Below are 111,493 nucleotides of genomic sequence, written 5' to 3' on the forward strand. Positions count from 1 at the left end.
CGCCTGATCAACCGTTGCTATTGACCTGACCAAACCCTCCCCGACTGGTTCCGCCCCGGCTTTGCAGCCGGGGCTTTTTTTCGCCTGTGGGAACCTATCGCCCCGAAGCTCTACTTCAAGGCGAACACGAGAGGGATCGGACTACCGAAACCAAATTCGGAGTCACGACTTGTTATGGCACGGAAATCCACTCGAACCTTGCGAGGTGGAACTCGCCACGAGACAAACCATGACGCCGACTCAGACGAACAACGATCCCGACCAGATCGACCACAAGACCTGCCGTTACATCTGCGATGCCGTGGGTGAACGGCTTCAGCAGAGCATGCGTCCCGAGACCTCGCTATCATCCCGCTTGCAACACCTCTTGGATGAACTGCGCCGACGAGAGAACGATCATCATTAGACATTGCTGGGCGGACAAGGCGCCCGAAATAGGTTTTCCGAGACATACCCGAACAGATTTTACCGATTAGCGGGTTGCGTTTGGCAGCGGGCCCGGTGACAAGGCTGCATGCTCTCCATCACCGATATCTCGATCCGGATCGCAGGGCGGCTGTTGATCGATCACGGTTCCGTGCAAATCGTGCCCGGCGCACGCGTCGGATTCGTCGGCCGTAACGGCGTCGGCAAGTCGACGCTGTTTCATGCTATCCGCGGCGACATCCCGACCGAGAGCGGCAGCATTGCACTTCCACCGCGCTGGCGGATCGGCAGCTTGGCGCAGGAAGCGCCCGACGGGCCCGAAAGCCTGATCAACGTCGTGCTCAAGGCTGATCTCGAGCGCGACGCGCTGCTGCGCGAGGCGGAGACCGCGCACGACCCGCATCGAATCGCCGAAATCCAGACGCGGCTGGTCGATATCGACGCCCATTCGGCTCCCGCCCGCGCCGCGGCGATTCTCAGCGGTCTCGGCTTTTCGACGGCTGACCAGGCGCGGCCTTGCGCGGAATTCTCCGGCGGCTGGCGCATGCGCGTCGCGCTGGCAGCAACGCTGTTCGCTGCACCCGATCTGCTGCTGCTCGACGAGCCAACCAACTATCTCGACCTCGAGGGGACCCTGTGGCTCGAGAATCACCTCGCCAGCTATCCGCGCACGGTGATCGTGATCAGCCACGACCGCGACCTGCTGGACACGTCGGTCGACCAGATCCTGCACCTCGATCAGGGCAAGCTGACGCTCTACAAGGGCACCTATTCCTCGTTCGAGGAACAGCGCGCAGCCCGCGAATTGCTCAACGCCAAGCATGCCAAGCGGCAGGCCGACGAGCGCAAGCGCCTGCAGGCCTTCGTCGATCGCTTCAAGGCCAAGGCCTCCAAGGCGCGCCAAGCGCAGTCGCGCGTCAAGATGCTGGAACGGATGAAGCCGGTCACGGCACTCGTGACCCAGGATGTGCACGAGATCTCGTTCCCGGCGCCGGAGAAATTGCTGTCGCCGCCAATCATCGCGGTGGACGACGTTTCGGTCGGCTATGAGCCCGGCAAGCCTGTGCTCAATCGCGTGACGCTGCGCATCGACACCGACGACCGCATTGCGCTGCTCGGCGCCAACGGCAACGGCAAGTCGACCCTGGTCAAGCTGCTGGCGGGCAAGCTCGCGCCGTTCTCGGGAAAGATCGTTCGGGCGGACAAACTGTCGATCGGCTACTTTGCCCAGCATCAGGTCGATGAGCTCAATCTCGACGCCTCACCCTACGACCACATCCGCAGGCTGATGCCCGATGCACCCGAGAGCAAGGTGCGCGGCCGGGTCGGCGCGATCGGATTTTCCGGCAAGGCGGGAGATACGCTGGTGAAGAGCCTGTCCGGAGGTGAAAAGGCACGGCTGCTGCTCGGGCTCGCGACCTTCTTCGGCCCGAACATGATCATCCTGGACGAGCCGACCAACCATCTCGACATCGACAGCCGCGCGGCGCTCGCGGAGGCGATCAATGATTTCTCCGGCGCCGTCATGATGGTCTCGCACGACCGCTATCTGATCGAAGCCTGCGCCGACCGATTGTGGATCGTCGCCAATCAGACCGTGACGGCGTATGACGGCGATCTCGACGAATATCGAAAAATGGTCCTTGCCGCCAATGACGGCCGGCCGGCCTCGCGCGAGCGCATCAAGGAGGCCGCAAGGCCCGAGCGCGCCAGGAACGAGAGGCGCACGCCACCGAAGCAGCGGATCGCGCAGGCGGAGGCCGAAATCGAGCGTATCACCGGCATTATCGCCAAGATCGACACCGCCCTCGCGCTACCCGATATCTTCACCCGCGATCCCAAGCAGGCAGCGCAGCTCGCCAAAGCGCGCGCCGGCGCCGAGAGCGCGCTGCAGCGCGCAGAGGAAGAGTGGCTGGAAGCGAGCGCCGAACATGACGAGGCGACGAGCTGAAGCGCGACGAGATTGGGCTGAATCGACTCACGGCGGCTTCGGTTGACCTCTCCCCGCCGGGGCGAGGTCGGATTGCATCATCAGATGCAATCCGGGTGAGGGCCTTGCGCTCTCGATAGACCGTAACCCCTCACCCGATTTGCTGCGCAAATCGATCTCTCCCAATGGAGAGGTGACCTCCGCCGCTGTTTCAGATCAAGCTAGTCCCATCGTGCTCCAAAGCGCGACGAGATTGAGTCGACCGCTATCGCGCTTTTGCGACGAAGCGTCACAGCGCTCCGTTGGTTGATTCGGTGCGGCTCAACCGCTCGAGGTTGCCGCCTGCTTTTTCGGCTTCTTCTTTGGCTTCGCAGCCTTCGGCTCCGGCGCGGGATCCGGCCCGCGCTCGACCGAGGTCAGCCGCCCTGCCGTGAAGGTGTAGATGCCGGCGCGCGGCCCACGCGACCAGGTCACGACCGCAACGCGATCGCCGCTCGGGCTGCTCGAGAGGTTCACGCTGTCGGGTGCACCGATGCCGCGCACCACGTCGCACTCGGTGTGGCCGAGTGCAACGCTGCCGGGCCGTGCCGGCTGCTCAGGCGGAGGCGCTGCGGCGCCACCATTTGCCAGCGCGTTCGCGTCGGCAGCTCCGGGCGGCGGTCCCATGCCTGGACAGCCGCCGTCGGCGCTGACGAGATCGTCGTTGGTCACCGGCTTGTCCGGTGTCAGGGGCGGCGCGTCGATCGAGATGTTGCGAATGAACAGCCGGCCGGGACGCGAGAACCAGTTCGCGTCGCGCGACAGCAGGTCCGACGCGCTCGAACAGCCGGCCAGACCCGACGCGAGGACAAGCAGCGCCAGCACCGACTTCCGACTCAATGTTCCGTCCCGCACGATCCGCAAAGCTCCCGCCCTTCCACGCAAAGGGTTGTCCGAACATCACTTTGCGGCATGACCGTGGCTCGCCGCACGAAACCTCGAATTATCGTTAAATTACTTAGACTCACTATTGCCGCCGCTGCCAACGCCCCCGTTCATCGGCCTGCCAATACGTGACCTCGAAGCCGCGCGCCTTGCAGGCGGTCCAGCTCTCCCGCGCCGCGGCCACCGCATCGGGGTCGTCGCCGTTGAATACGAGGACCACCCGCTCGTAGCTGTCGCAGTCGGCCGGGAGCGCCGCGTTGTCGATCAGGAATCGGACATTGGCCCGGTTAGGATTGCCGTCGTCGATCGACAGAATGATCGGCTGGTCCTGCGCGTCGCCGACCCGCCAGGTCGCGTGCGGCAGAAATGAATCATCGCTGTAGGTCCACAGATGCGCATCGAGCGTCTCGGTGCGCTCGGGCGACGTCGATTGCACGACCACGCGCCAGCCGCGCTCGAGCGACTTCTCGAGCAGCGGCGGCAACACGCTCTCCAGCGTCATGTTCTGCAGATGATAGAACAGGACCTCGGTCATGCCTGGTCAGTCGCTTCACTTCCTCGATTCATAATAGTCCGCGACCAACCGCTCGAGCAGGCGGACGCCGTAGCCCGATCCCCAGCTCTGGTTGATCTCGGTCTTTGGCGCGCCCATCGCAGTGCCGGCGATGTCCAGGTGGGCCCATGGCGTGCCATCGACGAAGCGCTGCAGGAATTGTGCGGCGGTGATCGAGCCGCCGTTGCGCCCGCCGGTGTTCTTCATGTCGGCGAACTGCGAGTCGATCTGCTTGTCGTATTCGGGGCCGAGCGGCATGCGCCAGACTTTCTCGCCGGTCTCGAGCCCGACCTTGGCAAGGCGTTCGGCAAGTTCGTCATTGTTGGAGAACAGGCCGGCGTGATCGGTGCCGAGCGCAACCATGATCGCGCCGGTCAGCGTTGCGAGATCGACCATGAACTTCGGCTTGAACTTCTTGGCGACGTACCAGAGCACGTCGGCGAGCACGAGGCGCCCCTCGGCGTCGGTGTTGATGATCTCGATGGTCTGGCCGGACATCGAGGTCACGATGTCGCCGGGGCGCTGGGCGTTGCCGTCGGGCATGTTCTCGACGAGACCGATGGCGCCGACAGCATTGACGCGTGCCTTGCGCGCCGCGAGCGCATGCATCAGCCCGACCACACAGGCCGCGCCGCCCATGTCGCCTTTCATGTCCTCCATGCCGCCGGCCGACTTGATGGAGATGCCGCCGGTGTCGAAGCAGACGCCCTTGCCGACGAAGGCAACCGGCGCATCGCCCTTCCAGCCGCCGTTCCAGCGCATGATCACGGTGCGGCCGGGCCGGTTCGATCCCTGCGCGACGCCGAGCAGCGCCCCCATGCCGAGCTTGGTCATCGCCTTCACGTCCAGCACCTCGACGGTGACGCCGAGCTTGCGGAGCTGGCCGGCGCGGCGCGCGAACTCTTCGGGATAAAGGACATTCGGCGGCTCGTTGACGAGCTCTCGCGCCAGGTGGACGCCGTCGACGATCGATGCACGCGGCGCAAAGCTCTTCTTCGCGGCCGCAGCGTCGGCAACGGCGATCGAGACGTCAGCCCGCACCGCGCCGCTCTCGCCGTCCTTCTTCTTGGTCTTGTAGCGGTCGAACTTGTAGGCGCGCAGGCGAATACCGGTGGCGATCGCAGCCGCCTGATCCGCCGTCATCGCCTCCTCGGGCAATTCGGCGATCAGAGTCATGGCGGTGCTGCCGGCGTTAAGCTTGCCGGCCGCAACACCGCCGAACTTGAGAAAGTCCGTCTCCTTGAGCTCGGACGGCTTGCCGGCTCCGATCACGATCAGCCGCTCGGCCTTGAGGCCTTCCGGCGCGAGGATGTCCAGCACCGCGCCGCTCTTGCCCTTGAATTGGTTGGCGGCAGCAGCCCGCTTCACCGTCTCGGCGGCAGCCCCCAGCGCCTTGCGAGTCGCCGTCCCCAGCTTCAACTGACCGTCGCAAAATGCGACCAGAATGCCGCGAGCAGGCGCGGAGAATGGGACAAAGCCGACCTTGACGGCGTCGGACATAGGAAATTCCTCCAGAATTCAGGGTGTTGGCCGGGGCGCATGAGGTGGCCCCTAAGACACTTGCGACAGGGGTTGCGGGAGTGGCCGGAAGTGATCCGGACCGCGTTGGCCACACTATGGCCTGTCGGCCGCGCCGCTGCCAAGCGCCGGAGTGGCCGGAAGGTCACAAAAGCGAATAATTAACCATAAATTAAGCGCGCCTTGGCGCGGCCATTTTGTTGACGGATCAAAGGGATGGTAGTGAGAGAGTGAGCCGGACGGATCCGCGGCTCGACCATCGGGGAACCCGGTTTGACGGGGTTGGTCGAAAGCCGTGCGTTTTGGCGCGTCAGGGGGTCGTGCGGTAGCGACATGGGGTCGATCGACAAGTACATCTTCAAAACGACGCTGGCTTCGTTTGCGCTTGTCCTGGTCAGCCTCACGGGGGTGATCTGGATTACGCAGGCGTTGCGCGGCATCGATCTGATGACGAGCCAGGGTCAGACCATCCTCACCTTCCTCGGCATCACAGGTCTGGTCATCCCGGCGCTCGTTCTGATCATCGCCCCGATCGCGCTGATGATCGCGATCTCGCACACGCTGAACAAGCTCGCGACCGATTCCGAAATCATCGTGATGAACGCGGCGGGCTTCTCGCCGTTCCGGCTGTTCTATCCATTCTTCTATGCCACCTGCGTGGTGGCGGCGCTGGTCGCCTTTATCGGCGCCTATCTCGCCCCCGACGGCATGCGGCGTATTAAGCAATGGGATGCCGAGATCACCGCCGACGTGCTGACCAACATCCTGCAGCCCGGCCGCTTTGCCCAGCTCGACCAGAATCTCACGATTCGAATCCGCGAACGCCTGCCTGGCGGCGTGCTCGGCGGCATCTTCGTCGACGATCGCCGCGATCCGCAGGAGCGCGTCACCATCGTCGCCGACCACGGCACCGTGCTGAAGAACGAGAGCGGCTCGTATCTCGTGCTGGAGGACGGCAACCTGGAGCGATTCGAGGTCGGCAAGCGCGATCCGGCGCTGGTCGCGTTCCAGCGCTACGCTTTCGACATGTCGAAATTCTCCAATCAGGGGCGCGACGTCACGCTCGGCATCCGCGAGCGCTACCTCTGGGAATTGATGTCCCCGTCCGAAGACGATCCGGTCTACAAGCAGATACCCGGCCAATTCCGTGCCGAGCTGCATGACCGCTTCATGGCGCCGATCTATCCGTTCGCCTTCGCCGCGCTCACCTTCGCGTTCCTCGGTGCGCCGCGGACCACGCGCCAGAGCCGCAATTTCTCGATCGGCGGATCAGTGCTCGCGGTTTTCGGCCTGCGCATGGTTGGCTTCGCCTGCTCGGTGATGACGGTGAAGACCCCGTGGGCCGCGCTCGTCCAATACCTGATGCTGTTCGGCGGAATCGGCGTCGGTATCTGGATGATTGTCGGCGGCGTGGTCGTCGAGCCGCCGCCCGCCCTGATGGAGACGATCAACAGGAATAACGAGCGCATTGCCCGCTTCTTCCGACGCCCGGTGACCGCATGAGCATGGTCACAAACACGCTCGGGCGCTATTTCGCCGGCCGCTTCGTGATCTCGGCGGTCGGTGTGTTCGTGAGCATCTTCGTGCTGCTGGTGCTGGTCGACTATATCGAGATGGTGCGCAAGACGTCGGGGCTGGTCGACGTCTCGGCGATCACGGTTGCGGAAACCTCGCTGTTCCGGGTGCCGCAGCTCCTCGAGAAGCTGATGCCGTTCTGCGTGCTGATCGGCGCGATGACCTGCTACCTCGCTTTGTCGCGCCGGCTGGAGCTGGTCGTGGCGCGCGCGGCCGGCGTCTCGGCCTGGCAATTCATCTCGCCTGCTCTCGCCAGCGCGATCCTGCTCGGCATCATCGCGACCACCGCCTACAACCCGATCTCCGCGAATCTGCGCGAGCTGTCGAAACGGATGGAGGCCGAGCTGTTCGGCTCGGCACCGGGCGGCGGTATTCAGGACGCGTCCGGCTTCTGGCTGAACCAGATCAACAACGAAGGTCAGGCGATCATCAATGCGGCCCGCAGCGAGCAGCAGGGCGTGCGGCTGACCGGCCTGACCGTGTTCCGATTCGACACCGAGCTACAGTTCAAGGAGCGAATCGAGGCGCGCGAAGCGACTCTCGAAGAGGGACGCTGGGTGTTCAAAGGGGTACGCAGATACACCCTCGACAAGGCCCCGGTGGACCAGGACACCTTCTACCTGGCCACCACCCTCACCCCGGCCCAGGTTCGCAACAGTTTTTCGACCCCCGAAACTGTGTCCTTTTGGCAACTACCGAACTACATCCGTTCGTCGGAGAGCTCAGGGTTCGCGACCGCCGGCTATCGCTTGCAGTATCACAAGCTCATCGCACAGCCATTTTTGCTGGCTGCAATGGTGATGTTGGCGGCTTCCGTGAGCCTCCGCTTCTTCCGGATGGGCGGCGTGCAGAAGATGGTTTTGAGTGGCGTGGGTGCGGGCTTTCTGCTCTACGTGCTCTCGAAAGTAACTGAGGATTTGAGCAAGGCTGAGTTGATGCATCCCATCGCTGCGGCGTGGCTGCCTGTCGTTGTCGGCGGCCTCACCGGTTTCTTGGCCTTGCTGTATCAGGAGGACGGGTAGTGGCCGTTGTCGCCGCCCGCCAGTTGAGGTCGCCTGTGTTCGGGCGGCGCAGTGCCCTGCGCCGTTCTCGCAGCCGCATGGCCGCGCTTGGCGTCTCACTCTCCACGCTCGTCGCCGCATTTGTCGCGGTCGGCACGCTCGGCGTTGCCGTGCCGACGCCAGCCGCCGCGCAGAGCTTCACCTACAATCCGCGCCCGCCGAAGCCGACGCGGCCGCCGGCCAAGAATGACGGGCAGATGCTCGTCCAGGCCAACGAGGTCGATTACGACTACAACAATCAGCGCGTGTCGGCGGTCGGCAACGTGCAGATGTTCTACAACGGCACCAGCGTCGAGGCCGACAAGGTCATCTACGACCAGAAGACCAAGCGCCTTCACGCCGAAGGCAACATCCGCATGACCGATGCGGAAGGTAAGATCACCTACGCCAACATCCTGGATCTGAGCGACGACTACCGCGACGGCTTTGTCGATTCGCTGCGCGTCGATACCGAAGACCAGACCCGGATGGCGGCGACCCGCGCCGATCGCACCAGCGGCAACTACACCGTCTTCGAAAACGGTGTTTATACCGCCTGCGCCCCCTGTAAGGACGATCCGAAGAAGCCGCCGCTCTGGCAGGTCAAGGGCGCGCGCATCATCCATAACCAGACGGAGAAGATGCTCTACTTCGAGAACGCCCAGCTCGAATTCTTCGGCGTTCCGATGGCGTATCTGCCCTATTTCTCGACGCCCGATCCGACGGTGAAACGCAAGAGCGGCTTCCTGATGCCCGCTTTCACCACCTATTCGGCCTACGGTGTCGGCGTCGAAATCCCCTACTATTTCTCGCTCGCGCCGGACTACGACGTGACCTTCAATCCGCGCATCACGTCGAAGCAAGGCGTCCTGCTGCAGGGCGAATTCCGTCAGCGCCTGTCGAACGGCGCCTACCAGATCCGCGTCTATGGCATCGACCAGCTCGATCCCGGCGCCTTTGCCGGCCAGCCCGGCGATCGCCAGTTCCGTGGCGGCATCGAGACCAAGGGTCAGTTCGCGCTGAACGACAAGTGGACCTTTGGCTGGGACGGCGTGCTGCTGTCCGACTACTTCTTCATGTCCGACTATCGGCTGGCCCAGTACAAGGATCCGTTCGGGTCGTTCATGTCGCTGCCGACGGAAGCGATCTCGCAGCTTTACCTGACCGGCGTCGGCAACCGCAGCTTCTTCGACGCGCGCGCGATCTACTACCTCAGCTTCTCCGGCAACCAGGACAAGGTGCCGGTCGTCGCGCCGGTCATCGACTACAACAACGTGATCAACAGCCCGATCCTGGGTGGTGAGTTCAGCTACAAGATGAACTTCACCAACCTGACCCGCGAAACCGCGGTGTTCGATCCGATCACGACGCTCGCCAACGACCCCAATAACCCGTTGTGCACGCCCACGTCCGCCGATTCGATGGCGCGGACGCCGCAGCAGTGCCTGCTGCGCGGCATGCCCGGCACCTACACCCGCTTCACCGCCGAGGCGCAGTGGCGCAAGTCCTACACCGATCCGTTCGGCCAGATCTGGACGCCGTTCGTCAGCGTCCGTGGCGATGCGATCAACGCCGACATCTCGAACCAGCCCGGCGTCTCCAACTTCTTGCCGGTCGGCGACACCCAGACGGTCCGCCTGATGCCGGCCGTCGGCTTCGAGTACCGCTATCCCTTCATCAACGTGCAGCCGTGGGGCACCACCACGATCGAGCCGATCGCGCAGGTCATCATCCGGCCCAACGAGCCCGATGCCGGCAGACTTCCGAACGAGGACGCCCAGAGCCTGGTGTTCGACACCAGCAACCTGTTCGCGGTCGACAAGTTCTCCGGCTACGACCGCGTCGAGGGCGGCAGCCGCGCCAATGTCGGCGTGCAGGCCACCACGCAGTTCGATCGCGGCGGCAGCGTGAAGGCGATGTTCGGCCAGTCCTACCAACTGTTCGGGCTGAACTCGTTCGCGGTCGCCGACGTCACCAACACCGGCGTCGACTCCGGCCTGCAGAACGCCCGATCGGACTATGTCGCGAGCGTCGCCTACTCGCCGAACCGGACCTACACGTTCAGCGTCCGCTCGCGGATGGACGAGGCCACCTGGAACGTGAACCGGTTCGAGGCCCAGGGTAGCGCCAACTTCGATCGCTGGTCGGTCAGCCTGATGTACGGCAACTATGCGGCGCAGCCGGAACTCGGATATCTGACCCGCCGCGAAGGCCTCCTCGCCAGCGGCTCGGTGAAGGTGGCGTCGAACTGGGTGGTCCAGGGTGCGGCGCGCTGGGACCTTGAAGCGAACAAAATCAACCAGTATGTGGTCGGCGCAGGCTATGTGGACGACTGCTTCGTGCTGGCCGCCAACTATGTCACGTCCTACACATATCAAGCTGGCAGCACGCCGCCCGTTCTCAGCCACGCTTTCATGTTCCAGATCGGCCTGCGAACCATCGCGCAATCGTCGACGGCGAGCAGTTCGGCCGGCGTCCAATAGCGTAGAACCGAGCGTGGGCTGGCCGGGGCCCATGGCTCCCGAATGGGTTTAGACGGCTGACATGACGATGACGACAGCTAGCCTGCCAACTCGCCGCTATTCGCTCCTGCTGAGTTCCCTGCTGGCCCTCGTTCTCCTCCTCGGAGGCGGCGCTCGCTTGCACGCCCAGACCATCGCCGTCATGGTCAATGGCGATCCCATCACCAATTTCGACATCGAGCAGCGCGCCAAGCTGAACGCCTTGACCGGCACCAAGAATCCCGATCGCAAGGCCATCCTCAATGATCTCATCGACGAAAAGGTGAAGATCAAGGAAGCCAAGAAATTCGGCGTCGACCCTTCCGCCAGCGATATCGACCAAGCCTTTGGCGGAATGGCACAGCGGATGCGGCTGTCGGGCGACCAGCTCACCAAGGTGCTGGAAAGCAAGGGCATCCGACCGGACACGCTAAAGCAGCGCATCAGGGCCGACATGGTTTGGACCAGTCTGGTCCGTGGCCGTTTCAAGGAAAGTCTGCAGGTCGGCGAAAAGGACGTGAATACTGCCGTCAAGGCGGCCGGCGAGGCGGCCGACGCCGACGCCTTCGAATACAGGATGCAGCCGGTCGTCCTGATCGTGCCGCGCGGCGCGCCGCAATCCGAGTTCGAGGGACGGCGCAAGGAAGCGGAGAGCCTGCGCGAACGCGTGACCAGTTGCGAGGAAGCCAACTCGTACTTCAAGTCGATGCGCAATGCTGCGATCCGCGAAATCGTCGTGAAGACCTCGGCAGACCTGCCTCCCTCGCTGCGCGAGGTCCTGGACAAGACGCCGGTCGGCCATCTGACGGCCCCCGAGGTCACCAAGCAGGGCATCGAGATGGTCGTGCTCTGCGGGCGTCGGGCAACCACCGTCGATACGCCGAAGAAGCGCGAGATCCGCGAGAAGATGTACGCCCAGAAGTACGAGGCGAAGTCGAAGTCCTACCTGCAGGAAGTCCGCAAATCCGCGATGATCGAATATCCAGGCGGGCGATGATCGACTATCGTTGACGCATGGCCAAACCTCTCGCGCTGACATCCGGCGAGCCCGCGGGCATCGGTCCCGACATCACTCTCGCCGCATGGCTGCGGCGGCGCGAGCTTGATCTCCCGCCCTTCTACCTGCTCGGTGATCGCGTTTCCCTTGCCGAACGTGCCAAGGCGCTCGGGCTCACCGTCGAGCTTGCCGATGTCACCGCCGAGGAAGCATCCGCTGCGTTTTCGCGCGCCCTGCCCGTCGTTGCCACCGGCAAGGCTGCGACAGCACGACCGGGAAAACCCGACGGAACGAGCGCGGAGGCCGCGATGGCCTCGATCCGCCAGGCGGTCGCCGATGTCGTCGCCGGCAAGGCCGGCGCCGTCGTCACCAACCCAATCGCCAAGAACGTGCTGTATCGCGCCGGCTTCCGCCATCCCGGGCACACCGAATTCCTCGCGGAGCTTGCGGCCAAGGGAGCGCGCGCGCCGCAGCCGGTGATGATGCTGTGGTCACCGACCCTCGCCGTCGTCCCGGTGACGATCCACCTGTCGGTCCGCGAAGCGCTGGCGCAGCTCACAACCGATCTGATCGTGTCGACCGCGCGGATCGTCATCTCGGACATGAAGGCGCGGTTCGGCCTCCCAGCGCCGCGCCTTGCCATCTCCGGCCTCAACCCGCATGCCGGAGAAGACGGCACGCTCGGCCGGGAGGACATCGAGATCGTCGCGCCGGCCGTCGAGACCCTGCAACGCGGCGGGATCGCCGCCCGAGGTCCGCTGCCGGCCGACACCATGTTTCACGAGGCCGCGCGCAAGACCTATGATTGCGCGATCTGCATGTATCACGACCAGGCACTGATCCCGATCAAGACCATTGCGTTCGAGGACGCCGTCAACGTCACGCTGGGACTACCGTTCATCCGGACCTCGCCCGATCACGGCACCGCATTCGACATCGCCGGCACCGGCAAGGCCAATCCCGCGAGCCTGATCGCCGCCCTCCGGCTCGCCGCGCGCATGGCCGCTGCGGCGCCGCCGCGATGAGCGCGATCGACGACCTGCCGCCGCTGCGCGACATCATTCGCGAACATTCCTTGTCGGCACGCAAGTCGCTCGGTCAGAATTTCCTGCTCGACCTCAATCTCACCGCGCGGATCGCGCGCGCCGCGGGTCCGCTCGAGGATTCCACCGTGATCGAGGTCGGGCCCGGTCCCGGCGGATTGACGCGCGCGCTGCTTGCGCTCGGCGCCAAGCGTGTGATCGCCATCGAGCGCGACGAGCGGGCGCTTGCCGCGCTCGACTACATCGTCAAGCGCTATCCCGGCCGCGTCGAGATCGTGCATGGCGACGCGCAGCGCTTCGATCCGCGTCCGCTGCTCGATGGCGGCAAGGCCAAGATCGTCGCCAACCTGCCCTACAACATCGCGACCCAGCTTCTGGTCGATTGGCTCTCGATCGAGCCGTGGCCGCCCTGGTACGACATGATGGTGCTGATGTTCCAGCGCGAGGTCGCCGAGCGCATCGTCGCGCATCAGGACGAAGAGGCCTATGGGCGGCTCGCGGTGCTCGCCAACTGGCGGGCCGAGACCAAGATCCTGTTCGACATCTCGCCCGCCGCGTTCGTGCCCCAGCCGAAGGTCACGTCCTCGGTGGTGCGATTGATACCGCGCGCGGCGCCCGAGCTGTGCGACCGCCGCATGCTCGAGCAGGTGGCGGCAGCCGCCTTCGGCCAGCGCCGCAAGATGCTGCGCCAGAGCCTGAAATCGCTGTCGGTCGATCCGGCGCGGCTCGCCGCGGCCGCCCATGTCGATGCCACGCGCCGCGCCGAAACCATCCCGGTCACGGGCTTTGTTGCCATGGCACGTGAATTGGCCGATATACGGTCCACAAAATAGAACATCAGGAGAAAACGTAATGGCGCGTATGGTTCGCCAATCCCTCGTCAAATTCGATGCGCCGCTGTGCGAAACCATTGTGGACACGCCCAAGCCGCAGGGACGCGAGGTTCTCGTTCGCATCGAGCGTTGCGGCCTGTGCCATTCCGATCTCCACATCCAGGACGGCTATGCCGATCTCGGCGGCGGCAAGAAACTCGACACCACCCGCGGCATGACCCTGCCCTTCACGCTCGGCCACGAGATCGCCGGCGTCGTCGACGAGGTCGGCGCCGAGGTGTCGAAGGACCTGATCGGATCGAAGAAAGCCGTCTTCCCCTGGATCGGCTGCGGTCAGTGCCGCGACTGCCAGAACGGTGACGAGAACCTCTGCGTCAAGCAGCGCTTCCTTGGCGTGTCCATCGACGGCGGCTTCGCCACGCACGTCCTGGTGCCCGACGCGAAATACCTGCTCGACTATGATCCGCTTCCGGTCAATCAGGCCGCGACCCTGATGTGCTCGGGTGTCACCGCCTATGGCGCGCTGAAGCGCCTGGTCGATCGGCCGCGCCAGCGCAATCTGCTGCTGATCGGCCTCGGCGGCGTCGGCATGATGGGTCTGTCGTTCGCGCAGGCGATGTTCAAGCAGCCGATCACGGTTGCCGATCTCAGCCCCGCCGCACGCGAGACCGCGCTGAAGAACGGCGCGGCCGCCGCCTACGACCCGGCAGAGCCGGACGTGGTCAAGCGCATGCTGAAGGAGAGCGATGGCGGCTTCGACGGCGTGGTCGACTTCGCCGGCAACGAGAAGTCGATGGCGTTTGCGGTGTCGACGGTGGCGCGCGGCGGCAAGATCGTGGTGTCCGGCCTGATGGGCGGCAACTTCAGCCTGCCGATGGTGCAATGGGTCTACAAGCGCATGACCATCGAGGGCTTCATGGTGGGAACGCTGGCCGAAGGGCAGGAATTGATGGCGCTCGCCCGCGCGGGCAAGATCAGGCCGACGCCGATGAAGGAAGAGCCGATGGCCGACGTCCAGAAATGGATCGATGAATTGCGGGCCGGCAAAGTCGTGGGACGCATCGTCTTGAAGAACTAGAGCCTGATCGCGCTTTAGCGGACGTCCCGCCGGCCTCACCCAAACAACCGGGGAGGACGCGCATGAGGAGGAAACGTTCGACGTTCGCGGCATGGGCGGCGCTCGCGCTCGCCCTTGCCGCCACACCGGCCGCTGCGCAAACGCGTTATGGGCCCGGGGCCACCGACCACGAGATCAAGATCGGGACCACGACGCCCTATAGCGGTCCGGCGTCGGCCTATTCGGCGGGCGCCGTCTCGATCACCGCCTATTTTGCGATGATCAACGATCAGGGCGGCGTGAACGGCCGCAAGATCAACTTCATCAGCCTTGACGATGCCTACAGCCCGCCCAAGACGGTCGAGCAGATCCGCCGCCTGATCGAGAGCGACGAGGTGTTGTTTCTCGTCAATCCGGTCGGCACCGCGCCCAACATGGCCGTGGTGAAGTACATCAACCAGAAGCGGGTGCCGCATCTGTTCGTCGGCTCCGGCGCGACCATTTTCAACGATCCCGAGCACTATCCGTGGACGATGAGTTGGACGCCGCATTACGCGTCCGAAGGTGAGATCTACGCCAAGTATATCTTGTCGACGCTACCAGATGCGAAGATCGGGATCCTCGCGCAGAACGACGATCTCGGGCGCGACTACGTGATGGGCTTCAAGCACGGGCTCGGCGACAGGGCCGCGACGATGATCGTGTCGCAGCAAACCTACAACACCAGCGACCCGACGGTGGATTCGCAGATCGTGTCGCTGAAAGCCGCCGGCGCCAATGTGCTGTTCATCGCCTCGGTGCCGAAGTTTGCCGCGCAAGCGATCCGCAAGGCCTACGACATCGGCTGGCACCCGCAGGAATTCCTCTCCAGCGTCGGCTCCTCGATCGCGGGCGCAATCCGCCCGGCCGGCTTCGAGGCAGCCAAGGGCGTGATCTCGGCCGCCTACCAGAAAGACCCGGCCGATCCGCAGTGGAAGGACGATCCGGCCATGCAGGCCTGGAACGTCTGGATGGACAAATACAATCCGCACGTCGACAAGAGCGACTATTACGCGCCCTACGGCTACAACATCGGTTACGCGGTGGTGCAGATCCTCAAGCAGTGCGGCAACGACCTGACGCGCGAGAACATCATGAAGCAGGCCTCGCATCTCGACATGGAGCTGCCGTTGCTGCTGCCCGGCATCCGGCTGCGGACCTCGCCGACCGACCTGCGGCCGATCAAGCAGATGCGTCTGGTTCGATTTAACGGCCAGCGTTACGTGCTGTTCAGCGACGTGCTGGAGAGCAACTAGTCTCGGAACGAAACGGCGCACGAGTGGAACCGGCCAGGAACCTGGGAGGGACACGCTGTCCAACTCTCTTGCCACCGTAGCGCCGCAATTGCGCGATGCCGTGAGCCTCAATTAAGCCCTACCCGCTCCGGATTTGCGGCGCATTGCGACCCAACTCTTTACCGAGATTGGATCGCAAGCGTTTACGCAAAAGAAATACCGGGGACGTCAATGTCGAATCGTTCAGCAAAATTTGCTTCGGCGCTCGTCGCGAGCATCCTGGCCGGCGCAAATTTCACGGCCGTGGCGCAGAATGCGGCCACCACCGCGGATACCAAGACGGCCGACAGTTGCCAGTCCGCGCCCAAGGGACCGGCGGGCGCAGGAAAGCACTGGTATTATCACCAGGATCGCACGACCAAGGCCAAGTGCTGGTACATCGGTGAGGCCAAGAATAAGGCAACCAAGACCGCCACCGCGCAGCAGCAGCCCTCGCCCGAGGCAACGGCAGACGCCACACCACCACAGCCGCAAGCTCAACCACAGCCACAGCCGCAGGCTCAACCACAGCCGCAGTCAGCGATGCGCCCGTCGGTCGCCGACGCGCATGCCGAGTTGGCCTTGTCGCAAGCTGCAGCCGCGCCGGCCGCAACGCCTGAGGCCAGTCAGGCGGGCAGCAGCAACACGGCACCCGACACAAGCGCGCCCGCAACGCCCCCTGACGCAAATGCGCAGACGTCCGCGCGCTGGCTGGATGCGACGAGCATGGCCGGCTCCAACGGCACGCGGCACGCCACGCCTCAGCCTCCCGCACCCGAGCAGGCAGATGCGCAGCAGCCGTCGGTGAACGCCACTGCACCGGCCGCGCCCGCCGCGGTCGAAACGACGGCGGAGAAGACCTCATCCTCGACGCAGATGTTGCTGATCGTGATGGTCGGCGCGCTGGCGCTGGCAGGCCTCGTCAGTGCCCTCGTCCTCCGCCTGACCCGCAGGCGTACGCCGCCCTCCGATATCCAGGACGAGTGGCACGCACCATGGGACTCGATGCGTTCACCGGACCTGCCGATCCGCCTGGAATCTCCGCTTCGGCTGTCCGAACTGCCACCGCGCCGACCCGAGCCGCCGATGCCTCGCCGCGCGGTCGCGCGAAATCTCGATGAGACCGAGGATAGGAATCAGCAGATCACGGCGATGCTGCAGCGCCTGGCGCGCAGCACGGCCAATTGAAGCGGCTAGAGCTGGCGCTGCAGGCCGCGCACGAACTCGGTGAGTCCCGTGCGCCGCTCGCGCTTGAGCCGTTCCGCCTTCAGGATCGACTGTACCTCGGCGAAGGCATCGTCGACGTTCTGGTTGACGACGATGTAGTCGTATTCCGCCCAATGGCTCAACTCGTGCGTGGCGCGGTTCATCCGGCCGCGGATGACTTCCTCGGAATCCTGCGCACGGGTGTGCAGCCGCTTCTCGAGGTCGGCAGCCGACGGCGGCAGGATGAAGACGCTGACCACGTCGGCGCGCGCCTTCTCGCGCAATTGCTGCGTGCCTTGCCAGTCGATGTCGAACAGCACGTCCTGGCCGGCTGACAGCGCTGCCTCGACCGGCTGGCGCGGCGTGCCGTAGCGATTGTCGAACACGGTCGCCCATTCCAGCAGGTCGCCCTGCTTGGCCATCGCCTCGAACTTCGCTTTGTCGACGAAGAAATAGTCGCGGCCCTCGACCTCGCCCGGCCGCATCGGCCGCGTGGTTGCCGATACCGACATCTTCAGCCCCGGCATGCGGTCGATCAGCATGCGCGACAGCGTCGTCTTGCCGGCGCCCGAAGGCGACGACAGCACGAACATCAGTCCGCGCCGCTCCACGCCGTCAAAACCCTGCGACGTCATCGCTCACTCCAGATTCTGGACCTGCTCGCGGAATTGCTCGACCACGTTCTTCATCTCGAGCCCGGTGTTGGTCAATTCGAGATCGTTTGACTTCGAGCAGCAGGTGTTGACCTCACGATTGAACTCCTGCGCCAGGAAGTCGAGCCGCCGCCCGACGGGCCCGCCCTTCCCGATCATCTCGCGCGCCTGCGCAACATGCGAGGCGATGCGGTCGAGCTCCTCGCGGATATCGGCCTTGGTGGCGATCAGGATCGCCTCCTGGCTGAGACGGTCGGCGTCGAACCGCTCCGAGGTCTCCAGCAGTGCCGCGATCTGTTCGGCCAGCCGCGCCTTGATCGCCTCGGGTTTGCGGCCCGGGGCGGCTTCGGCGCGCTTGGCGAGCCGTTCGATCTCGTCCATCCGCTGCATCAGGATCTGGCCGAGTGCATCGCCCTCGCGGCGGCGCATCTCGACCAGGCTGCCGAGCGCCTGCTCGAAGGCTTTCGCGGCTGCATCGCGCGCCGCCTTGTCTTCTTCCTCATTCCTCTCGGGTTCGGCCACCTCGATGACACCCTTGATGGCGAGCAGGCCGTCGATGCTCGGCGCCACGGCGTCGATGCGCTGCGCCAGCGTACCGGCGACCTTCACGACGGCTTCCAGCACGTCCTCATTGATTCGGACGGTCTGCGCGGCATCGGTGCGCTTGACGCTGAGATTGGCATAGACCGTGCCGCGCGACAGCAACTCGCCGGCGCGCTTCTTGGCGAAAGCCTCCAGCTCGTCCCAGCCGGGCGGCAACCGTAACCGCAGATCAAAGCCCTTGGCGTTGACCGACTTCAGCTCCCACTCGAAGGTGTAGGGACCGCTTGCGCCATGGCTTCGGGCAAAGCCAGTCATGCTCGACAGCGCCATCGCGTGAAACTCTCCAGCAAAAGGATATGGGGCTCACCTGGAGCCAACGAGACTCCCTCGGAGCCTTGCGACCTTAAAACGGATTCCGTGAAAGTGGAATTACGTTCCACCCACGGGACATCGAAGCTCAGCGCTGCACGACCGGCGGCGAATTGGTCTGCTGGGCCGCCCCCTGGCGACCGCGCGGAGGCTTCCTCTGATTGGTTGGTTTCGGCGGCGTGGCCGCCGTCGGATTGGTATCGGTCGACCCCGGAGCCGCGGCCGCAGGCGGCGGATCATCCGCCGGCTCGACGGTGTCGTTCTGGATCTGCTTTTCCATCGTGCGCAGCTTGGCGACGTTCTTGGCGTGCTGATCGTAGGTTTCGGTGAAAGTGTGGCCACCGGTGCCGTCAGCAACGAAGAACAGATCGCGGGTGCGCGCGGGGTTGGCGGTCGCCTCCAGCGAAGCGCGCCCGGGATTGGCGATCGGCCCGGGCGGCAGGCCGTCGATCACATAGGTGTTGTAGGGCGACGGCTGCGTGATCTCGCTGCGCTTGATCGGGCGTCCCAGCGTGCCCTTGCCGCCGACCAGGCCGTAGATGATCGTCGGGTCGGATTGCAGCTTCATCCTCTGCCGCAGGCGATTGACGAACACCGCGGCGACGCGGCTGCGCTCGTCGGCGCGGCCGGTTTCCTTTTCGACAATCGAGGCCAGTGTCACCAGTTGCTCCGGCGACTTCAGCGGCGTGTCCGGATTGCGACGTTCCCAGATCTCGGCGAGCACGCGCTTCTGCGCCTGCTGCATGCGCTGGATCACCTGATCGCGTGTGGTGCCGCGCGGGAACTTGTAGGTCTCCGGCAGCAACGTCCCCTCGCGCGGAATCTCACGCACCGAGCCGGTGAAGATGTCGTTGTCGGAGAGCCGCGCCACGATCTGCTCCGAGGTCAGCCCCTCCGGAATGGTGACGGCATGCTGCACCACCTTGCCCTCGACGATGGTGGCGATGACGTCGCGCAGGCTCGCACTCTTCTGGAACGCGTACTCGCCGGGCTTGAGGTCCGAGCTTGCCTTCAGCGCGAACACGCTGCCGATGAAGGCCCAGGGATTGACGTTGATGACGCCCTCGCGCAGGAGCACGTCGGCGATGTCGCGCTTGCCGGCGCGCGCCGGGATGTTGACGATCTTGTCTTCCTGCAGCGGCCCGGGCGCTTCCAGCGTCTGCTTGCCGTAGTAGTAAGTCGCTCCGGCCCCGATCATCAGGATGATCAGGATCGTGAAGATCGCATTGCCGACGATCACGAACGGATTACGGGCACGATCCGAGCGCTTCGGCGGCGGCGGAACCTGCTCGGGCTCCAGCGCAGCACGCGGACTCCTCGGTGAAATGGGCGGCCTCTCACTCATCGATGCAAACCAAAATCCTGCCGGTTGAATCGTGGCCGGACAAACCCCTGCCCTGCCAATAGCATACGCCCGCTCTTAGGAGTCACCGCGGAATACGGCAAAACGGTGGACTAGTTCTAAAGACTTACAGCTAGATCACGCGCCGTACGATCACAGAGGCGTTGGTGCCCCCGAAACCGAATGAATTGGACAACGCCACATTGACGTCACGCTTGCGCGACGTATGAGGCACAAGGTCGATCGCCGTTTGAACCGACGGATTATCGAGATTGATGGTCGGCGGTACCACGTTATCGCGAATCGCAAGGATGGCGAAGATCGCCTCGATCGCGCCGGCAGCGCCGAGCAGATGGCCGGTCGCCGACTTGGTCGACGACATCGAGATCTTGGAGGCCGCATTGCCGAGCAAACGCTCGACCGCGCCGAGCTCGATCTCGTCGCCGACCAGCGTCGAGGTGCCGTGCGCATTGATATAGTCGATGTCGGCGGCGGTCAGGCCGGCGCGCTTGAGCGCCGCGCTCATGCTGCGGAAGCCGCCGTCGCCATCCGGCGAGGGCGAGGTGATGTGATAGGCATCGCCGGACAGGCCGTAGCCGATCACCTCGGCGTAGATCTTCGCACCGCGCTTCTTCGCGTGCTCGTATTCCTCGAGGATCACGATGCCGGCCCCCTCGCCCATCACGAAGCCATCGCGATCCTTGTCGTAGGGGCGCGAGGCCTTCTGCGGCGTATCGTTGAAGCCGGTGGAGAGCGCGCGCGCCGCGCAGAAACCGGCCATGCCGATGCGGCAGATCGGCGATTCGGTGCCGCCCGCCACCATCACGTCGGCGTCGCCGAGCGCGATCAGCCGCGCGCCGTCGCCGATCGCATGCGCACCGGTCGAACAGGCCGTGACCACGGAATGGTTCGGCCCCTTGAGGCCGTGATCGATCGAGACGTAGCCCGATGCCAGGTTGATGAGACGGCCGGGAATGAAGAACGGCGACACCTTACGCGGCCCGCGCTCCTTCAGCAGGATCGCGGTGTCGGCAATGCCCGAGAGGCCGCCGATGCCGGAGCCGATCAGCGTGCCGGTCGCGCACTTGTCCTCTTCGGACTCCGGATGCCAGTTGGCATCGTCGAGCGCCTGCTTGGCCGCGCACATTGCGAAGATGATGAAGTCGTCGACCTTGCGCTGGTCCTTCGGCTCCATCCACTGATCGGGATTGAAGCTGCCCTCGGTCCCGTCTCCACGTGGCACGGGACAGGCAATCTGGCTCGGCAGATCGGACACGTCGAACGTATCGATCTTCTTCGCGCCGCTCTGTCCGGCGAGAATGCGTGTCCAGGTTGCGTCGACGCCGCAGCCGAGCGGTGTGACCATGCCCAGCCCCGTGACGACAACACGTCTCATTTCAGAATCTCCGGCGCACAATGGGCGGCCAATAATAAGAAACCGGGGGACCGTTCGACAACGGTCCGTCCGGCTCCGTCAACTCCGCAAGAAGCGTCAGCTCTTCGCGTTCTTTTCAAGAAACTTGGTCGCGTCGCCGACGGTCAGAATCGTTTCCGCAGCGTCGTCGGGAATCTCGCAACCGAATTCTTCTTCAAAGGCCATCACGAGCTCGACCGTGTCGAGGCTGTCGGCGCCGAGGTCATCGATGAAACTTGCGCTATCGACCACCTTGTCGGGCTCGACACCAAGGTGTTCGACCACAATCTTCTTAACCCGCTCGCCAATCTCACTCATCGTTCAACCTCGTTGTTCCATTGGACCCGACCCCAAGACGATACGAGCCATCGTGGTCGTCTCGATTACTCAATCGCGCATAGTCTTGATTCGGCCCGGTCGTAGCCGACTAAGCCCCGGCGAAACGGCAGCCGTTGTCACGCCAATATACAGGGTTTCAAAATCCTGCAATGGCGTTCTTTGCCCATCCGTTGGGGTTCAGCTACCATACTTCCCAAGCCTTGACTACACGCCTGAACCGGCTCCCGAAAACGGCCTTTCGCCGCATTGCGAGAGCCAGTAAGCAGCTCAAATCATAGCCATTCCACCATTGACGTGAATCGTCTGTCCGGTGACGTAACCGGCTTCGTTGGACGCCAGATAGACCGCAGCGGCAGCGATGTCTTCGGGCGTCCCGAGTCGCGCCGCAGGAACCTTCGCCAGGATCGTTTCGCGCTGCTTCTCGTTGAGCGCGTCCGTCATCGGCGTCTTGATGAAGCCTGGCGCGATGCAGTTGGCGGTGACGCCGCGCTTGGCATATTCGGCGCCCAGCGTCTTGATCAGGCCGATGATGCCGGCCTTCGAGGCGGTGTAGTTGCCCTGTCCCGGATTGCCGGTGACGCCGACGATCGAGGTGATCGCGATGATGCGGCCGAAGCGCTTGCGCATCATCAGCTTGGTCGCGGCGCGCGCGAGCCGGAAGGTCGCGGTCAGATTGACCGCGATGACATCATCCCAATCCTCGTCGCGCAATTGCACGAACAGATTGTCGCGCGTGATGCCGGCGTTGGCGACGAGAATGTCGACCTGCCCCATCGCCGCTTCTGCGGCCGGCACCAATGCCTCGACCTCGTCCTTGCTGGAGAGATTGCAGGGCAACACATGAACGCGGCCGCCGAGCTTGGCGGCAAAGCCGTCCAGCACCTCGCGCCGCGTGCCCGAGATCGCCACGGTTGCGCCCTGTGCGTGCAGCGCCTGCGCGATCGCGCCGCCGATGCCTCCGGTCGCACCCGTGACGAGCGCCGTCCTGCCAGTCAGATCAAACATCGAACTCTCCTCTCGGCCGCTTACGCCGAAGCCGCCAATGCATCCTTGGCCGCAGCAATATCGTTCGGACCGCCGACCGACACGCCGACGGCACCGTCGGCGATGCGCTTGACGAGCCCGCTCAGCACCTTGCCGGCGCCGAGCTCGAAGAACCGCGTCACGCCCTGCCCTGCCATATAGGCAACCGACTCGCGCCAGCGCACGGTGCCGGTGACCTGTTCGACCAGGCGGCGGCGAATCTCGTCGGGATCGGTGATGGCGGAGGCCAGCACGTTGGAGACGAGCGGCGCCGCGGGCGCCTTGATGGTGACGCCGGCCAGCGCCTGCGCCATCGCGTCGGCCGCCGGCTGCATCAGCTTGCAGTGGAAGGGCGCCGACACCGGCAGCAGCATCGCGCGCTTGGCGCCCTTGGCCTTGGCGATTTCGACCGCGCGATCCACGGCGGCCTTGTCGCCGGACACCACGACCTGTCCGCCGCCATTGTCGTTGGCGGCCTGGCACACCTGCCCCTGCGCGGCTTCGTCGGCGACGGCCACGGCCGCCTCATAGTCGAGACCGAGCAGCGCGGCCATCGCGCCGGCGCCCACCGGCACCGCCTTCTGCATCGCCAGGCCGCGGGTGCGCAGCAGGCGCGCGGTGTCGCTGACGGTGAGACTGCCGGCCGCGGCCAGCGCCGAATACTCGCCGAGCGAGTGGCCGGCGACGAAGGCAGCGTCGCGGCCGACCGAAAAGCCGGCTTCGCTCTCCAGCACGCGCAACGTTGCGATCGAGACCGCCATCAGCGCGGGCTGCGCATTCTCGGTGAGCTGCAGCGTCTCGCCCGGTCCGTCCCAGATGATCGCGGTCAGCTTCTCACCGAGCGCGGAATCGACCTCGTCGAACACCGCCTTGGCGACCGGAAAGGCCTCGGCCAGGGCCTTGCCCATCCCGACCGCCTGCGAGCCCTGCCCGGGAAACGTAAATGCTGCCGTCATCGGCGCTCCCTACCTAGTTGAGCGAGATCTTCCCTGGCAAACGCCCTGCGTCTGCTGCGGGGGAGAACGGTATCCGCGTCGCGCGAAAAATGCCTCGGCGGGTCCGGACGATGCCTTGCACCGTGTCGCGGACCGGGCCGTAAGACACTGACGGAGGCCGCCGTGTCAAGCCGCGCCGAAGGAACCCTGGGGATGCCCGTCGATCTGTTGGGCTAGAAACCGCCGGCGTTCTGGTCGGCGTTAACCTTGGCGCCCGCCCTCGCCCGGCGGGCGCTGTTGACCAGTTGCCCGGGGCGATCCTCATGGTCGGGCCTGCCGGTCGCAAGCCGCAGCACCGCGGCATAGCCCGGCTGCACCTCCATCCGGCCGGCGTAGCGGCTCCTGCTCAGGATGCGATGGACACGCGGCAGGTTGTAGCAGGGCACGTAAAACAGCAGATGATGTTCGAGATGGTAGTTCACGTAGTAAGGCGCGATGAACAGGCGCTCGAGAAAGTTCGCGCGTGTGGTGCGGGTATTGCGCAAGGGATCTGAGCTATCGGGCACGACAGCATGTTCGGCGATGTTGCGGATCCGCGTGATCACCATCATCCAGGTGAGAAGCGGCACCAGCCACAGCAGCGGATAGGCCCACCACACGCCGGCCGCAGCGAGGCCCGCGAACAGCACCGCGTTGGTCAGGCATTGCGGTCCGAGCTTGTCCCAAAAGTTCGCGGCGCGCCGCGCCAACGGCCATTCCCTCGGCCCGAGCGCGTTGAGCAGTTGCGCCTTGCGCTGCTGGTAGCCGGTCTGGCCGGTGATATCGCGGAGGAATTTGCGGCGATAGCTCAGCCGCGTGATCGGAAACGGCGCCGACAGCACGAGGTCGGGATCGTCCTCCTGTTGCGTCCGCGCGTGATGCTGCAGGTGATAGCGGCGATATCCGCGGGTCTCGGCGAAGATCGGATAGGCGCAAAACCATTGGCTCAGCGCGAGGTTGGTCTTTTCATCTGCCGACAGGCAGCCATGCGCACCGTCATGCATCAGGATCGCAAGCCCGAGCTGGCGCGAGCCGATGATCGCCACAGCGAGGAGATAGGTCAGCGGATTGGGCCACCATGCGACGAGCGCGATCGCGCCCAGGATCAGCGCCCAGGCGTGCGCGATCAGCGCAATACCCTTCCATGTCACGCGCCGCCGGACCGCAACCAGCTCGTCTTCGGTCAGGAACTCGCGGGCACGCATGCGAAGCGCGGTCATGTGCTCGTCTCCCCGTCCGATGAGGGTGAAGTGGCGGAGTCGCCGACCAGGCGAAGCCGCGCGGCCTCGTGCGGCGCTGTTGCCGTTGCCTGCTCGCCGAGCGCGCGCAAGAGTTCGCGGCACATCTCGTCGGCCGCCCGGCCCATCGCAAAACCTTCGACGATCACGCCGATCGCGACCGCCCAGAATCGCCGCGAGCTCTCCTCGGGCGCGCGCAGCGTTCGCCAACCGTGCCGCTCGACCTGGCCTGCATAGGCACGCGCACCTTCACTGTGCAAACGCTCGATGGTGCGCTCGACCAGCGGTGCGAGGTCTTGTCGGCGCCTGGTCAGGGTCAAGGCTTCGGCGAAGAAGGCAACGGTATCCGTCGCGGTCACGGTCTCGGCCAGCGCATGCGTGTAGTCGCGCGGGGTGTGGGCTTCGAGGGCGGCCTGCTCGGTCGCGCGCGCCAGGTAGAGCATGTCGCGGCAGGCGGCCTCGACGAACAACGCCTCCTTGGTGCGGAAGTAATAGGTGATCTGGCTCGGAAAGGCGTCCGCCGCCGCAGCGATGTCGGAGATCGAGGTGCCCGACAGTCCGCGCTCCTTGAACAGGCGGCTGGCGCCATCGAGCAGCAGCGAGCGCATCTTGCGGCCGGCCGACCGCGTCGCGCGGACCGCGTGCTTCGGATCGGGCGCAGGCATGTCGGCAGCGGTTTCCGAACCCATGATCGTCCTCCCGGAGCATATTTGTATGATATACAAACAAAGAAATCAACGGGAAATCGCGTGAGGATCGCGCTGAGGTGGTCTGCCGCGGGCGCGCCTTTGTGAGAGACATCCGCACGGGCCAAGAACCCTTGCCTTCGCGGCCAAAATCCGTATAAAGCGCGCCATCCGTGGGCCCCGGCCGGGAGCTGAACGGACGGTCTCAGCAAATTCACCAGTTGATTTTGATGTGGCAGGGCCAGTCGGCCCGTCGTCCCGTGCTTCCGCCTTCTGAGCAGCATCGAGTCCTTTCCGAAGGTCTCGAAGGGCTTGTCGCCGGGAACCGCGCCAACACTAGGAAAGGACATCCATGCCTCTTTACGAGCATGTCTTCCTCGCGCGTCAGGACGCGAGCACCCAGCAGGTCGATGAACTGACCACCCAGGTCACCGGTATCGTCGAACAGGGCGGCGGCAAGGTCACCAAGACCGAGAATTGGGGCGTGCGCTCCCTCACCTACCGCATGAACAAGAACCGCAAGGCGCACTTCGTGCTGATGAACATCGACGCACCGTCGGCTGTCGTCACCGAGATCGAGCGCCAGGAGCGGATCAACGAAGACGTCATCCGCTATCTGACCGTGCGCGTCGAAGAGCACGAGGAAGGTCCGTCGGCGATGATGCGCAAGGCCGACCGTGACCGCGAGCGCGATGACCGCGGCGGCGGCTTCCGCGGCGACCGCGATGGTGGCGGGTTCCGTGGTGATCGTGGCCCGCGCCGTCCGCGCGATGAAGACGCAGCGACCGAGGAGTAAAGAATCATGGCTGACGCTGGTGCCCGCCGTCCGTTTTTCCGTCGCCGCAAGTCCTGCCCGTTCACGGGCGCGAATGCGCCGAAGATCGACTACAAGGATTCCAAGCTGTTGATGCGTTACGTCTCGGAGCGCGGCAAGATCGTGCCGAGCCGCATCACGGCGGTGTCCGCCAAGAAGCAGCGTGAGCTCGCCCGCGCCATCAAGCGCGCGCGGTTCCTCGGCCTCTTGCCCTACGTGATCAGGTAATCGCCTTCGGCCGGCGGCGCGCGTCGCCGGCCGCTTGTCTTCATAAGGCTTCCGGGTCGTCCGGTCGCCGATGGTTGGGGCTCTCGCAAGACCGCCTCTAACCGCTCGAAAGGAGCGGGACAGCTGATGATCGGAATATTCATCGTTGCAATTGCGGCCGCCGCTGCGTCGGCCTTGATGTTCGCCTCGATCATTTCGGGCGCGCTGATCTCATTGCTGCTGTTCTATCTGGCGCCGTTGCCGCTGATGGTGACGTCGCTCGGCTGGGGTCCGCTCGCCGCCGCGATCGGCGGTATCATCGCCTCCGGATGCGTCGGTGCGATCCTTGGCCTTCCCTATGGGATCGCCTTTGCGACGATGGTTGCCCTGCCCGGCTGGTGGCTCGGCCATCTCGCGCTGCTCGGCCGGCCGATTGCCGCCGCCCCCACCGGCGGTGCCGCGGAAGCCGCGCCTCCTCAGCTCGAATGGTATCCGGTCGGCCGCATCCTGATCTGGGTGGCAGCCTTCGCGGTGGTGACCACCGCCGGCGCGCTGTTGACGCTCGGTTGGGACGCCCAGACGATTGCCGCCGAGCTGCGACGCGGCCTCCTGAAGGTCTTCAGCGCCGGCAACGCGCAGCCCAGCGACGAGATCGAACACTTCGTCAAGCTGCTGGTCGTCGTCGCGCCGATGGCGGCAACGGTTGTCGCGATGGTCACGCTGACGGTGAACCTGTGGCTCGCCGCCAAGGTCACGCAGACCTCGGGCCGGCTGAACCGGCCATGGCCGGAGCTGCGCTCGACGACGCTGCCGCCGATGACGCTGGTCGCGCTGCTGGTGGCGCTCGGCCTCAGTTTCGTCGGCGGCCTTCTCGCCATCGTGGCGCAGCTCGTGACGACCGCGCTGATCATCGCCTACACGCTCGTCGGTTTCGCCGTGCTGCACACGGTGACGCTGTCGCTCACCAGCCGCAGCTTCTGGCTCGCCTGCGCCTACACCGCCGTCGTCGTGTTCACCTGGCCGATCGTCGCGCTGGTGGCGCTCGGCATCGCCGATGCGCTGTTCGGTTTGCGACAACGCTATCTGCGCAGCCGGCCGCCGCCGCTGCCGGCATCCTGAGATTCGAACCAACCGCTCAACCCGATACTTAGCACCTAAAGGAGAACGAAAATGGAAGTCATTCTGCTGGAGCGCGTCGCCAAGCTTGGCCAGATGGGCGAGATCGTCCGCGTCAAGGACGGGTATGCCCGCAACTTCTTGCTGAAGCGCGGCAAGGCGCTGCGCGCCACTGCCGACAACCGCGCCAAGTATGACGGCATGAAGGCCGAGCTCGAGGCCAACAACATCAAGGCCAAGGGTGAAGCCGCCAAGGTCGCCGAGAAGATCGACGGCCGCGACATCGTCATCATCCGCCAAGCCTCCGAATCCGGCCAGTTGTTCGGCTCGGTGTCGGTGCGCGACATCGTCGCGGCGCTGGCCGCCGATGGCGTCACGGTGACCCGTCCGCAGGTCTGGCTGGACTCGCCGATCAAGGTGATCGGCCAGCAGAAGGTCACGATCGCGGTGCATCCGGAAGTCGAAGCCAGCGTCGCCGTGACGGTCGCCCGCTCCGCCGACGAGGCCGAGCGGATCAAGCGCGGCGAGGACATCTCGACCCGTCAGGAAGACCAGGACGCCGCCGCCGAGGCACTTGCCGCCGCCGGCGAATTCTTCGATCCGGAAGCCCAGCACGACGAGGTCGAGCCGGCGCCGGCCACCGAAGAGCAGAAGTAAGCCCGTCTCCGCCACCCAACCGACTGAAGCCCGGCCTGATCAGGCCGGGCTTTGGATTCGTGCCGCGGCCGCGTCGTTGAGCATCGCAATCGACGCCAACGCCGTCGCCGTGTGCTTTTCCTTGCCGTCGATCACGCAGAACACGTCGGCCGCGACCACCGCGACCTGACGCCCCGGCTTGACCACCCGCGCGCGGCAGATCAGGCGATCGCCCGACGCCGGCGACAGCAGGTTCAACTTGTACTCCGCCGTCAGCGCCGGCTGGCCGCGCGACGTCGCTGCTGCAATCGTCGTGGCGTTGTCGACCAGAAACGCCGTCACCCCGCCGTGAAACAGGCCGTGCTGCTGCAACAGTTCGGGGCGCCGATCGACCGCGAGCGTGCAGGCGCCGCGCGACAGCTCGGCCAATTCCGCACCGACATGGCCCATGAAGCCCTGCCGGCCGACGTTGTCGCGGATCCGTGCCGCGATCGGCGCGAAGTCCGGATCGGTTTCGTTCATGACGTTTCTCCTGTTTGCTCCGCCGCTCCCGGCGCCACCACCGCGCGGATTGCGCAGGCGATCAGCGTCTCGACCTGGTCCCGCGGGTCGCTGCGGTCGCGGCCCGACAGATAGGCCCGGCAGAAGATCTGCGCCGGACCGATGATCTGGCTGAAGAACAGCACCGCGCTCATCGGCAGCAATTCGCCGCGGGCGAGCAGCGGCGCGCGCCAGCGCTCGATCCCCTCGGCCAGCCGCGAGTTCTCGGTGCGCTGCGCGCCGCGCACCTCCTCGCCCCATTCGCTGCGGGAAATCTCGAACAGGAAGCGCGCCTCGCGCCGGTTGTTCACGACCCAATCGAGATGGGCGCGGATCAGCCGCGCGACGCCCTCGCGCGCGCCGCAGGATGTACCGACCGAGGTGATGATCGCGGCGTGGTAGCTCTGCAGGACCTCCAGAAAGAGAGTTCCGGCCAGCTCCTTCTTCGAGTTGAAAAAGTGGAAGAAGCTGCCGTTGGAGGCCCGCGCCCGATTGCGGATCGCGGCAACCGTCGCGCCTTCGAAGCCGTCCCGATCGAACACCGCCAATCCCGCTTCCAGCAGATCCTCGCGCGCTGTGCTCACCTGCTCGTCCTCGTCACTAGATCAACACTCTAGAGTGCTACTCTAGTGATGGTCAAGAATTTGCCCGGCCTGCGAGGGCCGGGCTTTGGCGATTGCTACTTCGACGCCGAACCTTCGGGGGTTCCGGCCGGCGTCGGGGCCGGTGCGGCAGCCGTGGCCGGCGCGGGCGAAGCAGCCGCAGCCGGGCTCGGGGTTGGCACAGGCGCGGCAGCCGCCGGAGCCGGTGTCACCGGCGGGACGGGGTCGGCGCGCAGCGGCGTCGATTCGCCGCCGGTGCCGTCCTTGGGCGCATCGACCTTGGCGCTGTCCGACTTGTCCGCCTCCGACTTGTCCGGTCCCGATTTCGCGTTCGCCGCCGGCTTGTCGCTGTCGACCTTCTCCTGACCCTTGGCGGCCTTGGGCTCGTCCTTCGGCGTGTCGCCCTTCGCAGCGTCGTCGGGCTTCTCCTCGATGTGCTTGCCGCGGCGGCCGAGCTTGTGGCGGGACGGCCTCTCCTCACCGGCGGCCGGCGGCTCACCCTCGGCGGCAGGCTTGACGCCCTCCGGCGCCTCGCTCGGACGGGCCATGCGCTTGCCCTTGCGGCCGGCACGTCCCTCGGCCGGCGTCGCCCCGTCGGCATCGGGCCTCGCAGCCTCCTGCGAAGCGGCGCCCGGATGCGGCTTGTGGCCGGCGCGCTCGGATGGCTCCGCCGGCTGCCTCGCCTCGCGGTCATCCCTGCCCTCTCTGGCCCCCTTGGGCTTGTCCTTGGCCTGGTAGCGGGGGTCGTTGGCGCCGTTGGAAATCAGATAGGACGCGAGCACTCCGGCCATGTCGCTGGACGTCGTGTAATGCTGGCGCAGGAAGCCCGGCAGCGAGGACGCCGGCACGGTCTTCAGCAGGCCGCGCGGACTTTTGTGACACGCGGTGCAGGTGCTCGAGAAGATTTGGGAGGGGCTCTTGCCGGCCTCGAGGTTTTGCGCTTGCGCAGATGCTGCCGAGAAGCAGCCAACCAGAAGCGTCACCGTCGCCAGACTGAGGGCTCGGCTCAACATCCTTTAAGTCTCCAAATTCCGGAAAATCGCCGCCAGGGATCCATGGGCTGCGGCGGGTCACCTTTTATCCGATTATCTCGCGAATGGAAGCGCATCCGTGACGCACACACGGTATTGTCACATTTCGGAATATCGGCTTTGACCACAATGCAGTAGCGCGATCTAATTCCGCGCCTATCTTTCTAATGATGGGGACACGCTGGGGCACCCCGCTCCGGTGGTGTCGGGCGCAAGCAGCTTGCCGTTCCGTTGGTGTATCGATGGATCGATTGTTGCGATATTTCTTGGGGCAGTTCGTTCGGCGCGGTTCGATCACGTTCACGACCGCAAGCGGAATGAGGTTCACCTGTGGCGACGGCACCGGGGTTCCGGTGGCGGTACGCTTCACGAGCACCGCGGCCCAGGCGCGCGTTCTCCTTGATCCTGAGCTCTATCTCGGCGAAGCCTACATGGACGGCACGTTCGTGGTGGAGCAAGGCACCATCGCGGATGCACTGGCGGTCCTGATGGGCCAGGCCGATATGCTGCCGAACTACGCCCGGCTGCAGTCGGGCCTGCGTTTTCTCGGACGGCGCATCCAGCAGCTCAACGTCCGCGGCCGGTCCAGGAACAACGTCGCCCGCCACTACGATCTCGACGGACGCCTCTACTCACTCTTTCTTGACGCCGACAAGCAATATAGTTGCGCCTACTTCGAGACGCCTGATGCGGCGCTGGACGATGCCCAGCTCGCCAAGAAGCGTCATCTGACCGCCAAGCTGCTGGTGCGGCCGGGCGACCGGGTCCTCGACATCGGCTCCGGCTGGGGCGGACTGGGACTCTACCTTGCCGAGATGACCGGCGCCGACGTCACCGGCGTCACGCTGTCGACCGAGCAGTTGCAGATATCCAATGCCCGCGCCGCCGAGCGCAACCTCGCGCAATCGGCGCGTTTCCTGCTCCAGGACTACCGCGACATCCCCGGCCCGTTCGACCGCATCATCTCGGTCGGCATGTTCGAGCATGTCGGCGTGGCCTTCTACGAGACCTTCTTCAAGCGCTGCGCCGAGCTTTTGAGCGACGACGGTGTCATGATGCTACATTCGATCGGCCGCTCGACCGGGCCTGATGTCACCAGCCCCTGGATCAGGAAATACATTTTCCCGGGCGGTTACATCCCGGCGCTCTCCGAAGTCATGCCAGCAATCGAGAAGGCGGGCCTCCTGGTCTGTGACATGGAAATCCTGCGCCTGCACTACGCCGAGACACTGAAGGCGTGGCGCGACCGGTTCATGGCGCGTCGCGAGGAAGCCGTCCGGCTGTACGACGAGCGCTTTGCCCGGATGTGGGAGTTCTATCTGGCAGCGTCGGAGATGTCGTTCCGCGTGCAAAACATGATGAACTTCCAGCTCCAGCTCACCAAGCGGCAGGGCATCGTGCCGATGACGCGGGATTATATCGGCCGCGAGGAAGCGCGGCTGCGGCTGAAGGAGGCGGATGCCGCCAAGCCCCGCCTGCAACTCGCCGGCGAGTAAGTCTCACGAAAAAGACGGAGCCGCCAGAGCGTTTTCGAGCGAACTGGATACCGGTTCGCGTGAAGAAAACGCGTCAAAACAAGAATCTAGAGCTTCGGTTCTGATTCAATCAGAACCGCAAATGCTCTAGTTGCGCAGGCTGTAGGCCGATCCGTAATGGGCGAAGGCCGACGCAGGGCGCGCCAGATGGGCTGAAACCGCTGAGATCAGCTTGGGGTCGCACGGGACGCTGCGGATCTCCGGACGAACGGCCTGCTCCATGGCGTCGACCAGCGTCGCCAACCAGCGCCGGTCGAGGCTCTTCGCCGGACCGACCACAAACCGCGATGTCTGAAACTCCTGCGCCATCGTCGCCGTATCTTCGCTGAGTGACAACAACCCGGAAACCGCCAGCCAGTTCCCGCCACCATGCCGCAAATAAAATGCGACTGGTGTGACCTGCTTCACAGAAACCCTGCCCGGCCCGTCGTAGTGGTCGGGCATGAATCGCCAAACTTACCGATCAATGTTGGACCCGCAGCGCGATATCGTGACCGACTACGCCCTGATCGCAACCGGCGTGGCGGCAGCCTTGATCGCACTGGCCTTCCTTATCCTGGTCTGACGAATCAGAACCAACGGACGCCTCGCCTCCTGATGGGTGCGCCGGCCCGAGAAAAGGTTCAGGCCGCGCCCAACTTTCAGCGATGACGACGCCGTACCGCCGTCCCCTGCCCGCCTTTTCGACAAATCGCAGTCAAGCCGAATGCGTCCGCCGGTCGTCGATTCACACACCGCGTTGTGTGAATCGGGCATAAGGCGCATCTCGTCTTTCGCTTCGTGCCGGGCTGGCGCTTGATCGCGGCCCCACATCCGAAAATCGCAGTAACGACGAAATCAGAAGAATAAGCTCGTCCATGGCCTTGATTGATTCGAACGTCCACCAGCTCGCGCCCGACGCCGGAGCACCGGCGTACCGGAGTGCACCGCACAACATCGAAGCGGAACAGAGCCTTCTGGGCGCGATCCTGGTCAACAACGACGCGTTCTACCGGGTCTCCGATTTCCTGGAGCCGAAGCACTTCTTCGAAACCATCCACCAGCAGATCTACGAGACGGCCGCGAGCCTGATCCGGATGGGCAAGGTCGCGACCCCGATCACGCTGAAGACCTTCCTGCCGGCCGATCTCGACATCGGCGGCATGACGGTCAGCCAATACCTCGCCCGGCTCGCCGCCGAGGCAACCACCATCATCAACGCCCAGGATTACGGCCGCACGGTCTATGATCTCAGCCTGCGCCGCGACCTGATCCGGATCGGCGAAGAGATCGTCAACGTCGCCTATGAGGCGCCGGTGGACTTCGCGCCCCGCGCCCAGATCGAGGATGCCGAACGGCAGCTTTACTCTCTGGCCGAGACCGGCCGCTATGACGGCGGCTTTCAGCGCTTCTCGCAGGCCCTCACGGTTGCCGTCGACATGGCGGCGAAGGCGTTCCAGCGCGACGGCAAGCTGTCGGGCATCTCGACCGGCCTGCGCGACCTCGACGCCAGGATGGGCGGCTTGCAGCCCTCCGACCTCATCGTGCTCGCTGGCCGTCCCGGCATGGGCAAGACCTCGCTGGCCACCAACATCGCCTACAACATCGCGAAGGCCTATGTGCCGGAGGTGCAGGCGGACGGCACCACCAAGGCCGTCAACGGCGGGGCCGTCGGCTTCTTCTCGTGCGAAATGAGCGGCGAGCAGCTCGCCACCCGTATTCTAGCCGAGCGCACCGGCATCCCCTCGAGCCTGATCCGCCGCGGCGGCATCACCGAGATGGACTTCGAGAAGATCCGCGACTGCTCGATCGAGCTGCAATCCTTGCCGTTCTATGTCGACGAGACCGGCGGCCTGTCGATCTCGCAGCTCACCGCCCGCGCCCGCCGGCTGAAGCGGCAGAAGGGCCTCGACCTGATCGTGATCGACTACATCCAGCTTCTGCAAGGCTCGGGCAAGCGCGGCAGCGACAACCGCGTCCAGGAAATCACCGAGATCACCACCAGCCTGAAGGCGCTGGCGAAGGAGTTGAACGTCCCCGTCATCGCGCTGTCGCAGCTCTCGCGTCAGGTCGAAAACCGCGACGACAAGCGGCCGCAGCTCTCCGACCTTCGTGAATCCGGCTCGATCGAGCAGGATGCCGACGTCGTGATGTTCGTCTATCGCGAGGAATACTATCTCGCGAACAAGGAGCCGCGCCCCGGCACCCCCGAACACGAGAAGTGGCAGACCGAGATGGGCCTCGCCCACGGCAAGGCCGAAGTCATCATCGGCAAGCAGCGCCACGGCCCCACCGGAACCGTCGAGCTGCACTTCGAAGCCAGCGTCACCCGGTTCGGCGATCTCGCGCCCGACGGCCAAGTCCCGGATCGCGGCTACTAACGCGCTGCCGCGGTTGAACGCTCGAAGTCTCGCGCGTACAACTGACGCATGAACATCGTGACCGACGCGAAATCCCAGCTCACGCCCGAAGCCAACCCGCTGGCGGCCCATCCGGCCGCCACCGGCATCCTCACCGTCGATCTCGACGCCATCGTCGCCAATTGGCGCAAGCTCGAGAAGACCGCGGTCCCGGCCGAATGCGCCGCCGTGGTCAAGGCCAACGCCTATGGCTGCGGCGCCGAGCAAGTCTCGCGCGCGCTCGCCAATGCCGGCTGCAAGACCTTCTTCGTTGCCACCGTCGACGAGGCCGCCGTCGTGCGCGCGGCGGCCCCCCAGGCCACCATCTATTCGCTCGGCGGCTTCTTCCAGAACACCGGCGACCGTTACGCCAAGATCGATTGCAAGCCTGTGATCGGCGATCTCAACGAGCTCGCCGAATGGGACGTGTTCTGCCGCCGTTCGGGCTGGTCCGGCGGCGCGGCCATCCATATCGATACCGGAATGAACCGGCTCGGCCTCACGGTCAGCGAAGCGCAGGGCATCATTCCGCGCATCAACGCCGGCGACCACGGTATTGCGCTGGTGATGAGCCACCTCGTCGCTGCCGAGCAGCTCAACAACCCCACCAATGCCAGGCAGCTTGCCACCTTCCGCGAGATCGCAAGCCTGTTTACGGGCGTGCCAGCCTCGCTGGCGAACTCGTCCGGCGTCTTCCTCGGCCCGCATTTCCAGTTCGACATCGTTCGTCCCGGCTGCGCGCTCTATGGCGTCAATCCGACGCCGGAGGCCGACAACCCGATGCAGCAGGTGGTCGATCTCAAGGCGCGCATCGTGCAGATCCGCAATATCGATCGCGGCGAGACGGTCGGCTATGGCGGCACCTGGACGGCGCGGCGGCCGACCCGGCTTGCCATCGTCTCGGCCGGCTATGCCGACGGCTATTTCCGGGCCGCCAGCGCCAATGACGGCACCCGCGGCGCCGAGGTCATCGTCGCCGGCAAGCGCTGCCCGATCGCGGGGCGTGTCTCGATGGACCTGATCGCGGTCGACATCACCGATCTCGACAAGAACGCCGCGCGCCGCGGCCACATGGTGACGCTGATCGGCGAAGGCATCACCGTCGACGAGGTCGCGCATCATTTCGGCACGATCGGCTATGAGGTGCTGACCAGCCTCGGCCGCCGCTTCGCGCGGGTCTACAAGGGCGGCGGCGCCGTCGCGCAGCCGGTCGCGCCGCCGCCGGCATCCGTCGCGGCATCGAGCTGAGCGCGGAAAGGTTCGCGATCGCCTGACCGCATGAAGATCGCGACCTTCAACATCAACAACATCAATCGGCGCCTGCCGAACCTGCTGCGCTGGCTGCGCGCGGCGAAGCCCGACGTCGTCGGCCTGCAAGAGCTCAAGGCGAGCGAGGCCGAGTTTCCGCAGACTGCGATCGAGACAGCCGGCTATGGCGCGGTGTGGCAGGGACAAAAGACGTGGAACGGCGTTGCCATCCTCGCACGCAACACCGAGCCGGTGCTGATCCGCACTGCCCTGCCCGGTGACCGCGACGATCATGAGGCCCGCTACATCGAGGCCGCAGTGCGTGGCATCGTCGTCACCAGTCTCTATTTGCCGAATGGCAATCCGCAGCCCGGGCCGAAATTCGACTACAAGCTCGCCTGGTTCAAGCGGCTGCGCGCGCACGCCGCAAAGCTGCTCAAGCAGGACGTTCCGGTCGTGCTCGCCGGCGACTACAATGTCGCGCCTGATACGTTCGACATCTATCCGACCCGCTCCTGGGACAAGGATGCGCTGATCCAGCCGCAAAGCCGCGCCGCGTTCAAGGCGCTGGTCGATCAGGGCTGGTGTGATGCGATCCGCACGCTGCATCCCGACGCGCCGATGTTCACCTTCTGGGACTACAAGCGCAACCGCTGGCCCCGCGATGCCGGCTTGCGGCTCGATCATCTGCTGCTCAGCCCCGCGCTGGCGGCACGGCTCACCACAGCCGGCGTCGATCGCGACATCCGCGGCGAAGACGGCGCCAGCGACCATGCGCCGGCGTGGGTGGTGTTGAAGTGACGGTGCTTGCCGGCCCTGGGCCCCGATGGCACTGTCGTCCCTGCGAGAGCACTAGGGCATCTACATGTCTTCCGGAGTCTTCTCAACGACTTAGCTTAGCAACGCAGAGAAACGCCGCACTTTTGCTAAGCTCTGCTCGCGAAATGGCGTCATCGAGTGGCAAGCAAGTCCTTGATCGAGAGTCACTTTTCGGTCCGGAAAAGATGTGTAGATGCCCTAGTGCTTTCGCAGGGACGACAGTGAATATGTGGTTCGGCCGGTGAGTCATGCTTCCGCATTCTCGCGACATGATTTGCCCAAGGCTGACGCGGGGGCTTGCGCCATCGGGCAAATCGGTGGCAGGGGGTATCACCTCGCCGGAGCACGCGCGTGGGCTACCTCTTCGTCCTCATCGTCGGCCTGGTCGCAGGCACCATTTCCGGCATTGTCGGCACCGGCTCGTCGATCATGCTGATGCCGGTGCTGGTCTATCAGTTCGGGCCGAAGCAGGCCGTGCCGATCATGGCGGTTGCCTCCGTGATGGCCAATCTCTCTCGCATCCTTGCCTGGTGGCGCGAGGTCGACTGGCGCGCCTGCGCGGCCTACTCCATCACCGGCATTCCGGCGGCAGCGCTCGGCGCGCGGACGCTGCTCGTCTTGCCCTCGCGCGTCGTCGACGTCGCGATCGGGGCGTTCCTGATCGCGATGGTGCCGGTGCGGCACTGGCTGGCGCGGCACAGGCTGCGGGCCAGGCTCTGGCACCTCGCAGTCGGCGGCGCCGTGATCGGCTATCTCACCGGCATCGTGGTCTCGACCGGGCCGCTCAGCGTGCCGCTGTTCCTGTTCTACGGCCTGTCCCGTGGCGCATTCCTCGCCACCGAGGCAGCAAGCTCGCTCGGGCTCTATGTCAGCAAATCGGTGACGTTCGAGCGCTTCGGCGCACTCACCGCCGCCGTGGCGCTGAAGGGCCTGATCGCCGGCGCGTCGCTGATGGCCGGCGCCTTCATCGCCAAGCGCTTCGTGCTGCAGATGAAGCCCGAGGCGTTTCGCCTGCTGATGGACGGCATCATGCTGATCGCCGGCGCGACACTGCTGTGGTCGGCCGTCTCGCACTGAGTCCGCGCTGCTCTGGGCGACACGCTACGGCGGGCGGCCGGAGCGCGGATCCTCTCCAACCGATCCCCCGCGGTCCGGCAGGTGCCAATCATTGATGGATCGTGTTCGCCAGCCGAACCGTGTTATGCACGCTGCTCGACAGTGCGACTCACCTACCGATGGCCAAGAACACTCTCTCCTTCGTCTGCCAGAACTGCGGCGCGGCGTATAATCGCTGGCAGGGCAAGTGCGACGCCTGCGGCGAGTGGAACACGCTGGCCGAGGAAGACACCTCGGGCTCCGTGCCGGTCTCGATCCGCAGCAAGCGCAAGGGCCGCACATTCGCGCTGGAGTCGCTGTCCGGCAAGACCCAGGACGCCCCGCGCCTCTCCTCCGGGATGGCTGAGCTCGATCGCGTCACCGGCGGCGGCCTCGTGCGCGGCTCGGTGCTCCTGGTCGGCGGCGATCCCGGGATCGGCAAGTCGACGCTGCTGACGCAGGCGACCAGCATGATGGCGCGCGCCGGGCATCGGGTGGTCTACATCTCCGGCGAAGAGGCGGTGGCGCAGGTGCGGCTGCGGGCCGACCGGCTCGGCCTCGCCGACGCGCCAGTGCAATTGGCGGCGGAAACCTCGGTCGAGGACATCGTCTCGACGCTGTCGGAAGGCATCGTCCCGCGCCTGATCGTGATCGACTCGATCCAGACCATGTGGACTGACACCGTCGAGTCCGCGCCCGGCACCGTCACCCAGGTCCGCGCCTCGGCGCAGGCGCTGATCCGGTTCGCCAAGAAGACCGGGGCCGCGATCATCCTCGTCGGCCACGTCACCAAGGACGGCCAGATCGCGGGTCCTCGCGTGGTCGAGCACATGGTCGACGCCGTGCTCTCCTTCGAGGGTGAAGGCTCGCAACAGTTCCGCATCCTGCGCTCGGTGAAGAACCGCTTCGGCGCGACCGACGAGATCGGCGTGTTCGAGATGACCGGGCTCGGCCTGCGCGAGGTCACCAACCCATCCGAATTGTTCCTTTCTGAGCGCGACCTCGGCAGCCCCGGCACGGCGGTGTTCGCCGGCATCGAGGGCACGCGGCCGGTGCTGGTCGAGTTGCAGGCGCTGGTGGCGCCGACCTCGCTCGGCACGCCGCGCCGCGCCGTGGTCGGCTGGGACCCGAGCCGGCTGTCGATGGTGCTGGCGGTGCTGGAAGCCCATTGCGGGGTGAAACTCTCCGGCCACGACGTCTACCTCAACGTCGCCGGCGGGTTGCGCATCCAGGAACCGGCGGCGGACCTCGCCGCGGCGGCCGCATTGGTCTCCTCGCTGGTGAACGCCCCGCTGCCGACCGATGCGGTCTATTTTGGCGAGATTTCGCTCTCCGGCGCGATCCGCCCGGTGGCGCAGACGCCGGCCCGGCTGAAGGAGGCCCTCAAGCTCGGCTTCGGCCGCGCGATCCTGCCGGAATCGGCCCGGGGCGAGACGAGCGGCGACGCCGGGCTGTCGCTCAACAGCGTCGGCAATCTGACAACGCTGGTCGCCGAAATCGCCGCACGCGGTACGCCAAGAGGCGACCGGGGAACACCGAGGGGCAATCGGGCTGCGCCACGGGGCGACCAGGATGGCCCCGCGGGCTCTGATCCGGCTGAGAAAAATGCCACACCGGCCCGATTCCGTCGGGAGACCAGCTAAACCGGGCGTGACGTCTTAGCCCCCCGCCGCTATACATCCGCCGCGCGGGACAGGTGGCTCTCCGGCCTTGCCGGACGCACCCGATGCGCCTCAGTTAGGACGGCACCGACATGCCGATTCGCGAGAGCCATTAACAGCGTACCCAACGTACCAGCGGACCTGACCAGCCGATGCCCATAACGATACTTGATCTCGTCCTGCTCGGGGTGATGCTGATCTCGGGCCTGCTTGCCATGGTGCGCGGCTTCATGCGCGAGATCCTGTCGATCGCCGCCTGGGGCGCCGCGGCGCTGGTGACGCTGTATGCGTTCTCGAAGCTGCTGCCGACCGCCAAGACCTACTTCAATAACGACACGGTCGCGGCCATCGTCGTGGTGGCCGGCACCTTCATCGGCACGCTGATCGTGGTCTCCGTGATCACGGTGCGGATCTCCGACATGATCCTGGATTCACGGATCGGCGCGCTGGACCGGACGCTGGGCTTCCTGTTCGGCCTGGCCCGCGGCCTCCTGATCGTGGTCGTGGCGTTCATGTTCTTCACCTGGCTGGTCCCGGACAAGCAGCGGCCGGACTGGGTGAGCGGGGCGAAGTCCCGGGTGGTGCTGCAGGGAACCGGGGATTGGCTGATGTCGCTCTTGCCTGACGACCCCGAGAACACCATCTTAAAGAAGTTCAAAAAGAATAAGCCGGACGACGATTCTGCTGCTGATCCCGATCAGGCGACCACGCCTGCGTCGGGCGACGGCTATAGCAAACCTGCCCGCGACAGCCTTAAAAAGCTGATCGAGAAACCCGCAGGCCATTGACGCAGGCAACTGACTTTGACGGGCCCCAACGAGAGGCGATGAGCGAGATGCAGACCCCTTCCGATCACGCCGACCAACTGGATCTCGACCTCGGCCCGATCGAATTGCAGGATGATCTCCGACACCCTGATCTGGATGGCGACACGCTCCGCGAAGAATGCGGCGTGTTCGGCATCTTCGGCAACCCGGACGCCGCCGCCATCACCGCACTCGGCCTGCACGCCCTGCAGCATCGCGGTCAGGAAGCCGCCGGCATCGTCTCCTTCGACGGCAGCCGCTTCCATTCCGAGCGTCGCCTCGGCCTCGTCGGCGATACCTTCTCGCGCCGCGAAGTGATCGAGCGCCTGCCCGGCAGCGCCGCGGTCGGCCACGTCCGCTATTCGACGACCGGCGCCACCATCCTGCGCAACGTGCAGCCGCTGTTCGCCGAGCTCAATGCCGGCGGTTTCGCGGTCGGCCACAACGGCAACCTCACCAATGCTCTCACCTTGCGCCGCGAGCTCGTGAAGGGCGGCGCGATGATGCAGTCGACCACCGACACCGAGGTGATCCTGCATCTGGTGGCGCAGTCCAAGCGCGCCCGCTTCATCGACCGCTTCATCGAGGCGCTGCGCGCGATCGAAGGCGCCTACGCGCTGGTCGCGCTGACCAACAAGAAGCTGATCGGCGCGCGCGACCCGCTCGGCATCCGCCCGCTGGTGCTCGGCGATCTCGACGGACGCCCGATCCTGACCTCGGAGACCTGCGCGCTCGACATGATCGGCGCCAAATATGTCCGCGACATCGAGCCCGGCGAGATCATCGTGTTCGACGATCATGGCGCGCACAGCCACAAGCCATTCCCGCCGAAGCCGGCGCGGCCCTGCATCTTCGAATACATCTATTTCGCCCGGCCGGATTCCATCGTCGGCGGCCGCTCGGTCTATGACGTGCGCAAGGCGTTCGGCGCGCAGCTCGCGCGCGAGAGCCATCCCGACGTCGATGTGGTGGTGCCGGTGCCGGACTCCGGCGTGCCCGCCGCGGTCGGCTACAGCCAGTATTCCGGCGTGCCGTTCGAGCTCGGCATCATCCGCAACCACTATGTCGGCCGCACCTTCATCCAGCCGACCCAGAGCGTGCGCGAGCTCGGCGTGCGCATGAAGCATTCGGCCAACCGCGCCGCGATCGAGGGCAAGCGCATCATCCTGATCGACGACTCGCTGGTGCGCGGCACCACCTCGAAGAAAATCGTCCGCATGATGCGCGACGCCGGCGCCCGCGAGGTGCATTTCCGCCTTGCCTCGCCGCCGATCCTCTATCCCGACTATTACGGCATCGACCTGCCCGACCGCGGCGGTCTCTTGGCCGCGACCCATTCGCTCGAGGAAATGCGCGAGATCATCGGCGCCGACTCGCTGGCGTTCCTGTCGATCGACGGCATGTACCGCGCAATGGGCTATCAGGGCCGCGATCCTGCCAACCCAAAATTTGCCGACCACTGCTTCACCGGCGCCTATCCGACCCACCTCACCGACCAGAGCGACGTCGAGCCCGCGCCGCGCCAGCTCTCGCTGCTCGCGGAGGCAAGCTGAGCCTGCTCACGGTGTCGTCCCGGCGAAGGCCGGGACCCATCACCACCGGCCCATCTGGCTGGGGCGGTGTCAGACACCAACAGTTTCTTCCATTGCCGCCGTCACGGCGTATGGGTCCCGGCTTTCGCCGGGACGACGATTTGTGAGACTCTCTTCCATGACAAAACCCCTCGCCTCCCGCATCGCCCTCGTGACCGGCGCCTCGCGCGGCATCGGCTATGCCACCGCGATTGCGCTCGCCCAGGCCGGCGCGCATGTCGTGGCGGTGGCGCGGACGCAAGGCGGGCTCGAGGAGCTCGACGACGAGATCCGCAAGGACGGCGGCAGCGCCACGCTGGTGCCGCTCACTCTGACCGACTACGAGGGCATCGCGCGGCTCGGGCTGGCGCTGCACGAGCGCCACGGCAAGCTCGACATCCTCGTCGGCAACGCCGGCGTCGCCGGGCCCTCCTCGCCGCTCGGCCATATTGAGCTGAAGCCGTGGAACGACGTAATGGCGGTGAACGTCACCGCGAACTTCCAGTTGATCCGCTGCATGGACCCGCTGCTCAAGCAGTCCGATGCCGGCCGCGCCGTGTTCGTCACCTCGGGCGCGGCCTACAAGGCCAACGCCTATCTCGGCCCCTACGCGGCATCGAAAGCCGCCCTCGAGGCGCTGGTGCGCTCCTGGGCCAACGAGACTGCCAACACGAATTTGCGCGTTAACCTGTTCAGCCCCGGCCCGATCCGCACGCGGATGCGGGCTGCGGTGTTTCCCGGCGAAGACCCGATGACGCTCGATACGCCCGAGATGGCCGCCGAATTCATCGTGCCGATGTGCGCGCCCGACTGGACCGAGACCGGCAAGCTCTACGACTACAAGGCCCGCACGCTGCGGAATTTCCAGCCGCCGGCGTAGCTGTCCGGCCGCGCCACACCCGCGGTCGTCATCCCCGCGAATGCGGGGATCGCGTATTCCAGAGGCGATTGCGGTTGAATCGAGAAGCCGCAGCGTACTGGATCGCCCGGTCATGGCCGGGTGATGACGCCTTTTTTGACGCATCTGCTTGCCTTTCCTAATGCAATTGACTCAGCTCCCTCCCCACGATTGACTGCCGTCCCAGCGGGACACCCGCCAAGAAAAATCTCGGGAGGCACCGATGACGCCGACGCTCAATCGCGCGCGCTTCAAACTGTCCGGCTTGATTGTCTCCGCCTGCATCGCATCTTCAGCCCTTCTCGCTCCGCTCAACTCCGCCAACGCCGCCGACATCCCGACCTTCGCGGTCGATACCTCCTGGCCCAAGCAGCTTCCGAACAACTGGATCCTCGGCCAGATCGGCGGCATCACCGTCGACTGGCAAGGGCATATCTGGGTGATCCATCGCCCGCGCTCGCTCACCGAAAACGAGAAGGCCGCGAGCCTGACGCCGCCGCGCGCCAAATGCTGCGTGCCCGCCCCGCCGGTGCTCGAGTTCGACGCCGACGGCAATCTGCTGCGCGCCTGGGGCGGTCCCGGCGCCGGCTATCAGTGGGTCGGCCGCGAGCACGGCATCGTGGTCGACGAACACGGCTTCGTCTGGATCGGCGGCAATGCCGACGACGACAGCGCGATCCTGAAGTTCTCGCTCGACGGCAAATACCTCGGCCAGATCGGCAAGATCGCGCCGCGCACCAACAGCAACGACACCACGCAGCTCGGCAAGCCCGCCGGCATCGCGATCGACAAGGCGGCCGATGAGCTCTACGTCGCCGACGGCTACGGCAACCGCCGCGTCATCGTGTTCGATGCGACGACGCTCGCCTACAAGCGGCACTGGGGCGGTTACGGCAACCGCCCGAACGACGACCCGCAGCCGCCCTACGATCCCGGCGGGTCGCCGCAGCACCAGTTCGGCAATCCCGTGCACTGCATCAAGCTCTCCAATGATGGGCTGGTCTATGTCTGCGATCGCAGCCAGGACCGTGTCCAGGTCTTCAAGACAGACGGCACCTTCGTGAAGGAATACTTCTACGAGAAGAAGACGCGGGGCGACGGCGCGGTGTTCGATCTCGCGCTGTGGCCCGATCCGAAGCAGACCTATCTCCTGAACGCAGACGGTGCCAACAACGAGATCCGCGTGGTCAAGCGCGAGGACGGCAGCGTGGTCGGCACGTTCGGTCACAGCGGCCGCAATGCCGGCCAGTTCGCACTGCTGCACGTGATGGCCGTCGACCAGAACGGCAACATCTACACCGGCGAGGTCGACGGCAAACGCATCCAGAAATTCAAGCTGACGTCGGGCGCGCTGAAATGAAAGATGAAAGCCGGATGACGCCGCGAGTGGCATCCTGCGGCTTTATACGGATTGCCCATGGCCTCCCGACAAGGTAAGTGGGAACCGCGACGACCGGCACGAAGGCTCCATCTCAAGAGGGCCGCCCGGATCATTCACAGTGGAGGGAATTGCTTATGACGACGACGCTTGCGCGGCGCTGTGCCGTGCTACTCGCCTGCGCCGCACTCACCGTCACGACTTCTGCGTTGGCCCAAGACAAATTGGACAAGAACGTCAAGATCGGCGTGCTCAACGATATGTCGAGCCTCTATGCCGATATCGGTGGGGCGAACTCGGTGGCCGCGGCCAACATGGCGATCGAGGACTCCGGCCTCCGCGGCAAGGGCTGGAAGATCGAGCTGGTGAGCGGCGATCACCAGAACAAGCCCGACGTCGGCGTCAACATTGCGCGGCAATGGATCGACAACGAGAAGGTCGACATCATCACGGATACGCCCAACTCCGGCGTCGCGCTCGCAGTGAGCAATCTGGTCAAGGAAAAGAACTCGATCATGCTCAACTCCGGCGCTGCGACCGCCGACCTCACCGGCAAGGCCTGCAACGCCAATACGATCTCCTACACCTTCGACACCTACATGCTCGCCAACGGCACCGGCAAGGCGCTGACCAAGGCCGGCGGCGATAGCTGGTTCTTCCTCACCGCCGACTACGCCTTCGGCCACGCGTTGGAGCGCGACACCTCCGCGGTCGTGACCGCCAACGGCGGCAAGGTGCTCGGCGATGTCAAGCATCCGCTCAACACCGCTGACTTCTCCTCCTTCCTGCTGCAGGCGCAGGCCTCCAAGGCCAAGATCATCGGGCTCGCCAATGCCGGCGGCGACACTACCAACGCGATCAAGCAGGCTTCCGAATTCGGCATCACCGCCGGCGGCCAGAAGCTCGCGGCGCTGCTGCTGTTCATCAACGACGTGCACGCGCTCGGGCTGAAGATCGCGCAGGGCCTGACCTTCACCGAGTCGTTCTACTGGGACATGAACGACCAGACCCGCGCCTGGTCGAAGCGCTTCCAGAAGGTCTCGCCCAAGGGCACGATGCCCTCGATGACGGTCGCCGGCGTCTATGCCGGCATCCTGCATTACCTGAAGGCACTCGACGCAATGGGCGGCAATCCGCATGACGGCGCCAAGGTCGTCGCCAAGATGAAGGAGATCCCGACCGATGATCCCTTGTTCGGCAAGGGCCCGCTCCGGATCGACGGCCGCCGCATCATTCCGGCCTATCTGTTCGAGGTGAAGAAGCCCGAGGAGTCCAAATATCCCTGGGACTACTACAAGCTGGTCGCCACGATCTCGCCGGAAGACGCGGCCAAGCCACTCTCGGCCAGCGAGTGCCCGCTGGTGAAGAAGTGACGCCGTCGGCAGCGTAACGACATTGCCTAAAGCGTGATGAATTTAGATCGAGTCGGTTTTAGCGACGCATTCGGTTCACCTCTCCCCAACGGGGAGAGGTCGATTTGCGCAGCAAATCGGGTGAGGGGCTGCGGCGCTAACGAGAGACCGTAATCCCTCACCCGGCGCTGCGCCGTAGCCGAAGCAGCGCTTCGGCGTTCTCTTAAAGACGGCCGCCGAAGGCGGCCTATGCCTCTCCCAAGGGAGAGGTGAAGCACCGCCGCAACTCCAGCTCAACCTAAATTTATCGCGCTTTAGTTCAGCAACCGGGGCGGGTTGGCCTGCGCTAGTCCGCCCCGCACCGTTTCCTTCGCGCCTCGCATTCACACCGTCCCGTCGCGGCCGCCGCTGCCCGGCCGGCAAAAATAACGCACGCGCCCTGTCGGACGTGCGCCCTCGTCTTCGTCCTCGGAGCATTGATCAGCCAGCCCCGGAGCACGAGAGCGATGACCCAACCGGACAAGACGGCAGAAATCGAAATCAGGACACTGATCGATGCCTGGACGGACGCCGTCCGCAGGCACGACTACGCGGGCGTACTCGCCCATCACGATCAAGACATCGTGATGTTCGACGTTCCGCCGCCGCTCCAATCGCGCGGCTTGGACGAATATCGGAAGACGTGGGATCTGTTCTTCCGCTATCACAAGCCTTCGCACGCGTTCGATGTCGAGGAGATCGCGATCACAGCCGGCAATGACGTCGCCTTCGCCGTCGCGGTGATGCGATGTGGTCCTCCCGACGCCACGTTCCAGTTCAGGCTGACGATCGGATTGCGCAAGGTCGACGGCGCCTGGCGCATCACGCATGAGCACCATTCGGTGCCGGCAACCGATTAGCGCGTTGCGGCGACGCGCATGCCGAATTGTAGATTGTAGGGTGGGCGAAGCCGCGCTTGCGCCGTGCCCACCGTCAGCGGCGTGCTCGTCATGGTGGGCACGCTTCGCTTTGCCCACCCTACGGATTCTTGCGATGAAGCCGCTGCTCCGTTCATGACGGCCGTTTGCGCTTGTGGGCGAACGGATTGGCCTTCTCGCGCAGCGTGATCCGGACCGGCGTGCCCGGCAGATCGAACGCCTCACGCAGTCCGTTGGTGAGATAGCGCAGATAGGATTTCGGGATCGCATCGGCGCGCGAGCAGAACAGCACGAAGCTCGGCGGGCGCGCCTTGGTCTGGGTAATGTAGTTCAGCTTCAGCCGACGGCCCGAGACCGCGGGCGGCGGATTGGCCTGGATTGCCTGCTCAAACCAGCGGTTGAGCGCCGAGGTCGGCACGCGCCGGTTCCAGACCGCGTAGGCGTCCTGGATCGCCGTCATCAGGCGATCGATGCCCTCGCCCATCAGGCCGGACACCGCCACGATCGGCGCGCCCTTGACCTGCGGCAGCCAGTGATCGGCGTCAGTGCGCAGCGCCGAGATCTGGTTCGGCTTGCGCTCGACCAGGTCCCATTTGTTGACCGCGAGCACGATCGCACGGCCCTCGCGCTCGATCAGGTCGGCGATGCGCAGGTCCTGCTCCTCGAACCTGTTCTGCGCGTCCATCATCATCACGACCACCTCGGCGAAGCGCACCGCGCGCAAGGCATCGGCGACCGAGAGCTTCTCAAGCTTCTCCTCGATCCGCGAGCGGCGCCGCAGCCCGGCGGTATCGAAGATGCGGAATTCACGGCCCTGCCAGGTGATCTCGACCGAGATGGAATCCCGCGTGGTGCCGGCCTCGGGGCTGGTCAGCAGACGTTCCTCGCCGAGCAGATGGTTGATCAGCGTCGACTTGCCAGCATTGGGCCGGCCGACGATCGCAACCCGGATCGGGCGCTGCGCGGCCTCCTCCTCCGAGACGTCCTCCTCGTCCTCCACCTCGTCGTCATCCGCGGCGGCGCCCTCCGGCATCAACGCGCTCAAGGCGTCGTAGAGTTCGCCCATGCCCTCGCCATGCTCGGCCGAGATCTGCACGGGATCGCCGAGGCCCAGCGCATAGGATTCCATCGCCCCGATCTCGCCGTGCTTGCCCTCGGCCTTGTTGGCGACCAGCACCACCGGCTTGTTGGCGCGGCGGGCAAAATCGGCAAAGGCGCGATCGGTCGGCGTCAGGCCGACGCGGGCATCGATCACGAACATCAGGGCGTCGGCGAGCTCGATCGCGGTTTCGGTCTGCTCCTGCATCCGGGCGGTCAGCGAGCCCTTGGCGCCCTCGTCGAGACCAGCGGTATCGATGATGGTGAAGTCGAGATCGCCGAGCCGCGCCTGGCCCTCGCGGCGGTCGCGCGTCACACCCGGCTCATCGTCGACCAGCGCAAGCTTCTGCCCGACCAGCCGGTTGAACAACGTCGATTTGCCGACATTGGGCCGGCCGATAATGGCGATGGTGAAAGACATGGATCATCCAGGCGCGGTCCGAGACGCGCGTATCAGGGCGCTGCGGCAAGAACTACAGCAGGAATGGCGGTTGGTCGAAGCAAATGGTAGGGCACCTTCTCCCTCTCCCCGTTACGGCGAGAGGTGGAATTCTGCTCTGCCGCTAGCGGCTAAACGAACCGCTCGGTAGCGGTGCGGGGAACGGCGCGGCGGATTGTTGCGTGGCCTGGGCCGGGGCCGCCGGCTGCGCGGCAGGCTGCTGCGCCTGCTGGTCGTCGGGCGGCGGCGCGGTGGTCCGGCGGCGGGCGATCTTTTTCTTCTTCGGCTCCGGCGGCAATTGAGCGGGAGCTCCCTCCTCGGACGCCGCAGCGTCGGGCGCAGCGGCCTGGTCAGCGGCGGGAGCGGGCTTACCCCGGGCGTGCTTCTTGGCCGGCTTCGCCGGCTCCGCCGCCGGAGGCGTCGCTGCGGCGGCAGCCTCGGCGGCCTGCTGCTCCCGCTGCTGCTGCTCGACCTCGTTCTTGTACAAGTCCTTCGGCACGCCCTGCTCGAGACCAGGCACGCCCTCGGGGAATACCGGCTTGCGGTCGCCCGGCAGCTTCTTCTTGGTGTCGAGAAAATCGAGCAGATCGGACGGATCGAAATTGGCCATGCCGCCGCCACCGCAGCCCGCCAGCACGCTGCAAAGCGAGACGAGAACTGCGGCTGCGATCAAGCGTTGCGAGCGGCGCATGGTCGATCTCTCATTCAACTCAGGTTTATCTGGGCATGACCTGATCGGAAAACCGGTTCCCACTTTTCCGGATCATGCCTCTCAGCTCTTGGCGGCCGGCGGCAGCAGGGCCTGCAGCGCCTCGGCGCGCGAGCGCAGGCTCGGCGGCGAGTCGCCATCATTAGCAATCTGGTCGAGCCACTTGCGCGCGGCGGTGGCGTCGTTGGCCCGCCAGGCTGACAGCGCCAGCAGTTCGCGCGCGGTGTGACGGAAGGTCGAATCCTGAGCGGTCACCGGTTCGAGCCGCTGCAGCATGTTCGGATAGGTCGTGGTTTCCATCAGAAGCTGGGCTGCGCGAATCCGCGCCAGATCCTGCTCGGGCCGGCCGATGCTGCGGTCGGCCGCGATCTCGTCATAGAGCTTCGCGGCGGCCTGCTGATCGCGGGTCGCGACCTCGGCCGCCATGCGCAGCCGCGCCAACGTCCGATAGCCGTACGGCGCCTTGGCGGCGAGGTCGGCAAAAGCGGCCTCAGCCTCGGAATGCTTGTTCTGCTCGGATAGTTCAACAGCGCGGTCGAATGCCGCACTCGCCTCGGCGGCCTTCTTGGCCTCGAGATACTGATAGCCGCGCCAGCCCCCGACGCCGGCGATGATCAACACCACCAGCGCGACAATCAGGAGCGAGTACTTGTCCCACAGCTTTTTGAGCTGTTCGCGACGGACTTCCTCGTTTACTTCATCAAATAATTCAGACACTTAAGGCTATCCCATCCCCTCGGGACCGCAACCGCGGGCTGGGCCCGGCCCATACCCGATCCCCACATCGCCGCGGCGTTACCCTAATGGTGTGGCGGTGGCAAGGCAAAGTGAGGCGGATCAAAGCGTTAACCGTGGAGGTTTACCTCCCCGATCAGGTCGCGGTCGCCGCCAATGTCTCCCGCAACTGCCGCTTGATCACCTTGCCGTTGGCATTGCGCGGCAGCGGTGTTGCGGTCAGCGCCATCGTCTCCGGCACCTTGTAGTCCGACAGCCGCTCGGCGCACCAGGCGCGCAGCGCCTCCGCATCGACCTCGGCGCGCGTCACGATCACCGCGTGCACACGCTCGCCGAGCACCGGGCACGGCTTCGCAATGATCGCGCTCTCGACCACGGCGGGATGTCCGGCCAGCACCGATTCAACCTCGGCGGAGTAGATCTTCAGGCCGCCGCGATTGATCATGTCCTTCTGGCGATCGAACACGCGGACGAAATTGTCGGCATCGACTGAGCCGAGATCGCCGGAATGCCAGAAGCCGGCCGTGAAACTCTCCGCCGTTGCCTTCGGATTATTCCAGTAACCTTTGATGACGGAGGCGCTGCGGATCCAGAGCTCGCCGATCTCGCCGCGCGGCACTTCACGGCCGTCGGGCCCCATCACGACGATCTCGGCGCCCGGGCACGGCAGGCCGACGCTGTCGATATGCGCTGCGGTCAGCTCGCCCGGCATCAGCGTCGACGGTGACGTGGTCTCGGTCGCGCCGTAGCAGTTCGCGAGCTTGAGCCCTGGAATCTTGGCGTCGAGCTTCTCGATGGTGGCAACCGGCATCGGCGCGCCGCCGAAGCCGCCGATCCGCCAGCTCGACAGGTCAAAGCTGTCGAAGTCCGGCTGCAGCAGGCAGAGATTGTACATCGCCGGCACCATCACCGTGTAGGTCACGCGTTCGCGCGCGGCGAGCTTGAGATAGTCAGCGGCCTTGAACTCCGGCATGACGATCAACGTGCCGGCGCAGTGCACCATCGTCGTGATGTTGGCGACCGCCCCCGTGACATGGGCGAGCGGCACCGCGGCGATCGAGCGATCCACCTTGGTCAGCTTGAGGCAGGAGACGAACACCATCGAGGAATGGATGATGTTGCAGTGGGCGAGCATCGCGCCCTTCGGCCGGCCGGTGGTGCCGGAGGTGTAGAGGATCATCGCGGTGTCCTCTTCCCTCACCTCCGCGGGCGCGGATGCCGGTGCATGGTCGACCAGTCCTGAAAGTTGCGACGCGCTGTCGTCGCTCACGGCGATGCGGTGCCGCAGACCGGGAATGTCGGCCGCATCAGGCACGCGGTCGGCAAGTCCGACTTCGTGGACCAGCAGCTTCGCGCCGCAGTCGTTCAGCACATAGGCGATCTCGGGCTTCTGCTGGCGTGTCGAGAGCAGCACCGTCACCAGCCCGGCATGGGCGGCAGCGAACATCGTCAGCACGAACTCGACGCGATTGCCGAGCAGGATCGCGACGCGGTCGCCGGGCACAAGGCCGAGCTTTTCGAAGCCGGCCGCGACCTTGGCCGCGCGCTGCGCCACCTCGCGCCAGCTCAAGCGCACATCACCGCAGATCAGCGCCTCGCCGTCGCCATTCTGCGCCACGGCTTGCGCGATCATCGTCCAGAGGCTGTCCGGCCGCTCCACGAAGGCCGGCACGACGCGGTCACCGAAGCGCGGCTCGAGCCGCATGGGCGGAAGTGCGTGTTGCGACCAGTCCATGTCGGCTCCGTCAGGTCTTTTTCATGTCGTAGACGTGCTCGGGCCCCGGGAAGGCGCGGCTCTTCACGTCCCGCGCATAGCCCGCGATCGCCTCCTCGATCGCAGGTCCGAGATTGCCGTAGCGGCGCACGAATTTCGGTGCGCGCGGCGACAGGCCGAGCATGTCCTCCAGCACCAGCACCTGGCCGTCGCAGGCCGCGCTGGCACCGATGCCGATGGTCGGCACTGCGATCGACTGCGTGATCTTGCGCGCCAGGGGCTCGGCCACCGCCTCGACCACGATCGAGAACGCGCCGGCCTCCGCGATCGCCCTGGCGTCGTTCTCGATCGGCGCCCAGTTCGCCTCCTCGCGGCCCTGTGCGCGGAACGAGCCCAGCGTGTTGATCGACTGCGGCGTCAGGCCGATGTGGCCCATGACGGGAATGCCGCGATCCGACAGGAACGCCACGGTCTCCGCCATCCGCGCGCCGCCCTCGAGCTTGACGGCGCCGCACAGCGTTTCCTTCATGATCCGCACCGCCGACTGGAACGCCTGCTCCTTCGAGCCCTCGTAGGAGCCGAACGGCATGTCGACCACAACGAGCGCCTGCTGCGAGCCGCGCATCACCGCGCGGCCCTGCAGGATCATCATGTCGAGCGTGACGGGAACGGTGGTCTCGAAGCCATGCATGACATTGCCGAGGGAATCCCCGACCAGGATGGCATCGCAGTGCTTGTCGACCAGCGCCGCCGTGTGCGCGTGGTACGAGGTCAGCATCACGATCGGCTCGCCGTTCTTGCGGGCGCGAAGGTCGGGCGCGGTCTTGCGCTTGATGGCGGATTGAACAGACATCGTCAGGCTCCCATCACAGGCACGCCGATCACGACCGGATGGAACGCAAACGCCAGCGCCACATAAGCGATGACACCGACCGCGATCGCGATCAGGTCGTTGGTTGTCCCGCCGACCGGGATCGGCGGCGCGCCGGCATCCGTGCGGTACTTCAACGAGATGCGGTCATAGACCGCCCAGCCGAGAAACGAGCCGAACAGGATGATCGAGCCGACATCGCCATTGGCGAGCAGATGCGCGAACGCCCACAGCTTGACGCCTGCAAGCATCGGATGCTTCAGCGTGGTGTAGATGCGGCCGCGGATATACGAAGCCACCACCAGGATGACGGCCGGCAGCATCAACGCCACCGTGATGTGCTTGAATGCCGTCGGCGGGGTCCAGACCGGGATCATTCCTGCGGCGCGGTAATGGCCGAATCCCCAGATGATCAGCACGAGCCCGGCGATGGAGACCAGCGAATAGACGATCTTGTAGGCACCCTCACCCATCGCTTTCACGATGCTCGCGCGCAGTTCGCGCCGCGTCGTGAGCAAGTGGACGCCGGGAAACAGCACGAGACCAAGGATCATGACGAGCAGTCCCACGACGTTCCTCCCCTGATTGATGCCTTCGCGTATCACCTTCGCCGGGCGGTGCGCAACGTGGCAGCTTCACGGATTCCCGGCCGGCTTGGCCAACTCGCGATTGTCGACATAGCGGATCATGATCGGGCGGCCGGCCAGGGCCCCGCCAAGCCCGCCGGTGAACTTCAGCGGCAGGCAGGCATCGAGCGAGGCGTTGATCGCGTTCAGATAGGTGGAGCGGGTGTCGGCCGGAACGCCTGACGTGGCGAATGTCATCCGCGGCGCGCCGATCATTTCGCCGGACCGCTTGAAGCTGAACCGCACCGACATCTGCATGCCCTCGCGCGCGCTATCGGCCGGCGGCGGCGACCAGCAGGCGCGCAGCGCGGCAAAGAGGTCGCCGATGGTATTGAGGTCATGATCGGGCTTGCGATACCTGTCGGCCTGGTCCTGCGGCGGCACGGTCAGGACCGTGAGCTGCAGATTTTCACCATACGGATAATCCATCTCGGGCAGGCAGGGCCCGCGATTGAACACGCTGCAATAGGACGGCGTGCAGGGCCTGTCATCGAGCACGCTGCAGGGCTCATGCGCGAACGGAGTAGGGTTACTCTGATGCCGCGGCCGCGCACCGGCGGTGCCGGCAAAGCCAATGGCCAGCAGTGCGAAGGCAACAAAGATGGCAACGCGCCGGAGCATGCGAGCAAACCCTGAATGCGCTCCGGGGAAAATGGTACCGCAACCGGATCGCATCAAGCGGCAACGCGTTCAATTCCGCGCGTGTGGGCTAGCTGCCGCAGCAACCTCCACCGTCATCGCCCGGCTCGATGTTTAGTCTGGACAGATCACTGACAGGTGTTCGGAGACATAGCTGACACATCAAGAATGGCTGGATTGGTCCGATTCGGGAGGCCGTCCATGCCGTGGAGCGAGGTGTCAGTCATGGATCAGCGACGCGAGTTCGTGCGTCTTGCGATGCAGGAAGGAGCGAACCGGCGGGAGCTATGCCGCCGGTTCGGGATCAGCCCTGACGTCGGCTACAAATGGCTGAGGCGCTGGCAGGCCGGAGATCGGGAGTTGGCGGATCAGTCGCGCCGTCCGAAGAGGATGCCCAAGCGCAGCGCCGCTGTGGTGGAAGCGGAAGTTGTCGCCGTCCGCGACAAGCATCCGGCTTGGGGAGCACGCAAGATCGCCCATTGCCTCAAGCGTGGCGGGCAGGCTGTGCCTGTCCCGTCCACCGTGCATCGGATCCTGTGTCGGAACGACAGAATCAAGCCGAGCGAGAATGCGCCGCCCAACCCTGGACATCGGTTCGAGAAGGAAGCTCCCAATCAATTGTGGCAGATGGACTTCAAAGGCCACATACCGCTCGCCAACGGGATGCGTTGCCATCCGCTGACGGTGGTCGACGATCACTCGCGCTATGTCCCGTGCCTGAAGGCATGTGCGAACGAGCAGCGACCCATGGTGCAGGAGCATCTGACGGCCACGTTCCGCCGCTATGGGCTGCCCGACGCCTTCTATATCGATAATGGCTCACCTTGGGGCGACACATCCGGCGTGCGCTGGACCGGATTGAAGGTGTGGCTGCTCAAGCTCGGCATCCGGGTGGTGCATGCCAGACCGTGTCACCCGCAGGGCCGCGGCAAGAACGAGCGCTTCCATCGCACCCTCAACGCGGAAGTGTTTGCCATGCATCTCTTCCGCACCTTGCCGGAGGTCCAACGCGCGCTCGACGCCTGGCGCATGATCTACAATCTGGAGCGGCCTCACGAGGGGCTCGCTATGCAGGTGCCCGCCGATCGCTTTCGGCCGAGTTCACGCGCGATGCCGGCGCGTCTTCCGCAGGTGCAATACGACGTCGGCGAGACGGTTCGGACCGTCTCGTCGACCCGAAGCTACATCTCCTTCAAGGGACGGTTCTGGAAAGTTCCGCAGGCCTTCTTCGGCGAGCGTCTTGCTATCCGGCCGCTCGATCGCGACGGCCACTACGGAATCTTCTTCGCCAGTTGGCAAATCGCATCAATCGACTTGACCGATGGCCAACCTGTCAGTGATGTGTCCGAACAGGTGTCAGCCATGTCTTCGGGCTAAACACTCGACCGGGCGATCCAGTATTCCAGAGGCGGTTGTGAATTGCGAAGACGCCGCGGCGTACTGGGTCCCCCGCCTTCGCGGGGACGACACCGAATGGTTAGCGTTACGCCCGCTTCTTCACGTCCTTGACGTTGGAGAAGGTGATGCCATCGGCGCGCTCGCGGGTGTAGCCGAGATAGAACTCGTTCTTGGCCATGAACACGGGATCGCCGTCGACGTCATCGGCGATGCCGGAATTGTTGGCGGCGATGAAGGCCTCGAGCTTCTTGCGATCATCGGAAGAGATCCAGCGCGCCAGCGAGAACTCGCTGACCTCGAACTCCACTGGCAGCGAGTATTCGGCGTCGAGCCGTGCCTTGAGCACGTCGAGCTGCAGCGGGCCGACCACGCCGACCAGCGCCGGCGCGCCGTCGCGCGGGCGGAACACCTGGACGACGCCCTCCTCCGACATCTGCTGCAGGGCTTCCTTCAGCTTCTTCGCCTTCATCGCATCGGTCAGGCGGACACGGCGCACGATTTCCGGCGCGAAGCTCGGCACGCCGACGAAGGTCAGCTCCTCGCCCTCCGTCAGGGTGTCGCCGATCCGCAGCGTGCCGTGATTGGGAATGCCGACGACGTCGCCGGCGAACGCCTCATCCGCCACCGAACGGTCCTGAGCGAAGAAGAATTGCGGGCTCGACAGGCTCATGTTCTTGCCGGTGCGCACCAGCTTGGCCTTCATGCCGCGGCTGAGCTTGCCTGAGCACAATCGCGCGAACGCGATGCGGTCGCGATGGTTCGGATCCATGTTGGCCTGGATCTTGAACACGAAGGCGCTCATGCGCGACTCCGAGGCCTCGACCTTGCGCAGATCGGAATCCTGCGCGCGCGGCGCCGGCGCGAACTTGCCGAGCCCCTCCAGCAAGTCGCCGACGCCGAAATTGCGCAGCGCGCTGCCGAAATAGACCGGCGTCAGATGGCCCTCGCGGAACGCGTCGAGCTCGAACGGTTTGCAAGCTTCCGATACCAGTTCGAGCTCGTCCTTGACCCCGCCGACGTCGAGACTGGGATTGCGGGCGCCGAGATCGGCGATGTCGATCTGCTCGGCCTGGCCGGTCTTGGCGCCGCCGCCTTCGAGCAGCCGCACGCCGCCATTGACGACGTCGTAGGTGCCGAGGAAGTCGCGGCCGCGGCCGACCGGCCAGGTCATCGGCGTGGTGTCGAGCGCCAGCGTCTTCTCGATCTCGTCCAAAAGCTCGAAGGTGTCGCGACTCTCGCGGTCCATCTTGTTGATGAAGGTGATGATCGGAATGTCGCGCAGGCGGCAAACCTCGAACAATTTTCGCGTGCGCGCTTCGATGCCCTTGGCCGCGTCGATCACCATCACCGCCGAGTCGACCGCGGTCAGCGTCCGATAGGTGTCTTCCGAAAAGTCCTCGTGGCCCGGCGTATCGAGGAGATTGAACACGAGGTCGTTGAACTCGAACGTCATCACCGAGGTGACGACGGAGATGCCGCGCTCGCGCTCGATCTTCATCCAGTCCGAGCGGGTGTTGCGCCGCTCGCCCTTGGCCTTGACCTGCCCCGCAAGGTTGATCGCGCCGCCGAACAGCAGCAGCTTTTCGGTCAGCGTGGTCTTGCCGGCGTCCGGGTGCGAGATGATCGCAAAGGTGCGTCGCCGCGCCACCTCCTCGGAAAGCGGCGAACGGGACGGCGATTCGGCTGTGATTGAGATATCGGACATAGCGGGGGAGCGTTTGGCAGGGAAAACGGACACGATCAAGGGCGATTTGTCGCAATGCGGAATGGTCGCATGCTTCCCATATAGGTATGGGAAGGACGACCTTCACCTCATCAGACCATCAGCGGGGACGACCCTGCCTTATCCGGAGGGTTCGTTATGGCGTGGGCCATTCTGTTCACCGCGGGTCTCCTCGAGATCGGCTGGGCCATCGGGCTGAAATACACTGACGGTTTCTCGCGGCTGGTGCCGTCGGCGCTCACGCTGGCGGCCATGGCCGGCAGCATCATCCTGCTCGGCATCGCGCTCAAGACGCTACCGATCGGAACCGCCTATGCGGTCTGGACCGGGATCGGCGCGGTCGGAACCGCGGCGCTCGGCATCATCCTGCTCGGCGAACCCGCGACTGCGATGCGGCTTGCCAGCATCGCATTGATCGTCGCGGGCATTATTGGGCTGAAGCTGGTCGGCTGATCACTTGAGGATCAGCACCGCCCAATAGCTCAGCGCGGCAACCGCCGCGGATGCGGGAATTGTGATCACCCAGGCATAGACGATCGAACTCGCCACGTTCCAGCGCACGGCGGATAGCCGCCGTGCGGCGCCGACCCCGACGATGGCGCCGGTGATGGTATGCGTAGTCGAGACGGGAACCCCGAGAAAGGTCGCCATGAACAGGGTCGCGGCGCCGCCGGTCTCGGCGCAAAAGCCCTGCATCGGCGTCAGCTTGGTGATCCGCAGTCCCATGGTGCGGACGATCCGCCAGCCGCCCATCAAGGTGCCCAGCGCCATCGCGCTCTGGCAGGCCAGTACCACCCAGAAAGGGATGTGGAACGTCTCGCCGGTATGGCCCTGCGAATAAAGCAGCACGGCGATGATCCCCATGGTCTTCTGCGCGTCGTTGCCACCATGGCCGAGCGAATAGAGCGAGGCTGAGGCGAATTGCAGGATGCGAAAGGCGCGATCGACGGCGAACGGCGTCGAGCGCACCGACAGCCAGGAGACAATCGCGACCAGCACCAGCGCCAGCAGGAAGCCGACCAGCGGCGACAGCACGATCGCAAGCAGCGTCTTCGAGAGGCCGCTCCATACCGCCGCCGAAATCCCCGCCTTCGCCATGCCTGCGCCGACCAGCCCGCCGATCAGCGCGTGCGAGCTCGACGAGGGAATGCCGAGTGCCCAGGTGATCAGGTTCCAGACGATCGCGCCGACCAGGGCGGCGAAGATCACGGTCGCATCGACCACCGACGGCTCGATGATCCCGGTGCCGATGGTGTTGGCGACGTGCAGGCCGAACACCATGAAGGCGACGAAGTTGAAGAACGCCGCCCAGAACACCGCATATTGCGGCCGTAACACGCGCGTCGAGACGATGGTCGCGATCGAATTGGCGGCATCGTGCAAGCCGTTCAGGAAGTCGAACAGCAGCGCCACCGCGATCAGGATGACGAGAACGGGAAGACCCAGCGTGGCGTCCACGTGATGGCCCTGCCTATTTCACTTGTTTGAGCATGATCTCCGCGCAAACGCCTCGCGTTTGTCGCAGGGAAAACCGCTGCACACGTTTCCGGATCATGCTCAGACCTGCTCGATCACGATCGAGTTGATCTCGTTGGCGACGTCGTCGAAGCGGTCGGCCACCTTCTCGAGGTGATCGTAGATCTCCGCGCCGACGATGAAGTCCATCGTGTTGGCGTCTCGGTGCTTCAGGAACAATTCCTTCAGCCCGATGTCGTGGAGGTCGTCGACCCGGCCTTCGAGCTTGGTCAGCTCCTCGGTGATCTGGGTCAGCATGGCGACGTTCTGGCCGATCGACTGCAACAGCGGCAGCGCACGGCCGACCAGGTTGGCGCATTCGATGATCAGGCCGCCGATCTCGCGCATCGGCGGTTCGAACGATCGCACCTCGAACAGCACGACCGCCTTCGCGGTCTGTTGCATCTGGTCGACGGCATCATCCATCGACGTGATCAGGTTCTTGATGTCGCCGCGGTCGAACGGGGTGATGAAGGTGCGGCGGACCGCGGTGAGGACTTCGCGGGTGATGTTGTCCGCATCGTTCTCGAATTGATTGACACGCTGGCAGAAGACGGGCGTCTCGTCCCCGCCCTTGAGCATGTCCTGCAGCGCCAAAGCGCACTGCACTGAGGTCTGGGCATGGCGGGCGAACAGGTCGAAAAACCGCTCTTCCTTGGGCAGGAAGCTGCGAAACCAGCGTAACATAAGTCCGTTCCATCGTTCCGGGGCAGCCGTCGGGAGGCTGTCACAGAACTGTCATAGAACACTTCGCGGGACAAGCGCCCGGCCCTGGCCGCCCGGATGGGCGGTCATCCACCACTTTGTCGGTTCAGAAAGTCCCCGGTCCGCGGCCCTACAGCGACCGCCGCAGGTAATGGGCGAGCTCGCCGACGAGGCCGCGCCGGAACAGCAGCACACAGGCGACGAAGATCACGCCCTGGATGACGGTCACCCACTGGCCGAAGCCCGCGAGATATTGCTGCATGGCAATGATCACGAAGGCGCCGACCACAGGTCCGAAAATCGTGCCGAGGCCGCCGACCAGCGTCATCAGCACGATCTCACCGGACATCGACCAGTGCACGTCGGTGAGCGAGGCGTTCTGCGCCACAAACACCTTCAGCGAGCCGGCGAAGCCCGCCAGCGTGCCCGACAGGATGAAGGCGAGCAGCTTGTACTGGTCGGTCTTGTAGCCGAGCGAAATCGCGCGCGGCTCGTTCTCGCGGATCGACTTGAGCACCTCGCCGAACGGCGAGTTGATGGTGCGGTAGATCAGGAGGAAGCCGGCAAGGAATCCAACCAGCACGACGTAATACAGCACCGTCGGCTTGGAGAGGTCGAAGATCCCGAACAGATGGCCCTGCGGAATGCCCTGGATGCCGTCTTCGCCGTGGGTGAACGGCGCCTGCAGATAGATGAAGTAGATGAGCTGCGACAACGCCAGCGTGATCATCGCGAAATAGATCCCCTGCCGGCGAATCGAAACATAGCCGGTGACAAGGGCGAGCAAGGCGGCGGCCGCCGTGCCGACCACGATGCCGAGCTCGGGCGGCAGCCCCCATACCTTCAGCGCATGCGCCGACACGTAGCCCGCGGTGCCGAGAAACATCGCGTGGCCGAACGACAGCAAGCCGCCATAGCCGATCAAGAGGTTGAAGGCGCAGGCGAGCAGCGCGAAGCACAGCGCCTGCATGACGAAGAAGGGATAGATTCCCGTCCATGGCACGACCGCCAGCAGCACCGCCATCGCGGCGAACACAGTCATCTCGTCGCGCATCGCGCGCGGCGTCACCGGAATCGTATCGTCGGTCAATGCTGACATATCAGGCCGCCCGTCCCGTCAGTCCCGTTGGTTTCACCAGCAACACCAGCACCATCAGGACAAACACCACGGTGTTGGAGGCTTCGGGATAAAAATACTTGGTCAGTCCCTCGATCACACCGAGCGCAAAGCCGGTGATGATCGATCCCATGATCGAGCCCATGCCGCCGATCACGACCACCGCGAACACCACGATGATCAGATCGGCGCCCATCAGCGGCCGGACCTGGTTGATCGGTGCCGACAGCACGCCGGCGAGCGCCGCCAGGCCGACGCCGAGCCCGTAGGTCAGCGTGATCATCCGCGGCACGTTGATGCCGAAGGCGCGCACCAGCGTCGGGTTCTCAGTGGCGGCGCGCAGGTAGGCGCCAAGCTGCGTCTTCTCGATCAGGAACCAGGTCGCAAGGCACACCACCAGCGAGAACACGACGACCCAGCCGCGATAGATCGGCAGGAACATGAAGCCGAGATTCATGCCGCCCCTGAGCTGATCCGGGATCGAATAAGGCAGACCGGAGGAGCCGAAATAGTTCTGGAACACGCCCTGCACGATCAGCGCGATGCCGAAGGTCAACAGCAGCCCGTAGAGATGATCGAGCCCGGTCAGCCATTGCAGCATGGTGCGCTCGAGGATCATGCCGAAGATGCCGACGACGATCGGCGCGATGATCAACGCCCACCAATAATTGATGCCACCCAGGTTGAGCAGGAAATACGCCACGAAGGCGCCCATCATGTAGAGCGCGCCGTGCGCGAAATTGATGATGTTGAGCATGCCGAAGATCACGGCAAGCCCCAGACTGAGCAGCGCGTAGAACGAGCCGTTGATCAGTCCCACCAGGAGCTGTGCGTATAGAGCCTGCATCGAATGAGCTTTCGCTTGGGTAGACGAGGCCCGCCGGTCACGCCGTGCCCGGCGGGCATGATCATTACTTCTTCAGCAATGGGCAGGTGCTCTTGTCGAGCGGGGTGAACGCCTGGTCGCCCGGCACGGTGCCGACCAGCTTGTAGAAATCCCACGGGCCCTTCGACTCCGACGGCTTCTTCACCTCGAACAGGTAAGCGTTGTGGGTGACACGGCCGTTTTGCTGGATCTCGCCCTTGCCGAACAGCGGATCGTCGGTCGGGATCGACTTCATCTTCTCGACCACCTTGACGCCGTCATGCGGATTGCCGCCCAGCGCCTCCAGCGCCTTGAAGTAATGCATCAAGCCTGCATAGACGCCGGCCTGCACCATGGTCGGGGGAGCGCTGTTCTTCATCCGCTCCGAAAACCGCTTGGAGAAGGCACGGGTCTGGTCGTTCATGTCCCAGTAGAACGTCTCGGTGAAGTTGAGGCCCTGCGCGGTCTCGAGCCCGATCGCCTTGACGTCGGTGAGGAACAACAACAGCGCCGCAAGCTTCTGGCCGCCCTTGACGATGCCGAACTCGGCGGCCTGCTTGATCGAGTTGGTGGTGTCGCCGCCGGCGTTGGCAAGGCCGATGATCTTGGCCTTGGAGGCCTGCGCCTGCAGCAGGAAGGAGGAGAAGTCCGCGGTGTTGAGCGGATGCTTGACGCCGCCGACCACCTTGCCGCCATTGGCGGTCACGACGGCGGTGGTGTCGCGTTCCAGTGCGGCGCCGAACGCATAGTCCGCGGTCAGGAAGAACCAGGTGTCCCCGCCCGCCTTCACCAGCGCCTGGCCGGTGGCGTGGGCGAGCATGTAGGTGTCGTAGGTCCAGTGCACCGTGTTCGGCGAGCACTGCGCGTTGGTCAGATCGGAGGTCGCTGCACCCGAGTTGATGTAGACGCCGTTCTTCTCCTTCACGACGTTGTTGACCGCGAGCGCGACGCCGGAATTCGGCACGTCGACGATCGCATCGACCTTGTCGACGTCGAACCACTGCCGGGCGATGGTGGTGCCAATGTCGGGCTTGTTCTGGTGATCGCCGGAGATGAGATCGATGGTCCAGCCCTTCGCCTTGAGGCCGGAGTCCTCGATCGCCATCTGCGCCGCCAGCGTCGAACCGGGACCTGCGAGGTCGGCATAAAGGCCGGACTGATCGGACAGCGCGCCGATCTTGACCGTCTTGTCCATCTTGTCCTGGGCTGAAGCGACGCTCGCGGCGCTGAACACCATCGCGGTGCCGAGCAGAAGCGCTGAAATCGTATGTCTCATCTGGTATTTCCTCGTCCTAAATTTTCTGGTTCAGGCGATCTCAAACGCCAAGATAGGTGTGGAGCTTGTCCATGTTGGCCGACAGCTCCGAATTCGAAAAGCCATCGATCACCTTGCCGTGCTCGACGATGTAGTAGCGGTCGGCAACGGTCGAGGCGAAGCGGAAATTCTGCTCGACCAGAAGGATCGTGAATCCCTCGGACTTCAGGCGCGAAATGGTGTGGCCGATCTGCTGGATGATGACCGGCGCCAAGCCTTCGGTCGGCTCGTCCAGCATCAGGAAGCGCGCGCCGGTGCGCAGGATGCGCGCGATCGCCAGCATCTGCTGCTCGCCGCCGGAAAGCTTGGTGCCCTGGCTGGTGAGACGCTCCTTCAGGTTGGGAAACAGCGTGAAGATCTGGTCGAGCGACAGCCCCCCGCTCCGCACCACCGGCGGCAACAGCAGGTTCTCGCGCACGTCGAGGCTCGAGAAGATGCCGCGCTCCTCGGGACAAAACGCAATTCCCATCCGCGCGATCCTGTCGGACGTGGCGCGAATGATCTCCTTGTTGTTGAACCGGATCGAGCCGGAACGCTTGCCGATGACGCCCATCACCGATTTCAGCGTCGTGGTCTTGCCCGCGCCGTTGCGGCCGAGCAGCGTCACGACCTCGCCGGCCTTCACGTTGAAATTGATGCCGTGCAGGATGTGGGACTCGCCGTACCAGGCCTGTAGATCCTTGACCGACAGCACGTCGGCGCTGGCCGCCGTCGCGGGGGCTTCCGCCAGTTTCGCCTCAGCCATGACCCGCTCCCAGATAGGCTTCCTTCACGCGCTCGTCCTTGGAGAGGTCGGCGTAGTTGCCCTCCGCCAGCACCTGCCCGCGCGTCAGCACGGTGATGACGTCGGAGAGGTTGGCGACGACCGAGAGGTTATGCTCGACCATCAGGATGGTGTATTTGGCGGAGATCCGCTTGATCAGCGCCGCGATCTTGTCGATGTCCTCATGACCCATGCCGGCCATCGGCTCGTCCAGCAGCATCATCTCAGGGTCGAGCGCGAGCGTGGTCGCAATTTCAAGTGCGCGCTTGCGGCCATAGGGCATCTCGACCGCCGGCGTGTTGGCGAATTCGCTCAAGCCGACGTCGTTCAGCAGCTCATGGGCGCGCGGATTGAAGCGGTCGAGCACGGCCTTGGAGCGCCAGAAATCGAACGACGCACCGTGCTGGCGCTGCAAGGCCACGCGGACGTTTTCGAGCGCGGTCAGATGGGGAAACACCGCCGAGATCTGGAACGACCGGACCAATCCGAGCCGCGCCACGTCGGCCGGCGGCATCGCGGTGATATCCTGCCCCTTGTAGCGGATCTCGCCCGCCGAAGGCTTCAGGAATTTGGTCAAGAGGTTGAAACAGGTCGTCTTGCCGGCGCCGTTGGGCCCGATCAACGCATGAATATGACCGCGACGCACCTTCAGCGCGACGTCGCGAACGGCGAAGAAACCCGCGAATTCCTTGGTCAATCCGCTGGTTTCGAGAATGAACTCATCGGCCAAATAGAATCCCCCATACGCCATCGCTGCGAGGCCTCTCGCCTGCGTGGCCAGTTCTTTTGATGTCCGGCGGGTTGTCCGATACGTCTTGGAAACCGTCCGGAGCCCGCCGCCTCCGGGCCGGAATATGCCGTCATCCGTGTCGGTTACGCAAGGTGGAAAGCTGTGCACTGCGGCATCGCGAACACCCGGTTCCGGTTCGTCCTTAGTCGAATGGCATTCGATCGCGCTTTGCGCATCCGTCAGTAGCCGTTGACGGTATTTCGCTGCGCTTCGGCGCTTTCATGGCCTGCCGCGCGCCATCATCGATCCCGACCTGGCCCGACGCTGCCGCGGCTCGCGATGCGATCGCGTTTGGCTAAACGTGATGAGATTGGGTGAGCTGGAGCGGCGGCGGTGCTTCACCTCTCCCTTGGGAGAGGCATAGGCCGCCTTCGGCGGCCGTCTTTAAGAGAACGCCGAAGCGCTGCTTCGGCTACGGCGCAGCGCCGGGTGAGGGATTACGATCTCCCGTTAGTGCCGCGGCCCCTCACGCGATTTGCTTCCGCAAATCGACCTCTCCCCGTCGGGGAGAGGTGAAACCGAACGCGTGGCTAAAACCGATTCGATCTAAATTCATCGCGCTTTAGCCGATGCAATTCGAATGCGCAGATCCAGCTAACCCTTCTTGCGTGCCTTCGCCGGCACTTCCTTGGCATAGAGATCCGGCTTGAAGCCGACCACGCGCTTTGACCCGAGGTCGAGCACCGGGCGCTTGATCATCGACGGTTGCTCCGCCATCAACGCGAGCGCCTTCCGCTCGTTCAAACCTTCCTTGTCGTTGTCAGGCAGCTTCTTGAAGGTGGTCCCGGCGCGATTGAGCAGCGTCTCCCAGCCGACCTCGTCACTCCACTGCTTGAGCTTGTCCTTGCCGATTCCGGCGGTCTTGTAGTCGTGGAAGTCGTAGGCCACGCCGTGATCATCGAGCCAGGCGCGCGCCTTCTTCATGGTGTCGCAGTTCTTGATGCCGTAGATGGTGATGGTCAATGCCGTTCCCCCATGCGATTGCGGCGGGGAAATTATCCCCGCCGCAATCGCAGCGCCAGATCGCACCACCTCTGTCTCCACATCGATATTGGCCGCGCCTCAGCGCGCAAGATGCGTGAAGACGAAGTCGTGATCCCGGGCGTGCGCCTCGTGGCAGGCGAAGCAGGTCTCGTGCTGCGCGGCATCGACCGGCTTGCCGTCGATGAACCGGCCAAAGCCCCAGCCGCCGGTTGCGGCATACTTGACGGAATCCTTGACCATGATCTGGACGGTGGTCGCCGGTCCCGTGATGAAGGCGCCGTCGAGACCGGCGACGGGCTTGCGCTTCCAGGCCAGCTTGACCAGCACGGTGCCATCGGGAAATGGCGACGTGCCATCCTGATAGGCCTTCACAGCCGTCGCGTTGCCAAGCACGCTGCGCAGCTCGTCGAGCCCGGTCTCTTCTCCCACCGCGATCAGCTTCCAATCGCGATAGCCGGCTGGAATTTTCACGCCGAAGATCGGCGAAGCCGGCGCCGCATCGTCGGCATGGCCGACGGCAAAGGGCAACGACGCCGTGACGCAGGCCGCCGCGATCGCGGCGACAGCCCATTTCAGAACCTGTCTCATGATCCGTTGTCCGCGCTCGCTTCACATCCTGCTGACGTCGATGATGGCCTGGGCAAACGCCTGCGGCGCTTCCTGCGGCAGATTGTGACCGATGCCGCCGGTGATCAGCCGGTGCTCATAGTGACCGGAGAACTTCTTGGCATAGGCGGCAGGCTCCGGATGCGGCGCGCCATTGGCATCACCTTCCATCGTGATGGTCGGGATCGCGATGACAGGCGCCTGGGCCAGCGTCTTCTCGTAGGTGTCGTACTTCGCCTCGCCCTCCGCGAGCCCAAGCCGCCAGCGGTAATTGTGGATCACGATATCGACGTGGTCGGGGTTCTCGAATGCCGCCGCGCTGCGATCATAGGTGGCGTCGTCGAACTGCCACTTCGGCGAGGCGAGCTGCCAGATCAGCTTGGCGAAATCGTGCCGGTTCTTGGCGTAGCCTTCGCGGCCGCGCTTGGTCGCGAAATAGAACTGGTACCACCATTGCAGCTCGGCCTTCGGCGGCAGCGGCACCTTGCCGGCCTGCTGGCTGCCGATCAGGTAGCCGCTGACAGAGACCATCGCTTTGCAGCGCTCGGGCCACAGCACCGCCATGATGTTGGCGGTGCGCGCGCCCCAGTCGTAGCCGCCGAGCACGGCCTTCTCGATCTTCAACGCATCCATCAGCGCGATGATGTCGGCGGAAACCGCGACCGGCTGGCCGCTGCGCATGGTGTCCGTCGACAGAAAGCGGGTCGTGCCGTAGCCGCGCAGATGGGGCACGATCACGCGGTACCCCGCTTCCGCCAGCGCCGGCGCGACGTCGGCATAGCTGTGGATATCGTAGGGCCAGCCGTGCAGCAGAATGACGGCGGGACCGGAGGCCGGCCCCATCTCGACATAGCCAACGTTGAGTACGCCGGCGTTGATCTGCTTCACCGGACCAATCGAGCGACGGGCGCCACGCTTGATTGCGGGCAGCGCCGTGGCCTTCGACTGCGCACGCGCCGGTGCGATGATGCCGAAGCCCGCTGCCGCGAGCGCCCCGCCGGCGATGCCAAGGAAGCTACGGCGTTGCTGATTGATGAATTGCGACATGGCGATCTCCTGCGTCTTGTGTCGCTGAGGACCATGCCAGACCCCTCGCCGGTTTGCTTTGAGAGGCCGTGGATTTGCCCTTCAGACCGTCTTGATTTTGGCTCGCGCCGGCCTGTGCTAGGTTCCGCCACCTGCACAGGCTCCGGCTCCGGACGTTCGAATTTGCTCTATCACTTCAACAACTTCACTCTCGACCCGGACCGCCGGGAGCTGCGCCGTGGCGACGCGCTGGTCGCCGTCGAGCCACAGGTCTTCGACCTCCTCGAATTCCTCATTCGCGCCCGCGACCGCGTTGTCAGCCGCGACGAGGTGCTCGCGGCGGTGTGGCACGGGCGGATCGTCTCGGAAGCCACACTGGGAAGCCGGGTCAATGCCGCACGGACCGCAATCGGCGACAATGGCGAGCAGCAGCGCCTGATCCGCACCCTGCCCAGCAAGGGTCTCCGGTTCGTCGGCGAGGTCCGGGAAGATGCCGCCCCGGAGCCCGCCACGGCGGAGGACGCCGGTCCACGCCCGAGCGAGGGCCCCGCAATCGCCGTGCTTCCCTTCACCAATATGAGCGGCGATCCCGAGCAGGATTATTTCGCTGACGGCATCGCCGAGGACATCACCACCGCGCTCGCCCGCTGCAGTGGACTGACGGTGATCGCGCGCAACTCCGCCTTCACCTACAAGGGCAAGGCTGTTGACATCCGCGAGGTCGGCCGCGACCTCGGGGTCGGCTATGTGCTCGAGGGCAGCGTCCGCCGCGGCGGCGACCGCCTGCGCATCACCGGGCAATTGATCGACGCGGTCTCCGGCGCACATCTGTGGGCGGACCGCTTCGACGGCGCCGCGAATGACGTGTTCGATCTGCAGGACCGGATCACCGAGAGCGTGGTCGGCGCGATCGAGCCGACCTTGCATGTCGCGGAAGCCGAGCGGCGGCGCGCCGCGCCGCCCGACAAGCTCGACGCCTACGACCTGCTGCTGCGCGCTTACAGCCTGCGCTACGAGTTTACGCCCGAGAGCATCACCGCCGCGCTTGATTGCCTCGACCGGGCACTTGCGCTCGATCCCGCTTACGCGCCGGCGATGGCCGCGTCCGCCTATTGCCAGGCGCTGCGGCATTTCCAGGGCTGGCTGACGCCTGACGATGCGTATCGCGAGCGCGCGGTGACGATGGCCTGGCGCGCCGTCGAGCGCGCGCCCAATGACGCGCAAGTGTTGTGGATGGCGGCCTTCGCGATCTGGAACATGGCCGACGAGATCGAACCCGCGCGCGACCTGTTCGAACGTTCGCTTGCGATCAATCCGAACTCGGCGATGGCGCTGGTGCTCGGCGGCTGGATCGAGGCGATGCGCGGCAACCAGGCGGTGGGCCGCGCCATGATCGAACGCGCGCAGCGGCTGAACCCGCGCGACCCGCGCGGCTGGTTCGCCTCCGGCGCGCTCGCGATCTGCGCGGTGCTCGACGAGAACTTTGCAGAAGCGGCGAATTGGGCGGAGAAGGCATTGGCGCAGAACCGGCGATTTGCGGTGGCGCTGCGCGTCCTGATCGTGGCGCTGGTGAAGACCGGCGATCGTGAGCGCGCGATGCAGACCGCGCGCGAATTGCTGAAGGTCGATCCGGCGTTCACGATCTCCGGCTTCCTGTCGCGGATTCCGTTCCCGGTGCAATCGATGTCCAGGATCTATCGCGAGACCCTGAAGGCGGCCGGCGTCCCGGACTGACGCCGCTCTGAGGATGCGGTAGACGCCGTGAGGAAAGGCGCTTCGCCGCTCCGATGAACCGAGCACTACAATCCCGGTGATCTCGCCGCCCAAGCCTTGGTGGCCTGGCAGCTTTCCATCGCTCCGACGTAGGCAGGGCGTGACGTCGTGCGGGCGAGATAGTCCCGCTCGACAGGACCCGGGACGTAATTGCCGGTTCGCACGCCGAGCAGAAGGGCGTAGCTCACCGAGATATCGGCAGCAGTGAATCGATCGCCGGCGAGATAGGGGCAATTCGAGAGGCGGCGGATAACCAACCCCAGCCGGCTCTCGAATGTCTCGAGTGCCCAGCGGGTAACCCGGGCATCTCGCTCGGCTTCGGGTGCCAGTTGGCGACCGACCAAGACGGCGTTCATCGGCCCGGCGAGCCCGGCCTCACCCAAGTGGAGAAATTGCAGATAAGAAGCGAAGGCGGGATCGTCCGGGGCGACGGCAAGCGAACCTGAGCCGTGGCGTGCGAGCAGGTATTCAAGAATCGCGATCGATTCGAGCATGATCGTCTCGCCGTCCTGCAGCGCGGGAATGAAGCCGGCGGGATTGATCGCGAGGAAATCGCGATCATTCTCGACTGCGAGCAGGTCGACCGGACGCAGCCGATAAGCCAGTCCTAATTCCTCGAGCAGCCAAACAACACGGAACCCACGACCTTCGCCATACACGGTGAGCATAGTTGAGCGTTCCTGGATTGGGCTAGATGCCCATATGCGCGGCCGAGAGACGAGCGAACGTCAATTTCTGAATATTAGAAAAATATCCCCGAGTTGCCCGACGTGTCAAGTTGCCGGGTCGAACGCCGGCCTCCGCGGGCTACTTTGCATGGGGTTGTTTTCGATATTTTGGCGGCGCCCCCTGCGACGGCTCCATAACTTCATGTGGCTCTAGCCCGACCCGCCCGGCTCCATCGCCTCGCCGAGCTCGAGCGGATGCGCCATGGTCTCGTGCAGGGCATCCTTGTCGAGCTCGCCTTCGGACAGGCTGATCACGACGCAGGCGACGCCGTTGCCGACCAGGTTGGTGAGCGCGCGGCACTCGCTCATGAACTTGTCGATGCCGACCAGGATCGCGATCGACTGGATCGGAATGTCCGGCACGATCGACAACGTCGCCGCAAGCGTGATGAAGCCCGCGCCGGTGACGCCCGAGGCGCCCTTCGAGGTGATCATGGCGATGCCGAGGATGCCGAGCTCCTGCCAGATCGTCAGATGCGTGTTGGTGGCCTGCGCCAGGAACAGCGTCGCCAGCGTCATATAGATGTTGGTGCCGTCGAGGTTGAAGCTGTAGCCGGTCGGGATGACGAGGCCGACCACCGAGCGCGAGGCGCCGAGATGCTCCATCTTCTGGATCATCTGCGGCAGCACGGTCTCCGACGACGAGGTGCCGAGCACGATCAAGAGCTCGTCCTTGATATAGGCGATGAAGCGGAGGATCGAGAAGCCCGACAGCCGCGCGATGGCGCCGAGCACGATCAGCACGAACAGCAGGCTGGTGAGGTAGAAGGTGCCGATCAGTGCTGCCAGGTTCCACAGCGAACCGAGGCCGTAGGCGCCGACCGTGAAGGCCATGGCGCCGAAGGCGCCGATCGGCGCGACGCGGACGATGATACGGATGATGCCGAAGAACACCTTGGCGGCCATGTCGATCGCCGCCGCGATCGGCTCGCCGGCCTTGCCCATGAAGGCGATGGCGAAGCCGGAGAGGATCGAGATCAGCAGCACCTGCAGCAGGTCGCCGCGCGCGATCGCTCCGAAATAGCTGTCCGGAATGATCGCCATCAAATGGGCGACGATGCCCTCCTCCTTCGCCTTGCTGACGTAGGTCGCGACCGACTTCGGATCGATCGTGGCCGGATCGATGTTGAAGCCGCTGCCGGGTTGCAGCAGTTTGCCGACCAGGAGGCCGACCGCCAGCGCCACCGTCGAGACCACCTCGAAATAGATCAGCGCCTTCAAGCCGACCCGACCGACGCGCTTGAGGTCTCCCATCGAGGAGATGCCGTGCACCACGGTGCAGAAGATCACCGGCGCGATCATCATCTTGATCAGCGCGATGAAGCCATCGCCGAGCGGCTTCAGCGCCTTGCCGAGATCGGGATTGTAATGCCCGATCAGGATGCCGAGCGCGATCGCGATCAGCACCTGGATGTAAAGAACCTTGTACCAGGGCTGATGACGATGAACGGCAGGCCGGATCGCGTCTGTGGTCATGGGCGGGCTCGAGGCTCGAATGGAAGGACGGGCGGGACGATCATGGCGAAGCGTGGCGCGGCCGACAACGGATTTTCTCGCTCTCGCCCAGCCACACCGACCTAGGGCCGCTGGGGGATGTTCAGTCCACGCTGCACCGCAGGGCGCGCGAGGCCGCGCTCCAGCCAGGCGACGACGTACTTGAACTGGTCGAACTCGACAAGCGTGCGTGCATCGTAGAAGCCGATCAGATTGCGCACCCATCCGAGCATCGAGATGTCAGCGATGGTGTATTCGTCGTCCATGAACCACTGTCGCCCCGCAAGGTGCGTCTCCATCACGCCAAGCAGCCGCTTGGATTCCGCGACGTAGCGCTGCAGCGGCCGCTTGTCCTCGTAGTCCTTGCCGGCGAACTTGTTGAAGAAACCGACCTGACCGAACATCGGCCCGATGCCGCCCATCTGGAAATGAACCCACTGCATGGTCTGGTAGCGGCGCGTCGCATCCTGCGGCAACAGCTTGCCGGTCTTCTCGGCCAGGTATTGCAGGATGGCGCCGGATTCGAACAAGGGCAGCGGTTGGCCGCCGGGACCGTTGGGATCGAGGATCGCCGGGATCTTGCCGTTCGGGTTCAGCGAGAGAAACTCCGGCGTCTTCTGATCGTCCTTGTTGAAGTCGACGAGATGCACTTCGTAAGGCAGCCCGATCTCCTCGAGCATGATCGAGACCTTGACTCCATTCGGCGTCGGCAGCGAATAGAGTTGCAGGCGATCCGGATGCTGCGCGGGCCAGCGTTTTGTAATCGGAAAGGCGGAGAGATCGGCCATATTGATGATCTTTTTGATGGTCTTTGCGTCGCTTCAATTGGCTAGCTAATGTATGACCTCGATGCAAGCCACAAGGGCCGGAGCGACCATGACAGACCAAGCGGAGCCGGAACGGCTTGGCCTCTCGGATGACGAACTCGCGATCCATCCGACGGTGTTCGCATCCGATGCGCTGGCCGGCCAGGTGGTGATCGTCTCGGGCGGTGCCGGCGGCATCGGCCGCGCCATCGCCTGGCTGTTTGCGCGGCTCGGCGCTGACGTCGTCGTGGTCGGCCGCAACGGCGACAAGCTCAATGCGCTCGTCGATGCTCTCAGACGCCGCGGCCTCATGGCCTCCGCGCATGTGGCCGACATTAGGGATCCAGATGCCGTCAAAACGATGTTCGAGACGATCTGGGCCGCGCATGGCCGCGTGGATATCCTGGTCAACAGCGCCGGCGGCCAGTTCCCACAGGCCGCGATCGACTTTTCGGTCAAGGGCTGGAACGCGGTGATCAACACCAACCTCAACGGCACCTGGTACATGATGCAGGCGGCGGCGCAGCGCTGGCGCGACCGCAAGCAGCCGGGCAGCATCGTCAACATCGTCGTGGTCACCACTCATGGCCTCTACGGCATCGCGCACACGATCGCGGCGCGATCCGGCGTGATCGGCCTGTCGCGCGCACTCGCGGTCGAATGGGCGCCGCTGAACATCCGGATCAACTGCATCGCCCCCGGCGCGATCGAGACCGAGGGCTGGAACGTCTACAGCGCCGAAGCGCGCGCCGCCTATCCGCGCTCCAATCCGATGCTGCGCCCGGGCTCGCCCTGGGACATCGCCGAGGCCAGCGTCTATCTCGGCGGTCCCTCCGGCAAGTTCATTACCGGCGAGACGCTGACCGTCGACGGCGGTGGTCAGCATTGGGGCGAGACCTGGACCACCGGCAAGCCGGACTATTTCAGGGACAGCGAATAATACTCGCCCTGCCCCGCGCCCGTAACGTTGCGTTCAAACCGCGCACCCCGTAGTGGGTTGACGACTCGGGATCAGCCGGTCTTGCCGTCGTCGAAGCTCACGATCACAGCGGCGTTGGCGATCAGGATCGGATCGTTACCCTGATCCGACGGGATCTCGAGCCCGCCCGCAATCGCCTTCACCGTCTTGGTGCCGTATGGCAGTTCCTTGGCCACCGCATCGGTGTCGACCGCCTCCGGGTTTGGCACGGCGATCGTGACGTCGACGAACATGTCGTTGGCGGTCTTGCCGAGCATGCGAAAGAAACCGAGGCTCGAGTGCCGGATCGCATCCGACACCGCGCGTTTCGCAGCCTTGGTGGCGTCGCGGCCGTGGACGTCGACGCCCATGCCCATTTCGGTGATACAGCGCACGCGTGTCATGAGAATTTCCTCATCGTGGTTGGCGCGAAGGAACGCCCCTCCTTCGTCCGCTGCACCCGCGACGTCAAGCCGGAAGCTCATCATATCAGACCATCATCGGCTGACCGCGGCATACTGGATGCCCGCCTGCGCGGGCATGACGACAGTGTGGCCAGGTTCTCGCGACAGGATTTTGTCCGACATCATGCACCACGTGAACGTCGCGAACGACGCCGACGCGGAGCGAAGAAAGACCGTCGAGGACCAAGGAGCTGTCACGCCTCAGCGGCGAAGGCGGCGATCGTACGCTCGACCGCCGCACTATCGATGTGCCGGTGCGTGACGAGGCGAAGCTGGCTTGCGCCGCTGGCCTGGACGAGAATGCCGTGCCTCTTCAGGCGCGATGCCCAATCGGCCGCATCCCGCGCACTGCTCGAGACGTCGACGCGGAGAATGTTGGTCTGGACCTGGTCGGGCTCGGCGAGCACCGGGTCCAGCCACGCCAATGCATGCGCCAGTCGCGCGGCGGCGGCATGGTCCTCGCGCAGACGCTCGACCATGGTGTCGAGCGCCACGAGACCTGCCGCCGCGATCACGCCGGCTTGCCGCATGTTGCCGCCGACGAAACGGCGGAATCCCCGCGCCCGCGCGATGAAGGCGGCGGAGCCAGCCAGCAGGCTGCCGACCGGCGCGCTCAGCCCCTTCGAGAGGCAGAACATCACGCTGTCAGCGTGATCGGCGATTGCCTGCGCGCTGGCGCCGAGCGCGACCGAGGCATTGAACAGGCGCGCACCGTCGACATGCACAGCGATGCCGTTGCTGCGGCCGAGCGCATGGACACGCGCCATGTGCGACAGCGGCAGCACCGCGCCGCCCGCCCCGTTATGGGTGGTCTCCATCCAGATCAGCGCCGGTCGCGGCCGTCCCGCCGATGAAGCAGCACGGATCGCTTGCGCGAGTGCATCTTCGTTCATCGCGCCGCGGTGGCTTGCGACGGCTCGCGGGATCAGCCCCGCCACCGCCACCACACTGCCGATCTCGGAATTGAACAGATGCGCGCCGCCATCGGCAAGGATCTCGCCGCCGCGCTCGCCATGGGCCAGCATCGCCAGCAGGTTGCCCATGGTGCCGCTCGGCACGAACAGTGCGGCCTCCTTGCCGGTCAGCAAAGCCGCCTGCGCCTCGAGGGCGCGCACGGTCGGATCGCCATCGCGGCTGTCGTCGCCGAGCGGAGCGCGGCGCATTTCCGCAAGCATCGCCTCCGTCGGCAATGTCACGGTGTCGCTGCGCAGATCGACGATGCCGGTCGCGTCCGGCCGCGTATCGTCGCCCTCCATCATGCGTCCTGCGTCTTCAGCGCGAGCGGCGCCGTCTCCAGCGCGCCCACCGCAAGCTCGCCACCAAAGCGTTGCACCAGCTTGACCGCGACTGTGTTGCCGAACACGTTGATTGCGGTGCGCCCCATGTCGAGGAAGGCGTCGACCCCGGCGATGATGGCGAGCGCCTCGACCGGCAGCCCGATCGCCGACAGCACCATGGCGATGGCGACCAGCCCGCCGGAGGGAACGTTGGCGCTGCCCTTGCTGGCGATGGTGGTGACCATCACGATGGTCAGCAGCGTCGACCAGGTGAGCGCCACGCCGTAGGCCTCGGCCAGGAACGTGACCGCGAGCGCGAAGTACATGATCGCGCCGTCGCGGTTGAAGGCGTAGCCGAGCGGCAGCACCACCGAGACGATCCGGTTCGGCACGCCCATCGCTTGCAGCTTCTCCATGTGCAGCGGCAGCGTGACCTCCGAGGAGCGCGTCGAGAACGCCAGCAACATCGGCTCCATCACCGCTTTCGTCACCGCAATCGGTCTCTCGCCGAGCGCCAGCAGCATCAGCCAGAAGATCATCACCATGATGGCGAGGCCGAGATACATCACGGCCACGAGCTTTGCGAGCGCGACCACGGTGGCGAGCCCTTGCGTGGCGAACAGCCAGGCCATGATTGCGAACACTGCGATGGGCGCCAGCGCCGTGATCCATTTTGTCATCTTGAACATGGCCGCCATCACGGCCTCCAGCACCGCGACAACAGGCTCGCCGACCTTGCCGATCGAGGCCAGCGCAAGACCGAACAGGATCGCGAACACCAGCGTCGGCAGGATCTTCTGCTCGGCCATCGCGGCGACGATGTTCGAAGGGATCATGTCCATGAAGAACTTCACCCAGTCGACCGACACCGCAAGGTTCGTCGGCACCTTGCCCGACGCCGCCAGCGGTGCGCCGGCGCCGGGATGAAAGATCCCGTTGAGCACCAGGCCGATCAGGATCGAGATCACGGTCGCGAGGTAGAAATAGCCGAGGCAGATCACGACGACGCGCCCCAGGATCCTGAGCTCGGTGCCCATCCGGTAGATGCCGAGCGCAACCGAGGCGAACACGACCGGGATCACGATCATCTTCACCGCCTCGACGAAGGCGGTGCCGAGCGGCCGCAGGCTCGCGCCAAAAGCCGGCCAGAGCAGCCCCACGACAAGCCCCGCGATCAGGCCGAGCAACATCTGGACCGCGAGCGGAAGTCCCAGGATACGCCGCACGCCCGATCGTCCGCTCATGACCGCTTGCCTCCGGTTGTCGGGATCCGTGGCCGCACTGCACCAAGCGCGTTCAGCCGCGCCTCGAACGCCGACGACAGATGCCGCCACATCCGTTGCTGCGCGGCGTCGGGATCCTGCGCTTCGACGGCGGCATAGATATCGAGATGCTCGCTGACCGCCTGCCGGGTGCGGTCGGGGTTATATTGCGGCATCTTCTGCAATGCGAGGCCGCTTTGTGCCCGCAGATTGTCGTAGGCCTGCGCGAGGCGGCCATTGGCGGTGGCGCGGAACAGCTCATCGTGAAAGGTCCAGCCGATCTGCTGGGCCTCCTCCACGTCGATCGACGCGCGCGACTTCACGCGCCGCAGCTCCTTCGCACAACGGGCAAGGCCTTCAGTCGGCCCGCGTGTCGCCGCGAGATAGGCCGCCATGCCCTCGAGCGCGAGGCGCAGCTCGTGGATTTCGCGCAGGTCGTCGAACGACAATTGCCGCACGAATGTGCCGCGCATGGGATGGATCGTCAGCAGGCCGTCCCGGGCCAGCGCCTTCAAGGCCTCGCGCACCGGCGTCCGCCCCAGCGCAAGCCGATCCGAAAGGCTGCGTTCCGACAACGGCTCGTCAGAGGCGAACTCGCCCGACATCACGAGGTCGCGGATGCGCGCATAGGCCTTGTCGCGGGAAAGAGAAGCGGTTGGCATAGCTGACATACCAGCATGATGCCAGTGGCGTGTCAATTCGATCCTTCCCGCTGGCCGCGACGTCGCACTTGTCAACCTCGGCGGGACCGGACTATGGCTGGGCGTCCCTCACAGCCCCGGCGTTGCATGCGGCCGAAAGCGTTCGAAGCCCACTGTCTGCGCCTTCCCGCCGTCACCAAGGTGGTGCAATGGGAGGGCACGTCGGTCTTCAAGGTCGGCGGCAAGATGTTTGCGCTGGGCGGCGGGTTCGTGGAGCGGCTCGGCGGCGGCTTCATGTTCAAGACCTCGAACATGGCCTACCAGCTCCTGATCGAGCAGGGTCTGGCGCGGCCGGCGCCCTATCTGGCGCGCGCCAAGTGGGTGCAGCTTGTCGGCAACAACGCGCTGCCCGATGCCGAGCTCAAGGCCTATCTCGATCAGGCGCACGCGCTGATCGCAGCGAAGTTGACGCGAAAGTCGCGCAAGGCGCTCGGGCTCGAATAGCGGCACGCCGAGCCGCCGCGTGCGCGCCGCTCGCCTCAGCCATCCACCGGCGTATCGGATTCGCCGAACAGGGCGCCGTCCCGCAACGAGGACTCCCTCTATGGAGACCCTTGCGCGTGCGAGGTCACGCGCTGTGGTGCGGACCGTGATCCGGACCGGGATCCTGGCCCGCGGCCACCAGCGCCAGCCTGCCGAGATAATGCGCCCATCCTCTGTCATGGCTGGCGCACTGCACGGCATTGGGCAGGCCGCTATGAACCATGCGCAACAGCGTGCCGCTGTCCTTGTCGATCAGGTCGATCTCGACCAGGCTTGATCCCGGCGGCACCTCTTCGCCGCCTTCCCAGCCGAAGCTGTAGGCGAGACGATGCACGGGCACGACCTCGCGGAACGCGCCGCGCGCGGCACGCGCATGATCGCTACCGAAGCCCTTGAGGAAATAGAGCCCGCCAGGAAGCGGCTCGGTCGATGCCTCCAGTCCCATCCAGCTCACGATCTTCTGCGGATCGGTCAGGAAGGCGAAGACGGTTGCAGGTGGGGCAGCAATCTGGATCTCCCGCTGAACGACGAAGGCTTCACTCATCGATCCATCCTCCAATGGCGGCCGGGCTTGAGGGATAACGCGTGACAAGCATAGCGTGTCGCGCCCATGATGGGCGATGCAATTATCTGCGACGCTGAGCTGGCTGGTCGACGCTGCGGCCGAGAGCGCGGGCGCCAACCGGCTGCTGGCGGAACTCGGTGCGCATCTGGTTGCGGACGGCCTGCCGCTCGCCGGCGGCGCGCTGACGCTTGAGGTTCCGCATCCCCTGATCGCGCGGCGCACCTGGCTGTGGCGCGCGGACAACAGCGAAGTGATCGAGGCGCTCGGCTTCGCGCCGCAGCAGCCCTTTGCGATGTTCGACACGGCTGCTTCCGGCGATGCCGGTCGCCGCTGGCTCTCCACGCTCGCGCCCGGCCCGCTGCATGAAGATACTATCGGCCCACGAGCTGATGGCCCGGTGCTCGGCTGGATCGGGACCCGCCCGTTCGCGTCCGATGAAACCGATCGATTGCGCGAGGCGGCGCGCTTCACCGCAGCACCGCTCGCCGCGATTGCGGCGCGCGCCACATTGACCGCGGCGCTGGAGGCCTATCTCGGCCGGCGCAGCGCGGCGCGCGTGCTCGCCGCGCCGTTGCGGCGTAACACCGGCGAGACGATCAGGGCAGCTTTGCTGTTTGCCGATCTGCGCGGGTTCACCGCGCTCTCCGAAAGCCACCCGCCTGCCGAAGTGATCGCCGCGCTCGATGCCTGGTTCGACCGTATCGCCGGCGCCATCCACGCCTTCGGCGGCGAGGTGCTCAAGTTTATCGGCGATGGCCTGCTCGCGATTTTCCCGGTCACGACGACCCCGCGCAGCGCATGCGAGGCGGCGTTGCGAGCGGTCTCGGCCGCGCGCCTCGGCATGGCGCATCTCGACGCCGAGCGCCGCAAGCAAGGTCTGCCGCCGCTGCCGTTCGGTGCGGCGCTGCATCTCGGCGACATTTTGTGGGGCAATATCGGCGCCGCCGATCGTCTCGACTTCACCGCGATCGGCTCCGCGGTCAATCTGGTCAGCCGGCTCGAAGGCCTCTGCAAGCCGCTGCACAAAACCGTGCTGGTCTCGGGCGCGCTGGCCGCCGAGACCGAGATGCCGCTGGTGGCGCTCGGCACGCATGAGCTGCGCGGCATCGTGCAGCCCTGCGCGGTGTTCGCCCTGCCGGACGATTGAACCGGTCATCGCAGCAGCCGCAGCCAGGGCGCCAGGTGAAACGCGCTCATCAGTGCATACATCGGGACCATGCCCTGAAGCGAGAACTCTCCCCGTACGGTGGCGCAGAGCATGTCGGACGGCGCGGCCGCCGCGAGCAACGCCATGATCGCGAAGGTCGGCGCCGCTGCCAGCGAGAGCCAGCGCGCCACGGCCTCGCCGTGTCTGCGCGGCCGCGCGCTGACAATTGCTGTGGTCTGATCGCTCATCAGCCGCCTCCCGATCAGGCCGCGTCGTACTCGTCATGACGGCGCCACCACGCTCCGCCGGTCTCGTTGCGGCCCTTCGGCGCGCGGTCGAGCCAGGGATACATGCCCCAGACGGCGTCGAGACCGCGCGCGTAGGCTGAATAGGTGTGATAGATCGCGCAGTCCTCGCGAACGAAGGCGCTGATGCCCGGCCGCTCGCGCAGGAAGGTTGCACGATCGGTCCCGCACATCGCGGAATGCGACTGCGATCGCGGGGCCTCGCCGCCACCCTGCGGCTCCTCGCGCTGCACGAATGGCGGTTCGCGGCGGTAGTTGTAGTCGATGCCCGTGCTCTGCTGAGCTTCGCTGAACCAGACATTGAAGTCGGCGTTGAAGTCGCTCGGCGACGACGACGCCCATGGAAACGTCCAGCCCATCCGCCGCTTGTAGGCCTGCAGCTTGGCGAGCGGCGCCCGCGAGACCGCCGACAGCATCACGTCGTGATGGGCGAGATGGACCGCAAATCCATTGAACCCGTCGGCGATCATCGAGCAGGACGGGCAGCCGGCGGCATAGTCGGGGCCGAACATGAAATGGTAGATGAGAAGTTGTGAACGGCCCCGGAACAGGTCCGCCAGCGAAGCGCTGCCGTCCTCGGTCTCGAACCGGTAGTCCTTGTCGATCCGGACCCAGGGCAAAGCCTGCCGCTGCAGGGCCACCGCGTCACTGCGCTGTGTCAGCTCCTTTTCCGCCCGCAGCAAGTCCAGCCGGGCTGCAAGCCATTGCTCGCGCGTTCCGATTTGGTGACTGGTCATCGCATGCTCTCCTTGGCCGTGGTGTTCCGTCGTCCTGTGCTAGATTAGGGCCGGGACTCAGGCGGAGAGAGTGACAAGTGTGTCGGGATTCGAATGGACTCGCTGATCATTGCTGCGGCGCGCGCGCTCGCGGCGGGTGATCCCCTCGGCGCACTGAAACGGGTGGCGTTGCGCGACGACGCGCCGGCGTTGGCGCTGCGCGGCATCGCGATGGCGCGGCTCGGGGACTTCGCCCGCGCCAAGGAGCTGCTACGGCGCGCCGGACGTGCGTTCGGTCCACGGGAGGCCATCGCGCGTGCGCGCTGCGTCGTGGCCGAGGCCGAGATCGCGCTGGTGTCGCGCGACCTCTCGTTTCCGAAAAGAGCCCTTGCCGCAGCGCGCGCGACCCTCGCGGCGCATGGCGATGCACTCAACGCCGCCCATGCCGGCTATCTCGAAATCCGCCGCCTGTTACTGATCGGGAGCCTCGATGCGGCCGAGCGCATGCTTGACGACCTCGACCCCGCGCCCTTCCCGCCGGCACTTCGGGTCGGCCATGAGCTCGTCGTGGCCGGGATCGCAATGCGGCGGCTGCGGACGAAACCGGCACGCGACGCGCTGGCGCGAGCCAAGGATGCCGCGCGCCGCGCCGGCATTGCGGAACTGACGGCCGAGGTCGAGAGCACGGCGCGTCTGCTCGTCGCGCCCGCGGCGCGTCTGATCGCGCACGGCAGCGAACGACCACTGCGGCTCGACGAGGTCGAGACCCTGCTGGCGTTGAAGGCGCTCGTCGTCGACGCGTGCCGCTACGTCGTGCGCGACAACAGCACAACGATCTCGCTGACGCGGCGGCCGGTGCTGTTCGCGCTCGCCCGCGCGCTGGCCGAGGCGTGGCCGGCCGACGTGTCGCGCGGCGCGCTGATCGCACGGGCCTTTCGCGGCAAGCACGCCGATGAATCGCACCGCGCGCGGCTGCGGGTCGAAATCGGCCGGCTGCGTCGCGCGCTGCGTCCGCTCGCCGACCTGCGCGCGACGCCTGATGGCTTTGTGCTGGAGCCACATCGCCGGCGCGACGTTGCCGTGCTGGCACGTCCGGTCGAGGAAGAGCACGCCGCGGTGCTCGCGTTCCTCGCCGACGGCGAGGCGTGGTCGAGCTCTGCGCTGTCGCTGGCGCTCGGCGCCAGCCAGCGTACCGTGCAACGCGCGCTCGACGCGCTCGCCGCCGCAGGCAAGGTGCGGTCGGTCGGCCGCGCCCGCGCGCGGCGCTGGATGACGCCGCCGGTGCCGGGATTCACGACGACCTTGTTACTCCCTGCCCCGCTGCCGAACGGCTAGCATCAGCCCGCAATCAAGCAACAGGAGCGAAGCATGAAGACGTCGCCGGCCCGGATCATCAAGGAATACGCCTTCGAAGGCGTCGACAGCGTGGGCGGCGTCAGCTTCGATGGCGAGCAGATCTGGTTCGCCGCGGGCGACCGGATGATCGCCTTCGATCCCGACAGCGGCAAGACCACCCGCACGATCGACATCGCAGCTCATGCCGGCACCGCCTTCGACGGCAAGCACCTCTACCAAATCACCGAGGACCGTATCCACAAGATCGATCCCAAGAACGGCCGCGTGGTGTCGACGATCCCATCGCCCGGCGGCGGTCGCGACTCCGGCCTCGCGTGGGCCGAAGGCTCGCTCTGGGTCGGACAATATCGCGACCGCAAGATCCTCCAGATCGATCCCGAGACCGGCGTGATCCTTCGCACGATCGAATCCAACCGCTTCGTCACCGGCGTCACCTGGGTCGACGGCGAGCTCTGGCACGGCACTTGGGAAGACGACGCGAGCGAGGTGCGCCATATCGATCCGCAAACCGGCGAGGTCCTGGAACGGCTCGAGATGCCGAAGGGGACGAACGTGTCAGGATTGGAGTCCGACGGCGGCGACCGCTTCTTCTGCGGCGGCGGACACACCAAGGGCACCGTGCGCGCGGTTGCGCGGCCCAAGCGACGCCGCGCGTGAGGCGGCGTGATCCATCCTCGGCGGATCACGCCACGCATGACCCCGCGTCTCAGGCGGGCACCGGCGCCGCGCTCCGCACCGCCGGGAACGGCCTGAACGTCATGATGATCAGGAAGGCGCCGAGACCGACCGCCCAGGACCCGACATAGAGCCACGTGTAGCTCGCGAACGTGTCGTAGATCAGGCCGCCGGCCAGCGGGCCGGTCGCCATGCCGAGACTGCCGGCCATCGCGGTGCCGCCGATCACGGTGCCCATCATCTTGAGCGGAAAGTTCTCGCGGATCAGCACAGCATAGAGCGGCATGGTGCCGGCATAGATGAAGCCGAACACCGCTGCCACGGTGTAGAACGCGGCAAGCTCGCGCACGAAGACGTAGCCGAGCGCGCCGAATGCCTGCGCCAGCAGGCCGAGCACCAGGACGCGCTTGGCGCCGAAGCGGTCGCCGAGCAGGCCGAACACGATGCGGCCGCCCATGCCGGCCAGTCCTTCCACGCTGTAGATCGTGACCGCCGCGATCATCGGAATGCCGCAGGTGATCGCATAGCTGACGGTGTGGATGATCGGCCCCGAATGGGTGGCGCAGCAGAAGAAATTAGTCGCGATCAGGATCATGAATTGCGGCGAGCGCAGCGCCTGCGCCATCGACATCGCCGGTTCGCCGTTGTCGGCCGCCGCGACCGCCTGCGGGTTCTGCAGCGCGGGCGGCCTTCGCACCAGGAGCGAGACCGGGATCATGATCGCGGCAACCACGCCAGCCACGATGAGCATTGAACTGCGCCAGTCATGATGGGAGACGAGCCAGGCGGCGAACGGCGACATGGTCATCGGCGCCATGCCCATGCCCGCCGACACCAGCGAGACGGCAAGGGCGCGATGAGTGTCGAACCAGCCGGTGACGCAGGCCATCATCGGCGCGAAGATGGCGGCGGCGGCCGCGCCGACCAGCACGCCGAACAGGACCTGAAAAGCCAGCAATGACGGCGCCCGGCTTGCCAGTGCGAGGCTCGCCGCCAGCACGACCGAGCCGGTCAGCACCACCGGAAGCGGACCGAACCGGTCCGACAGCGTGCCCCACATCATGCTGGTGAAGGCCATCGCGAGGAAGCCGATCGTCATCGCGCTGGAAATGCCGGTCACCGACCAGCCGGTCTCCCGCGCCATCGGCTGCAAAAACACCGGCAGCGAAAACATGCCGCCGATCGCGACACAGCCCAACAGGCCCCCAGCCGCGACGATCACCCAACGATAGTGAGAATTGCTCATTCCTGATCTCCCAGTGCACCTCGGTCTGGGTGGAAGACGAACGGGATGGAGCGGAACCGACAGGCGACGAAGCAAACAAGTCGATTCTACGACGAGCTACTTGGAAGCGCGCAATACGTGCGGCGCAAAGCCCACTTGCATCCGCCCGCCCCTGGATATACATTTCGATTAGTGTATATCCTTATACGGAGCACCAAACATGCAAGTCGCCAAATGGGGTAACAGCCTCGCGATCCGGCTTCCCGCGGTCGTGGTCGAGGCGCTCGGACTCAAGGAAGGCGACGAGATCGAAATCCATGTCGCCGACGAGCGGAACTTCGGCGTCGCGCGCAAACCGGGGCGTGAGGAGTTACTGGCGCGACTGCGCACCTTCCGCGGACGCCTGCCGGCGGATTTCAAATTCGACCGGGACGAGGCAAATGCCCGGTGACTTCTTCGACACCAACGTGCTTGTCTACCTCGCGTCGGACGATCCCTTGAAGGCCGATCGGGCAGAAGCCGTCGTTGCCCGGGGCGGGGTGATTAGCGTTCAGGTGCTGAACGAAGTCGCCAATGTCGCGCGGCGCAAGATGCGGATGTCGTGGCCGGAGACACGCGCATTTCTGACGATCTTGCGCAATCTGCTGACCATCTATCCCCTCACGCAGGAAATCCATGACGCTGGACTTGATCTGGCCGAGCGTTACGGGTTGTCGATTTTCGACGCCATGATCGCAGCTTCAGCGCTTCAGGCCGGCTGCGAGAGATTGTGGTCCGAGGACATGCAGCATAATCAAGTCCTGGATAACAACCTTCGAATCGTCAATCCATTTCAGGTCTAGGCCTCTCTTGGAAAATCGCTTCGTCTTGATCTCGGGCTGCTCCGGCGGCGGGAAATCGACCTTGCTGGCCGAACTGCATGCGCGCGGTTATCCCGTTACCGAAGAGCCGGGTCGTCGTATCATCGCCGAAGAGCTGGCATCGGGCGGCAACGCGTTGCCCTGGGCCGATCTGGTTGCCTTTCTCCGCCGTGCCGTCGCGCTTGCGCTGAGGGACAGGGAGATGGCCGAAGCCCACTCCGGCTGGGTATTCTTCGATCGCGGCCTCGTGGACGCGGCATCGGCGCTGGAGGTTGCGACCGGCGAGCCATATCTGCAATCGCTCTGCTTAGCGGATCGCTATCACCGGCGCGTCTTCATGACGCCGCCGTGGCCCGAGATCTACGTCACTGACCCGGAGCGCCGACACGGCCTCGAAGCGGCCGTCGTCGAATATCATCGGCTGATCGAGACACTGCCGAAGCTCGACTACGAGCCGATCATCCTGCCGAAGACCTCGCCATCGGCCCGCGCCGACTTCGTGCTCGCAACCCTCGGCGATCCCGCCAGCCCGGACGCTTGACTAAGACATCATTCCGCCGCCTCGCGGCCGGGCACGCCGTCTTCGACCTCGAGCTGCAGGACATCGTTGAAGCGGTTGAAGGCGCCGCATAGGGCGATCCGCCAGGTCAGCTCGACGATTTGCGCTTCGGAGAAATGCGCACGAAGCCGATCGAAGATCGCGTCGCGCGTCCTGTTCCAGGCGTTGGTGACCGCGATCGCATATTCGACCACGAGCTTGTCGACGTCGTCGAGCTCGGGATGATCCTTGTAGTCGAGCAGGCACTCGGCGCCCGCCTCCGACACGCCCTGGACCGTGAGCTTCGGCGCATGATGCGAGACGCAGTAATCGCACTTGTTCAGGAGCGACACCGTCACCAGGGCGAGCTCGAGATGCCGCTTCGACACCACGGCCTCGTCGGCCAGGTCGACCAGCAGCGACCACATGTGCTTGAAGATCGGCGGCCGCTGCGCCATCACGCCCGCCTGGTGCTCGAATGCGCCATAGGTCGTCATCTTGTCCCACAGCGGCCGGAGTTCGGGCGGTAGCTCGTTCCTGGTCTTGGCGGACACGCGCGACATCGATTTCACCTCGGCTCGGAATGGACTCGTGCAGCCTGCCCCTGTTCGCAGATCGCCGCAAGCCGAACGGGATCGCCGTCATGCGTGACTTGCGCGCAGCGCAGAGGCCGCACGAGGGTCCGCAGGATCGCAGGCCCTCCCCCGCTTGATCCGGATCATTCATTCCGGGTACTGAACCCTCGGCTGACGAAGCGGCCGCGCATTGAAGATCACGAAGCTGATGCCGGCCATGATCCACACACCGATCCCGCCATAGAGCATCACCCAGCCGAATCCACTTGCCAGTGCCTGGTGCACGCCCGCAGCCGTCAGCTCGGGCATGGATACGGTGTTGCCCGCAGCGATCTTCTCGGCGAGCGCACGCAACTGATCCGCTTCGAGCCCGGGCAGCACCGCCTTGAGATGCGCGAGCACGCCGCTCGCCAGGATGAAGCCCATCAGCGCGATATTGACCGCGAGCGAGACCATCCGCGCGCTCATATCGATGCCGGAGGCCATGCCGGCGCGGTCGCTCGAGACCGAGCCTGTCGTCGTGTTGGTGACCGGCGTATTGGTGATGCCGAGCCCGATTCCCGCGATCAGGCAGCCGGGCAGCATCGTCGACCAATCTGGTTGCGCCGCGGCGCTGCCGAACTTCATCAGCAGGAAGCCCGCACCGATCGTGAACAACCCCGCCGGAATAATCAGACCGGGCTGATAGCGCAGCGACAGCCGCTCCGCGAACGGCGGCATCACCAGCGTCGGCAGGGTGTAGGCGAGCAGCGCCAGACCCGCCGACACGCTGTCATAGCCGAGACCGGCGTGAAACCAGATCGGCAGATAGATCATGAAAGGCCAGTAGCTGAGGTTCATCGCGGCCGAGCCGATGATCGAGCCGGAGAAGGCGGGAATCCGGAACACCGAGAAATCGAACATCGGCCGCCGGCTCACCCGCTCGGCAACCAGGAACGCAATGAAGCTTGCCGCTGAGACACCGAGGATCGCAAGCGCGGTCGGGCCGGCGAAGCCGAGATCCGGCCCCTGCGTGATGTAGTAGGCCAGGCAGAACACCGCGAGCGAGAGCGTCACGACGCCCGCAAGGTCGAGCGTGCTCGCCTTCGGGTCCTTCGATTCATGCACGCCGCCGATGGTGAGCACCAGCGCCACTGCCGCGAACACTACGTGGACCAGGAACACCCATTCCCAGCTCAGCACCGCGGCGACGGCGCCGCCGATGATCGGTCCGAAGCCGAGCCCGATGCCGAAGATCACGCCCCACCAGCCCCAGGCGACGGCACGCTCCCGTCCGCCCTGGAATTCATGCGACAGGACCGCGATCTGGCAGATCAGCAACGCGCCACCGCTCGCGCCCTGCAGGAAGCGGGCGATGATGAGCATCACGACGTTGTCGGCAACGCCGCACATCAGCGACGTGAGGCCGAAAGCGGCGATCGCGACGACGAACATGCGCTTGCGCCCAAAGCGGTCTGCCAGCGTTCCGACCGCCATCAGCACGGTCGTCACCGCGATGGTGTAGGCGTTCATGATCCACTGCAACTGCTTGAAATCGGCGTGCAACACCTGCTCCAGCGTCGGCAGGATCGCGGGAATGCTGGAAATCTCCAGGCCGAACATCAGGCATGACAGACATACGGCGGAGAGGACGACGACGCCTCGGCGGCTCAGTTCATTCGGCATGGTTCAGCCTTTCGATATTGCGACGCCAACGACTAAGCCCACGCTGCTGCCACGGTACTGGCAGCAGCCGTGCTCGGGTTGGCACACAATCAATTGAAGCGGCGACCGATTAGCCGTGCGCCGCGCTTGACCTGTGGCGAAGCTAGGCGGCGCTTGAACATCCCGGAACGGGATGACTAGATATTTCAGAGACAACAAATTCGGATGATTGACGTGACCACACTCGATGTCGATGCCGTCAAGGCGTTCGTAAAGATTGCCGATCTGCAGAGCTTCACCCGTGCGGCCGACGCGCTCGGCACCACGCAGGGCGCGATCAGCGTCAAGCTGAAGCGGCTGGAGGCGCGGGTCGGCCACAGGCTGGTCGAGCGGACGCCGCGGCTGGTGCGCCTGTCGGCGCAGGGCGCGGTGTTCCTCGACTCCGCGCGCGCCTTCCTCGCTGCGCACGACCGCGCCGTGGCCCAACTCTCCACGGCGCGCCGCCGCTTCTCGCTCGGCATCGCGACTCATGTCGGCGCGCCCGAGCTTCCGACATTGCTGGCGCGGCTCAACGCGCATGATCCCGCGCTCACCATCGAGGTTCGGCTCGACGATGCCCGCGACCTGCTGGATGCGTTCGATCGCGGTGTGATCGACGCAGTGATCATGTTCCGGGAGGACGATCGCCGCGATGGCGAAGTGCTCGGCCCCGACCATTTCGGCTGGTTCGCCACGCCGGACTTCGTGCATCGCGCCGGCGAGCCGATCCGATTGGCGGCATCCTCGCCGTCCTGCGGCATCCTCAACACTGCGACCCGCGCGCTCGGCGCCGCAGGACTACCTTGGACCGAAACGTTCCTGGGTTGCGGGGCCTTTGCCGTCGCCGAGGCTGTCTCGGCGGGCCTTGCGATCTCGGTGTTTTCATGCCGGGTCGCGCCGCCCGGCACCATCGAGGTGAGCGAACGGTTCGGCCTTCCCGCTTTACCCCCCACCGAGATCGTGCTGCTGTCGACGCTCTCGGACCCGCGGTCCCGCGCCGCGCTGAAAGTCCTCGCAGGCGCCTTTCGCGCGCATCATGCCCCGGTGATCGCCAGGAACGCGGCCCGGCGCGACCACGCCGGTCAACACGCTCAAACGAGCCTGAACGGCGCATCGCGCGCGTGATTTGTCCGCGGCGACGCGCGCGCTATCGCCGCGCAGCACCGGCGCGCTTGCCCTCGAACAGCGCGCGTTCCGCCGTCAGGGCCTTGGCGAGAAAGTCGAGCGTGGCGCGGATGCGCGCGGTGCGCTTGAGATCGTCATGGGTCAGCAGCCACAGCGCCGACCGGGGCTCGGCGGGCGTCTTCGGCGTGAGCCGGCGCAGCCCGGGCGCGAGATCTCCGACGTAGCAGGGAAGCAAGGCAAGCCCGAGCCCGGCAACCGCCGCGTCGCGCAGCGCAGGCAACGCGTCGACGCGGCACGTGATGCGGGCCGCGCGCAGGTTCTCGCGCATCCAGCCTGCAATCACGGTCCCGGCCAGCGTATCGTCGAGCCCGATCCAGTCGTGCGCGGACAACTCCGTATCGCTGCGCCGGCCGAGATAGGCGCGCGATCCATAGATGGCATGCGCGATCTCGGCGACGCGCCGCCCGACCAGCAGTTCGGACGGCGCGGGCGTCGGACGGATGGCGATCTCGGCCTCCCGCCGCGTCAGGTTCGCCATCGTGTTCGAGATCGTGATCTCGGCGTCGATCCCGGGATGGGCGGCGCGCATCGCCGGCAAATGCCGTATCAAGATTGCACCAAGCGTATCCGTCGTCGTGATCCGCACCGCGCCTGACGGCCTCAGATCCTGCCCGGAGAGCTTGCGTTCGAGCGCGAGCACTTCGTCCTCGAGCCGGGCCGCCGATGCAGCCGCCGTTTCGCCGGCCGGGGTCGGCGCATAGCCGTCGCGAAAGCGTTCGAACAGGCGCGTTCCGATCGCGGCCTCGATCGCACCAAGGCGGCGAAACACCGTCGAATGCGTGACGCGCAAGCTGCGCGCTGCGCCCGAGAGGCTGCCCTCGCGCGCCACCGCGAGCACGAGACGAAGGTCATTCCAGTCGACCGGACTGTGCATTTTTGCAAACTCGATTGGCAGTTTCCGACAATATCATATCGCTGATGGACAGGCCATCTTCCGCTTCCAAGGTTCGATCAACGGTGCGCCGCTCGCTGGGCGCTGCCGAAGCCGAGGAGTTGGAAGGTGACGAGCGAAACGGCCGATCCGCTGCAGTTCCGTCATACCGCTCATCCGCTGGGAGACCCGCGGCGCTGGCTGGCTTTGCCCGTCCTGCTCACCGGCGCCTTCCTGCCGATCCTCGACTTCAACGTCGTCAACCTCGCATTGCCCGCCATTCGGCAGGATCTCGGCGCAACCGTAAGCGAGGTGCAGTTCGTCATCTCGGCCTATGCGGCGACCTATGCAGTGTTCCTGATCACCGGCGGCCGGCTCGGCGACCTCTTTGGCCGGCGTCGCATGTTCCTCCTCGGCGTTGCCGGCTTCACGATCGCCTCGGTGCTGTGCGGCATTGCGTGGTCGCCTGCCGTGCTTGTCGCGGGGCGAATCCTGCAAGGCCTCACCGCGACCGCGATGGCGCCGCAAGTGCTCGCTTCAATTCGCGTGCTGTTTCCAGCGGCCGAGCAAGGCCGCGCCCTCGGTTATTACGGCGCGACCTTCGGCCTCGCCAACATCTGCGGCCAGGTGCTCGGCGGTGTGCTGGTGTCGGCGCATCCGTTCGGATTGGCCTGGCAGGCGATCTTCCTGATCAACGTGCCGATCGGTCTCGCCGCGTTCGCCGGCGGGCTGTTGTTCCTGACCGACTCGCGCGCCGAGCATGCCCAGCGGATCGATATCGGCGGCGTGATCCTGCTGTCGCTCATGCTCGGCCTGCTGGTCTACCCGCTGATCCAGGGCCGCGAGACCGGATGGCCGATCTGGATCGTCGCGATGCTGCTGGCTTCGCCGCTGGTGCTCGGGATCTTCGTCCGCTTCGAGGCGAACCTGTCGGCGCGCGGCGGCGATCCGCTGGTCGCATTGCATCTCCTGCGCAACAGCGATTTCGTGATCGGGCTGGTGATGGCGCTCGCCTTCTACATGCTGTCGTCGTTCTATCTGACGTTCGCGGTCTATCTGCAGAACGGCCTGCACGAGTCGCCGTTGACCGCCGGGCTCGCCACCCTGCCCTTCGCCATCGGCTTCTTTCTCGCCTCGCTGGTATCGCCCTCCGTCATGCAGTGGCTCGGCGTGCGTACGTTGACGCTGGGCTTTGCCCTCCAGGTCATCGGGTTCGGCAGCGTGATGCTCGCGGTCGGCGGCGCGCTGCCGCACAGCCTCACAATCGGCTTGGTGTGCGGTGGTCTCGGTTTCGGCACCGTGATGCCGTCGGTCATCAAGGCCGTCATCGGCAGCATCGATCCGCGCCATGCCGGGCTGGCGTCGGGAATGATGATCTCGACCTTCCAGATCGGCGCCGCGCTCGGCGTCGCCGTCATCGGCGGCATCTTCTACAGCCTGCTCGGGCTGCGTCCGGATGCCGACGATTACGCGCACGCCTTCACGATCGCGCTCGGCTGCAACGTGGCGCTGCTCGCGCTCGGCGGCTGGCTGTCGCTCTGGCTGCCCCGCGAGCCCGCGACTTGAGATCAAAGTTGGCGCCGCCGTGCGACCGCGGTGCACGTCGTCGGTAGCGCGACCGCGACCTCACTTCTTCGCGACATCGAGAAGCGTGTTGTAGATCCACTCCGAACCCTGCCTGATGGCCTCGACACCGATCCTTTCGTCATTGCCATGCATCCGGCTCAGGATGTCGTCGTCCAGCGGATAAGGATAAATGCCGTAGACCGGAACGTTGCGCTCGCGCCAGGCGGTGGCGTCGGTGCCGGCCTCGAACATCGTCGGAACCAAGATGGCGTCTTTCCAGATCCGCTTTGCATTGCGGTCGAGCGCATCATACAGCGCGGTGTTGACCGGCGAGGCCGGGATCTTCGTGCGCATCAGGTAATTGTCCCGGGCCTGCTGCTGCGACAGCGGGGTCACAATGCTGACCTCGATATCGGGATCGCCGATCACGCGCTTGATCTCCGCGATCATCTGGTCGGTCGTGGTGCCCGGAAGCAGGCGCGTGTTCACGATTGCCTTGGCGTCGCCGGGAATCACGTTGGGCTTGATGCCGGCCTCGATCATGGTGATCACCATCGTATCGCGCACCAGTGCATGCAACAGCAGGCTGTCCTTGGGATTGTCGGCCACCAGCTTCTTTCCCGCCATGTCGAGCTCGCCTTGGTCCCTCGCGGCCAGAAGCTGCCTGATGTCGGATGCCGTCTGCTCCGAACTGATCGGCAGCAGCGCCTTGAAATAGGCTTCGCTCGCCGGCACGAGCTTGATCATCGGATCATGCGCAGCGAGCTTGGCCAACGCCGCGATCAGACGGTCATTGGCCATCTCGCCCGGCGGAAACGGACGCGAGGAATGGCCTGAATGCCCGGTGGCCTTCAGCGCGAAGGTGACGGAAAGCTTTTCCGCGGTCGTGACGTTGATCTGCCGGACCGAGCCGTCGGGCCGCTGCAGCACATAGCCGCCCTCGTTCAGCGCGAACTCCGCGTCGATCTTGTCCCAGTGGTTCTTCGCCAGCCACACCGTGCTGTACTGCCCCTGCTCTTCGTCCGCTTCGGACAGGAAGATCACGTCGCGCGCCAGCGGCGTCCTCTCTTCGGCAAGCCGCATCACCGCGCTCGCGAACACCGCGAGCCCACCCTTGAAATCCATCGCGCCGCGCCCATAGATGAAGCCGTCCTTCTCGATGCCGGCGAACGGCTCGATGGTCCACTTCTCGCGCTCGACCGGAACGACGTCCGCATGCGCCGCCAGCAGGACCGGCTTCTTCGAGCCGTCGCCGCGCAACCGCGCCACGAAATGCGCCGCCTTGCCGTTCGGAGCGACGAAGATGTCCACCTCGGCGCCGAGCGGCGCGAACTGTGACTTCAGATATTCCGCCAGCGCCCGGGTGTCCCCCGGCGCGTTCGACGTGTCGAAGGTAATCAGCTTCTTGAGCAATGCGACGGTTCGATCACCCTGGGATTGCGAAGACTTGGCTGAGTCTGCGGTCGCATATCCGGTCCCGGCGCAAAGCATGCCCGCGGCAAGCAACAGCGCCGCGAGACGGCCTTTGATCGGCAATGCCATGTTTTTCTTCCTCCCATCCTTCTTTTTTGAAACGATATCATTTAGCTCCGACTTAAGACGGTCTCGGAAACAGCACCTTCAGCAGGCCCGCCGCCAGCAGCGTCACCACGGCAAGGCCGGTTGAGAGGTACAGCGCGCCGGCATCGCCCACGCGGTCGATCACGATCGCGTAGATCAGCGGCGCCGCCGCGGGCAGGATGAAGCTTGGCACGATCAGGCGGCCGACGATGGTCCCGTAGCTGCGATGGTCGAACAGGATCAGCGGCAGCGTTCCCCTCGTGATAGTCAGGATGCCGTTGCAGGCGCCGTAGAGCAACGCGAAGGCGATCGCCATCTCCTTCGAGGTCCCGCTGAACAGCCCGGCGACGAAGGAGAGCGGCATGAAGAGGCAGGCCAGCAGGTTGAGCGCGAGCGGATCCATACGCCCGCCGAACAGCACTTCGCAGAGACGGGCTGCGGATTGCCCGATGCCCCGGAATGTCGCGATCCAGACGGCGACCGTAGCACTGAGCCCGAGACCAGCGAGCACAGCGATCATATGCGCCGACATGCCGGCGTTCAGGAAGTTCGCGCCCGTCGTGATCACGGCATAAAGCCCGCCACCGATGACGATCTGCCGGGAACTTGATGCGAGCGGCTGTCTCGGCGCTGTCGCCGCGGCGTCCGGCCGACCGGCGTAGCGCCGGTTCGGAGTGACGAAAGAGAGCGGGATCGTCACGAGCGAGAAGCCTGCATAGACCAGCACCGCGATCCGCCAACCGAAATGCTCCGAGAGAATGTGTCCGAGCGGCCAGAACACGGTGGCCGCCAATCCGCCCAGCAGCGTGATCCCGGACATCGCGCGGCGCGCCTCCGGCCCGCCGATCCGCGCCAGCGCCGCAAAGGCGGCGTCGTACAGCGTCAGCCGCATCCCGATGCCGAGCACGATCCACGCCGCGAAGTATGTCGCAACCTCGTGCGAGACGGCGAGGCCGGCGCATCCGGCGGCATTCACCACCGCGCCGGCGACCATGACGTCGCGGCCGCCGCGTCGATCCACCAGCCGTCCCACCAGCGGCGAGGTCAACCCCATCACCAGCAGCGCGACGGCAAAACCGCCGTAGACGATGTCGCGATTCCAGCCGAGGTCGGCGCCGATCTGCTCGCCGAAACCGCCGATGAGATAGTAGGTGGCGCCCCACGAGATCAGTTGACCAAGTCCGAGGGCGACCACGATCCGGCGCGCGATCACCGCGGCGCCTCCGTGATTCCTGACGGGGGTGCGCCGTCGCCGCGACTGAGCGACCGCTGCATCAGCACGGTGTCGACCCATTGCCCGAGCTTGAAGCCGACCGATCTCAACGTCCCGACCATCTCGAATCCCATACCACGATGCAGCGCGATCGAGCCGGCGTTGCCGCTGTTGCCGATCACGGCGATCATTTGCCGCCAGGGCCCGGTCTCGGTCCGCTCGATCAACGCCTGCAGCAGCGCGGCGCCGATGCGGCGGCCACGCAGCGCCTCCGACACGTACACTGAGTCCTCGATCGTGTGGCGGTAAGCCGGCCGGGGCCGATACGATGTCGCGTAGGAGTAGCCGGCCACGCATCCGTCGACATCGGCCACGAGATACGGCAACCCTGCGGCCAGCACGGCGGCGCGGCGCCCGAGCATCTCGTCGAGAGAGGGCGGCACTTCCTCGAAGGTCGCAAGTCCGTTCAGCACGTGGTGCGCATAGATGCGCTGCACCTCAGCCATGTCGACCTCCGTCGCGTCGCGGATCACCGTCTCCCTGATAGCACTCATCCTTTCCCTCTTGTCTCGCGCTGCCATCATGACTGTGCTGCGGCGGAGCGTCGGCGCATGCTGCAGGCCCCATGGGCTGATCTCGAACATCGCTCCGCGACAGTCCGACATCCGCCAGCAAGCGATCGTCCAGCTCGCGCAGGGCCTGCCAACGGCGGATGCGCGATCGCGGCGAGGCCGCGAGGTAGCGTCCGAGCTCGACGAGGACGCCGCCGATGGACTTGACGCCGGACAATGCCTGCTCTCCGGTCCGGAAAACCCGATCATGTTGCCTCAGCATGCGCCGCAGCGCTATATAAGGGAAGCTTAGACGACTTATGCAAAGCATAAGAGATGCTTTGATGAAGAACCTCAACCTGGACTATCTCGAGAGCTTCCGGGTCGTGATCGAGAGCGGCAGCTTTTCCGCCGCCGCCGAGCGGCTGCAACTCACGCAGCCGGCGGTGAGCCTGCAGGTGCGGCAGCTCGAGCGGAGCCTCGGGGCAACCCTGATCGAGCGCGTCGGGCGCAGGGCCCGTCCGACGGCGGCCGGCGCCGCGCTGCTGGCGCATGCCGACCGGATCAGCGCTGCCGTCACATCGGCGGTCGATGCCGTCGCCCAGCAGACCACCGGCACCGCCGGGCGCGTGCGGCTCGGGACCGGCGCGACGGCCTGCATCTTCCTGCTGCCGCCGATCCTGAGGGAGTTGCGGGCTAGACTTCCGGGCCTCGAGATCACGGTCACAACCGGCAACACGCCGGAGATCGCCAAGGCGGTCGAGGACAACACGATCGACATTGGGCTCGTCACGCTCCCGGTGTCGGGGCGCAGCTTCGAAATCACGCCTGTGCTGAATGACGAGTTCGTGCTGATTGCTCCGCCCGACATGCCGTTGCCGGCGCGGATCACGCCGGCGGTGTTGGCGACGCGGCCAGTCGTCCTGTTCGAGCCCGGCGGCAACACCCGGCGCACCGCCGACGAATGGCTGGCGCGCGGCGGCGTCTCGCTGAAGCCGTTGATGTCGCTCGGCAGCGTCGAGGCCATCAAGGAGATGGTGCGCGCCGGTCTCGGCTGCGCCATCCTGCCGGGCATGGCCGTCTCGGCCAGAAGCAGGCACGGCGACCTCGCCATTCGGTCGCTGTCGCCGAAGCTGTACCGCCGGCTCGCCGTCCTGATCCGCCGCGACAAGCGCCTGGATCGTGGACTGCGCCAGACCCTGTCCGCGCTGAAGGCGATCCCGTCAAACCACGACGGTCGATAGGGAGGACGCCGCTGTGCGTCCTCCCTATCTGGCTGCTACGTCGCCTTGCGTTCTTGCTCGGCGATCTTGCGGAATGCGGCTTCGCCGGCATCGGTGACCGCAGCCCACTTCGCATTCGGGGTGGCCTCGGCCTCGTAGTTGTCGTGCCAGTTCCACCATTTGTAGGTCGGGCCCTGCGGGTATCCTGCCGGTGAGTCCTCCCACAGCTCCTGCCGGCCGAGCGGCGTGATGTCGAGATAGCTCCACACCGTTCCCATCGCCTCGTCGCCGCGACTATTGACGAAGTAGGTGCGGAAGATGCGCTCGCCGTCGCGGAAGAACACGTTGTGGCCGTGCCATTCGCTGACGCCGAAATCCGCATCAAAGCTGTCCGTGATCGTGTACCAGGGCATCTCCCAGCCCATCCGCGCCTTCAGCCGCGCGATGTCGGCCTGCGGCGCACGCGAGGCGTAGACCAGCGTGGTGTCGCGCTGGTTGAGATGCGCGAGATGGCCGACCTGATCGGCGCCGAGTGAGCAGCCGCGGCAGGCGTGATCGGGCCAGCCGAACACGCCGGGCTCGAAGAAGGCACGATACACGATGAGTTGCCGACGGCCCTCGAACAGGTCGAGCAGGCTCACCTTGCCCTGCGGTCCCTCGAAGGCATACGCCTTCTCAACGGCCATCCACGGCATCCGCCGGCGCTCCGCGGCGAGCGCATCGCGTGCCCGTACCTGCGCCTTCTCTTTCGCCAGCATCTGCAGCCGCGCGGCCTCCCAGGCCTCCGGCGTTACCACCGGCGGTGTCTGCATCGCGGCGCGGTCATTTTCGGGTGATTTGCTCATGGTGGTTCAACCTCCTGCAAGGACGAACGCCGGGGGCGAAACGCTGTTCCCCGTCCCTCGTCATGGTTCGTGCGCTCAGTGTGGCGCGACGGCGGCGGACCATGGGAGTGACAAGTGTGTCGGGATTTTTTTCGCGCAAGCAGCGCGAGCGGGCATCGCATCGATCCCGGCTCTCCCGTACCGTGGCCGGGCAGATTCTACGCACGGGACGCCTCGAGGGGACGTCAGACGCCAGTTGACAAGGCGACACGTTCCCTCGTCGGAGATCTGCGACAGTTCACAGCCAAAAATATTTGGTCTGCGTGTCACTTTCGCCCTCCCTCGCTCGTCATGGTGGCGTAACTCCACCACCGAGGACCCCAGCATGACTGCCAGACTTGACCCGCTCGCCGCCGCTCCCAAGATGATGAAGATCTGGTTCGAGGCATCGGTCGCGATCTCCTCGAGCCTTGATCCGAAGCTCGCCGAGCTCATCAAGATCCGCGCTTCCCAGATCAACGGTTGCGCCAATTGCATCAACCTGCACACCACATTTGCCCGCGAGGAGGGCGAAACCGAGCAGCGCATCTATCTGCTGTCAGCGTGGCAGGAGGCGCCCTGCTTCACCGACCGTGAGCGCGCTGCGCTCGGCTGGACCGAGGCGTTGAGCCGAATTTGTGAAGCGCACACGCATATTGCCGCCTATGAAGCCTTGAAGGCGCACTTCACGCCGGAGGAGCAGGTCAAGGTCACATTGCTAATCAACATCATCAACGGCTGGAACCGGATCGCGGTCGGTTTCGGCGGATTCGTCGATCCGCAGACCGTCAAGGCCTCGATCGCAAACGCCGCATGACCGCGAACGCCACACCAGGGGACGCAGCGGCGGAATACGCGCCGCTGCGTCCGAGACTGATGCGCGTGGCCTACCGCATGCTCGGCTCGATGGCCGATGCCGAGGACATGGTGCAGGAGGCCTTTATCCGCTGGATGAAGGCCGACCGCAGCGAGGTGCGCGAACCCGAGGCGTTCCTGCGCCGCACCGTGACGCGGCTCTGCCTCGACCAGCTCAAATCCGCGCGCCGTCAGCGCGAGACCTATATCGGCCCCTGGCTGCCCGACCCTGTCGTCGAAGAGCAGGACGACGACATCACCTTGCCGCTGATGCTGGCGCTGGAGCGGCTCTCGCCGCTCGAGCGAGCTGCCTTCCTGCTGCACGATGTGTTCGGACTGGGCTTCGAGGAAGTCGCCGCGACGATCGAGCGCACGCCCGCGACCTGCCGCCAGCTCGCAGGCCGCGCGCGCGACCATGTCCGCGAGGCGCGGCCGCGTTTCAACGTTGAAAAGCAACGCGGTCTTGCGCTGGCCGAGGCGTTCTTCACGGCGTCCCGCAGCGGCGACATGAAGGCGCTCGGCGCGATGCTGGCGGCCGACGTCAGCGTTCATGCCGACGGCGGCGGCAAGCGCCCGGCAGCCGCTGCGCCGATCTTCGGATTCGATGCGGTCATGAAGGCACATGAATCCCTGGTAATCCAGTTCCGGAGCCATGGCTCGAAACTCGTGCGCACCGGTTTCATCAACGGACTGCCCGGCTTCATCACGCGCGAGGCCGACGGCGAGCTGACAACCACGGCGCTCGACATCGAGAACGGTAAGGTCGCGGCCATCTATGTGGTGAGGAATCCTGACAAGCTACGGCATCTGCACTAGCATGCAGATACCGGTCGCCGCACCGACGCGAGCCGTCGAGGACGATTGATCTTGCGTCGCGATGCCGTCAATGTGATCGCGATGCTCAGCTTGCGCCAGCTTCAGCAATTCCTCGCCGTCGCCGATAGCATGAGCTTCCGGCAGGCCGCCGAGCGTCTCAACATGGCGCAGCCGCCGCTCACCGCGGCGATCCGGCAGATGGAGGAGCAGCTTGGCGTGCGCCTCCTCGAACGCACCAACCGGATCACCGGTCTGACGGCCGCCGGCGAGGTGCTTCGCGACGAGGCACGGCGCACCATCGCCCAGGCGGACCGGACCGTTGCGCTGACGCGCCGCGCCGGAGCCGGTCTGGTCGGCTCGCTTCGGATCGGCTTCGTCGCCACCGCCGTCCGCCACATCGTGCCGACGCTGATCGCGGCCTTTCGCGAAACCCATCCGGACGTCGCGCTGGATCTGATGGAGGCGCCGACCGCCCGTCAAGTCACGGCGCTGCTCGACGATCGGCTCGATCTCGCGATCGTCGCCCTGCCGCTTCCCGACGGCACCGAGCAGCACATCGCAACGCGCACCATCCTGCGCAGCGCGCTCGTCGCGGCACTTCCATCCCACCACGCACTTGCGCGCGAGCCGGGTACGCGACTGCCGCTCGCCGCATTGGCGAACGAGCCATGGATTCTGTTTCCCGCGAGCGAAGGACCCGGGCTTCACGACCGCGTCATGCGCGCCTGCGCCTCCGCTGGCTTTGTGCCCGAGGTCGCGCAGCGCGCCGTTCAGATGGAGACGATCGTCGGACTGGTCGCGGCAGGGCTTGGCGTGGCGCTGGTGCCCGAGCTGTTCAGGACGGCGGGCTGGGACAACGTGGTCTTCCGCACGATCGGCGGCGCGGCCGTGCCCTATGAAGTCGCGCTGGCCTGGCGGCAGAACGACGGCTCGCCGGCTCTCGCGGCCCTGCTCGCATCGCATAGCGGCCAATAGCGCGTCGTCACAGCACCGTCGCGGCGATACATCCTGCGTATCGCGTCTTGCAGCAAACGGTATTGGATCAACTTCTGAAGTCGCCCTAGATTCCGATCGTCCTGCGGATTTGGGATGGTTACTCACGTCATGAAATTCTTCTTTTTGACCTTGGCGGCCTTGGCATCCAGCTCCGTCAATGCCGCTGGCGCAATCGGCGCCGCGGTTGCACGAGATGACTTTCAGGTCACGACGAACGATGGCGTGCGCCTCTGCGTCCGCGAGCTGCGCCCTCCGGCCGGCATCGAACGCGGCGAGCCCTTGATCCTGCTCCACGGCGCCCGCGTGCCTGGCATCGCGAGCTTCGACCTTGCGGTGCCCGACGGCTCGCTTGCCGCCGACCTCGCGGTGCACACGGGACGGCCCGTCTACGTGATGGACGCCAGGGGCTACGGGTGCTCGCAACGCCCGCCCGAGCTGGATCAACCAGCCGGCGCGAACCGCCCGGTCGTGCATGCCCACGATGTCGCGCGCGACATTGCCGCTGCGGTCGCGGCGGTTCGGCAGCGGTCGAACGGCACGAAGGTCGCCCTGCTGGGCTGGGCCACCGGCGGCATGTGGGCGGCCTACTACACGGCGCAGCATCCCGAACAGGTCGCGCACCTCGTCACGCTCAACGCGCTGTACGGCGGCGCCGATCGTCACGCCCAGCTCGGGCCGGGATCGCCGGTCAGCGATCCGGCGCATCCCGACCGCCTCAACCCAACCATCGGCGCCTATGCGCGCAACGACGCGAACTCGCTGGTGCCGGGCTGGGACAAGTCGATTCCGATTCCCGACAAGGTGGCGTGGCGCGATCCTGCGCTCGTCGCCGCCTATCAGAAGGCCGCGCTGGATAGCGACCCGCAATCCGGCACGCAGGACCCGCCGGCATTCCGCGCGCCACTCGGCGCGATCGAGGACAGCTTCTATCAGGCGAGCGGCCGGCGCCTGTTCGATGCGTCGTCGATCACCGCAAACGTGCTCGTGATCCGCTGTGAGCAAGATTTCTGGAGCCGGCCCGAGGACGCGCAGGCTTTCGCACATGACGCGGTGCGAGCCGCTTCGCTCCGCGTCGTCACGCTGCGGGGGGCAACGCACTACGTGCATCTTGATCGGCCGCAGCATGGACGAGAGCAATTGCTGCAGGAGGTGGTCTCCTTCCTGACCAACTAGCGCTGGCGATCGCGCCGGCCCCTGCGATAGCAGGTCTGCCGCAGCACCGCGACGAGATAGGCTTTGATCTCCGCCCTTGTGCTCGTGTCGGGACGGCTTGTGACGTGCGTTGCGACCGCCCCGGTGAGAATTTGCCGGATGATGTCGAGATCGGCATCGGACGGAAAATCGCCCCGGTCACGGGCTTGCGTGAGCACCGCCTCGATCCACGCCTCGCGATGCTTCAAGCTCGCGTTCCAGTACGCCTCCCGGAGATCGGGATAGTACGGCAGCGCGGTCATCAGGCGACGGATGAGACGGCGCGCACGCGGCTCAGCGATCGCCTGGGCCCAGAGTGCGAGCATCTGCTCGACGTCTCGGCACTGCGGCAGGTCCGGCAGCGTTTGCTGACCGACATGCGCCATGTGGATTGCGGCAATGAGCATCTGGTTCTTGTCAGGGAACCGGCGGTAGACCGTCGGCCTGGTGACGCCGGCGCGTTTGGCGACCTGCTCGATGGTCGTCCCCTCGACCCCGCGCTCGATCAGCAAGTCCACGGCCGCATCGAGGATCGCCACGTCGACATCCGCATTGCGTGGCCGTCCGGGATTTCGGGCAGAACGTCGGGCCGGGGATCGCGTCATTGACATTTGTTTACAGTACTGTACCGTAAATATCAATCCTGAACGCGGGCTTCGCCGCGCGAGTGCTTCGCACGGCGCTCGAGGAGCAAACACCATGAATGAACCCGGTGTGGAAGCCGCCATCCTCGCGATGAACGCACTCGGGGCCGGTATCCTTCTGTTCGTGTCGGGTGTCGTCCAGAACATGATGAACGACATGGACGAGCTCGCTTTCAAGGACTTCGCCCGGACGTTCCTGCGCACGGCGACGAGCGACTTGTTCACCGTCACGATCGGGACCATCCCCATTCTCGCTGTCATCTTCTATTTCGCGGTCTACGGCTTTCATCATTGGTGGTTCAGCGCGGGTATCGTGATCTGGATCATCGCGAGCAGCATCACCAAGATCATCAACCTGCCCGTCTATAACTGGATCAGGGATACGGGCAGCGCCGACGCGGACGAGTTGCGAAAGAAACGCCGCACGCTGCAACTTGGCAATGCATCGCGCGCCTGGGTCACTCTGCTCTCCGTCGTCGTGATGGCGTGCCAGTTCAGTGTCCAGGCAACCGTGCTTGCGGTGGCGTCTTGCGCGGTGATTGCGGGGCCCTCGGCTTGGATGGCGCGCCGATATTTTCGGGTGTGATGCGGGGCTGACTTGCTGGAGACCAACGATGGCGGGATTGATCGACATCCACCACCACATCGTTCCGGAGCCATACGCCAACGCCCTTTCGCGCAAGGGCGTCACCAAAGCACTGGGCGTTCCCTTACCGAAATGGACGCTCGAAGCTGCCCTCGATGTGATGGACAAGAACGAGATTAATACGAGCATCATCTCGTTGTCTGCGCCGGGCGTCTATTTTGCCGGCCTCGACGCTCCCCTTCCCTTTGCATGCGAACTCGCCCGCCACACCAATGACGTCTTCGCTGAACTCGCGGCCGCGCATCCGGGCCGCTTCGCCGCGCTTGCCACTCTGCCGCTGCCTGACGTCGATGCCACACTGCGCGAGCTCGCATACGCCCTCGACCAACTGAAGCTGGACGGTACCGTTCTGTTCTCGAATTACGACGGTTACTATCTCGGCGACCCCAGGTTCGAGGCACTCCATGCCGAGCTCAACCGGCGCAAGGCGGTCGTTTTCGTCCATCCAGCCTCGCCGCCCGGCCTCGATCAATCGCATCTCGGTCTTCCCGAAGCGATGCTGGACGTCTGCTTCGACACCACGCGCACCGCCTATTCGCTGATCGTCGGCGGCGTGATGAAGCGCTATTCGGACATCCGCTTCATCCTGGCGCATGCCGGCGGCGCGGTGCCTTACCTCGCCGGCCGCGTCAGCATGACGGCGACGCTGCTCGCCAATGCCCGCGGAATCGGCGCGGCCGTGGGCGACGCCGCCGGCTTGCTGTCGCGAATCTTCCCCGGGCTCAAGGGGTCGATGCCCGACCTCCTGACCTACTACATCAATTTCAAGGAAAACGTGCTTCCCGAAGGACCCGAGCACTTCCTGAAGCGGTTTTATTACGACACTGCGCTGTCGGCCTCGCCGCATGTCTTTGCCTCCCTGCTCACTGTCGTCGACAGCTCCCACATCCTGTTCGGCAGCGACTATGTCTTCGCCACCCGCGAGGCGGTGCCGCTGACAATTCGCGGCGTCCGCGATCATACGGCCTTTACGCTGGCCGATATCGCCGCGATCACGCGTGACAATGCGGTTCGGCTGTTTCCGCGGCTGGGATGCTGATCTGGTGCGGATCTCACTTGCCAAGCAGCCCGGCACTGTTCCGCAATCTCGCGGCGCCTACGTGATGGGTTACGGCTTATAGGTGCTCGCTCCCGCGAGACTGGGCTTGGTGGTCGCCGTCATCAGCGAGAGACTTGGCCTCCTGAGACCCGCATCCGCATGCCGATTGACGGCAGAATAATCTCTGACTAAAGTCAGATATATGCTTGATGCTGTTTCCCGTGTCCGTCGCTTCAATCGTGCCGTGACATCCGCGGTCGGCGCGCTCGATACGTCGTTCCTCGGGCGCGGCCGGCCGCTTGGGGCGGCACGCGTGCTCAACGCGATCGGGCATGGATGCGCCGAGGTCGGCGACATCAGGGATTATCTCGGCCTCGATTCAGGCCTGATGAGCCGTCTGTTGCGGAGCCTCGAAGACGAGGGACTGATCGAGACCACGACGCATGCGAGCGACGCGCGCCGCCGCACCTGCCGGCTGACGGCGACCGGCCGTCGCGAGTTCAACGCCTATGAAGCGATCTCCAATCGGCAAGCCAGGGATTTCCTCGCCCGCCACACCCAGCGCGAGGCACTGCTGGCGGCGATGGACTTGATCGCCTCGGCGCTCGGGCGCGATGGCACGACCTTACGTGACGCTGATCCGCGCAGCGACGAGGCGCGCTACTGCCTCGGCGCCTATTACGCCGAGCTTGCGCGACGCTTCAAGCAGGGGTTCGACGTCAAGCTCTCGCGCGATCCCGACGCCAAGGACATGGTGCGCCCGCGCGGCGCATTCATCGTGGCGATGTCGGACGGCCTGCCGGTCGGCTGCGTTGGATTGAAAGGCAGCGGCGGCGCGTTGGCGGAAATCAAGCGGCTCTGGGTTGCGCCGGCTGCGCGTGGCCTCGGCCTCGGCCGCCGTCTGATGGAGGCCGCCGAGAACGCCGCGCGCGAGCTCGGCATCACGGTGTTGCGGCTCGACACCAACAGCGCGCTGGGGGAAGCCGGTCAGCTCTACCGTACGAGCGGCTGGACCGAGATTCCGCGCTTCAACGACGACCCCTACCCCGATCTGTTCTTCGAGAAACGCGTCTGACTGGCGAATGCGATGGCCGATTGGCCATCCGGCACCGCCAGAGCTATGATCAGCGGGAGCTGAACGTGTCCTTCTGCCCGAGGTTCAAGAAATCAAACGGAGGATGGTAATGGCGGTCCCTTGCAAGTTCGAACGCAGCATTCTCAGCCACGAAGAACATGAGACAGTCCGCCTGACGCATCATCCAGCGATCTACCACGTAGAGGTCGCCGAGCTCGAGGCCATGCGGCCCCACTTGCGCAAGATGCGCGACAAGGAGCGAACGCTCGGCCGGCAAAAAGCAGCGCGAGGGACGCGGAAAGGCCGAGGCTCGCGGGTCAAGCTTTCCAGGAACCGTCAAGCATGCTTCGGAGCGCAAGCAGGTCTTCGCCGCAGCGCTGAAGCGCGTGAACACCGAGCTCAGGCGCCTGCACAACCTGGCGGCCCGGACGGCGCATGTCGAAGCAGCTCGAAAGGCCCTCGCGCTGCACCGGGCCGCGAACTTCATGACTTATCCGCCGGCCGGAACTACTGCGGGCGAAGGCATGGTGCCGAAGCCGAGCGAACGCCGAAGAAAGATCGTGGCGGGCGCGAAAATCGGACGCGTGTCGCAGGCGACCAAAGTTGCTCAGGCGGTGCGTGACGCGCGTGGTGAGCGAAGCAAAGCGGACGTGGCTGGGACTTCATGAGTATCGGCCCTGATACGATCGTATGACAATTCGCCCCATCGTCCGCTATCCCGATCCTCGGCTCGCGCTGCCTGCCCAACCCGTGACCGTGTTCGACGATGCGCTGCGCGAGCTGGCGGGCGACCTGCTCGACACCATGCATGCGGCGCCCGGCATCGGCATCACCGCGCCGCATATCGGCGTCTCCTCGCGCGTCGTGGTGCTGGAGCTCGACGCCGGCGAAGGCCCAAGGACCTACGTCAACCCCGAGATCATCCGGACCTCGCCCGAGATGATCTTGCATCGGGAAGGCAGCGTCTCGATGCCTGGCGTGGTCGACGAGGTCGAGCGTCATGCCCGCGTCCGCATCCGCTATCAGGACCTCGACGGCAACATGCAGACCGAGGACTCCGACGGCCTGCGCGCGGTGTGCCACCAGCACGAGATCGATCAGCTCGATGGCATGTTCTGGATCAAGCGGCTGTCCCGCCTCAAGCGCGAGCGGCTGATCAAGCGGTTCGAGAAGCTGTCGCGGGGGTGAGCTGAGAGAGCCCCCACCCGCCGCGCTCAGGCGCGCACGAGCGCTGCCGAGCGCGTCGGCAAGCGCAGGGCTATCGCATTTGGGAGAAGAGCGCCCTGTGACCATCCTTCGAGACGCCCGCCTTTGGCGGGCTCCTCAGGATGAGGTCTTGTTTTGCGGCACAATAGTAGACCCTCATGGTGAGGAGCGCCGCTTGCGGCGCGTCTCGAACTACGAGGCCGAGTTCGTGCGCAGCCGCCCAAGGGCCATATGCGATTCCCCTACCCGCAAACGGGGGAGGCTAAGTCAGTTTTGCCGATAGACCGGTCGAACCAAAATTTGTCGCCTTCACCCGCCCGCGATCAAATCCTTCGCCAGCGCCATGTAGGCCGGTAGCGTCACGGGATCGTTGGCGGCATTGCCGGCGACCGGGTGCGAGGCGTAGCGCGCGATCACCATCTCGGCTTTCGGATCGATGTAGATGCCCTGGCCATACACGCCGCGCGCCATGAAGGCGCCGTGCGCATTGTGCGTGACCCACCACTGATTCCGGTAGGAGGCGCCGGGCAAGGTGGTGTAACCGGCCGGCTTGAACTTCTCGCGATCGCCGCCGCGCGCGATGTCCTCGACCACCGAAGCCGGCACGATCTGGCGGCCATTGAAGCGGCCGTGATTGCGGATCGTCTCGCCGAAGCGGGCCAGATCGCGCAGCGTCGTCGACAGGCCGCCGCCGCCGCTCTCGGTGCCGATGCGGTCGACGTGATAATGCGCGTCCTCCTCCGCCCCCATCGGCGTCCAGATCCGCTCGGAGAGAAGATCGGACAATGTCATGCCGCTGGCGCGCCGGCAGATCCAGGCCAGCACGTCGGAATTGACGGTCTTGTAGGCGAAGGCCTTGCCGTGCTCGCCCTGCTTCTTCTGCGCACAGAGAAAATCGAAAATCGTGGTCGGGCCCTGATAGCCTTCCGGGATCGGCGCCATGCCATTGGCGCGCCGCAGCCCCCACACGTCGGAGTTCTTGTCGGTATAGACCTCGGTGTAAGCGAGGCCCGTGGTCATATCCATTGCCTCATGCACGCGCGCGTCGCCGAATGCACTGGCCTTCAGCTCGGGCACATAGTCCGTGATCGGAGCTTGCGGATCGATCTTGCCCTCGGCGACCAGGATGCCGGCCAGCGTGCCGGTGAACGACTTCGTCACGGACATCCCGATATGCGGCTTGTGCGGCTTCAGCGCGCCGAAATAGCGCTCGTAGATCAGCCTGCCCCGGTGCAGCACGGCGATGCCGTCGGCATAGGTTTCCTCGAGCATGCGCGCAAAGGTCATCGGACGGCCGTCCATGGTGACCGACGCCGACGCGCCGATGTCATGGTCCTCGCGCGGCAGCACCGACGCGGGCCCCGGCCCCCGCCAGACATTCACCGTCGGCACCAGTTGCCGCAGATTGCTCCAGGCCCAGCGCAGCTCGGGAAAGCTGCGGAACGAGCCGTCCTGGAACGTGACGGTCTTGTCCTGAGGCGGCGGAAAGCCCTGCATCCAGCCGAGCGTTTGCGGATCGGTCTCGGCGGCGGTGGGAGTTTGTTGTTGGTTGGATGCAGTCGCGACGGACATCAAGGCTGGCTCCGGGACGGGACGATGCCGAGTCGTACCATGCGGGGTCATGCCACACATCTCGCGTTTGCGCCGGGCGCCTTGCCGCTATGTCATGACGAACGGACGGGTGGTCGTGCCGTCATCCCGCGGCGGCCCGCTCGATCGCGGCGATGTCGATCTTCGTCATCGTCATCATCGCCTCCATCGTGCGCTTGCCGACAGCGCGATCGGTGCTGTTGACGAGTTCGAGCAGCCGCCGCGGCGTGATCTGCCAGGCAAAGCCCCAGCGATCCCGGCACCACCCGCAAGGCAATTCCTTGCCGCCATTGCCGGTGACCGCATTCCAGTAGCGGTCGGTCTCGTCCTGGCTGTCGGTAAGCACCATAAAGCTGACCGCTTCGGTCGGCGTGTAGGTGGGGCCTCCGTTCAGCCCCACAAAGCGCCGGCCGAGCACAGTGAACTCGACCGTCAGTTCCTCGCCCTGCCCGATGCCCGGTATCGGCGATGGATGGCCCGCGCCGACATGGCTGTCGGGAAAGGTCGCAGCGTAAAACTCCGCTGCTTCGCGCGCCCGGCCTTGGTCGAACCAGAGGCATGTGACGAGGTCGGTCATGATAGTCTCCTTCCAAGAACTGTATTCGGCTGATTTCGAGCGCCGCGCCTCAGCTCGATCTATGACGATGGAGAGTTCCCGCTGACGGGGAGCCCCTCGGTGATCGTCACCAGATACCAGGCATGAGCCTATAGCGCGTTCGGCCGGCATAGTCAGCATAGCCCGACAATTCGGCCTGGAGCAGACGATCTTCCAGCCGCGTGCGGAGAACCAGCAGCACGATCGCCAATGCAGCCGGCAACAAGGCCCACCACGAGGCGAGCGCAAGCGGAATTGCGATGAACATTGCTATCGCAGCGACATAGCCGGGATGCCGGACGAATCGGTACGGCCCGGATGTAATCACCCGTTGCGCTCGCTCCTGCTGGATCCGAACGCCCGGCTCGAAGAACGGATTGACGGCTTGAGCCCATGTCGTGACCGCGACGCTGCCGACAAACAGGAGATAGCCGACCACGACGAGCCAGAGCGGGACGTCGGACCATCCCATCCGTCCTGCGTCGAGCGTCGCGATTGGAATTTCAAGAACCAGGGCCGGGAGCATGACCGCGAGCAGGATGAGATCCCATGTCTTGGTCCCCGGCTGGAAACGGCTGCGAGCGCGGTAGATCATCGGATTCACCCGTGCAAGGAGCAGCGCCGAAAGCCCAAACGCCGCGACAAGAACCGCGACGAAGATCCAACCCGGCCCCCAACCGATCCTCCCTGCCGGAACGACGACCAGGGCAACGAGCACAAGTGGCAAGCCTACGGCATAGAGGATCGCCGTGGCGCGCGACATCGGTTTCGGATCGACAGCCGCGTTCATATTGCCCTCTCCCATAAGCTGGTCCCCTTGCCGCTGTTGGTCAGGCGCCTGCCTGCGTGGCCGGCTGCCCGCGGAAGACCCACCCGAAATACAAACAGACGAGAAAGAGGACAAAGTGGATCGCACCGCGCACCGCACTGAGCTGCGGCGACTGCACGGCATCCGTCCACACGAGCGGAATCGGGATATTCGCCAGGTAGAAGTAGAACTGCATCCCGCTGCTGACGAAAAATGCGCCGGCGAGAAACTTGCGATACTCGCGATAGCGCACCGCGATGTAGAGCGTCGGCAGGCCGACGACTATGATTGCACCCACGAGATAGGGAAGCATGGCTTCCTCCGAGCCTTGCGGTTGCCCACCAGCTTAAATCCATTATATTCGGGATATGTCGAATATGTCAAAGCAAGAAAGGTTGGGCAAGGCCGAGCGGCAATTCATCGAGGACGTGGCTCGCCTGCTCCTGCCCTGGGGCGTGCCATCCGCCGCGGCCCGGCTTTACGGTTACCTGCTGCTGCGTCCCCGCCCGGTCAGCCTCGACCAGATCAGCAACCAGCTCGATATCAGCAAGAGCAGCGCCAGCGTAGCAGCGCGGTTGCTGGAGAGCTACACGCTGGCGCGCCGGCATCGCGAGCCCGGAACGAAACGAGCGCTCTACGCCGTCGCCGACGATTACGAGACCATGATCCAGCAGCAGAACCGCCTGCTCGATACGTTGGCCGACCAGTTCGCCGCCGGAACCGGGATCACAACATCCAGGGATGTGAGCGCGCGCTTGAAGGAGATGGCGGATTTCTACCGGATCATGCGCGGCGCCATGGAGGACGCCGTCGCTCGCTGGAAACGGAGCCGGTCGTCTTAGGCATCGTAAGGCGGATGAGCCTTCGCGATTGTCAGATACGAGCGAATGATCTCAGCTTCGGACCGTCTCTGGGTCAGCCTCTCGAAATTCCCCGGTCAAAAGAATTCGGGATCGGTTGTCGGATCGCGCGCCGATCGTTCGTTCTAGGGCATGATCCGGAAAAGTGCGAAGCAGTTTTCCGAAAAGATCACGGTCAAACGAGGGACTGAAGCGCGATGACAATCTCATCGCGCTTTAGGGACGCCAGACCAGCGACGCGGAGAGAAACCATGACCATCACCATTACCGCCTTTGAACGATCGCCCGATGGCGGCAAGGGGCTGGCGCGGGATACCCGCGTTCGCTGGGCGCTTGAGGAAGTCGGCCAGCCTTACGAGGTGCGGCTGGTTTCGTTCCGCGCGATGAAGGAGCCGGCGCATCTGGCGCTGCATCCGTTCGGCCAGATACCGACCTATGAGGACGGCCATCTCGCGCTGTTCGAGACAGGCGCGATCGTGCTCCATATCGCCGAGCAGCGTGCGGGCTTGCTGCCTGACGATGCCAATGCCCGGGCGCGCGCGATCGCATGGATGTTTGCCGCGCTCAACACGGTGGAGCCGCCGATCCTCGAGCTCGTCATCGCCAAGTTCGTAGAAGGCGACAAGCCCTGGAGCAAGGAGCGCCTGCCTCTGGTCATGGATCGCATCCGCGACCGCCTGAGGCAACTCTCCGCGCGCCTTGGCGATGCCGACTGGCTCGATCGCGCCTTCAGCGCGGGCGACCTGATGATGGTGTCGGTGCTGCTCAGGCTGAGGGCATCGGGCATTCTGGACGAATTTCCGAACCTCGCCGCTTACGTCGCTCGCGGTGAGGTGCGGCCTGCCTACCAGCGGGCTTTCGAGGCGCAGTTGGCAGTCAATAGCGGCAGGCCATTCACTGGCTAACGTAGCCCGCATGAGCGAAGCGACATGCGGGAGTAAGGTGCGGTCCGGACGAAGGAGCCCGGATATCGCTGGTTCAACGTGTCAAACAGCATGAGGATACGCTGCATAGTCGATACAGCGGTACGCCCGAAACAGCGCCGTCGCCGACCTGCTGCGCGTCAGTCGTGCGATATGGACAGCCCCGCGAGAAGCGGAGCGCACGCGGCGAGCCTGCAGGATACGAACTCGGTGAAGCGGCAGACGCGACCCGCCAACCGCGGCGTGGTGGCTCCACCGGATCGATTTCGCACCGCCGATGTGCGGATTTCCGCACTGAACGCCTGATGCCGGCGGACCCATCTCGAGGTTCTCAGAGGCCTCCCCCGGACGAGGCAAGGACGAAACACAAAGGAAGCAGCATGTCGAAATTGGAAGGCAAGGTTGCCGTCATCAGCGGAGGAACGACGGGCATCGGCTTAGCGATAGCTCAGCGGTTCGTCACAGAAGGCGCTCACGTCTTTACCTTCGGCCGTCGAAAGGCACAACTCGATGCGGCAGCCAAACTTATCGGACGCAACGTTACCGCGATCCAGGCCGACGCTGCGAAGCTCTATGACCTTGACCATGTCGCTGCGGCAGTACGGAAGGAAAAGGGTACGGTCGACATCATCGTGTCCAACGCGGGTTTCACTGAGCAGGCTTCGATCGACACCATTACGCCTGAGCACTTCGACAAGGCATTCAATCTCATGGCCCGCGGCCCCGTCTTCCTGGTGCAGAAGTTGCTGCCGCTGATGACGGGCGGCGGGTCGATCGTCCTGGTCTCCTCGGCCATGCACCGGATGGGCATTCCCGGCCATACCGCCTACGCGGCGACCAAGGCGACGCTGCGCTCCTATGCGCGTACCTGGGCGGCGGAATTCAAGGATCGGGGCATTCGAGTCAACGTGCTCAGCCCCGGCGTCACCGACACCCCGATACTCGACTCTCAGTCGGCGACACGTGAGGAGCTGGTGAACATGTACCAGGGCATGATCCCAATCGGTCGACTCGCTCGAGCCGATGAGATGGCCAGCGCGGCGCTCTTTCTCGCGTCCGACCAGAGTTCCTACATGACGGGCGCGGATCTGATGAGCGACGGCGGGATCGGCCAAGTCTGAGGGCCAACCGAAGGAGAGTGCGCCGTCGCCGACCTGCCGCGTGTCAGTCGCGCGATACGGACAGCCCCGTGAGAAGCGGAGCGTACGCGGCGAGCCTGCGGGATACGAACTCCGTGAAGAGCCGCACGCGTTTCGTCTTGCGTGTCTCCCCCTGTGTGAGAAGCCAGAGCGTTCCGTACATGTGCAGGTCGGTGCCCGGCACCCTCACCAGTAGTGGGTCGGCATCGCCAACGAAGCACGGCAGTGTCGTCATCCCGAGCCCCTGCCGTACCGCGACGAACTGCGCCTCGGCATCTGTGACCCTGAACGGAATCTCGGCGGCGCGAACCTCACCCTCGTGGGCCCAGTCCGGTATTCCATGAATGCTGATGACGATCCAGCGGATGGGATCAGGCGCGCCCGCACGCCACGCGGCGAGTCGATCGCGGGATATGTAGATGCCGCCGAACAGCTCCGGTCCCTTCAGGCCGTGCAGATTGAGCGGCAGGGTTTTGCGGTCGTAGACGACGCGGATCGCGACGTCGGCCTCTCGGTTGGTCAGATTTGCCAGCTCGCCGGACGACAAGATTTCCATCTCGATGTCCGGATACAGACGCGCGAAATCGGAGAAGTCCGGCATGAGCAGGTGTGTCGCAAGCGACGGTGCCAGTGTCACCCGCAAAAGGCCGCGCACGCTCTGGTCGCGGCCAAAGACGCGCGTCTCCAGCAGGTGCGACGACGCTTCCATCTGGTCCGCGAGCTCGAGGACCTCCTCCCCCGCAGCCGTCAGGCGGTAGCCCGAAGGCAGCTTCTCGAACATGCGTGCCCCGAGCCGTTCCTCCAGTTGGGCGACGCGTCGCAGCACGGTCGAGTGGTTCACCCCGAGGCGCTCGGCGGCGGCCCGCACCGAGCCTCCGCGCGCGACGGCAAGAAAGTAGCGAACGTCATCCCAGTCGATCATGGTGCAATCCAGCACCGCTGGGGTGCGCCTTCCAAAGCCCGTGCCCAATGCGTCGAACAGCATCTCGTATGTGAGTAGCACGGGCGACCATCGTAGCCCATGCTGACAAGCGCGGCCCCATTCCGAACGGCGGACACCGAGCGTCACCGCCGGCGCCGGTCGTCCAGCCGGATCGATTTCGCACCACCGATGTGCGCGCTTCTGCACTCAACTCCTGACGCCGGCGGACCCATGTCGAGGTTCTCGGGGGCATCCCCGGACGAACCAAAAACGGAGCCTGAAGAGAGAAGTCATGGGAAAGCTTGAGGGTAAGGTTGCAGTCATCACGGGTGGATCGAGCGGCATGGCGCTGGCGAGCGCCAAGCGGTTCGTTGAAGAAGGCGCCTATGTTTTCATCATGGGCCGGAGGCAGGAGGCGCTCGACGAGGCCGTCAAGCTGATTGGCCGGAACGTGACCGGCGTGCGCGGCGACGCATCCAATCTCGACGACCTCGACCGCCTGTTCGATACGGTCGAGCGGGAAAAGGGCAAGATCGACGTCCTGTATGCAAGCGCCGGCACGGGCGAAGCCGTCCCACTGGGCGAGATTACCGAGCAGCATTTCGATGCGACCTTCGGCCTGAATACGCGCGGCACGCTGTTTACGGTGCAAAAGGCGTTGCCGCTGTTCAACGATGGCGGATCGATCTTCATGACCGGATCAGTTGCTTCGGTGAAAGGTTTTCCTGGTTACAGCGTGTATGCGGCGAGCAAGGCGGCGCTGCACGCATTCGCACGCGGGTGGCTCAACGAACTGAAGGGCAGGAATATCCGGGTGAACGTGCTGCACCCGGGGCCGATTGCCACACCGATGCAGGACCAAGTTCTCGACGACGAGGCGAAGCGGATGTTCGAATCCCTGATCCCGCGGGGAAAGATGGGTCGTCCTGAGGAAATTGCGGCGGCCGCGCTGTTTCTTGCTTCAGACGATTCAAGCTTCGTGAATGGGCTGGAGCTGTCTGTCGACGGCGGCTTCTCGGCCATCTGAAAGGCCGGGGAATCAATATCAACACGGATCGGAGAAGTATCATGAGCTATGCGATTGTAGGATTCGGTGCGGTCGGCCAGGCCCTCGCCCGGGCCTTCGCCCGTAAGAACATCAAGGTGGCCGTTGCGAGCCGCCGGCCGCCTGAGGCGTTGGCACTGCAGGCTCAGGCAATTGGACCCACGGTCGTCGCCAAGTCACTGCGGGATGCACTCGAGGCCGACATGATCATCCTGGCGGTCCCGTTCGGGGAGCATCGCGAGGTTGCGAAGGCCCTGCCGAGCTGGAAAGGCAAGACGATCATCGACGTGATGAACGCATTGGTTCCCCTTGAGGAGCTGGACAGTCTCCTGTCCTCCGCCTTCGTCGCTAAGGCGTTCACCGGTGCCAAGCTCGTGAAAGGCTTTAATCACCTGATTGCGGCCAAGCTGGCTGCCGATCCGATCGTCGAAGGCGGCCACCGGGTCGTCTTTCTGTCGAGCGACGACGAGGACGCGACCGCTCCCGTGGCGGCCTTGGCCAAACAACTTGGGTTCGCACCCGTCAACCTGGGAAAGCTCAACGAGGGTGGCGCGCTGGTGCACGCACGCGGCCGCACTTGGGGCCCGCTCATCTTCCAGGATTTGTTCAAGAAAGAGCAGTGAACGAAGGCGTATGGACGCTGTTCGAAGAGCGGGAAGACGCCCGACGGAGCGGCTTCAGATCTGCTCGGTTTCAGCGACTATCGGCATCGATCGGTCGATCTTGTTGAATTCATCGAGCGTGCAGAGGTCGCGTTTCGCCAGGAAAGTACCGTCAGTTT

Annotated in this window: 117 protein-coding genes and 1 pseudogene (2 of these 118 running past the window's edge); 56 read left to right on the top strand and 62 right to left on the bottom strand. The window is 65.1% G+C overall.

The features are described from left to right. From P6U30_RS20720 to P6U30_RS20730, 3 genes are all read left to right on the top strand, one after another. Positions 1–24 carry the 3' end of a sulfur globule protein precursor gene (locus P6U30_RS20720; RefSeq protein ID WP_407164782.1) on the top strand. 240 nt of this gene lie to the left of the window's left edge, so only the last 24 of its 264 coding nucleotides appear in the window; its start codon lies beyond the left edge, outside the window; it ends in the stop codon at positions 22–24. A gap of 205 nt (positions 25–229) precedes the next feature. Continuing rightward, a complete protein-coding gene (locus P6U30_RS20725; protein ID WP_407164783.1) occupies positions 230–406 on the top strand; it encodes a hypothetical protein in 177 nt (58 codons plus the stop codon). A gap of 108 nt (positions 407–514) precedes the next feature. Then, complete coding sequence (locus tag P6U30_RS20730) at positions 515–2,377, top strand: ABC-F family ATP-binding cassette domain-containing protein (protein ID WP_407164784.1); 1,863 nt, start codon at positions 515–517, stop codon at positions 2,375–2,377. Between the two features lie 300 nt (positions 2,378–2,677). Here the strand turns inward: P6U30_RS20730 and P6U30_RS20735 are convergent, their stop codons facing one another. The 3 genes from P6U30_RS20735 to P6U30_RS20745 all read right to left on the bottom strand — a co-directional run bounded on the left by P6U30_RS20735 (position 2,678) and on the right by P6U30_RS20745 (position 5,333). Then, the gene (locus P6U30_RS20735) at positions 2,678–3,235 is read right to left on the bottom strand and encodes a hypothetical protein (RefSeq protein ID WP_407164785.1); all 558 of its coding nucleotides are present in this window, start codon (positions 3,233–3,235) and stop codon (positions 2,678–2,680) included. Between the two features lie 127 nt (positions 3,236–3,362). Then, entirely contained in the window at positions 3,363–3,815 is a 453-nt protein-coding gene (locus P6U30_RS20740; protein ID WP_407164786.1) for a DNA polymerase III subunit chi, read from the bottom strand. Between the two features lie 15 nt (positions 3,816–3,830). Beyond that, complete coding sequence (locus P6U30_RS20745; protein ID WP_407164787.1) at positions 3,831–5,333, bottom strand: leucyl aminopeptidase; 1,503 nt, start codon at positions 5,331–5,333, stop codon at positions 3,831–3,833. Between the two features lie 351 nt (positions 5,334–5,684). Between P6U30_RS20745 and lptF the strand changes: the two genes are divergently transcribed. The 9 genes from lptF to P6U30_RS20790 all read left to right on the top strand — a co-directional run bounded on the left by lptF (position 5,685) and on the right by P6U30_RS20790 (position 16,898). Continuing rightward, positions 5,685–6,854, top strand: coding sequence for an LPS export ABC transporter permease LptF (lptF, locus tag P6U30_RS20750; protein WP_407164788.1), 1,170 nt, complete (start codon positions 5,685–5,687; stop codon positions 6,852–6,854). After that, positions 6,851–7,948 carry an LPS export ABC transporter permease LptG gene (gene lptG, locus P6U30_RS20755; RefSeq protein WP_407164789.1) on the top strand — a complete coding sequence of 366 codons (1,098 nt, stop codon included), beginning with the start codon at positions 6,851–6,853 and terminating at the stop codon, positions 7,946–7,948. The genes lptF and lptG overlap by 4 nt, the downstream gene beginning before the upstream one ends. A 77-nt stretch (positions 7,949–8,025) precedes the next feature. After that, positions 8,026–10,449, top strand: a complete 2,424-nt coding sequence (locus P6U30_RS20760; RefSeq protein WP_407170499.1) for an LPS-assembly protein LptD — start codon at positions 8,026–8,028, stop codon at positions 10,447–10,449. A gap of 67 nt (positions 10,450–10,516) precedes the next feature. Next, complete coding sequence (locus P6U30_RS20765) at positions 10,517–11,464, top strand: SurA N-terminal domain-containing protein (protein ID WP_407164790.1); 948 nt, start codon at positions 10,517–10,519, stop codon at positions 11,462–11,464. Between the two features lie 17 nt (positions 11,465–11,481). Next, positions 11,482–12,489, top strand: coding sequence for a 4-hydroxythreonine-4-phosphate dehydrogenase PdxA (pdxA, locus tag P6U30_RS20770; RefSeq protein WP_407164791.1), 1,008 nt, complete (start codon positions 11,482–11,484; stop codon positions 12,487–12,489). Continuing rightward, positions 12,486–13,340, top strand: a complete 855-nt coding sequence (gene rsmA / locus P6U30_RS20775) for a 16S rRNA (adenine(1518)-N(6)/adenine(1519)-N(6))-dimethyltransferase RsmA (protein WP_407164792.1) — start codon at positions 12,486–12,488, stop codon at positions 13,338–13,340. The genes pdxA and rsmA overlap by 4 nt, the downstream gene beginning before the upstream one ends. 19 nt (positions 13,341–13,359) lie before the next feature. Next, complete coding sequence (locus P6U30_RS20780) at positions 13,360–14,418, top strand: alcohol dehydrogenase (RefSeq protein ID WP_407164793.1); 1,059 nt, start codon at positions 13,360–13,362, stop codon at positions 14,416–14,418. Positions 14,419–14,480: 62 nt separating this feature from the next. Next, positions 14,481–15,692 carry an ABC transporter substrate-binding protein gene (locus P6U30_RS20785; RefSeq protein ID WP_407164794.1) on the top strand — a complete coding sequence of 404 codons (1,212 nt, stop codon included), beginning with the start codon at positions 14,481–14,483 and terminating at the stop codon, positions 15,690–15,692. 210 nt (positions 15,693–15,902) lie between these two features. Then, positions 15,903–16,898 carry a hypothetical protein gene (locus P6U30_RS20790; protein ID WP_407164795.1) on the top strand — a complete coding sequence of 332 codons (996 nt, stop codon included), beginning with the start codon at positions 15,903–15,905 and terminating at the stop codon, positions 16,896–16,898. Between the two features lie 5 nt (positions 16,899–16,903). On the opposite strand, the gene gmk is transcribed toward P6U30_RS20790, so the two are convergent. The 9 genes from gmk to P6U30_RS20835 form a co-directional block, all read right to left on the bottom strand. Further along, a complete protein-coding gene (gmk, locus tag P6U30_RS20795; RefSeq protein WP_407164796.1) occupies positions 16,904–17,551 on the bottom strand; it encodes a guanylate kinase in 648 nt (215 codons plus the stop codon). A 3-nt stretch (positions 17,552–17,554) separates the two neighbouring features. Further along, the gene (locus tag P6U30_RS20800; RefSeq protein ID WP_407164797.1) at positions 17,555–18,442 is read right to left on the bottom strand and encodes a YicC/YloC family endoribonuclease; all 888 of its coding nucleotides are present in this window, start codon (positions 18,440–18,442) and stop codon (positions 17,555–17,557) included. Between the two features lie 127 nt (positions 18,443–18,569). Next, positions 18,570–19,826, bottom strand: coding sequence for an endolytic transglycosylase MltG (gene mltG / locus P6U30_RS20805; RefSeq protein WP_407164798.1), 1,257 nt, complete (start codon positions 19,824–19,826; stop codon positions 18,570–18,572). Between the two features lie 130 nt (positions 19,827–19,956). Further along, positions 19,957–21,219: a beta-ketoacyl-ACP synthase II gene (fabF, locus tag P6U30_RS20810; protein ID WP_407164799.1), complete on the bottom strand. Its 1,263-nt coding sequence runs from the start codon at positions 21,217–21,219 to the stop codon at positions 19,957–19,959. Between the two features lie 96 nt (positions 21,220–21,315). Next, positions 21,316–21,555, bottom strand: a complete 240-nt coding sequence (locus tag P6U30_RS20815) for an acyl carrier protein (RefSeq protein WP_139482977.1) — start codon at positions 21,553–21,555, stop codon at positions 21,316–21,318. Between the two features lie 288 nt (positions 21,556–21,843). Then, entirely contained in the window at positions 21,844–22,581 is a 738-nt protein-coding gene (fabG, locus tag P6U30_RS20820) for a 3-oxoacyl-[acyl-carrier-protein] reductase (protein ID WP_407164800.1), read from the bottom strand. Between the two features lie 20 nt (positions 22,582–22,601). Further along, positions 22,602–23,555: an ACP S-malonyltransferase gene (gene fabD, locus P6U30_RS20825; protein WP_407164801.1), complete on the bottom strand. Its 954-nt coding sequence runs from the start codon at positions 23,553–23,555 to the stop codon at positions 22,602–22,604. 212 nt (positions 23,556–23,767) lie between these two features. Then, a complete protein-coding gene (locus P6U30_RS20830) occupies positions 23,768–24,793 on the bottom strand; it encodes a fatty acid desaturase family protein (protein ID WP_407164802.1) in 1,026 nt (341 codons plus the stop codon). Further along, positions 24,790–25,500 (bottom strand): TetR/AcrR family transcriptional regulator C-terminal domain-containing protein, encoded by a 711-nt coding sequence (locus P6U30_RS20835; protein WP_407164803.1) that lies wholly within the window; start codon positions 25,498–25,500, stop codon positions 24,790–24,792. Before P6U30_RS20835 ends, P6U30_RS20830 begins: the two co-directional genes overlap by 4 nt. 349 nt (positions 25,501–25,849) lie before the next feature. On the opposite strand from P6U30_RS20835, the gene rpsF reads away from it, so the two are divergent. From rpsF to rplI, 4 genes are all read left to right on the top strand, one after another. Continuing rightward, positions 25,850–26,293, top strand: coding sequence for a 30S ribosomal protein S6 (gene rpsF / locus P6U30_RS20840; protein ID WP_407146607.1), 444 nt, complete (start codon positions 25,850–25,852; stop codon positions 26,291–26,293). A gap of 6 nt (positions 26,294–26,299) precedes the next feature. Next, positions 26,300–26,539 (top strand): 30S ribosomal protein S18, encoded by a 240-nt coding sequence (gene rpsR, locus P6U30_RS20845; RefSeq protein ID WP_016844287.1) that lies wholly within the window; start codon positions 26,300–26,302, stop codon positions 26,537–26,539. Between the two features lie 126 nt (positions 26,540–26,665). Then, on the top strand, positions 26,666–27,637 hold the full coding sequence (locus tag P6U30_RS20850; protein ID WP_407164804.1) for a DUF2232 domain-containing protein: 972 nt from the start codon (positions 26,666–26,668) through the stop codon (positions 27,635–27,637). Between the two features lie 51 nt (positions 27,638–27,688). Beyond that, entirely contained in the window at positions 27,689–28,291 is a 603-nt protein-coding gene (gene rplI / locus P6U30_RS20855) for a 50S ribosomal protein L9 (protein ID WP_407164805.1), read from the top strand. A 39-nt stretch (positions 28,292–28,330) separates the two neighbouring features. On the opposite strand, the gene P6U30_RS20860 is transcribed toward rplI, so the two are convergent. The 3 genes from P6U30_RS20860 to P6U30_RS20870 form a co-directional block, all read right to left on the bottom strand. Beyond that, on the bottom strand, positions 28,331–28,792 hold the full coding sequence (locus P6U30_RS20860) for a PaaI family thioesterase (protein WP_407164806.1): 462 nt from the start codon (positions 28,790–28,792) through the stop codon (positions 28,331–28,333). Beyond that, entirely contained in the window at positions 28,789–29,394 is a 606-nt protein-coding gene (locus tag P6U30_RS20865) for a TetR/AcrR family transcriptional regulator (protein ID WP_407164807.1), read from the bottom strand. The genes P6U30_RS20860 and P6U30_RS20865 overlap by 4 nt, the downstream gene beginning before the upstream one ends. A gap of 95 nt (positions 29,395–29,489) precedes the next feature. After that, positions 29,490–30,425, bottom strand: a complete 936-nt coding sequence (locus tag P6U30_RS20870; protein ID WP_407164808.1) for a hypothetical protein — start codon at positions 30,423–30,425, stop codon at positions 29,490–29,492. Positions 30,426–30,685: 260 nt separating this feature from the next. Between P6U30_RS20870 and P6U30_RS20875 the strand changes: the two genes are divergently transcribed. Then, entirely contained in the window at positions 30,686–31,939 is a 1,254-nt protein-coding gene (locus P6U30_RS20875) for a class I SAM-dependent methyltransferase (protein ID WP_407164809.1), read from the top strand. A 126-nt stretch (positions 31,940–32,065) separates the two neighbouring features. On the opposite strand, the gene P6U30_RS20880 is transcribed toward P6U30_RS20875, so the two are convergent. Next, on the bottom strand, positions 32,066–32,422 hold the full coding sequence (locus P6U30_RS20880) for a hypothetical protein (protein ID WP_407164810.1): 357 nt from the start codon (positions 32,420–32,422) through the stop codon (positions 32,066–32,068). A gap of 413 nt (positions 32,423–32,835) precedes the next feature. Here P6U30_RS20880 and P6U30_RS20885 point away from each other — a divergent pair, with 413 nt between their 5' ends. The 11 genes from P6U30_RS20885 (at position 32,836) to P6U30_RS20935 (ending at position 46,083) form a co-directional block, all read left to right on the top strand. Further along, a complete protein-coding gene (locus P6U30_RS20885) occupies positions 32,836–34,338 on the top strand; it encodes a replicative DNA helicase (protein ID WP_407164811.1) in 1,503 nt (500 codons plus the stop codon). Between the two features lie 48 nt (positions 34,339–34,386). Then, the gene (gene alr, locus P6U30_RS20890; RefSeq protein WP_407164812.1) at positions 34,387–35,604 is read left to right on the top strand and encodes an alanine racemase; all 1,218 of its coding nucleotides are present in this window, start codon (positions 34,387–34,389) and stop codon (positions 35,602–35,604) included. Between the two features lie 30 nt (positions 35,605–35,634). Next, positions 35,635–36,405, top strand: coding sequence for an exodeoxyribonuclease III (locus P6U30_RS20895; protein WP_407164813.1), 771 nt, complete (start codon positions 35,635–35,637; stop codon positions 36,403–36,405). A gap of 369 nt (positions 36,406–36,774) precedes the next feature. Then, positions 36,775–37,500, top strand: coding sequence for a sulfite exporter TauE/SafE family protein (locus tag P6U30_RS20900; RefSeq protein WP_407164814.1), 726 nt, complete (start codon positions 36,775–36,777; stop codon positions 37,498–37,500). A gap of 158 nt (positions 37,501–37,658) precedes the next feature. Further along, the gene (radA, locus tag P6U30_RS20905; protein ID WP_407164815.1) at positions 37,659–39,161 is read left to right on the top strand and encodes a DNA repair protein RadA; all 1,503 of its coding nucleotides are present in this window, start codon (positions 37,659–37,661) and stop codon (positions 39,159–39,161) included. A 170-nt stretch (positions 39,162–39,331) separates the two neighbouring features. Further along, on the top strand, positions 39,332–39,967 hold the full coding sequence (locus P6U30_RS20910; protein ID WP_407146620.1) for a CvpA family protein: 636 nt from the start codon (positions 39,332–39,334) through the stop codon (positions 39,965–39,967). Between the two features lie 47 nt (positions 39,968–40,014). After that, entirely contained in the window at positions 40,015–41,538 is a 1,524-nt protein-coding gene (gene purF, locus P6U30_RS20915; RefSeq protein WP_407170500.1) for an amidophosphoribosyltransferase, read from the top strand. Between the two features lie 157 nt (positions 41,539–41,695). Then, on the top strand, positions 41,696–42,436 hold the full coding sequence (locus P6U30_RS20920) for an SDR family NAD(P)-dependent oxidoreductase (RefSeq protein WP_407164816.1): 741 nt from the start codon (positions 41,696–41,698) through the stop codon (positions 42,434–42,436). A gap of 241 nt (positions 42,437–42,677) precedes the next feature. Next, on the top strand, positions 42,678–43,814 hold the full coding sequence (locus P6U30_RS20925; protein WP_407164817.1) for a hypothetical protein: 1,137 nt from the start codon (positions 42,678–42,680) through the stop codon (positions 43,812–43,814). A gap of 155 nt (positions 43,815–43,969) precedes the next feature. Continuing rightward, positions 43,970–45,205, top strand: a complete 1,236-nt coding sequence (locus P6U30_RS20930; RefSeq protein ID WP_407146623.1) for an ABC transporter substrate-binding protein — start codon at positions 43,970–43,972, stop codon at positions 45,203–45,205. Between the two features lie 485 nt (positions 45,206–45,690). Continuing rightward, a complete protein-coding gene (locus P6U30_RS20935; protein ID WP_407164818.1) occupies positions 45,691–46,083 on the top strand; it encodes a nuclear transport factor 2 family protein in 393 nt (130 codons plus the stop codon). A 151-nt stretch (positions 46,084–46,234) separates the two neighbouring features. Here the strand turns inward: P6U30_RS20935 and der are convergent, their stop codons facing one another. From der to P6U30_RS20970, 7 genes are all read right to left on the bottom strand, one after another. Continuing rightward, the gene (gene der / locus P6U30_RS20940; protein ID WP_407164819.1) at positions 46,235–47,620 is read right to left on the bottom strand and encodes a ribosome biogenesis GTPase Der; all 1,386 of its coding nucleotides are present in this window, start codon (positions 47,618–47,620) and stop codon (positions 46,235–46,237) included. A 142-nt stretch (positions 47,621–47,762) separates the two neighbouring features. Next, a complete protein-coding gene (locus P6U30_RS20945) occupies positions 47,763–48,329 on the bottom strand; it encodes a hypothetical protein (protein WP_407164820.1) in 567 nt (188 codons plus the stop codon). 81 nt (positions 48,330–48,410) lie between these two features. Further along, positions 48,411–49,064 carry a tetratricopeptide repeat protein gene (locus P6U30_RS20950; protein WP_407164821.1) on the bottom strand — a complete coding sequence of 218 codons (654 nt, stop codon included), beginning with the start codon at positions 49,062–49,064 and terminating at the stop codon, positions 48,411–48,413. Between the two features lie 154 nt (positions 49,065–49,218). Beyond that, a complete protein-coding gene (locus P6U30_RS20955; protein ID WP_407164822.1) occupies positions 49,219–50,817 on the bottom strand; it encodes a class I adenylate-forming enzyme family protein in 1,599 nt (532 codons plus the stop codon). Between the two features lie 10 nt (positions 50,818–50,827). Next, positions 50,828–51,649 (bottom strand): 3-methyl-2-oxobutanoate hydroxymethyltransferase, encoded by an 822-nt coding sequence (gene panB, locus P6U30_RS20960; protein ID WP_407164823.1) that lies wholly within the window; start codon positions 51,647–51,649, stop codon positions 50,828–50,830. 2 nt (positions 51,650–51,651) lie between these two features. Continuing rightward, positions 51,652–52,236 (bottom strand): NnrU family protein, encoded by a 585-nt coding sequence (locus P6U30_RS20965; RefSeq protein WP_407164824.1) that lies wholly within the window; start codon positions 52,234–52,236, stop codon positions 51,652–51,654. A gap of 66 nt (positions 52,237–52,302) precedes the next feature. Next, positions 52,303–52,914, bottom strand: a complete 612-nt coding sequence (locus tag P6U30_RS20970) for a hypothetical protein (RefSeq protein WP_407164825.1) — start codon at positions 52,912–52,914, stop codon at positions 52,303–52,305. Between the two features lie 219 nt (positions 52,915–53,133). Between P6U30_RS20970 and P6U30_RS20975 the strand changes: the two genes are divergently transcribed. Next, positions 53,134–54,309 (top strand): IS481 family transposase, encoded by a 1,176-nt coding sequence (locus P6U30_RS20975; RefSeq protein ID WP_407164520.1) that lies wholly within the window; start codon positions 53,134–53,136, stop codon positions 54,307–54,309. Between the two features lie 106 nt (positions 54,310–54,415). On the opposite strand, the gene P6U30_RS20980 is transcribed toward P6U30_RS20975, so the two are convergent. Continuing rightward, a complete protein-coding gene (locus P6U30_RS20980) occupies positions 54,416–56,035 on the bottom strand; it encodes a peptide chain release factor 3 (RefSeq protein ID WP_407164826.1) in 1,620 nt (539 codons plus the stop codon). A gap of 156 nt (positions 56,036–56,191) precedes the next feature. Here P6U30_RS20980 and sugE point away from each other — a divergent pair, with 156 nt between their 5' ends. Then, the gene (sugE, locus tag P6U30_RS20985) at positions 56,192–56,506 is read left to right on the top strand and encodes a quaternary ammonium compound efflux SMR transporter SugE (protein WP_407164827.1); all 315 of its coding nucleotides are present in this window, start codon (positions 56,192–56,194) and stop codon (positions 56,504–56,506) included. Here sugE and P6U30_RS20990 read toward each other — a convergent pair whose 3' ends face one another. The 10 genes from P6U30_RS20990 to P6U30_RS21035 all read right to left on the bottom strand — a co-directional run bounded on the left by P6U30_RS20990 (position 56,507) and on the right by P6U30_RS21035 (position 65,760). After that, positions 56,507–57,511 carry an inorganic phosphate transporter gene (locus P6U30_RS20990; RefSeq protein WP_407146633.1) on the bottom strand — a complete coding sequence of 335 codons (1,005 nt, stop codon included), beginning with the start codon at positions 57,509–57,511 and terminating at the stop codon, positions 56,507–56,509. A gap of 99 nt (positions 57,512–57,610) precedes the next feature. Beyond that, a complete protein-coding gene (locus tag P6U30_RS20995) occupies positions 57,611–58,255 on the bottom strand; it encodes a DUF47 domain-containing protein (RefSeq protein WP_407164828.1) in 645 nt (214 codons plus the stop codon). 148 nt (positions 58,256–58,403) lie between these two features. Then, a complete protein-coding gene (locus P6U30_RS21000; protein ID WP_407146635.1) occupies positions 58,404–59,372 on the bottom strand; it encodes a branched-chain amino acid ABC transporter permease in 969 nt (322 codons plus the stop codon). Position 59,373: 1 nt separating this feature from the next. Then, positions 59,374–60,237, bottom strand: a complete 864-nt coding sequence (locus P6U30_RS21005; RefSeq protein ID WP_407146636.1) for a branched-chain amino acid ABC transporter permease — start codon at positions 60,235–60,237, stop codon at positions 59,374–59,376. Positions 60,238–60,301: 64 nt separating this feature from the next. Next, complete coding sequence (locus tag P6U30_RS21010) at positions 60,302–61,531, bottom strand: ABC transporter substrate-binding protein (RefSeq protein WP_407164829.1); 1,230 nt, start codon at positions 61,529–61,531, stop codon at positions 60,302–60,304. A gap of 40 nt (positions 61,532–61,571) precedes the next feature. Then, a complete protein-coding gene (locus P6U30_RS21015) occupies positions 61,572–62,315 on the bottom strand; it encodes an ABC transporter ATP-binding protein (protein ID WP_407164830.1) in 744 nt (247 codons plus the stop codon). Next, positions 62,308–63,063, bottom strand: coding sequence for an ABC transporter ATP-binding protein (locus P6U30_RS21020; RefSeq protein WP_407170501.1), 756 nt, complete (start codon positions 63,061–63,063; stop codon positions 62,308–62,310). Before P6U30_RS21020 ends, P6U30_RS21015 begins: the two co-directional genes overlap by 8 nt. A gap of 654 nt (positions 63,064–63,717) precedes the next feature. After that, complete coding sequence (locus tag P6U30_RS21025; RefSeq protein WP_407164831.1) at positions 63,718–64,086, bottom strand: ArsC family reductase; 369 nt, start codon at positions 64,084–64,086, stop codon at positions 63,718–63,720. A gap of 99 nt (positions 64,087–64,185) precedes the next feature. After that, the gene (locus P6U30_RS21030; RefSeq protein WP_407164832.1) at positions 64,186–64,695 is read right to left on the bottom strand and encodes a cytochrome P460 family protein; all 510 of its coding nucleotides are present in this window, start codon (positions 64,693–64,695) and stop codon (positions 64,186–64,188) included. Between the two features lie 21 nt (positions 64,696–64,716). Beyond that, positions 64,717–65,760, bottom strand: a complete 1,044-nt coding sequence (locus P6U30_RS21035; RefSeq protein WP_407164833.1) for an alpha/beta fold hydrolase — start codon at positions 65,758–65,760, stop codon at positions 64,717–64,719. Between the two features lie 162 nt (positions 65,761–65,922). Here P6U30_RS21035 and P6U30_RS21040 point away from each other — a divergent pair, with 162 nt between their 5' ends. After that, complete coding sequence (locus tag P6U30_RS21040; RefSeq protein WP_407164834.1) at positions 65,923–67,473, top strand: winged helix-turn-helix domain-containing protein; 1,551 nt, start codon at positions 65,923–65,925, stop codon at positions 67,471–67,473. A 65-nt stretch (positions 67,474–67,538) separates the two neighbouring features. Here P6U30_RS21040 and P6U30_RS21045 read toward each other — a convergent pair whose 3' ends face one another. The 3 genes from P6U30_RS21045 to P6U30_RS21055 form a co-directional block, all read right to left on the bottom strand. Beyond that, on the bottom strand, positions 67,539–68,180 hold the full coding sequence (locus P6U30_RS21045; RefSeq protein WP_407164835.1) for a glutathione S-transferase family protein: 642 nt from the start codon (positions 68,178–68,180) through the stop codon (positions 67,539–67,541). A 210-nt stretch (positions 68,181–68,390) separates the two neighbouring features. Continuing rightward, complete coding sequence (locus tag P6U30_RS21050; RefSeq protein ID WP_407164836.1) at positions 68,391–69,716, bottom strand: dicarboxylate/amino acid:cation symporter; 1,326 nt, start codon at positions 69,714–69,716, stop codon at positions 68,391–68,393. A 101-nt stretch (positions 69,717–69,817) separates the two neighbouring features. Further along, a complete protein-coding gene (locus P6U30_RS21055; protein ID WP_407164837.1) occupies positions 69,818–70,522 on the bottom strand; it encodes a glutathione S-transferase family protein in 705 nt (234 codons plus the stop codon). 88 nt (positions 70,523–70,610) lie between these two features. Here P6U30_RS21055 and P6U30_RS21060 point away from each other — a divergent pair, with 88 nt between their 5' ends. Beyond that, on the top strand, positions 70,611–71,480 hold the full coding sequence (locus tag P6U30_RS21060; RefSeq protein ID WP_407164838.1) for an SDR family oxidoreductase: 870 nt from the start codon (positions 70,611–70,613) through the stop codon (positions 71,478–71,480). A 71-nt stretch (positions 71,481–71,551) separates the two neighbouring features. On the opposite strand, the gene P6U30_RS21065 is transcribed toward P6U30_RS21060, so the two are convergent. The 4 genes from P6U30_RS21065 to P6U30_RS21080 all read right to left on the bottom strand — a co-directional run bounded on the left by P6U30_RS21065 (position 71,552) and on the right by P6U30_RS21080 (position 75,163). Then, positions 71,552–71,902 carry a Lin0512 family protein gene (locus P6U30_RS21065; RefSeq protein ID WP_407164839.1) on the bottom strand — a complete coding sequence of 117 codons (351 nt, stop codon included), beginning with the start codon at positions 71,900–71,902 and terminating at the stop codon, positions 71,552–71,554. A gap of 254 nt (positions 71,903–72,156) precedes the next feature. Next, complete coding sequence (locus tag P6U30_RS21070) at positions 72,157–73,221, bottom strand: GntG family PLP-dependent aldolase (RefSeq protein ID WP_407164840.1); 1,065 nt, start codon at positions 73,219–73,221, stop codon at positions 72,157–72,159. Further along, the gene (locus tag P6U30_RS21075; RefSeq protein ID WP_407164841.1) at positions 73,218–74,483 is read right to left on the bottom strand and encodes a dicarboxylate/amino acid:cation symporter; all 1,266 of its coding nucleotides are present in this window, start codon (positions 74,481–74,483) and stop codon (positions 73,218–73,220) included. The genes P6U30_RS21070 and P6U30_RS21075 overlap by 4 nt, the downstream gene beginning before the upstream one ends. Then, positions 74,480–75,163 (bottom strand): GntR family transcriptional regulator, encoded by a 684-nt coding sequence (locus tag P6U30_RS21080; protein ID WP_407164842.1) that lies wholly within the window; start codon positions 75,161–75,163, stop codon positions 74,480–74,482. The genes P6U30_RS21075 and P6U30_RS21080 overlap by 4 nt, the downstream gene beginning before the upstream one ends. A 126-nt stretch (positions 75,164–75,289) precedes the next feature. On the opposite strand from P6U30_RS21080, the gene P6U30_RS21085 reads away from it, so the two are divergent. Beyond that, positions 75,290–75,646: an MmcQ/YjbR family DNA-binding protein gene (locus tag P6U30_RS21085; protein WP_407146653.1), complete on the top strand. Its 357-nt coding sequence runs from the start codon at positions 75,290–75,292 to the stop codon at positions 75,644–75,646. 124 nt (positions 75,647–75,770) lie between these two features. Here P6U30_RS21085 and P6U30_RS21090 read toward each other — a convergent pair whose 3' ends face one another. After that, entirely contained in the window at positions 75,771–76,229 is a 459-nt protein-coding gene (locus P6U30_RS21090) for an SRPBCC domain-containing protein (protein WP_407164843.1), read from the bottom strand. A 76-nt stretch (positions 76,230–76,305) separates the two neighbouring features. Here P6U30_RS21090 and P6U30_RS21095 point away from each other — a divergent pair, with 76 nt between their 5' ends. Further along, positions 76,306–77,397: an adenylate/guanylate cyclase domain-containing protein gene (locus P6U30_RS21095; RefSeq protein ID WP_407164844.1), complete on the top strand. Its 1,092-nt coding sequence runs from the start codon at positions 76,306–76,308 to the stop codon at positions 77,395–77,397. Positions 77,398–77,402: 5 nt separating this feature from the next. Here the strand turns inward: P6U30_RS21095 and P6U30_RS21100 are convergent, their stop codons facing one another. Then, positions 77,403–77,645 carry a hypothetical protein gene (locus P6U30_RS21100; RefSeq protein ID WP_407164845.1) on the bottom strand — a complete coding sequence of 81 codons (243 nt, stop codon included), beginning with the start codon at positions 77,643–77,645 and terminating at the stop codon, positions 77,403–77,405. Between the two features lie 14 nt (positions 77,646–77,659). Further along, positions 77,660–78,439 carry a DUF899 domain-containing protein gene (locus tag P6U30_RS21105; protein WP_407164846.1) on the bottom strand — a complete coding sequence of 260 codons (780 nt, stop codon included), beginning with the start codon at positions 78,437–78,439 and terminating at the stop codon, positions 77,660–77,662. Between the two features lie 93 nt (positions 78,440–78,532). Here P6U30_RS21105 and P6U30_RS21110 point away from each other — a divergent pair, with 93 nt between their 5' ends. Beyond that, complete coding sequence (locus P6U30_RS21110; RefSeq protein ID WP_407164847.1) at positions 78,533–79,753, top strand: helix-turn-helix domain-containing protein; 1,221 nt, start codon at positions 78,533–78,535, stop codon at positions 79,751–79,753. Positions 79,754–79,786: 33 nt separating this feature from the next. Further along, the gene (locus tag P6U30_RS21115; RefSeq protein WP_407164848.1) at positions 79,787–80,431 is read left to right on the top strand and encodes a DUF5074 domain-containing protein; all 645 of its coding nucleotides are present in this window, start codon (positions 79,787–79,789) and stop codon (positions 80,429–80,431) included. 49 nt (positions 80,432–80,480) lie between these two features. On the opposite strand, the gene P6U30_RS21120 is transcribed toward P6U30_RS21115, so the two are convergent. Next, positions 80,481–81,695 (bottom strand): MFS transporter, encoded by a 1,215-nt coding sequence (locus P6U30_RS21120; RefSeq protein ID WP_407164849.1) that lies wholly within the window; start codon positions 81,693–81,695, stop codon positions 80,481–80,483. A gap of 199 nt (positions 81,696–81,894) precedes the next feature. Between P6U30_RS21120 and P6U30_RS21125 the strand changes: the two genes are divergently transcribed. From P6U30_RS21125 to P6U30_RS21135, 3 genes are all read left to right on the top strand, one after another. Further along, positions 81,895–82,125, top strand: coding sequence for an AbrB/MazE/SpoVT family DNA-binding domain-containing protein (locus P6U30_RS21125; RefSeq protein ID WP_407146661.1), 231 nt, complete (start codon positions 81,895–81,897; stop codon positions 82,123–82,125). Further along, positions 82,115–82,516 (top strand): PIN domain-containing protein, encoded by a 402-nt coding sequence (locus P6U30_RS21130; RefSeq protein WP_407164850.1) that lies wholly within the window; start codon positions 82,115–82,117, stop codon positions 82,514–82,516. The genes P6U30_RS21125 and P6U30_RS21130 overlap by 11 nt, the downstream gene beginning before the upstream one ends. Before the next feature lie 61 nt (positions 82,517–82,577). Further along, positions 82,578–83,075, top strand: coding sequence for an AAA family ATPase (locus P6U30_RS21135; protein ID WP_407164851.1), 498 nt, complete (start codon positions 82,578–82,580; stop codon positions 83,073–83,075). 8 nt (positions 83,076–83,083) lie between these two features. On the opposite strand, the gene P6U30_RS21140 is transcribed toward P6U30_RS21135, so the two are convergent. Both P6U30_RS21140 and P6U30_RS21145 read right to left on the bottom strand, forming a co-directional pair. Then, entirely contained in the window at positions 83,084–83,635 is a 552-nt protein-coding gene (locus P6U30_RS21140; protein ID WP_407164852.1) for a carboxymuconolactone decarboxylase family protein, read from the bottom strand. 159 nt (positions 83,636–83,794) lie between these two features. Next, positions 83,795–85,312 carry an MFS transporter gene (locus P6U30_RS21145; RefSeq protein ID WP_407164853.1) on the bottom strand — a complete coding sequence of 506 codons (1,518 nt, stop codon included), beginning with the start codon at positions 85,310–85,312 and terminating at the stop codon, positions 83,795–83,797. 204 nt (positions 85,313–85,516) lie between these two features. On the opposite strand from P6U30_RS21145, the gene P6U30_RS21150 reads away from it, so the two are divergent. Continuing rightward, complete coding sequence (locus tag P6U30_RS21150; protein WP_407164854.1) at positions 85,517–86,455, top strand: LysR family transcriptional regulator; 939 nt, start codon at positions 85,517–85,519, stop codon at positions 86,453–86,455. Positions 86,456–86,477: 22 nt separating this feature from the next. Here the strand turns inward: P6U30_RS21150 and P6U30_RS21155 are convergent, their stop codons facing one another. Beyond that, positions 86,478–87,389: a LysR family transcriptional regulator gene (locus P6U30_RS21155; RefSeq protein ID WP_407164855.1), complete on the bottom strand. Its 912-nt coding sequence runs from the start codon at positions 87,387–87,389 to the stop codon at positions 86,478–86,480. 126 nt (positions 87,390–87,515) lie between these two features. On the opposite strand from P6U30_RS21155, the gene P6U30_RS21160 reads away from it, so the two are divergent. After that, complete coding sequence (locus tag P6U30_RS21160; protein WP_407164856.1) at positions 87,516–88,952, top strand: MFS transporter; 1,437 nt, start codon at positions 87,516–87,518, stop codon at positions 88,950–88,952. 60 nt (positions 88,953–89,012) lie between these two features. Here the strand turns inward: P6U30_RS21160 and P6U30_RS21165 are convergent, their stop codons facing one another. The 4 genes from P6U30_RS21165 to P6U30_RS21180 are packed head-to-tail and all read right to left on the bottom strand — an operon-like array spanning position 89,013 to position 92,607. Then, complete coding sequence (locus tag P6U30_RS21165; RefSeq protein ID WP_407164857.1) at positions 89,013–90,494, bottom strand: M20/M25/M40 family metallo-hydrolase; 1,482 nt, start codon at positions 90,492–90,494, stop codon at positions 89,013–89,015. A 52-nt stretch (positions 90,495–90,546) separates the two neighbouring features. After that, positions 90,547–91,725 (bottom strand): MFS transporter, encoded by a 1,179-nt coding sequence (locus P6U30_RS21170; protein WP_407164858.1) that lies wholly within the window; start codon positions 91,723–91,725, stop codon positions 90,547–90,549. After that, positions 91,722–92,231: a GNAT family N-acetyltransferase gene (locus tag P6U30_RS21175; RefSeq protein WP_407170502.1), complete on the bottom strand. Its 510-nt coding sequence runs from the start codon at positions 92,229–92,231 to the stop codon at positions 91,722–91,724. Before P6U30_RS21175 ends, P6U30_RS21170 begins: the two co-directional genes overlap by 4 nt. Then, the gene (locus P6U30_RS21180; protein WP_407170503.1) at positions 92,224–92,607 is read right to left on the bottom strand and encodes a DUF1127 domain-containing protein; all 384 of its coding nucleotides are present in this window, start codon (positions 92,605–92,607) and stop codon (positions 92,224–92,226) included. The genes P6U30_RS21175 and P6U30_RS21180 overlap by 8 nt, the downstream gene beginning before the upstream one ends. 13 nt (positions 92,608–92,620) lie before the next feature. Between P6U30_RS21180 and P6U30_RS21185 the strand changes: the two genes are divergently transcribed. Further along, entirely contained in the window at positions 92,621–93,520 is a 900-nt protein-coding gene (locus P6U30_RS21185) for a LysR family transcriptional regulator (RefSeq protein WP_407164859.1), read from the top strand. A gap of 35 nt (positions 93,521–93,555) precedes the next feature. On the opposite strand, the gene P6U30_RS21190 is transcribed toward P6U30_RS21185, so the two are convergent. Beyond that, complete coding sequence (locus P6U30_RS21190) at positions 93,556–94,344, bottom strand: DUF899 domain-containing protein (RefSeq protein WP_407164860.1); 789 nt, start codon at positions 94,342–94,344, stop codon at positions 93,556–93,558. Positions 94,345–94,708: 364 nt separating this feature from the next. Between P6U30_RS21190 and P6U30_RS21195 the strand changes: the two genes are divergently transcribed. The 4 genes from P6U30_RS21195 to P6U30_RS21210 all read left to right on the top strand — a co-directional run bounded on the left by P6U30_RS21195 (position 94,709) and on the right by P6U30_RS21210 (position 98,202). Continuing rightward, positions 94,709–95,179, top strand: a complete 471-nt coding sequence (locus P6U30_RS21195) for a carboxymuconolactone decarboxylase family protein (RefSeq protein WP_407164861.1) — start codon at positions 94,709–94,711, stop codon at positions 95,177–95,179. Beyond that, positions 95,176–96,033, top strand: coding sequence for a sigma-70 family RNA polymerase sigma factor (locus tag P6U30_RS21200; protein WP_407164862.1), 858 nt, complete (start codon positions 95,176–95,178; stop codon positions 96,031–96,033). Before P6U30_RS21195 ends, P6U30_RS21200 begins: the two co-directional genes overlap by 4 nt. 51 nt (positions 96,034–96,084) lie before the next feature. Further along, positions 96,085–97,008, top strand: coding sequence for a LysR family transcriptional regulator (locus tag P6U30_RS21205; RefSeq protein WP_407164863.1), 924 nt, complete (start codon positions 96,085–96,087; stop codon positions 97,006–97,008). A gap of 129 nt (positions 97,009–97,137) precedes the next feature. Then, a complete protein-coding gene (locus P6U30_RS21210; protein WP_407164864.1) occupies positions 97,138–98,202 on the top strand; it encodes an alpha/beta fold hydrolase in 1,065 nt (354 codons plus the stop codon). Here the strand turns inward: P6U30_RS21210 and P6U30_RS21215 are convergent. Next, positions 98,199–98,759 carry a TetR/AcrR family transcriptional regulator gene (locus tag P6U30_RS21215; RefSeq protein ID WP_407164865.1) on the bottom strand — a complete coding sequence of 187 codons (561 nt, stop codon included), beginning with the start codon at positions 98,757–98,759 and terminating at the stop codon, positions 98,199–98,201. The genes P6U30_RS21210 and P6U30_RS21215 overlap by 4 nt on opposite strands. A gap of 160 nt (positions 98,760–98,919) precedes the next feature. On the opposite strand from P6U30_RS21215, the gene P6U30_RS21220 reads away from it, so the two are divergent. The 3 genes from P6U30_RS21220 (at position 98,920) to P6U30_RS21230 (ending at position 101,624) form a co-directional block, all read left to right on the top strand. Further along, positions 98,920–99,450: a hypothetical protein gene (locus P6U30_RS21220; RefSeq protein ID WP_407164866.1), complete on the top strand. Its 531-nt coding sequence runs from the start codon at positions 98,920–98,922 to the stop codon at positions 99,448–99,450. A gap of 28 nt (positions 99,451–99,478) precedes the next feature. After that, positions 99,479–100,549 (top strand): amidohydrolase family protein, encoded by a 1,071-nt coding sequence (locus P6U30_RS21225; protein ID WP_407164867.1) that lies wholly within the window; start codon positions 99,479–99,481, stop codon positions 100,547–100,549. 202 nt (positions 100,550–100,751) lie between these two features. Continuing rightward, positions 100,752–101,624, top strand: coding sequence for a GNAT family N-acetyltransferase (locus P6U30_RS21230; protein WP_407164868.1), 873 nt, complete (start codon positions 100,752–100,754; stop codon positions 101,622–101,624). A gap of 49 nt (positions 101,625–101,673) precedes the next feature. Here the strand turns inward: P6U30_RS21230 and P6U30_RS21235 are convergent, their stop codons facing one another. After that, positions 101,674–101,964, bottom strand: coding sequence for a hypothetical protein (locus P6U30_RS21235; RefSeq protein WP_407164869.1), 291 nt, complete (start codon positions 101,962–101,964; stop codon positions 101,674–101,676). 46 nt (positions 101,965–102,010) lie between these two features. Here P6U30_RS21235 and P6U30_RS21240 point away from each other — a divergent pair, with 46 nt between their 5' ends. Then, entirely contained in the window at positions 102,011–102,292 is a 282-nt protein-coding gene (locus P6U30_RS21240; RefSeq protein WP_407164870.1) for a hypothetical protein, read from the top strand. A 22-nt stretch (positions 102,293–102,314) separates the two neighbouring features. Next, on the top strand, positions 102,315–102,812 hold the full coding sequence (locus P6U30_RS21245) for a peptide deformylase (RefSeq protein WP_407164871.1): 498 nt from the start codon (positions 102,315–102,317) through the stop codon (positions 102,810–102,812). Positions 102,813–103,139: 327 nt separating this feature from the next. Here P6U30_RS21245 and P6U30_RS21250 read toward each other — a convergent pair whose 3' ends face one another. The 4 genes from P6U30_RS21250 to P6U30_RS21265 all read right to left on the bottom strand — a co-directional run bounded on the left by P6U30_RS21250 (position 103,140) and on the right by P6U30_RS21265 (position 106,136). Then, positions 103,140–104,402, bottom strand: coding sequence for a serine hydrolase domain-containing protein (locus P6U30_RS21250; protein ID WP_407164872.1), 1,263 nt, complete (start codon positions 104,400–104,402; stop codon positions 103,140–103,142). 121 nt (positions 104,403–104,523) lie between these two features. Continuing rightward, positions 104,524–104,997 carry a VOC family protein gene (locus tag P6U30_RS21255; protein WP_407164873.1) on the bottom strand — a complete coding sequence of 158 codons (474 nt, stop codon included), beginning with the start codon at positions 104,995–104,997 and terminating at the stop codon, positions 104,524–104,526. A 106-nt stretch (positions 104,998–105,103) separates the two neighbouring features. After that, positions 105,104–105,805: a methyltransferase family protein gene (locus P6U30_RS21260; protein WP_407164874.1), complete on the bottom strand. Its 702-nt coding sequence runs from the start codon at positions 105,803–105,805 to the stop codon at positions 105,104–105,106. 40 nt (positions 105,806–105,845) lie between these two features. Beyond that, positions 105,846–106,136 carry a hypothetical protein gene (locus P6U30_RS21265; RefSeq protein WP_407164875.1) on the bottom strand — a complete coding sequence of 97 codons (291 nt, stop codon included), beginning with the start codon at positions 106,134–106,136 and terminating at the stop codon, positions 105,846–105,848. 64 nt (positions 106,137–106,200) lie between these two features. Here P6U30_RS21265 and P6U30_RS21270 point away from each other — a divergent pair, with 64 nt between their 5' ends. Beyond that, the gene (locus P6U30_RS21270; protein WP_407164876.1) at positions 106,201–106,665 is read left to right on the top strand and encodes a GbsR/MarR family transcriptional regulator; all 465 of its coding nucleotides are present in this window, start codon (positions 106,201–106,203) and stop codon (positions 106,663–106,665) included. 269 nt (positions 106,666–106,934) lie between these two features. Further along, positions 106,935–107,588 (top strand): glutathione S-transferase family protein, encoded by a 654-nt coding sequence (locus P6U30_RS21275; RefSeq protein WP_407164877.1) that lies wholly within the window; start codon positions 106,935–106,937, stop codon positions 107,586–107,588. Positions 107,589–107,746: 158 nt separating this feature from the next. On the opposite strand, the pseudogene P6U30_RS21280 reads toward P6U30_RS21275, so the two are convergent. Then, positions 107,747–107,833 (bottom strand): annotated as a pseudogene (locus P6U30_RS21280) (LysR family transcriptional regulator); the annotation flags it as partial. Between the two features lie 153 nt (positions 107,834–107,986). Here P6U30_RS21280 and P6U30_RS21285 point away from each other — a divergent pair. Then, positions 107,987–108,727: an SDR family NAD(P)-dependent oxidoreductase gene (locus P6U30_RS21285; protein ID WP_407164878.1), complete on the top strand. Its 741-nt coding sequence runs from the start codon at positions 107,987–107,989 to the stop codon at positions 108,725–108,727. A 43-nt stretch (positions 108,728–108,770) separates the two neighbouring features. Here P6U30_RS21285 and P6U30_RS21290 read toward each other — a convergent pair whose 3' ends face one another. Continuing rightward, positions 108,771–109,667: a LysR family transcriptional regulator gene (locus P6U30_RS21290; RefSeq protein WP_407164879.1), complete on the bottom strand. Its 897-nt coding sequence runs from the start codon at positions 109,665–109,667 to the stop codon at positions 108,771–108,773. 292 nt (positions 109,668–109,959) lie between these two features. On the opposite strand from P6U30_RS21290, the gene P6U30_RS21295 reads away from it, so the two are divergent. Both P6U30_RS21295 and P6U30_RS21300 read left to right on the top strand, forming a co-directional pair. Next, positions 109,960–110,694 carry an SDR family NAD(P)-dependent oxidoreductase gene (locus P6U30_RS21295; RefSeq protein WP_407164880.1) on the top strand — a complete coding sequence of 245 codons (735 nt, stop codon included), beginning with the start codon at positions 109,960–109,962 and terminating at the stop codon, positions 110,692–110,694. Between the two features lie 41 nt (positions 110,695–110,735). Continuing rightward, positions 110,736–111,335, top strand: coding sequence for an NADPH-dependent F420 reductase (locus tag P6U30_RS21300; RefSeq protein WP_407164881.1), 600 nt, complete (start codon positions 110,736–110,738; stop codon positions 111,333–111,335). Positions 111,336–111,389: 54 nt separating this feature from the next. Here the strand turns inward: P6U30_RS21300 and P6U30_RS21305 are convergent, their stop codons facing one another. After that, a protein-coding gene (locus tag P6U30_RS21305) for a hypothetical protein (protein WP_407164882.1) crosses the window boundary here: on the bottom strand, positions 111,390–111,493 show its 3' portion. 34 nt of this gene lie beyond the right edge of the window; 104 of the gene's 138 nt are visible here — the last part of the coding sequence; its start codon lies off the right edge, out of view — the gene reads right to left on this strand; its stop codon occupies positions 111,390–111,392.

Source organism: Bradyrhizobium sp. ORS 111 (assembly GCF_045571485.1).
In the GTDB taxonomy this organism is placed as follows: domain Bacteria; phylum Pseudomonadota; class Alphaproteobacteria; order Rhizobiales; family Xanthobacteraceae; genus Bradyrhizobium.

Coding starts and splice junctions, on each gene's coding strand:
- P6U30_RS20725 (WP_407164783.1), top strand. CDS start 230: ATGACGCCGACTCAGACGAACAACGATCCCGACCAGATCGACCACAAG.
- P6U30_RS20730 (WP_407164784.1), top strand. CDS start 515: ATGCTCTCCATCACCGATATCTCGATCCGGATCGCAGGGCGGCTGTTG.
- P6U30_RS20740 (WP_407164786.1), bottom strand. CDS start 3,815: ATGACCGAGGTCCTGTTCTATCATCTGCAGAACATGACGCTGGAGAGC.
- P6U30_RS20745 (WP_407164787.1), bottom strand. CDS start 5,333: ATGTCCGACGCCGTCAAGGTCGGCTTTGTCCCATTCTCCGCGCCTGCT.
- lptF (WP_407164788.1), top strand. CDS start 5,685: ATGGGGTCGATCGACAAGTACATCTTCAAAACGACGCTGGCTTCGTTT.
- lptG (WP_407164789.1), top strand. CDS start 6,851: ATGAGCATGGTCACAAACACGCTCGGGCGCTATTTCGCCGGCCGCTTC.
- P6U30_RS20760 (WP_407170499.1), top strand. CDS start 8,026: ATGGCCGCGCTTGGCGTCTCACTCTCCACGCTCGTCGCCGCATTTGTC.
- P6U30_RS20765 (WP_407164790.1), top strand. CDS start 10,517: ATGACGACAGCTAGCCTGCCAACTCGCCGCTATTCGCTCCTGCTGAGT.
- pdxA (WP_407164791.1), top strand. CDS start 11,482: ATGGCCAAACCTCTCGCGCTGACATCCGGCGAGCCCGCGGGCATCGGT.
- rsmA (WP_407164792.1), top strand. CDS start 12,486: ATGAGCGCGATCGACGACCTGCCGCCGCTGCGCGACATCATTCGCGAA.
- P6U30_RS20780 (WP_407164793.1), top strand. CDS start 13,360: ATGGCGCGTATGGTTCGCCAATCCCTCGTCAAATTCGATGCGCCGCTG.
- P6U30_RS20785 (WP_407164794.1), top strand. CDS start 14,481: ATGAGGAGGAAACGTTCGACGTTCGCGGCATGGGCGGCGCTCGCGCTC.
- P6U30_RS20790 (WP_407164795.1), top strand. CDS start 15,903: ATGTCGAATCGTTCAGCAAAATTTGCTTCGGCGCTCGTCGCGAGCATC.
- gmk (WP_407164796.1), bottom strand. CDS start 17,551: ATGACGTCGCAGGGTTTTGACGGCGTGGAGCGGCGCGGACTGATGTTC.
- P6U30_RS20800 (WP_407164797.1), bottom strand. CDS start 18,442: ATGGCGCTGTCGAGCATGACTGGCTTTGCCCGAAGCCATGGCGCAAGC.
- mltG (WP_407164798.1), bottom strand. CDS start 19,826: ATGAGTGAGAGGCCGCCCATTTCACCGAGGAGTCCGCGTGCTGCGCTG.
- fabF (WP_407164799.1), bottom strand. CDS start 21,219: ATGAGACGTGTTGTCGTCACGGGGCTGGGCATGGTCACACCGCTCGGC.
- P6U30_RS20815 (WP_139482977.1), bottom strand. CDS start 21,555: ATGAGTGAGATTGGCGAGCGGGTTAAGAAGATTGTGGTCGAACACCTT.
- fabG (WP_407164800.1), bottom strand. CDS start 22,581: ATGTTTGATCTGACTGGCAGGACGGCGCTCGTCACGGGTGCGACCGGA.
- fabD (WP_407164801.1), bottom strand. CDS start 23,555: ATGACGGCAGCATTTACGTTTCCCGGGCAGGGCTCGCAGGCGGTCGGG.
- P6U30_RS20830 (WP_407164802.1), bottom strand. CDS start 24,793: ATGACCGCGCTTCGCATGCGTGCCCGCGAGTTCCTGACCGAAGACGAG.
- P6U30_RS20835 (WP_407164803.1), bottom strand. CDS start 25,500: ATGGGTTCGGAAACCGCTGCCGACATGCCTGCGCCCGATCCGAAGCAC.
- rpsF (WP_407146607.1), top strand. CDS start 25,850: ATGCCTCTTTACGAGCATGTCTTCCTCGCGCGTCAGGACGCGAGCACC.
- rpsR (WP_016844287.1), top strand. CDS start 26,300: ATGGCTGACGCTGGTGCCCGCCGTCCGTTTTTCCGTCGCCGCAAGTCC.
- P6U30_RS20850 (WP_407164804.1), top strand. CDS start 26,666: ATGATCGGAATATTCATCGTTGCAATTGCGGCCGCCGCTGCGTCGGCC.
- rplI (WP_407164805.1), top strand. CDS start 27,689: ATGGAAGTCATTCTGCTGGAGCGCGTCGCCAAGCTTGGCCAGATGGGC.
- P6U30_RS20860 (WP_407164806.1), bottom strand. CDS start 28,792: ATGAACGAAACCGATCCGGACTTCGCGCCGATCGCGGCACGGATCCGC.
- P6U30_RS20870 (WP_407164808.1), bottom strand. CDS start 30,425: ATGTTGAGCCGAGCCCTCAGTCTGGCGACGGTGACGCTTCTGGTTGGC.
- P6U30_RS20875 (WP_407164809.1), top strand. CDS start 30,686: ATGGATCGATTGTTGCGATATTTCTTGGGGCAGTTCGTTCGGCGCGGT.
- P6U30_RS20880 (WP_407164810.1), bottom strand. CDS start 32,422: ATGCCCGACCACTACGACGGGCCGGGCAGGGTTTCTGTGAAGCAGGTC.
- P6U30_RS20885 (WP_407164811.1), top strand. CDS start 32,836: ATGGCCTTGATTGATTCGAACGTCCACCAGCTCGCGCCCGACGCCGGA.
- alr (WP_407164812.1), top strand. CDS start 34,387: ATGAACATCGTGACCGACGCGAAATCCCAGCTCACGCCCGAAGCCAAC.
- P6U30_RS20895 (WP_407164813.1), top strand. CDS start 35,635: ATGAAGATCGCGACCTTCAACATCAACAACATCAATCGGCGCCTGCCG.
- radA (WP_407164815.1), top strand. CDS start 37,659: ATGGCCAAGAACACTCTCTCCTTCGTCTGCCAGAACTGCGGCGCGGCG.
- P6U30_RS20910 (WP_407146620.1), top strand. CDS start 39,332: ATGCCCATAACGATACTTGATCTCGTCCTGCTCGGGGTGATGCTGATC.
- purF (WP_407170500.1), top strand. CDS start 40,015: ATGCAGACCCCTTCCGATCACGCCGACCAACTGGATCTCGACCTCGGC.
- P6U30_RS20920 (WP_407164816.1), top strand. CDS start 41,696: ATGACAAAACCCCTCGCCTCCCGCATCGCCCTCGTGACCGGCGCCTCG.
- P6U30_RS20925 (WP_407164817.1), top strand. CDS start 42,678: ATGACGCCGACGCTCAATCGCGCGCGCTTCAAACTGTCCGGCTTGATT.
- P6U30_RS20930 (WP_407146623.1), top strand. CDS start 43,970: ATGACGACGACGCTTGCGCGGCGCTGTGCCGTGCTACTCGCCTGCGCC.
- P6U30_RS20935 (WP_407164818.1), top strand. CDS start 45,691: ATGACCCAACCGGACAAGACGGCAGAAATCGAAATCAGGACACTGATC.
- der (WP_407164819.1), bottom strand. CDS start 47,620: ATGTCTTTCACCATCGCCATTATCGGCCGGCCCAATGTCGGCAAATCG.
- P6U30_RS20945 (WP_407164820.1), bottom strand. CDS start 48,329: ATGCGCCGCTCGCAACGCTTGATCGCAGCCGCAGTTCTCGTCTCGCTT.
- P6U30_RS20955 (WP_407164822.1), bottom strand. CDS start 50,817: ATGGACTGGTCGCAACACGCACTTCCGCCCATGCGGCTCGAGCCGCGC.
- panB (WP_407164823.1), bottom strand. CDS start 51,649: ATGTCTGTTCAATCCGCCATCAAGCGCAAGACCGCGCCCGACCTTCGC.
- P6U30_RS20970 (WP_407164825.1), bottom strand. CDS start 52,914: ATGCTCCGGCGCGTTGCCATCTTTGTTGCCTTCGCACTGCTGGCCATT.
- P6U30_RS20975 (WP_407164520.1), top strand. CDS start 53,134: ATGCCGTGGAGCGAGGTGTCAGTCATGGATCAGCGACGCGAGTTCGTG.
- P6U30_RS20980 (WP_407164826.1), bottom strand. CDS start 56,035: ATGTCCGATATCTCAATCACAGCCGAATCGCCGTCCCGTTCGCCGCTT.
- sugE (WP_407164827.1), top strand. CDS start 56,192: ATGGCGTGGGCCATTCTGTTCACCGCGGGTCTCCTCGAGATCGGCTGG.
- P6U30_RS20995 (WP_407164828.1), bottom strand. CDS start 58,255: ATGTTACGCTGGTTTCGCAGCTTCCTGCCCAAGGAAGAGCGGTTTTTC.
- P6U30_RS21000 (WP_407146635.1), bottom strand. CDS start 59,372: ATGTCAGCATTGACCGACGATACGATTCCGGTGACGCCGCGCGCGATG.
- P6U30_RS21005 (WP_407146636.1), bottom strand. CDS start 60,237: ATGCAGGCTCTATACGCACAGCTCCTGGTGGGACTGATCAACGGCTCG.
- P6U30_RS21010 (WP_407164829.1), bottom strand. CDS start 61,531: ATGAGACATACGATTTCAGCGCTTCTGCTCGGCACCGCGATGGTGTTC.
- P6U30_RS21015 (WP_407164830.1), bottom strand. CDS start 62,315: ATGGCTGAGGCGAAACTGGCGGAAGCCCCCGCGACGGCGGCCAGCGCC.
- P6U30_RS21030 (WP_407164832.1), bottom strand. CDS start 64,695: ATGAGACAGGTTCTGAAATGGGCTGTCGCCGCGATCGCGGCGGCCTGC.
- P6U30_RS21035 (WP_407164833.1), bottom strand. CDS start 65,760: ATGTCGCAATTCATCAATCAGCAACGCCGTAGCTTCCTTGGCATCGCC.
- P6U30_RS21045 (WP_407164835.1), bottom strand. CDS start 68,180: ATGCTCACCGTGTATGGCGAAGGTCGTGGGTTCCGTGTTGTTTGGCTG.
- P6U30_RS21050 (WP_407164836.1), bottom strand. CDS start 69,716: ATGACCACAGACGCGATCCGGCCTGCCGTTCATCGTCATCAGCCCTGG.
- P6U30_RS21055 (WP_407164837.1), bottom strand. CDS start 70,522: ATGGCCGATCTCTCCGCCTTTCCGATTACAAAACGCTGGCCCGCGCAG.
- P6U30_RS21060 (WP_407164838.1), top strand. CDS start 70,611: ATGACAGACCAAGCGGAGCCGGAACGGCTTGGCCTCTCGGATGACGAA.
- P6U30_RS21065 (WP_407164839.1), bottom strand. CDS start 71,902: ATGACACGCGTGCGCTGTATCACCGAAATGGGCATGGGCGTCGACGTC.
- P6U30_RS21070 (WP_407164840.1), bottom strand. CDS start 73,221: ATGATGGAGGGCGACGATACGCGGCCGGACGCGACCGGCATCGTCGAT.
- P6U30_RS21075 (WP_407164841.1), bottom strand. CDS start 74,483: ATGAGCGGACGATCGGGCGTGCGGCGTATCCTGGGACTTCCGCTCGCG.
- P6U30_RS21080 (WP_407164842.1), bottom strand. CDS start 75,163: ATGCCAACCGCTTCTCTTTCCCGCGACAAGGCCTATGCGCGCATCCGC.
- P6U30_RS21085 (WP_407146653.1), top strand. CDS start 75,290: ATGCGGCCGAAAGCGTTCGAAGCCCACTGTCTGCGCCTTCCCGCCGTC.
- P6U30_RS21090 (WP_407164843.1), bottom strand. CDS start 76,229: ATGAGTGAAGCCTTCGTCGTTCAGCGGGAGATCCAGATTGCTGCCCCA.
- P6U30_RS21095 (WP_407164844.1), top strand. CDS start 76,306: ATGCAATTATCTGCGACGCTGAGCTGGCTGGTCGACGCTGCGGCCGAG.
- P6U30_RS21100 (WP_407164845.1), bottom strand. CDS start 77,645: ATGAGCGATCAGACCACAGCAATTGTCAGCGCGCGGCCGCGCAGACAC.
- P6U30_RS21105 (WP_407164846.1), bottom strand. CDS start 78,439: ATGACCAGTCACCAAATCGGAACGCGCGAGCAATGGCTTGCAGCCCGG.
- P6U30_RS21110 (WP_407164847.1), top strand. CDS start 78,533: ATGGACTCGCTGATCATTGCTGCGGCGCGCGCGCTCGCGGCGGGTGAT.
- P6U30_RS21115 (WP_407164848.1), top strand. CDS start 79,787: ATGAAGACGTCGCCGGCCCGGATCATCAAGGAATACGCCTTCGAAGGC.
- P6U30_RS21120 (WP_407164849.1), bottom strand. CDS start 81,695: ATGAGCAATTCTCACTATCGTTGGGTGATCGTCGCGGCTGGGGGCCTG.
- P6U30_RS21125 (WP_407146661.1), top strand. CDS start 81,895: ATGCAAGTCGCCAAATGGGGTAACAGCCTCGCGATCCGGCTTCCCGCG.
- P6U30_RS21130 (WP_407164850.1), top strand. CDS start 82,115: ATGCCCGGTGACTTCTTCGACACCAACGTGCTTGTCTACCTCGCGTCG.
- P6U30_RS21140 (WP_407164852.1), bottom strand. CDS start 83,635: ATGTCGCGCGTGTCCGCCAAGACCAGGAACGAGCTACCGCCCGAACTC.
- P6U30_RS21145 (WP_407164853.1), bottom strand. CDS start 85,312: ATGCCGAATGAACTGAGCCGCCGAGGCGTCGTCGTCCTCTCCGCCGTA.
- P6U30_RS21150 (WP_407164854.1), top strand. CDS start 85,517: ATGATTGACGTGACCACACTCGATGTCGATGCCGTCAAGGCGTTCGTA.
- P6U30_RS21155 (WP_407164855.1), bottom strand. CDS start 87,389: ATGCACAGTCCGGTCGACTGGAATGACCTTCGTCTCGTGCTCGCGGTG.
- P6U30_RS21165 (WP_407164857.1), bottom strand. CDS start 90,494: ATGGCATTGCCGATCAAAGGCCGTCTCGCGGCGCTGTTGCTTGCCGCG.
- P6U30_RS21175 (WP_407170502.1), bottom strand. CDS start 92,231: ATGGCTGAGGTGCAGCGCATCTATGCGCACCACGTGCTGAACGGACTT.
- P6U30_RS21180 (WP_407170503.1), bottom strand. CDS start 92,607: ATGCTTTGCATAAGTCGTCTAAGCTTCCCTTATATAGCGCTGCGGCGC.
- P6U30_RS21185 (WP_407164859.1), top strand. CDS start 92,621: ATGAAGAACCTCAACCTGGACTATCTCGAGAGCTTCCGGGTCGTGATC.
- P6U30_RS21190 (WP_407164860.1), bottom strand. CDS start 94,344: ATGAGCAAATCACCCGAAAATGACCGCGCCGCGATGCAGACACCGCCG.
- P6U30_RS21195 (WP_407164861.1), top strand. CDS start 94,709: ATGACTGCCAGACTTGACCCGCTCGCCGCCGCTCCCAAGATGATGAAG.
- P6U30_RS21200 (WP_407164862.1), top strand. CDS start 95,176: ATGACCGCGAACGCCACACCAGGGGACGCAGCGGCGGAATACGCGCCG.
- P6U30_RS21210 (WP_407164864.1), top strand. CDS start 97,138: ATGAAATTCTTCTTTTTGACCTTGGCGGCCTTGGCATCCAGCTCCGTC.
- P6U30_RS21220 (WP_407164866.1), top strand. CDS start 98,920: ATGAATGAACCCGGTGTGGAAGCCGCCATCCTCGCGATGAACGCACTC.
- P6U30_RS21225 (WP_407164867.1), top strand. CDS start 99,479: ATGGCGGGATTGATCGACATCCACCACCACATCGTTCCGGAGCCATAC.
- P6U30_RS21230 (WP_407164868.1), top strand. CDS start 100,752: ATGCTTGATGCTGTTTCCCGTGTCCGTCGCTTCAATCGTGCCGTGACA.
- P6U30_RS21245 (WP_407164871.1), top strand. CDS start 102,315: ATGACAATTCGCCCCATCGTCCGCTATCCCGATCCTCGGCTCGCGCTG.
- P6U30_RS21250 (WP_407164872.1), bottom strand. CDS start 104,402: ATGTCCGTCGCGACTGCATCCAACCAACAACAAACTCCCACCGCCGCC.
- P6U30_RS21255 (WP_407164873.1), bottom strand. CDS start 104,997: ATGACCGACCTCGTCACATGCCTCTGGTTCGACCAAGGCCGGGCGCGC.
- P6U30_RS21260 (WP_407164874.1), bottom strand. CDS start 105,805: ATGAACGCGGCTGTCGATCCGAAACCGATGTCGCGCGCCACGGCGATC.
- P6U30_RS21265 (WP_407164875.1), bottom strand. CDS start 106,136: ATGCTTCCCTATCTCGTGGGTGCAATCATAGTCGTCGGCCTGCCGACG.
- P6U30_RS21270 (WP_407164876.1), top strand. CDS start 106,201: ATGTCAAAGCAAGAAAGGTTGGGCAAGGCCGAGCGGCAATTCATCGAG.
- P6U30_RS21275 (WP_407164877.1), top strand. CDS start 106,935: ATGACCATCACCATTACCGCCTTTGAACGATCGCCCGATGGCGGCAAG.
- P6U30_RS21285 (WP_407164878.1), top strand. CDS start 107,987: ATGTCGAAATTGGAAGGCAAGGTTGCCGTCATCAGCGGAGGAACGACG.
- P6U30_RS21290 (WP_407164879.1), bottom strand. CDS start 109,667: ATGATCGACTGGGATGACGTTCGCTACTTTCTTGCCGTCGCGCGCGGA.
- P6U30_RS21295 (WP_407164880.1), top strand. CDS start 109,960: ATGGGAAAGCTTGAGGGTAAGGTTGCAGTCATCACGGGTGGATCGAGC.
- P6U30_RS21300 (WP_407164881.1), top strand. CDS start 110,736: ATGAGCTATGCGATTGTAGGATTCGGTGCGGTCGGCCAGGCCCTCGCC.